This is a genomic window from Bradyrhizobium sp. BRP22 (assembly GCF_020194175.1).
In the GTDB taxonomy this organism is placed as follows: Bacteria; Pseudomonadota; Alphaproteobacteria; order Rhizobiales; family Xanthobacteraceae; genus Bradyrhizobium.
In genome coordinates this window covers 1-115,343 of record NZ_JADYVX010000017.1, presented here as the reverse complement: position 1 = coordinate 115,343, position 115,343 = coordinate 1, and the positions used below count along the sequence as shown (strand labels likewise).

Here is a 115,343-nt window from a genome sequence, read left to right as displayed (position 1 = left end):
CTCACATCTGCGGTGCAGGAACGGCTGCGTACAGACATCCTTTCGACCCGGCTATTGCCCGGCCAGAAGCTCCACATCGCTGGCTTGGCAAAACAGTTTTCCGTCAGCCTTGCCGCGGTGCGCGAGGCGCTATCACGGCTGGTGGCGGATGGACTGGTGCAGGCCTCCGACCAGCGTGGCTTCCGCGTCAGCCCGGTCTCGCTCGCCGATCTCGCCGACGTCACGCAGACGCGGATCGACATCGAGGGATTGGCGCTGCGGCGGTCGATCGAGCGCGGCGATGCCGCCTGGCTTGCCGCCGTCGAGGCCGCCTGGGAGGCGCTCAAGGCGGTGCCCTACCGCTATCCCGACCAGCCGGGCGTGCATTATGAGGAATGGGTGGTGCGCCACCGCGTCTTTCATCGCGCGCTCGTCAACGCCTGCGGCTCGCGATGGCTGCTCGGCTTTCGTGACGAGCTCCACGAACAGAGCGAGCGCTACCGCCGGCTGTCGATCCGGCGCGAGGTCGGCAAGCAGCGCGATGTCGAGGCCGAGCACGCCGCGATCGTCGAAGCCGTGCGCCGGCGCGACGCGGATGGCGCCGTGATCGCATTGTCCAAGCACTTCACGATCACCATGGAATTCGTCGAACTCGCTGCGCCCCGGATCGCGGAGGTGAGCGGCACGAACTGACGGCCGGGAACAGTTCCCGGAAAGCAACAAGCATCCTGGAGGAAACCAAACGATGTCCATTTCCCGCCGCCATGCCCTGGCGTCGCTCATCGCCGTCACCATGCTCGCCGCGCCTGTCGCCGCATCCGCGGCCGAGACAATTCGCGTCGGACTGCCGACCAAGACCTACTGGCCGACGACGATCGCGGAGACCGCCGTGCGGCAGAAGCTGTTCGAAAAGGAAGGCATCAACGCCGAACTGACCATTTACCGCGGCGGCGCCGAGACCTTCGAGGCGATGGCAGCAGGTGCCGCCGACATCATCCTCGATCCGCCGTCCCTGGTGTCGGCCGGGCGCAAGAAGGGCGTGATGTCGAAGCTCGTCGCCAACGCCGCGATGGGCAGCTTCGGCTGGCAACTGATGGTGCCGGTCAAGTCGACGCTTGAGGTGAAGGATCTGAACGGCAAGAAGGTCGCGATCACCTCGGCCGGCTCCGGCTCCGACCTGCTCGCGCTGTGGACCGCTCAGGACAAGAAGCTCGAATTCACCCGCGTGCCGGTCGGCGGTGGCGGGCTGGTGCCGAACCTGCTCGCGGGCAATGTCGATGCCGCCGTGGTCTATTCGCCGCTCAGCTTCCAGATTGCGAAGTCGGGCGAGGCACGCACCATCCTCGACTATGCCAAGGAGGTGCCGCCGAACCTGAGCGCCGGCTGGATCGTGCTCGACAAATATGCCGACGCCAAGCCCGAGGTGGTGCAGAAGGCCGTCAACGCGCTCTACGGCGCGCTGCAATTCATGCGCGCCAACCGCGACACGACGGTGAAGCTGATTTCGGAGCTCTACGAGATGCCGGCCGAGATCGCCGCGCTGGAATATGAGAACACGATTATGAAGCTGGAGACCGATGGCAATATGAGCGCCGCGAACGTGCCCGCCGCCGTGCAGCTTTCGCTCGATCTCGCCAAGCTCGGGGGGCTCAAGGACATCGTGCCGGTGGACGAGATCATCTCCACCAAGTTCAAGCCGGTTCCGACGAAGTTCTGATGTCGAAACTCGAGTGGACTGTATCCGCGATGAACGCTGCGCCCCCTCTCCCGCTTGCGGGAGAGGGTTGGGGTGAGGGTGTCTCCGCAATGGGATTCCCCGTGGGGAGAGAGCCCGCACCCGGCGCTACGCCATAGCCGAAGCTTCGCTTCGGCGTTCTCCTTAAGAACGGCCGCCAAAGGCGGCCTACGCCTCTCCCGCAAGCGGGCGAGGTGACTTCAAAGGCCGCTTGGCGGCGAGGTTGCCAAACGGGAGATGCGTATTCTCCCTCTCCCCGCAAGCAAGCGGGAGAGCTGAAGCGAGATCGAGATGCAGGGTAACTTGACCATAAAGCTGGCGCGGATCGCGATCGTGATCGCGATCTTTGCGCTGTGGGAATTGCTGTCGCGCACCGGCATCGTCAATCCGCGGCTGCTGCCGTCGGCCTCCGATACGCTGGTGACGCTCGGCGATCTCCTGCAGCGCGCCGCCGTGCGCAAGGATCTGATGGTGACGGCGACCGAGGTGCTGGCCGCTTTCGCGCTCGCGGTCCCCTGCGGCGCGCTGATCGGCTTCCTGATCGCGGAGAACCGCTACTTTGCCGAAGTGGCGAAGCCGCTGTTGTTCTTCGCCTTCAGCATCCCGAAATCGATCTTCCTGCCGATGTTCATCCTGGTATTCGGCGTCGGCTTCTCGCAAAAGGTCGGGTTCGGCTTCTTCTCGACCATCTTCATCGTGATCATGTCGACCACGACGGCGGTGGAGTCGGTGAAGGTGGAGCATTTGACGGTCGCCCGCTCCTACGGCGCTACGCCCGCGCAGACCGCGTTCCGCGTCTATCTGCCGAGCATGCTGCCGGTGCTCTTGGAAGCGCTGCGGATCTCCATGATCTTCAACCTTACCGGCGTGATCCTCGCCGAGATGTACGCCTCGCGCGACGGTATCGGCCACCAGATCGCGACCTGGGGCGAGAATTTCCAGATGAAGCAATTGCTGGCAGGCGTGGTCATGGTCGCGGCGATCGCGATGACCTTCAACGAACTGATCAGATGGGTGGAAACGCGATGCAGCCATTGGCGAACGTAACACCGCTAAAGCCTCCGCCGCGCGCCGGCGCGATCGAGGTCAGGAATGTCGGGCAGGTGTTCAAGACCTCGACGCAGGACGTCGTCGCGCTCGAAAACGTCTCGCTCGAGATCAAGCCGGGCCGCTTCGTCGTGCTGGTCGGCCCGAGCGGCTGCGGCAAGTCGACGCTTCTGATGATGATGGCCGGCCTGCGCCAGCAGACCACGGGCACCATCACCATCAACGGCGCGCCGATCCCCAAACCCGACCCGGACCGCGTCGGCGTGGTGTTCCAGGAAGCCAGCCTCTTTCCCTGGCTTACCGCGGAGGAGAATGTCGAGTTTCCGCTGGCGCTGCGCGGCGTCGCCAAGAGCGAACGTCGCGCCAAGGCGCAGGAGGCGCTGAAGCTGGTCGGGCTCGACGGTTTCGGCAAGCGTCATCCGCATGAGTTGTCGGGCGGCATGAAGCAACGCGTCTCGATCGCGCGCGGTCTGGTGCAGGATCCGCCAGTGCTGTTGATGGACGAGCCGTTTGCCGCGCTCGACGAGCAGACCCGCATGACCATGGGCGACGAATTGCTGCGCATCTGGTCCGCGACCGGTAAGACGGTGGTGTTCGTCACCCACAGCCTGACCGAGGCCGTCTACCTCGCCGACGAGGTGATCGTGATGTCGGCGCGGCCCGGCCGCATCGTCGACCATCTGCAGGTGCCGCTGCCGCGGCCGCGCACCTATGAGATGCTGAGCGGAGATGCCTTCGGCACGCTGCGCGACCGCATCTGGCGGCACATTCGCAAATCGGCGTGAGGCTTAAGAATGAGCGCGAAAAGGCTGCGGCATCTGATCGTGATCGGCCTGATCGCGCTGTGGGAGATCCTGCCGCGCACCGGCCTCATTCCGGAACTGTTCCTGCCGTCGCTGTCGTCGACGCTCAGGGCCGGATGGAACGAGGCGCCGGAATACGGCCACGCGCTGGCGGTGACGCTCTATGAGGTCGCGATCTCGATGGCGTTCGCCTGCGGCGGCGGCATCCTGCTCGGCGCCATCGTCGGCAGCCTGCCGCGGCCCCGCGTGCTGATCATGCCGATGGTCTCGAGCCTTTACGCAGTGCCGCTCGTGATCCTCTATCCCGTGTTCACGGTCTGGCTCGGCATCGGCACCGAATCCAAGATCGCCTTTGCCTCGATCTACGGCTTCCTGCCGACGATGCTCGCGACCGCGGCGGGAATCCAGACCATCGACCCGCAGCTCATCCTTGCCGCGCGCAGCATGGGCGCGACACTGAGCCAGCGCCTCGTCCGTGTCATCATCCCGGCTGCGATCCCGACCGTGCTGTCGGGCCTGCGCGTCGGCGGTGCGCTCGTCATCGTCGGCGTGGTGGTGTCGGAGATGCTGATCTCGTCCGCCGGCATCGGCTATCTGATCTCGCGCTACCGTACCATACTCGACAGCCCGCATGTGTTCGCCGGCGTGCTGCTGGTGCTGTTCATGGCGATGGCCTTCAACGCCTTGATCAAGTGGATCGAGCGCAAGGCCGCGATCTGGCAGACCGGCACTCGCGCCGGCCAGAGCGCCGCCGACGAGATCGGGTCCGGCGCCGTGCAGCCGGCGACGTAAAGGAATGCATGCGTGTTTGACCTGACGATGAGTTTCGACAATGGCCCGGAGCCGGAGGTCACGCCGCGCGTACTCGACACCTTGCGCGAACGCGACATCAAGACGACGTTCTTCGTGATCGGCGAGAAGCTTTCTGATCCCGCACGGCGCGCGCTCGCAGTCCGCGCCCATGAGGACGGCCACTGGATCGGCAATCACACCTTCAGCCACAGCATTCCGCTCGGCCAGCAGGTGGATGCGAATACGGCCGAGAACGAGATCGGGCGCACGCAGGCTGCGATCGGCTCCCTCGCCCATCCGCAGCGCTGGTTCCGGCCGTTCGGCGGCGGCGGCAATCTCGACGACCGGCTGCTCAAGCCGTCCGTCGTCGATTACCTCACCCGCAACAAGCATAGCTGCGTGCTCTGGAACGCGATCCCGCGCGACTGGGACGATCCTGACGGCTGGGTCGATCGCGCGCTCGATCAATGCCGTTCGCAGCCCTGGACGTTGATGGTGGTGCACGACCTGCCGACCGGCGCGATGGACCATCTCGAGGATTTTCTCGATCGCGCCAAGGCGCTAGGCGCCCGCTTCCGTCAGGATTTTCCGCCCGACTGCGTCCCTATCCGCGCAGGCGAGATCGAGCTGCCAATCGACGCCTATGTTTCCTCCATCGAAGAAAGTGTCAGACCATGAAGATCGCAAGTTTCAAGGCGGCCAATGTCGCGAGCTACGGCATCGTCACCGACGCCGGCGTGATCGACGCCGGCAAGCGGCTGAGGGATTTTCCGACACTCAAGGCGCTGCTTGCGAAGGGCTCGCTTGACGAATTGAAGAAGCTGCAGGGCGACCGCGCGGACTACGCGCTCAAGGATGTCGAGTTGCTGCCGACTGTGCCAGATCCCGACAAGATCCTCTGCATCGGCGTCAACTACGCCACGCATCTTGCCGAGAGCGGCCACCCGACGCCGCCGCATCCGATGATCTTCACCCGTTTCGCCAACAGCCAGGTCGGCGCGGGCCAGCCGATGATCCGACCGCTGGAGTCCGAGCGCTTCGACTATGAGGGCGAGATGGCCGTCATCATCGGCAAGCCTGGCCGTCGGATTTCGCGCGAGGCCGCGCTTGGGCATGTCGCGGGCTATGCCTGCTACAATGACGGCAGCATCCGCGACTGGCAGCGCCACACCTCGCAATTCGCGCCCGGCAAGAATTTCGTCGGCACCGGCGCCTTCGGCCCGTGGATGGTGACGACGGATGAAATTCCCGACATCAGCAAGCAGAGCATCGCCACCCGCCTCAACGGCGTCGAGGTGCAGGCCGCGCCGATCTCGGACCTCGTGTTCGACGTCCCTGCCCTGATCGCCTACTGTTCCACCTTCACCGAGCTTGCGCCCGGCGACGTCATCGTCACCGGCACCACCGGTGGCGTCGGCGCCTATCGCAACCCACCACTATGGATGAAGGACGGCGACGTGGTCGAGGTCGAGATTTCCGGCATCGGCGTGCTGCGCAATCCCGTGAAGGACGAACAAGCCGCCGCGGCGACGCGTGCGGCCTGATCCCTTCGACCAATAACAACAAACAACAAGGAGAATGTCATGAACCTTCCGACGCATCTCTTGCCGACCACCGTAGTCGGCAGCTACCCGCAGCCGGAATGGCTGGTCGATCGCGCCATGCTGTCGAAGGTCGTGCCTCGCACCCGCCTGCATGCGATGTGGCGGTTGCCGGCCGAGCACCTGGAAGAAGCGCAGGACGATGCGACCATCGTCGCCATCAGAGACATGGAGCGCGCCGGCATCGACATCGTGACGGACGGCGAGATCCGCCGCGAAAGCTATTCCAACCGCTTCGCCACCGCGCTCGAAGGCATCGATGACGAAAATCCCGCGATCATCACCGCCCGCACCGGCAGCACGCCGACGCCGGTGCCGCGCGTGGTCGGCCCGGTGAAGCGCACGCGCGCGGTTGAGCTGCACGACATGCAGTTCCTGCGAGAGAACACCGACCGCGCCGCCAAGATCACCCTGCCTGGCCCGTTCACCATGAGCCAGCAGGCCAAGAACGAGTTCTACAAGGACGACGAGGAGCTCGCGATGGCCTTCGCCGAGGCCGTCAACGCCGAGGCGCTCGAGCTGCAGAAGGCCGGCGCCGACGTGATCCAGCTCGACGAGCCCTGGGTGCGCAACAATCCGGACCTCGCAAAACGCTACGCCGTGAAGGCGATCAACCGCGCCCTTGAGGGGCTCACGGTGCCGACCGTCGTGCATCTCTGCTTCGGTTACGCCGCGGTCGTGCCGGGCTCGACCAAGCCGGCCGGCTATTCCTTCCTCGGCGAACTCAATGACACCACGGCCGACCAGATCTCGATCGAGGCGGCGCAGCCGAAGCTCGATCTCGGCGTGCTCAAGGAGCTGTCGTCGAAAAAGATCATGCTTGGCGTGCTCGACCTCGGCAATCCCGAGATCGAGAGCGTGGACACGGTCGCGGGCCGCATCCGCAACGGCCTGAAGCTGGTGCCGGCCGAACGGCTGGTGGTCGCGCCCGATTGCGGCATGAAATACATGCCGCGCCATGTCGCGTTCGGAAAGCTGAAGGCGATGTGCGACGCCGCCGCGCTGGTGCGCAAGGAGATCGGGGGTTAGGTTCGAATTTGCATCCGCGGCGGATGCTGTGCTCCCTCTCCCGCTGCGGGGAGAGCTGGGGTGTCTCCGCGATTGACACTCTTTGAGTGGAGAGAGCCCTGACCCGGCGCGGCGCGCCGACCTCTCCCGCAAGCCGGAGAGGTGAAACGAACCCGCGGCCGCTGCTACGACTGTGACGCCGAGCGCGTGGCTGCCGCCTGCGGTGGGCGGTCGTTGAGCCGGACCACGACGACGATACGCTTGATTTCGCCGTTGCGGTAAGCCTTCAGGAAATGGTCGTAGTTCTTGATCGACACGCAGCCGTTGGAATCGCCGTTCGGGCCGAGCATGTAGCTGTGGGCCAGCAGGCCGGAGCGCCCGAACGTATCCGTGCCGTCGACCGGGATCATGCGCAGCGCCGGCACGCCATGGAACAGCTTCTCGCGCGGCTTCATCTCGTACATGCCGGGCGGCGTTGCGCCGACGTTGCGGGCATTCACGCGGGAGGGGTCATCCATCAGGCTGCCCAGGCCCGAATGCGCCTCGAGCTTGGTGCCGTCAGGCATGTAAACGGTGCGCGCCGTGATGTCGTAGACGGCGGTGGTGCTGTCATAGCCGAGCGTCGTCAGGCTCGGACCGGTACCCGGCAGGATTCCGCCATTCGGCTCCAGGGAGGCCAGCTGCAGCCGTCCCGGCACCCAGTCGGTGATCTTCTGCCATAGCGAGCGATCCTCCGCCTGGGCGACCGGCGTCGGGGGCGGATCATTGACCTGCAGGTTGGCCTCGACCGGGCGCGACCGCGGCAGCGGAATCGTCGTGACCGTGGAGGACGGCGGGCTGGGCTGGCTGGATTGCGCAGGTCCGTCAGCCGCGGTGTCGCGGAGCTGCTCGGTCAGCGAACCCTGGATATGGGCGAATTCGGCGTTGAAATCGGTACGGCTGCCGCGAAGAACCGGGCGCGAGGGGTAGTAGATGAAGGCCGAATCGAGCGTTGAGCGCGTCCCGAACCGATCGTTGAAGGAAATCGCCGCCGACGTGTTCGCCAAGGCCGAACCGCGCAGCAAATCCAAGGGGTTAATCTCTGTGATCCAGGCGGCAAGGGCAGACGCCAACGCAAACGAGGCGACAGAAAATGTCGCCTTGCCCACCCATCGAGCACCACCCCGCGGGCGCTCGGCTGCACCTGTCCCAATGTGACCCATCTAACCCCGGTTCGGCGCATCAGAGCCTCTGACGGGCTCCAGAAGGGATTCACCGAATGAATTGGAGATATCACGGAACAAGACTTGGGCACAATCGAGACCAAATGCCCGGTCGGCCCCCAAAAGTGATGACGGAAAGGCCCGCACAAGCCGTTTAGGGAGCCAGATACCGCAGCAGTTCCGGGTCGTCCCTGACGTCGGCGGCCGGCCCCTTCAGCGCGACGCGGCCACGATCGAGCACATAGGCGTAGTCGGCCACCCGCAGCGCCAGCTCGAGATGCTGCTCGACGATGACCACGGCGATCTCCTTGGCCAGCTCGATCAGCCGTTCGGTGATCTCCTCGATCACGCCGATCCAGACGCCCTCGGTCGGCTCATCCAGCAGCAGCAGTTTCGGATCGCCGAGCATCGCGCGGCCGATCGCCAGCATCTTGCGCTCGCCGCCCGATAGCGTGCCGGCCGGTTGATCGAGGCGCTGGGCGAGTTTCGGGAAGATCGCCAGCACCCGGTCGATGGCGGCTGCGTCGTGACTATAGAGCGCGCCGACCGCGAGATTGTCGCGCACCGACAGCCGCGCAAACACCGAATGCTCCTGCGGCACATAGCCGATGCCGAGCCGCACGCGCTCCTCGGTCGGGCGGCGGCCGATATCCTTGCCGTCGAATTTCAGCGCGCCGTTCCACAGGCCGAGCTCGCCGACAATGGTCTTCATCAGCGTGGTCTTGCCGGCGCCGTTGCGGCCGAGCACGGCGACGCCGCCGCGCCAGGGAATGCCGATATTGACGTCGAACAGCACCTGGCTGCGGCCATAGCCGGCGTCGAGATTGATGATATCGAGGAACTGGCTGTCAGGCACGGCGCAGATAGATCTCCTGTACGTCCTTGCTCGCCTGGATCTCGGCGACCGTGCCGCTCTCCAGCACGCGGCCCTGGTCGAGCACGGTGAGGCGATCGCAGATGTCGCGGATGAAATCGAGGTCATGCTCGACGATGACGAGCGAGCAATGCGACTTGATCGGCTGCAGCAATTCCCCGGTGACGCGCCGCTCCTCCAGGCTCATGCCGCCGGTCGGCTCGTCCAGCAGCAACAGCCGCGGCTTGCCGGCGAGCGCCATCGCGATCTCCAGCCATTGCTGCTGGCCGTGCGACAGCGTCGCCGCCGGCTCATGGGCGCGATCGGCGAGCCGGAATTGCGTGAGCATCGCCATGACCTGGTCGTGCAATATGCCGCGGGTGCGCGACAACACGAGATCGAGCAGCGAACATTGCGCCTGCAGCGCCAGCAGGATGTTGTCGTAGAGCGACAGCGACGGCAGCACGCTGGTGATCTGGAATTTCAGGCTCATGCCGGCACGGGCGCGCTCGGTCGGCGACAGCGCGGTGATGTCGTTGCCCGCAAAGCGCACGATGCCTTCGGTCGGCGTTTCGGCGCCGGCGACACATTTCATCAGCGTGCTCTTGCCCGAACCGTTCGGGCCGATCAGGCCGTGGAATTCGTTCTCGGAGACCGTCAGCCCCGCTCCATCGAGCGCAGTGAGCTTGCCGAACACCTTCCTGATGCCGGTGGCTTCAAGGAGCGGCATGGCTGCGTCCCTTCGCCTTGCCGCCGAAGCTGCCGACGCGCTCGCGTTCGCCAAGCACGAAGCTGATCAGGCCGAGCGGACGGAACAGGATCACCAGGAGCAGCAACACGCCGAGGAGGATCGGCCAGATGTCGCGGTAATTGTCCGACAGCCAGAAGCTGACGCCTTCGATGATCACGGTGCCGATGACGGCGCCGATCAACGTGCCCGATCCGCCGAACAGCACATAGAGCACGACCTGGGTCGAGATCACGACGCCCAGCATGTTGGGCCAGACGAACCCCTCGTGAAACGCATAGAGCCCGCCGGCGAGGCCCGCAATGGCGCCGCCGACGGCAAAGACGATCGCCTTCAGATGCTGCGCCTTGTAGCCGAAGAAGGCGATGCGCTGCTCGTTCTCACGGAGCCCCGCGAGCGCAAGACCGAATTGCGAGCGCACCAGGAAACGACACAGCAGATAGACGACCAGGAGAATGCCGAGCGCGAGATAGTAATAGACCGGCCCCTCCGTAATATCGGTGCTCCCGAGCGACATCGGCGGAATCGAGGGAATGCCGTTCTGGCCGCCGAGATAATACCAGCCGCGCGCCAGGCGATCGGCGGCATAGGATCCGGTGAGCGTGCCGAGCGCGACGAAGATCATGCTCGACGGGTTGCGGCCGAGCAACAGGAAGCCGCCGAGCAGGAGCGAGAATATCAGCCCGATCAGCATCGCCGCGGGCAGCACCAGGAAGATCGAAGTGACGTTGAGGTCGCGCGCCAGCAGCGCCACGCCGTAGCCGGCCGAGCCGAAGAACAGGGCCTGGCCAAAGCTCATGATGCCGGCATAGCCCCAGACGAGGTCGAACGACAGCGCGAACAGCGCCAGGATGATGACGCGGGTGGCGAACACGGTCAGGTAGTCCTGCAGCACCAATGGCAGGAAGACCGCGACCAGCAGCACCAGGATTTCGACGATCGGCAGGACCCTGCGCGGCATCGCGACCCGTGACGTCGGCGCCGCGGTGGCGCCGCGCTCAGTTTTCGAGATGTCCGGCTGTTCGTCGATCCCCGTACGAACCGCCTGCTCGGTTGCGCCCATTCTTCGCTCAGCATTCCTTGGGATCGACCAGCCCGCTGCTGCGGGCCACGATCTCGTACACGCCGCTTTTGGCGACGGCCGTGTACATGTTCATCTTGCAGTGCCGCTTCCCCGGCACCATCTCGGCCGGACCGCCCGGCCCTTCCGCGATCTTGGCGTGATCGAGGGCCGCCGCAACGGAATCGCGATCGATCTTGCCGGCCTCCTTCACGGCGGCCGCCCACAGCTTTAGCCCGCGATAGGTTCCGGTCGCAGCGCTGCCGGCGGCGAACAGGAAATTGCCGGGGAAATCCTTCTCATAGCTCGCCTGGATCTTGGCGCTGACCGGATCGTCCTTGGTCAGCGCCTTGAAATAATCGAGACAGCTCGCGAGTCCCTCGATCTCGTTGGCCTGGTTGATGTTGAGCGTGTTCTCGTCATAGTAGACGCAGGACAATCGGCCGCCATTCTTCAGGAAACCGGCCTCATAAAGCTGCTTGAAGAACGGCCCGACGCCGGGCGGGATCACCGTGTTGAAGACGACGTCGACCTTGTTGGAGATGACGCGGTTGACGGTGGCGCTGAAATCGACCTGGTCGAGCGGGTAATATTCCTCGAAGATCACCTCGCCGCCATTGGCCTCGATCACCTTGCGGGCATAGACGTTCAGGGTGTGCGGCCAGACGTAATTGGCGCTCGGCAGCGCGAAGCGCTTGCCGCCGTTCTTGATCAGCCAGGGGATGAACTCGTCGCATTGCTGTGCCGGCGTCGGCCCGGTGCAGAACAGATAGGGCGTGCACTCCTTGCCCTCGTAGAGCTGCGGATAGATGTAGAGCGTCTTGCCGCGGGCGACGATCGGGTCCTTGATCGCGTTGCGCATCGAGCTCGTGATGCCGCCGAGCACGAGATCGACCTTGTCGCGCTGGATCAGCTTGCGGACATTGCCGACCGCGACCGACTCATTGGACGCAGTGTCCTCGATGAACAGCTCGATGGGACGGCCGAGCAGGCCGCCGGCGTCGTTGATCTCCTTGACCACCATCTTGGCCGTATTGGCGTCGGCATTTCCGGCATAGGCGATCGGCCCGGTGAGGTCGGTGGCGATGCCGACCTTGATCGGACCTTCGGCGGCATTGGCCCATTCGGGACGGATCACCCAGCTTCCCACGCCGGTCGCGATCGCGGTGGAGGCAAAGGCAAAGTTCTGCAGGAACCGACGCCGGCTCAACTTCAAATGATCGCTACGCATGACTAGACCCCTTTTCCCGAAAGCAGGCCTTGCGGCCGGAATTTGATGAAGACGATGGCAAGCACGAAGACGAGGATGTCGGCGATCACGGGCGCCATCACCCACGGCAGCGCCGCGCTCAGCGTGCCGATCACCGCCGCGCCCGCGACGGGGCCGATGAACGAGCCTACGCCGCCGACCATGACCGCGACAAAGCCCTGGATCAGAAAGCGGATGCCGAGATCGGCGAACAGGCTGAATACCGGCACCAGCAGCGCGCCGGCCAAGCCCGCAAGCGCCGCACCGAAGGCAAAGGTGGTGCCGTACATCGCGGCAGTGGAAATGCCCGAGGCCCGGGCAAGCGCCGGATTCTCCAGCGTGGCGCGCACGCGCAGACCGAAGGTGGTGCGCGACAGCAGGAAATAGCAGCCGATCATCACCAGAATGGTGACCACGATGATGGTGAAGCGCCATGCCGAGATATGGACGGTGCCGAGATCGATCGAGCCGCCGATCGGCTCAGGCACCGAGAGATAGAGCCCGCCGATCAGGCCGCGCACGCATTCGCGGATGATCAGGCCGAGCGCATAGGTGCCGAGCATCGCGACGATCGGCGCTGCGTAGAAGCGCCGGATGATCAGCGCCTCGAGCACGAAGCCGAGCGCACCGACCAGGAACGGCGCGGCCGCCATGCCGACCCAGACCGGGATGCCATGGCTGTAGGCGAGATAAGTGATGTAGGCTCCCAGCAGGACGAACTCGCCCTGGGCAAAGTTGAAGATCCCCATCATGCTGGCGATGATCCCGAGCCCCAGCACGACCAGGACGATGATCGCGCCGAAGCTCAGGATTTCGAAAGCGGCGACGAATGCACTACCCATGCATCGCGATCCGGCCGAAGTGCAACGCGGGCCTCCTCACATCTTCTTCCAGTCGCCGGACTTCTCGAAAGCGTGCGCGGCGCGGTAGATGGTCGACTCCTCGAAGTGGCGGCCGACCAGCATCAGCCCGACCGGCAGGCCATCGACCATGCCGCACGGCAGCGACATCGCCGGATGATGGGTGATGTCGAACGGCGCGGTGTTGGAGATCATCTCCAGCGCACGCGCCACATAGTCCTCGCGGCTCGCATTCGCGGGCGGCAGCGGCGGCGCCTTCATCGGCGTCGTCGGCAGCAGCAGCAGGTCATAGTCCTTGAATACCGCGTCATAGGCGGCTGTCAGCCGGCGCGAGATGTTCACCGCCTTGCCGTAATAGCGCGGGCCGAAGGTGTTGTTGATGTAGGTGCCGAACAGCAGCAACAGCTTGGTGGTTTCCGAAAGCGAATCCGCCTGCCGTCGCCAGCCGCGATGGAAATCCATCAGCGAGGTCGAATAGAGATCGGATCGGCTGAGGCCATAGCCGTCACCATACATCATGGTCTGCGTCATGCCCTCGGTGCCGATCGGCATCCAGATCGCGGGACCGAGCAGATGCATCGGGATGGAGACGTCGCTGACGGAGGCACCGAGATCCTTGAAGCGCTTCGCCGCCTCGCGGACGCTTTCATTCACCGCGGGCTCGGCTCCGGCCTGCTCAAACCCTTCCTTGAGCACGGCGATCTTCAATCCCTTCACGCCCTGGCTGAGCGCCTTGGTGTATTCATCAACCTTCGGCGCCTTGATGCGGGGATCGTAGCCGTCGTCGCCGGCGAGCACTTCGAGCAGCAACGCATTGTCTTCCACCGTCGCCGTCATCGGCCCGGTGTGATCGACGAAGATCTCGATCGGCATCACGCCAGTGTAGGGCACGAGCCCCCAGGTCGGCTTCATGCCGTAGGTGCCGCAGAACGACGACGGCATGCGGATCGAGCCGCCCTGGTCGCCGCCGATCGCCATGTCGACCTCGCCAAGCGCCACCACGACGCCGCTGCCCGACGACGATCCGCCGGCCGAATAGCCCATCTTGTGGGGGTTATGCACCGCCCCGGTGGAATTGGTGTGGCTGCCGCCGGAGATGCAGAAGGATTCGCAATGCACCTTGCCGGCGATCTCCGCGCCGGCATCCAGCATGCGCGTCACGATCGTCGCGTCGAAATCGGGAACATAGCCCTCGAGTGTCGCCGAGCCGTTCATCATGGGCACGCCGGCCAGCATGATGTTGTCCTTCAGGGCGACCTTCTTGCCCTTCAGCTTGCCGGAGTCTGCGCCCTTTACCGTTGCCTTGCGGTACCAGGCGTTGCGCGGATTCTCCTCAGGGCTCGGCCGATAGCCGGGCGTGCGCGGGTATTTTACCGGAGGCACCTCGTCGGGCATCGAGGCGACGAGGTTGTAGGCGTCGACCGAGCTCTGCATCAGCCCGCGGAACGAAGCGACGTCTTCGTCTGAAAGCGCGAGGCCGCATTGCGCGGCGACCGCGCGAAGTTGCGTTGGGGTCGGAAGCACGACGGACAAGACACTCTCCCTGGAAGCTTGATGATTGGCGCGGCCGAGCGCATGCGAGAACGCGGTCTCACCTGAAGCCGCCGAGGTATTACAGACGGAAATATTTTCCTTTTCAAGAATTATTTTGCAGAAGCGCGTGCAGGCGCCACTCCTTCCGTGCGTCAGATCGTCTTGATCAGCTTGAAATCGAGGCCGTCTGCTTCGGCGAGATACATCGGCATCTCGGCGCGGCCGTTGCGGATGGTGATCGGCCCGCGCGCGCCGGTATAGACGATGTTGCGGCCCGCGGTGAGCAGCGGCTTGAACGCCAGCGAGCCAGCGCGCTCGGCAGCCGCTTGCAGGAAGCGCAGACCCTCGTAGTTGGATTGGGCCACCGAGCCGATCGGCGGCGCGGTGGGGCCGAACATGGCGTGATACTGGCTGAGGAAATCATCGTTGGCGCGCGAGCCGACGCCGATGAAATAGCCGGAAGCGCAGAACAGGTTCTCGGTGTTGTCGGCGCCGATACCGAGCAGCACGGTCTCATCCATCGCGCCGGCCAATCTGAGCGTCGTTGCCGCCAGGCCGCTCTCGGCGAAGGCGCGGTTGAAGGTGATGCTGTCGGTGCCGATCAGCGAGATCAGCACGACATCCGGGCGCGCGGCGCGGATGCGCGCGAGATGCGCGGAATGATTGTCCTCGCCAACGGGGACGAACTCCTCGCCCACCACCTGCCCGCCGGACTCGGCGATATATTTCTTCACCGCGCGATGCGACTGCCACGGCCAGACATAGTCGCTACCGATCAGATACCAGCGCGAGGCCTTCTTGACATCGGCGAGCCAGCGGATCGCCGGACGGCTCTGCCAGCGCGGCGTCTCGCCGATCGCCATCACGCCCGGCGTGCGCTCGCCGCCTTCGTAGACCGGCGTGTAGATATAGGGCACCCGGCCGCCGGTGACCTTGCGCAGCGCGACGCGGACTGCGCTGATATGCGAGCCCATGATCACGTCGACTTCGTCGAGTGCGACCGCCTCTGCGGCGCGGCGCACGACGTCGTCGATCGGGCCCCCCGCATCCAGCATGGTCAATTCGATCTCGCGGCCCAGGATGCCGCCACGACGGTTGATTTCGGAGACCGCGAGCAACACCGCGTTGGTGGTGGCGGGCCCCCAGATGCCGGGCGAACCGGAGAAGGTGAGGAAGTTCGCTACCCGCAGCTTGTTATGTGCGCCGCCTCGCTTGCTGAAACCGACATCAGCAGGATGCCAGGACGGGTCGATCGTCGGCGCCGAAAGGCCTTTGAACATGAAGGGCGGCATGGGGGCGCCGCCGCTGTTGACGCTGACTGTTGAGAGCACGCCCACTCCTGTCCGACACTTCGCCCCTTGTCGCAGGGCGCATCGGTGCGCCCGCCGCCGGTTTCCACCCGTTCGACAAATATCCTAGGCGAAAATATTGAAAGTTCAACAATTGGCATGCATATAGAACGGGCAATCAGCGCAAGTCATTCGCTCACCAGGGTCAAAACAAAGTCTTCCATCGTGGCCAAACCGCCAAGCCAAGATACTCCCCTTAACGAACACCTCGCTTACCTGCTCGCGCAAGCCAACCGGGAAATCAACCGGCAACTTGAAATGCGTCTGGCCAAGGAGGGTGTGCCGGTCGAGCAGTGGCGAATCCTGAAGGTCCTGTCCGATGGCAACGGACGTTCGATGGGCGAGCTTGCGGAAGCCGTGCTGCTCAACCATCCGACGCTGACGAAGATCGTCGACCGCATGGTGTCCGACGCCCTCGTCTACCGCGTCCAGGATCCCAAGGACCGTCGCAAGGTGCTGATGTTCTGCTCCGAGCGCGGAAAGATCCTGTGCCAGCGATTGAACTCGCTGGCGATGAGCCAGGAAGCGCATATCGTCGAGAACTACGGCAACAAGTCCACCAACGAATTGAAGCGGCTGCTCGAAAGCCTGATCGACAGCGCGAATTGAATTGAGTCGGCCGCACTCACAGATTGCCCAGTTGCCACGCTATCTCCGCTCGTCATTGCGAACGGAGCGAAGCAATCCATCTTTCCACAAGCAGCACCATGGATTGCTCGCTGCGCCGGCAATGACGTAAGGAGGAATCACGGCCGCAGATGCGGCGTCGTATTCGGTGCGGGCGCCAGTTCGAGCTCGGTCTCCTCGGGCAGCTTCTCGCCGTGCACGGCGAGCGGCCGACCAATCCAGAGCGGATCCGTCAGATGGTCGCGGCGCGGATTGGTCGTGTTCGGATGCACGAGGATGCTGAGGCTGCCATGGTTGAGCATCAGCCATGGCACGAACTCGGCAAACACCTCCCTCGCGAAAGCCACCTGATACATGGCCTGATCGTGCGGCCCGACCTTGACATCGTGCCATCGGCCGAGCGTGACCAGGAAGCGCTCGCCGATCCGTGTCCTCAGGCGCTCAGCCTCCGGCCGCGTCGCTGCCGGATCATAGTAGATGTGGGCGTGATAGCTCGCGATCTCGCCGATCGACCGCGGTCCATCTTGCTGCGAATCGCTCATCCGTCTTCACCTTCGAAAGACCCGATCTTCATCTCCGCTTGATTTGGGCCAGATCGCTCATATGCGCAAGATCAACCATGCGTCCGTGGCTGATGACGGCGGCAGGCGGGGCATGAAAGCGAAGCACGTTCGTGACGTCAGGATGATCGAGCACGACGAGATTGGCGGGGTATCCTGCCTCGATCCCGTACTTCGCCAGATTGATCGCTGCCGCCGGTCGCGACGTGATCATATCATGGAGCGTATTGATCTCCTGTTCCTTGGTCATCCACAACAGATGCGCGGCGAGAAACGCCACCTCCGCCATGTTGTTCCGGCCGAATGGATAATAGGCATCGGAAATATCGTCCTGGCCGAGGCAGACGTTGACGCCCTGCTGCAGGAGCTGCTTGACCCGCGCATGCAGCGGGCCGGTGTGGGGATCGCTGACGATGCTGACGCGCGCCTGCCGCAACAGCTCGGTCAACTCGCCGAAATAGGCTTCGGGATAGAGCGACATTGCGCGGCAATGATGCGCCAGCGCCCGTCCCTGATAGCCGCGCGCGATCGCCTGGCGCGCCATCGCTTCCAGCGTCTTCATGCCGGGATCGCCGACATCGTCGAGCAGCATCGAGATATCCGCGTTGAACTCGGCGGCAAGATCGAAACAGAAATCGATGTGGGCCTGCATGTCGCCGGCACTGGATTCGATCCAGGGAATGCCGCCGACAACATCGGCCCCTATCGCCATCGCTTCCCGCATCAACACGTCGGCACCGGGCTCGCGCGCAAGCCCGTCCTGCGCGAAGGCCACGACCTGGAGATCGACGATGCCGCGGAATTCCTCGCGGACCGTCAGCAGCGCCTTGACGCCCTCAAGCCGTGCCTTGGCGTCGACATCGGCAAAGGCACGGATATGCAGATTGCCATGCAGCGCCGCCAGTGCGACCGCGCGCCTGGCGTTCGGAATGATCCAGGACGCATCGTATTTTTCCTTCACCGCGGCGGCGAGATCGATCGCCTTCGCCGCCTCGCTCATGCCGCCGCCGTGATAGGCCTCGAGCGCCGCTTCCGACATCATCGGCAGTGTCCACACCTTGCAGAGATGCAGATGAGCGTTGACATAAGGCGGCGTGACCAGATTTCCGCCGGCATCCAATGTCAGGCGGGCATCGCTGCCGAGGCGCGGCGCTATCTCGGCAATGACGCCATCCGAAATCGCGATGTCCGCAAGCGTGTCGCCCTGGCCGAGCAAACGGGCGTTTCGGATCAGGAGGTCAGTCATCAGAGAATTCCAGTCAGGCAGGAGAATTGGGAAGCCGGGCCCTCGTTTCGAGCGCCGCAATGCACATCTGATGCAAGAAGGATACCGCTCCTGGAGGCGGGCCGTTGACGCCTGCCCACCCGGGCAGTTTCCAACGGCGCAGGAGCATGCCCAGATCAAGGACAATTCAACGGAGTGTTGCCATGTCCGATCCCTCAGTGCTCGCCACATTCTCCAGCGCGATGGCCGACATCGTCGCCCGCGCCGCACCTGCCGTCGTCTCCGTGCACTCGCATCGCTCGCGGGCCTCGGGCTTCGTCTGGAAAGCGGGCCTGATCGTCACCGCCGACGAGGCGCTGGCCGAAGAAGGCGAGGTCATCATCAGGCTTGCCGACGGAACGGAGCGTCCTGCGACCATCGCCGGACGCGATCACACCACCGATATCGCATTGTTGCGCACCGACACCTCCAACCTCGCGCCGATCAAGCTTTCACCCGAAGTGCCGGCACTCGGATCGCTGGCCCTGGTCGTCGCCGCCGAGCGTGGCGTACCCGCGGCGGCGCTTGGCCTGATATCGCTGGTCGGCGGCCCCTGGCGGAGCCTGCGCGACGGCGACATCGATGCGCGCATCGAGCTCGACGTCCGACTGAGATCCAGTCACGAGGGCGGGCTTGCACTCAATGCCGCCGGCGAGGCCATCGGCATGGCCGTGCTCGGCGCGCGGCGCGTCCTTGTCATTCCGGCCGCGACCATCGGGCGCGTGGCAAGCCGGCTCGAAACCTATGGTCGGATCGCGCGCGGCTATCTCGGGCTCGGCCTGCAGCCGGTCAAGCTCGACGACGGCATCGGCGCGATGGTGATGAGCGTCGACAAGACCGGCCCCTCGGCCGCCGCCGGCATCCGGCAGGGAGACGTGATCGTCGGCTGGAACGACGAGAAGATTTCCGGCGTGCGGGCGCTGCTCAGGGCGCTCGGGCCCGACAGCGTCGGCGCCACCGTGGACGTGGCGGTGCGGCGCGGCGGCGAGCCGGTGCGGTTCAAGCTGACGGTCGGCGAAAGGCCGGAGACGTGAGCGAAGAAACCTCCCCTCCGCTCGTCATCGCCATCGACGTCAGCGATCCTGCGCTCGCGGACCGGCTGGCTTCGCTGCTCGCCGGTGTCGCAGGCGTGCGTCTTGCCGCGCCGGGCGAGACGGCGAGCATCGCGCTGGTCTCGCGGGATCAGCCGGCGGGCGAGCGGTCGGAGATCGAGCTGACGCCGCGCGAGCGCGACGTGCTGGCGCTGATGGCCGAGGGCGCCTCAAACAAGGCGATTGCGCGGCAGCTCGGGATATCCGTGCACACCGCCAAATTCCACGTCAGTTCGCTGCTCGACAAGCTCGATGCCACCGGCCGCACCGATGCGGTGGCGCATGCGGCACGGCGCGGGGTGATCCATCTTTAGGGTGGAAGCGGGGTCCTGTGCCGCATCGCCTGCCGAGGCCGCCGATGGTAGTGATTGCCGGCGAACTCCGTCACGGGGCCCTATGCTGGACCGCATCAAGAACGCTGTCAGGACTTGGGCGCGCGCGCTCAAGCGCGACAGTCGCGCCGTCTATCTCGCCGCCCGCGATCCGCGGGTGCCGTGGTATGCGAAGCTGCTCGCCATTGCGGTCGCCGGATACGCGCTCTCGCCGATCGACCTGATTCCCGACTTCATTCCGGTGATCGGCTATCTCGACGATCTCGTGCTCGTGCCGCTCGGCATCTGGCTCGTGATATCGCTCGTCCCGAAAGAGATCATGGTCGAGTGCCGCGCCAGGGCGAGCGACGCCTCGCCCCCCGCGAGCCGCACTGCGATGGCCGTCATCATCTCCGTCTGGATCGGCGCGGCACTGGCCCTCGGTTGGGCGGCCTATACGCGCTGGGGTTAGAGCTTCGGTTCTGATTGAATCAGAACCGAAGCTCTAGATTCTTGTTTTGACGCGTTTTCTTCACGCGAACCGGTATCCACTTCGCTCGAAAACGCTCTAAAACGTCGCCCGTACCCCCGCATAGAAGGCGCGCGGCCGCGCCGGGCTCACCGAGCGCGGATCGGTGAACTCCGTGCCGCCGGCGGGGAAATTCGGGACGTCGCCGGTATCGAAGAAGGTGCCGTAGGTCGCATAGCGGCTGTCGAGCAGATTATCGATGCGGGCATAGATCTGGAAGTTCTTGGTGAACTGGTAAGAGGCGTGGGCATTGAACACGGCGTACGACGCAAGCTTCGGCGCCTGGTTGGATTCGTCGCCGACAAAATACTGGCCGCTGACGTAGATCGCGTCCGCGCCGACCTTGAACTGATCGGTGAGCGCATAGTCGAAGCCGGCCTTGATGCGATGGCGGGGAACGGCGGGAACCTGGTTGCCCGGCAGGATCTGCACATTGCCGTTCTCATCCGCGAAGGGGCTGTTGGAGCCGACCTGCAGCGCATCCAGGAATCGCGCGTCGACAAAGGCGTAGCTCGCGTACATCTGCAGCGCGGATGATTTTACCTGGATCTCGGCCTCGACACCCTGCCGTCGCGTCGAGCCGACATTCTGGAAATAGCCAAAGCCCTGCAGCTCCGGACTTGGGATCGCAAGAATGTCGTCGCTGTTGGTGGCGCGGAAGCCGCCGACCTTCCAGGAGAGCGTGCCGATATTCAATTCCTTGGTGCCGCGCAGGCCGGCTTCCACGGTGCGCGATACCACCTGCTTCAGCGGCGGATCGGAGACCAGGAAGGCGGCGACGATGCAGGGGCGCGCGGGATCCGAGCAGCCCAGCTCCAGCGGCGTTGGCGCGCGATTGGCTTCGGAATAGCCGGCATAGGCGGTCAGCTCGGGCGTGATCTTGTAGGTGCCGCCGATGATCGGATTGAAGCGGTCATAGGTGTGGAAGCCGCTCAGATCGCCGCCGAGCTGGTCGTCGAGCCTGATGCGCGCATTATTGAAACGACCGCCTCCCGTGATCGAGAACGCGTTCGTCACATCGAAGGTGTCGAGCGCATAGATGCCGGTATATTGATTGGTGGTGCGCAGTGAGACCGGGCCGATCGAGATGGGATCGCCGGACTGGCCGAGGAAGATGCCGCTGCCGCTGACCACATAGTTCGGGCCGATGGTGCCGAGTTCGGCACTCGCGTTGAAATACGTGACGCTGGTATCAAAGCTCCCGCCGACGGTGAATTTGTTGTTGTGGCCGAATAGCTGATCCTCATTCGTCGCCGCCAGTTGCATGCCCCCCGTGGTCGACCTCGTCGTGGTGCGGTCGTTCTCGCCCAGCACCGCGCCCGCCGGAAACGGATTGGCGAGCTGAACACCATTCACGCCATTTGCGGGGACATCATCACTGTTGAAGCAGAGGAGCCCCGCATCGTCCTCGCAGGGCTCGGTCTCGGTCGGATTGCCGTCTTGCGTCCTCTGCTTGAAGAAACGCAGACGCGCGGCGCCCTCGATGGTCCAGGTCGGCGTCGCTTCCACCCTTCCTGTCAGGTTGAAGTAACCGACCTTGTTGGCAGAGGTCTGCGGTGTCGTGTAGGTCGCCCCCCAATATCGCTGCAGCAGCTGGACGGGCACCGTCGCTGCCGCGCCAAACTTGTTGTCGGCAAGCCCGATATTGAGATGGAATTCACTGACGTCATTCTTGTGGGCGATATCGCCGTAGAAGCGACGGATGTCGGACTGGGAAAAGTTGCGATAGCCGTTGTCGTGCAGGCCTTCGAGTGCGCCATAAACGGCAAAATTGTCGATCTGCTTGCCCCATTGCGCCGAACCCTGGAAACGGCCGAACGAAGCGCCCATGCTGTTGATCTCGGCGCCCTGATAGAAAAAACCGTCCTTCATTTGAACGACGACGGCGCCGCCGAGCGCGTTGAGGCCGAAGGCTGGATTGTTGGTCACAACATCGATGGACCTGACCGCGCTGGTCGGAATCAGGTCCCAGTTGACGGTGTCGCCGAAGGCTTCATTGACCCTCACCCCGTTCTGGTAGACCGCAAGGCCCTGCGGCGTGCCCGCCACGGGAGACGCGACGAAGCCGCGGAACTGGATGTCCGGCTGAAAGGGATTGCCGGCGACCTCGTTGATGGTGATGCCCGGCACGCGCTGATCGAGCGCGGTGGTGATATTAAGCGAATCGGTTCGCGCGATTTCTCTGCTGTCGACGACATTGACGGCTGCCGGAATCTTGTCCGCCTCGACCGTCGCAGCCGAATCCGAGGTCGGGGTCGGCGCGGTCGGGACATACACCACCCGTGGCGATCTTGTTCGCGCGCGGGTGGGACCCGTGGCGGGACGGCCGCGCCTGGCGCGGTCGCCCGGCGTCACCTCCACCGGCGGCAATGCCTCGACCTGCTGCCCCGCGCCCTGGGCAAAACCAGTCTCGTTCGCAACGACAACAACAACACCTGTCGCAATCGATGCGACAAGCAGCACCCGCACGCCCATTTTTCCCACCCGTTCCACCCACCGTCCGGCTGTTGTCGCCGGTTCAAACGATACTAGAGTGCAATGCCGGCAATACGCCACCTGCAAGTGTTCCCGAAAGTATCGGGAAAAATTCCCGACCCGTCATAGCCGCAGGCATCGGCCAGCAACAATATCTGCTATAGGCCGATCTCCTTGAATTCCTTCCCGGATATTCCAATGAAGCCAATCTCCGGCACACAGCCGAAGCGGTCTGATACCGCGCCACTCATGACGCCTACGGAATTGCGCCGGCGTTGGCGCGCTGGAGAGGAGGTGGCGTTGCTCGACGTACGCGAGGAAGGCCCCTACTCGCTGGCCCATCCCTTCTTCGCGGTCTCGCTGCCGCTTTCGCAGATCGAGCTGCGCGTTCTCGATCTGATCCCTCGCTTCAGCGCCCCTATTGTCGTTTACGACGCCGGCGAAGGATATGCGGAGCGGGCGGCGAAACGGATTTCAGCGCTCGGCTACACCGATGTATCGATCCTCGACGGCGGCCTGGAGGCGTACCGGGCGGTCGGCGAGGTCTTTCGCGACGTCAATGTGCCGAGCAAGGCGTTCGGCGAGCTCGTCGAGGCGATCCGCCATACACCTTCGCTGTCGGCGAACGAGGTCAAGGCCCTGATCGAGACGGAGCCCGATCTGGTCGTGCTCGACGCCCGCCGGTTCGAGGAATACCGCACCATGAGCATTCCGCGCGGCGTCAGCGTTCCCGGCGGTGAACTCGCGTTTCGCGCCAGGGAAATCGCGCCTGCGCCCGGCACCACCATCATCGTCAATTGCGCCGGCCGGACGCGCAGCATCATCGGCACGCAGTCGTTGATCAATGCCGGGCTTCCGAACAGGATCTTCGCGCTGCGAAACGGCACCATCGGCTGGACCCTGGCGGGACACCAGGTCGAACGCGGCCGGACCGACCGGTTCCTGCAGCGCCCAGGCGCAACTTATTCCACCGCGCTCGCCAGCGCGACGCAATGGGCGCAGCGCGTCGGCGTTCCTTCCCTTGATCGCGACATGTTCGATCGCTTCCTCGCGCAGGCGAACGAGCGCACGCTCTACCTGCTCGATGTGAGGACACCGGAAGAATATGAGCGCGGGCATCCGCCCGGCTTCGCCTCCGCACCCGGCGGGCAGCTCGTCCAGGCCACGGACGAATGGGTCGCCGTGCGCGGATCGCGGCTGGTGCTGTTCGATGACGATGGCGTTCGCGCGCGCATGGCCGCATCCTGGCTGATCCAGATGGGCTGGGAGGCTCACATCGTCGGGCCGGACGTGATTGAGCCGACCGAGGCCGGCACGCCACAACCGCGCCGCCCGGCGCCGGTGGCCTCCGGCCCCGCGATCGACGTCGGCGAGTTGATCGCACACCGCAACGACTGGATCGTCATTGATCTCGCGCGCAGTCCCGCCTATGTCGCGGGACATATCCCCGGCGCGCACTTCGTGCTGGCGTCGCGTTTCACGGAGGATCTGCCGCGACTGCCCGGCGAGGGAACGATCGTTCTGACCAGCGCCGACGGCGACGAAGCCTGGTTCGCGCTCGCTGACGCCATTGCCTCGACACCTCGCAAAGTGGCCGTGCTGAAAGGCGGAACGAGTGCCTGGACCGACAGCAATCAGCTGCTCGAGCGCGATCGGCATTCCTGGATCTCGCAGCCCGATGATGTCTACAAACGACCCTATGAGGGAACGGACAACGCAGCGGCGGCAATGCAGGCCTATATCGATTGGGAGCTGCACCTTGTCGCCCAGCTCGCAAACGATTCAGTGTCCAACTTTCACGTCGTCTAGCGCGCTGCGACATCAGAGCTGGGAGCGCGCTCCGGTGGGAACGAGCGCCTCCACTGTGACGCCGTCAGCGGACGAGACCGTCAGCGAGCCGCCCAACGCCAACAGGCGCTCGCGCATGCCGGTCAGGCCGAAGCCGAACCGGTGATCGGGGCTCAAGCCGCGGCCATTGTCGCGGACCCGGACCCGCGCACAGCCGCGAATTCCCCGCACTCCTTCCACCTGCTCCGCGGGCTCGACGGTGACCTTGACCGCGGTCGCGCCGGCGTGACGGAAGGCGTTGGTGAGCGCCTCCTGGACGACGCGATAGATCGTGAGATCGGCGGTCTCTCCGGTCTCGCCGAGGGAAGGCGAAATGCTGGTTTCGATCGCGACCTCCGGATGCGATTCCTTCCACAGGCGGAACAGCGCGGAGAGCGCCTCGTGAAGGCCGAGCTCGGCGAGCCCGACCGGCCGCAGCTTCTCCAGTATCCGGCGCGTGAACTGCTGCAACGCATTGACTTGCTCCAGCATCGCACCGCCGTGCTTTCGCACCTGGTCCGGACCTGCTTCGGGCGCATCCGACAGCCGCATCAGCGCACTTGCATGGGCGCGCAACGCGAACAAATGCGGGCCGAGTTCGTCGTGCAGTTCGCGCGCGATCTGCTTGCGCTCCCGGTCCTGCAGCGAAACCGCACGTTCGGCGAGCCGCCGCTTGTCCTCGATCGCCTCGCCTAGCGTGGCCGCGAGGTGGTTCAGCTTGCCGCAAATCGCAGCCAGTTCCGGCGCGCCGCCCGGCATCACGCGAACATCGTACTGCCCGGCCTCGATCTTCGCCATGGCTTGCGACAGCGACTCGAGCGGCGCCAGCGCGCGGCCGACAACGCTCCTGATGATCAGAAAGAGCACAATGACGATCGCGGAACCGACCGCGAGCTGGGTGACTATGCCGTCCCAGATCTCCGCCATCTCGTCATTGGGATGCGAGGTGATCACGAGCGATTCCGATCTGCCGCGGATGTTGATCGGTACGCTAACGGACGTCGTCTCCGGATGGACGAGCGCGACAAACCAGGCTGGCGGTGACCGTCCCTCCTCGGGGTTGTCAGTCGCTGCGTCCTTTCCGGACTTTGCCGTCGTACCATCCTGCCGCGCGATGCTGACGTGACGCAGCCGGCTCAGATCGCGAACGATCTCGTCGAGCCGGGCGTCCGGATCCGGCGCCTCGTTCAGCCCGGCAACGATCGTGGTCACGAATTCCCGCGCCAACCTGATAACGCTCTGGTCTTCGGCCTGGACCCGGGGCCCCGCCTCCACGATGAGCCGGGCGATGTTGATGGCAAGGCCGAGCGCGAGGACCAGCGCCAGCAGCAGGTTGATCCGCCCGCGCAAGGAAAGTTTCTGCCACATCGCCGTTGCCCACGATCACCCGCGTTCGGTTCCTCAATTAAGAGGAGCGTTGACAGACAAATAGCGCGTCTGTCTAATCGAAGGGTACAGCAATCGCGCTGGAGATGCATGAGCGCGCCCGTCGGGAAGATGTTCATGCAGTCTGATGCGGTGCAGCAACGGGCTGACGCAGCTATCCGGGACTTCAAGCATGCGCGTTCTGATCGTTGACGACCATCCGATCGTCGCTTCCGGCTGCCGCACCGTGTTCGCCGACGAGCCGGAGATCGTGCTGCTCGAGGCATCGGACGCCGAAAGCGGCGAACGCGTGTTCCTCGCGGAGCATCCCGATATCTCCGTGGTCGACATCAATCTGCCGACCGTCTCCGGCTTCGAACTGGCACGGCGGATGCTGGCGCGGGACGATTCGGCGCGCATCATCATGTTCAGCATGAACGACGATCCGGTGTTCGCCGCCCGCGCCATCGAGATCGGCGCCAAGGGTTATGTGGCGAAGACCGGCGATCCCAACGATCTCGTCGAAGCCATCCACGAAGTCGGCAATGGCGGCGTCTATCTGCCACCCGCGATCGCGCGACGCGTCGCCTTCGCCGGGCCTGCCGCTGCGCAGAGCCCGCTGTCGAAGCTCAATCCGCGCGAGATAGAGATCCTGCGGCTGCTCAGCGCCGGCAAGACGCTCTCCGAGATCGCCTGGCTGGTTCATTCCTCCTACAAGACGGTCGCCAACACCTCTTCGATCATGCGCCAGAAACTCGGCGTGCGCACCTCGGCCGAGCTGGTGCGGTTGGCGATCGAGAGCGGCGTGGCCTGAATTGCGCACGCATGATCCGGAAAAGTGGGCACCGGTTCTCCGAAAGGATCATGCGCAAACAAACAAGCGCCGGAGTTAGAACATCATGACGATTCAAACCGTTTCGACCAACAAATCCCATGGCGGCATCCAGGGCGTGTACAAGCATGCCAGCCGCGAAACCAAGACCGACATGACCTTTTCGGTCTACGTTCCCCCGCATCCGGCGGGCGCGAAGCTGCCGGTGGTGTTCTATCTCTCCGGCCTGACCTGCACCCATGCCAATGTTACGGAGAAAGGTGAGTACCGCGCCACCTGCGCCGACCTCGGCCTGATCTTCGTGGCGCCCGACACCAGCCCGCGCGGCGAAGGCGTGCCCGGCGATCCCGCCGGCGCATACGACTTCGGGCTTGGCGCCGGCTTCTATGTCGACGCGACGCAGGATCCGTTTGCCCAGAACTACCGGATGTGGGGTTATGTGACCCAGGAATTGCCGCAGCTCGTTGCCGCGCATTTCCCTGTCGATCCCGTGCGGCAGTCGATCATGGGCCATTCCATGGGCGGTCATGGCGCACTGACGGTGGCGCTGCGCCATCCCAACCGCTACCGCGCGGCGAGCGCTTTTGCGCCGATCGTGGCGCCATCACAGGTGCCCTGGGGCATCAAGGCACTCGGCGGCTATCTCGGCGATGACAGAAGCGCCTGGCGCAGGCATGACACGGTGGCGCTGATCGAGGATGGTGCGCGATTTTCCGACCTCTTGGTGGACGTGGGTGATGCCGACTCGTTCCTTGCCGAACAGCTTCGCCCGGAACTGCTGCAACAGGCCTGCGCGAACGCGCAGATCCCGCTCCTGCTGCGTCGTCAGGAAGGCTACGACCACAGCTACTACTTCATCTCCACCTTCATGGGCGATCACCTGCGCTGGCACGCGGCGCGGCTGACGGCCTGAAACAATTTCATCGCGGCGCGCGACACGGCGGCAATCGACATCGTTGCCGCGACGGCTGATCGCGCTCTCATGATCGTGATCGTGCGGAATCGAGGACGTCGCAACGACAAAATGCGGGGTTGCAAGCCAGAACAATTCAGTCATCTTGCAGGCCAAGAGGTTCTCCATCGCCGGGTCAAGGCGAGGAGCGTCGGGAGGAAACATGGTCCGATGGCTGGTCGCCGCAATCGGTCTGGTCGCAATGGCGAAGCCTGTGCTTTCAGCCGAGCCGATCGAGATCGGCATTGGCTATCTCGGCCGTGCCGGCGTTCAGCAGAAGCTGTCGCTGGTCGAGCAGCCCGCCGAGAATGACGGCATCGCCGGTGCGCGGCTTGCGATCGAAGACAACAACACCACCGGAAAATTCCTCAACCAGCGTTTCAACCTGGAAGAGGTCCGGCTCAGGGAAGGCGAGGACGTGGCGAAGGCCGCGACCGCGCTCGCCGATCGCAACGGTTTCATCATCGCCGATCTCCCGCCGGATGCGCTGCTGCAGGCGGCGGATGCGCTGCGCGATCGCGGCACCGTGCTCTTGAACGCCGGCGCGATCGACGACCGGCTGCGCGAGCAGGACTGCCGCGCCAACGTGATCCACGTCGCGCCGACACGGTCGATGCTGGCGGATGCGCTGGCGCAATATCTGGTGTGGAAGCAGTGGAAGCGCTGGTTCCTGGTGGTCGGCTCGCATGACAAGGACAAGCTCTATGCCGACGCGCTGCGCCGCGCCGCGACGCGGTTCGGCGCCAAGATCGTGCAGGAGAAGACTTTCGAGGACACCGGCGGCGCGCGCCGCACCGACAGCGGCGTGACGCTGATCCAACGGCAGATGCCGGTCTTCACCCAGCAGATTGCCGCCTATGACGTACTGGTTGCCGCCGACGAAAGCGAGGTCTTCGCGTCCTATCTGCCCTATCGCACCTGGGACCCGCGGCCGGTTGCGGGCTCCGCCGGGCTGGTGCCGACAAGCTGGGACGCGGCGCAGGACCAGTGGGGCGCGATCCAGATCCAGAACCGCTTCGTGAAACTGAATTCGCGGCGCATGACCGCGCTCGACATGCAGGCCTGGACCGCCACGCGCATGATCGGCGAAGCCGCCTCGCGCACGAATTCAGGTGACCCGAAGAAGCTGTTCGCTTTCCTCAAAGGGCCGGATTTCTCGGTGGCCGCGTTCAAGGGAACGCGGCTGACGCTGCGAAACTGGAACCAGCAGCTTCGCCAGCCGATTCTCCTGGTCGACGGGCGCATGGTGGTCTCGGTGTCGCCGCAGGAAGGGTTCCTGCACCAGGTCTCCGAGCTCGACACGCTCGGCGTCGACCGCCCCGAAACAAAATGCAAGCTGCAGTGAGGGAGAGATCGCGCATGTGGCGCCGTTATTTACTTTCCGGAACGGTCCTTTGGCTTGCGGCCGCCGCACCCGCCTCTGCCTTCATGGCCTACGTCTCCAACGAGAAAGGCAACACGGTCTCCGTGATCGACACCGATAGCTGGACCGTGACAAAAACCATCAAGGTCGGCCAGCGACCGCGCGGCATCGAATTCAGCCGCGACGGCAAGTTCGTGATGGTCGCGGTCGGCGACGACGACACCATCCAGGTGATCGACGCCAAGAAGCAGGAGGTGGTGGACACCCTGCCCTCGGGCCCCGATCCGGAACTGTTCGCTCAGGATGCCGCGGGCAAGGTCATGTATGTCGCCAACGAGAACGACAACACGGTAACGGTGATCGATCTCGAGAAGCGTGCCCGCATCGGCGACGTCCAGGTCGGCGTCGAGCCTGAGGGCATGACGATCAGCCCTGACGGCAAGATCCTGATCAACACGTCCGAGACCACCAACATGGCGCACTTCATCGACACGTCGACGCGCCAGATCGTGGCCAATGTGCTGGTCGATGCCCGACCGCGGTTCGCCGAGTTCAAGCATGACGGCTCGGAATTGTGGATCTCGTCCGAGATCGGCGGCACGGTGTCGATCATCGATCCGGTCAAGCACGTGGTGACCGGCAAGGTCACTTTCAGCATTCCCGGCCTGCGCAGCGAAGCGATCCAGCCGGTCGGCATCGGCATGACCAAGGATGACAAGACCGCGTTCGTCGCGCTCGGCCCCGCCAACCGCGTCGCGGTGGTCGACGCCGTCAGTCACAAGGTCACCAAATATCTCCTGGTCGGGCAGCGGGTCTGGCACATGGCGTTCACGCCGGACGAGAAATACCTGCTGGTGACCAACGGCGTCTCCAACGACGTTTCCGTCATCGACGTCGCCGCGCAAAAGGTGATCAAGACCATCCAGGTCGGCGAACTCCCCTGGGGCGTTACGATTGCACAGCCATGACAGCAGCCGAGATACCCATCGCTAGCCAGCCATCGCCGGACATGTCGGCCCGCCGCGCCCCCGCCGGTGCCGCCGCCTTGTCGATCGAAGGCGTCAGCCATTCCTATGGTGCACGCCGCGCGCTGATCGATGTGAGCTTCGACGTCGCGCCCGCGAGCTTCACGGCTCTGCTCGGCCTGAACGGCGCCGGAAAGAGCACGCTGTTCTCGCTGATCACGCGGCTGTTCGGCATCCAGGCCGGGCGCATCGGCATTTTCGGTCACGACATCAGCCGCGCCCCGGGCGAGGCGCTGCGGCTGCTCGGCGTCGTGTTCCAGCCGCGCACGCTCGATCTCGATTTATCGGTGACGCAGAACCTGCTTTATCACGCCGCCCTGCACGGCATCGGCCGGCGCGAGGCGCGGTTGCGCAGCGGCGAGGTGCTGGCGCGGATCGCGCTCTCCGACCGTGCCGGCAGCAAGGTGCGCGATCTCTCCGGCGGCCAGATGCGCCGGCTGGAGATCGCGCGTGCGCTGCTGCACCGGCCGCGCCTGTTGCTGCTGGACGAGGCGACGGTCGGTCTCGACGTCAAGGCCCGTTCAGACATTCTTAACCACGTCCGGCAGCTCGTATCCGAGCAAGGCATCGGCGTGCTCTGGGCGACGCATCTGTTCGACGAGATCACGGCGAGTGATGATCTCGTGGTGCTGCACCAGGGCAAGGTGCTGGCGCGCGGCCAAGTCTCGCGCGTGATCGCCGACACCGGCGCGCAGGACATCAACACCGCCTTCATGCGCCTGACCGGGGCCGTAGGCAAAGTCGGGAGCGAGGCGTCATGAGCTCCATCACCGTCACGCCGTCACGACGCGGCTTTTCCTTCGGCGAATACGTCACCTGCCTCAACGGCATCGTGTGGCGCGAAGCGCTGCGCTTCCTGCATCAGCGCGAACGCTTCGTCTCGGCACTGGTCAGGCCGCTGGTGTGGCTCTTCATCTTCGCCGCCGGCTTTCGCCAGGTGCTGGGCATCTCGATCATCCCGCCTTACGAGACCTACATCCTCTACGAGGTCTATATCGCGCCCGGCCTGATGGCGATGATCCAGCTTTTCAACGGCATGCAATCCTCGCTCTCGATGGTCTATGACCGCGAGATGGGCAATATGCGCACGCTGCTGGTGAGCCCGCTGCCGCGCGGCTACCTGTTGTTCTGCAAATTGCTGGCGGGCACCGCAGTCTCGCTGTTGCAGGTTTATGCCTTCCTCGTGATCGCCTGGCTCTGGGACATCGCGCCGCCGCCGATCGGCTATCTCACCGTGCTGCCGGCGCTGGTGCTGTCGGGGCTGATGCTCGGGGCACTCGGCATGCTGATCTCCTCCGGCATCAAGCAGCTCGAGAATTTTGCGGGGGTCATGAACTTCGTGATCTTTCCGATGTTCTTTGCCTCATCCGCGCTCTATCCGCTGTGGCGGGTGCAGGAGGGCAGCCCGATGCTTTATTATGTCTGCCAGCTCAATCCGTTCACCCATGCGGTCGAATTGATCCGCTTTGCGCTGTATGGCCAGATCAACTGGATTTCGCTTGGCGTCGTTGCCGGCTGCACGGCGGTCTTCATGATCGGCGCGATCCTGGCCTACGATCCCTCGCGCGGACTAGCGCGGCGCGGGCCTGCCGGAGGGGAGACATGATCGGGCGCATCGCGATCGCATTGCTTGCCGTCGCGGCTTCGACCGGGCTCGGTCGCGCCGCCGATCCGCGCTATCCGGACTGGCCCTGCGCGCAGGCCAAGGTACCGGAGATTTCGCTCGCGGCGGTGTGGGCGGGACCGCCGCTCGACGACGTCCAGGGCAAATGGAAGGAGGACGCCAGGATCACCGCATTGGTGGAGAAACTGGCCGCGCGGCGCACATCGCTTGATGATGCGCAAAAGGCGATCACCGACTTCCTCGCGGCGTCCGCGGGCGACAAGACCACTGCCGGCAAGCTGCTGTTCACAGGATTGTTCGATTCGCTCAATGCCCAGCGTTCCTCGGTCATGAACGGCATCGAGCGGGTGACGCGCAAGCAACGCGAGGCGGCCGAGAGAATCCGTGCCGATACGCTCGCGCTGCAGGCGCTGCAGAGCGCGCCCTCGCCCGATCAGTCCAAGATCGACGAGCTCAGCAACCAGCTCCTGTGGGAAACCCGGATCTTCGAGGACCGCCAACGTGTGGTCAGATTTGTCTGCGAAGTACCGACAACGATCGACCAGCGCCTGTTCGCGCTTGGCCGCACAATCCAGCAAGAGATGGAATAGCGCCAATTCCGGCGCAAAAAAGGTCAGCGTCGCTGACCTTTGGGGTCGGTTCCAGCGGATGGATCCGGGAACCAAATCGGATTCCACCCTCTTGTCGTCCAGGCAATCTCGCAACCGGGAGAGTTTTTGATGAGAAAGGCAACGATCATCTTGGCGGGCGCGACAGCCGTCAGCATCCTCACGACCGCGGCCTTGGCCCAGCAAAACATGACGGGAACGATCACCAAGATTGACCGGCTGAATGGCACTATCTCGATCCAGCAGACGCAGAGCGGCACAGTCGGCGCAGGCAGTGGCGCCATTCAGGAGTTCAAGGTGACTGATGTGAACAAGCTTGAACCCTTTCACGCCGGCGACAAGGTGAACTTTTCCGCCGCTGAAGGCGGCGGCACCAAGACCATCACCGATCTCAAGAAGCAATAGTGTCATCCCACGAACCTCGGTCCTAGCGGCCGAGGATTCGCCCGAGCGAAGCCGCGCAGTCTACTTCTCTTCACCCGTCCGCGGCTCGGGCCGGGCTTCGACGAGCGGCAGGCCTGCGCGCTCCCACCCATCCGATCCCAGGGGATACCAGGAGATGTTGGAATAGCCGTAGGTCAGCGCGCGCCTGGCTGCGTTCCACGACATCCAGCAATTCTCCTGGCAATAGATCACGAGCAGCGCCGCCTTGTTGCCGCCCGAGGCGTGCTCAAGGCCGCGGCGAAGATAGTCTTCGGTCACATCAGCGAGCTTTCCGTAGCCGGTGTCGGGCAGCCAGATGCTGCCGGGGATGTTGAGCCGCGGCTTATCGCGCCACACTGTGCCTTCGGGCAGGTTGGCTGGCTTCGGCGGGCGCGGCAGCACATCGACAAAGGCCCCGGTCTTGTCGCGCCAGATCGCCTCGGCTTCCGCGGTCGAGAGCACGCGCGCGCCGGCAAGCGTCGCAGGAACCGGCGCGCGATAATTCTCCGTGCGGTATTCTTGCGGCTCGGCTGCCGGCTGCTGGGCGTGGGCTACGGCGATGAGCGCCGCGGCGGCAACGATCAGGCTGGCGAGCCACCGCCTCATGGCGATTTCGTCGCCGTGTCCGGGCCGATCGGCCGTTCATTCTCGTCCAGCAGCGGCACGCCGAAATCGAGCAAGATCTTGTTGATCTCGCCCTGGTTCTCCTGGATCAGGCGGTTGAGCTGGCGTTTCCAGTTCTGGTCCGCCGGGCGCACGCCCATGCCGATGCGATAGATGAGCTTCGGGCCTGTCGTTTCCTTCACCAGCGGCGTGACGTGCAGCGGCGGATTGCTCTTCCTGGCATAGAATCCAGCCATCGGTCCCCACAACACGCCTGCATCGATCTCGCCTTTGGCAAGATCCTTCATCATCGCTTCCGCGGAAGAGTCGACGCGGGTGTCGATCATCAGCGGATAGGGTTTTGCATTGGCCATCAAGCCTGCCACGGCCATGTTGGTGGCGGGCGGCGTGCCGGCGACGACGCCAATATGCTTGCCCTTCAGCCGCTCGTCCTCAAGCGTGGTCACATCGTCAAGGCCGCTGCCCTGCTTCGCGATCAACGCATAGGCCGTGCGATAATAGGGATTGGTGCCCTGGGCGAGTTCATCGCCTTGCGGAAAGCCCATGATGACGTCGCAGCGGTGCGCGCCGAGCGTCATCCGCACAAAACCGGTCGCCTGCGGAAAATACGTGAACTCAAGCTTCTTCTGCAGTTTTTCGGCAAACAGCTCGGCGAGCTTGTTCTCGAAGCCTTCGCCCTTGTCGTTGGAGAACGGCAGGTTGCGCGGGTCGGCGCAGACGCGCAGGACCTTGGGATCGATCAACTCGATGGAGAGATCACCGCTGTCCTTGGTCTGGGCGCGAGCAGCACCATAGCTGGCCACCAGCGCGGCAATCGCAAGCAGCGCCGGCAACCAGCGGCGATATCGTCCGGCACCCGCCATCGCGTTTCCTCCTCTTTGTTGTTTGCGGCTAACCATAGATTGCCCGCCGCGTCATGACGTGCAACAGCTTCGTGATAATCTCGCTTGGCGTGCTGCAGCGCAAACAGGCGTGACGCGAAGTGGCGTCGATCGCTTCGTGCATAAACTTGGGCGGAAACATGGCTCGTGTCGTCTCGCTGATCGCGCTCGTCGCAGCACTGTGCATGTCGACCCTAGCGCAGGCGCAGGAACAGGAATTGCCTGTGAGCGAAGTCGCGCCCGGAATATTCGTGCATGTCGGCGAGATCGCCCTGATGACCGGTGAGAATGAGGGCGCGATCGCCAATGTCGGATTCGTCATCGGTGACAGCGCCGTCGCCGTTATCGACAGCGGCGGCAGTGTCCGCGAGGGACGGCGACTATTGGCCGCCATCCGCGCCCGCACCGACAAGCCGATCAGCTATGTCGTCAACACCCACGCCCATCCCGATCATGCCTTCGGCAATGCTGCGTTTGTGGGCGATGGAACCGTTTTCGTCGGCCACAAGAAGCTTCCCGACGCGCTGACGGCGCGAGGCCAGTTCTATCTCGAGGCCTTCCGCCGGATGATGGGCGCGGACCTGATCGATGAGGTGCGCATCGTGCCGCCCACGATGCTCGTCGACGGCAGCCTCTCGCTCGATCTCGGTGGACGATCGCTCGCGCTAAGAGCATGGCCGACGGCGCATAGCGACAACGATCTCACCGTGTTCGATGAGAAGACCCGGACCTTGTTCGCCGGCGACCTCGTATTCGTCACCCACGTCCCCGTCGTGGACGGCAGCATCAAGGGCTGGCTCGGCATCCTCAGCGAACTCGGCGCCCTGCCCGCGCAGCGCGTGGTTCCCGGTCACGGGCCCGTGAGCGAATGGCCACAGGCCTTGGCCGATGAACGCCGCTACCTCGAGACGCTGGCGGCCGACGTGCGCGCGCTGATCGCGAAGGGCAAGCCGATCACCGCTGCGGCCGAAACGGCCGCGGCATCGGAGCGGCCGCACTGGAAATTGTTCGATGATTACAACGCCCGCAACGCAACTGCAGCATTCTCGGAATTGGAGTGGGAATAGTATTGGCGAGGCCGTATAGTGCAGGCGTTGCTTCCATCCTCGCTGCGAGGAGAACGACCATGTTCGGAGCACCTTTCCGTCTGCTCGCTATCGCCGGCCTGCTCGGCATGATCGCATTTGGCGCTCGCGTCGCGCCCGCAGTGAGCGCGGAGACCTATGATCCCTGGCCAGGCCTGGTCCAGGACATCTTCAGCAACCGTCAGATGAATGACGGCAGCAACGTGATCGCGGTCGAGATGCCCGCCCGCGCAGAAGATGCCGCGATCGTGCCGGTGACGCTGCGCACCAAGCTCGCGCCCGACGATAGCCGCCGCGTGCGGACGATCACCCTCGTCATCGACCAGAACCCTGCGCCGATGGCGGCCAAGTTCGAGCTTGGGCCGGACGCGGGTGTCACGGAAATCTCGACCCGCGTGCGCGTCAACAACTACACCGACGTGCATGCCGTCGCCGAACTCACCGACGGCAAGCTCTATATGGTGAAGACCTACGTCAAGGCGTCCGGCGGCTGCGCTGCGCCTGCACTCAAGAACGCCGAGGAAGCCAAGGCCCGGCTCGGCCAGATCCGATATAGGCAGCTTTCGAAATCCGGCGCAGGTTCCACCAGCGGAGCCCGGGAGGCGCAGGTCATGATCGGCCATCCCAACAATTCCGGCCTGCAGATGGACCAGGTGACGCAGCTCTATATTCCTGCCTTTTATGTCGACCGGCTGCAGCTCTGGCAGGACGACAGCCCGGTGCTGAAGATGGAAGGCGGCATCTCGATCTCCGAGGATCCCAACATCCGCTTCACCTATGTCTCGAATGGCGCCAAGCGTTTCCGCGCGGAGGCCAAGGACACCGACGGCCACGTCTTCGAGCACGAATGGAAGATCGATTCGGATAGTTGAACGGCCAGGCGGACCGACCCGCCCGTATCAGAAGCACCTGACTTCAGCTTCGGCCTGCGCCCGGCGGAGTTCGTTGAGGGCATTGGTCGCCTGCTCGGACGTGCGGAACGGCGAACCCATGTCGCCCCTCACCTGCGACAGGCTGAGCACCGTTTCGGCGGTGACATAGCGGTCATAAGGAATGATCGATGCGACGACGTCGATCGAGCACGAGCATTGCTCGATGGCCTGCCGCGTTTCGCCATTCGCCTTCAGGCAGCCGAATACGTATTCCGCGCGGGCGGCTGTCGGATAGTCGTTGACTTCCTCCCCGCGCGCGACCGAAGCGGTTGCCGCGAACACGATCAAAGCGGCGACAATAGGTCGTACCGGTCCCGCAAACGTCATGGCCATCCTCTCGCTTCCAATGGCGCAAGCTATGCTATGACTACGCGATAGAAAAGAACACGTTCGAGGAAACGGCTCAACAGAATGAGTGCCATGATTCGCACGCTGCTGGTCGCCGCGATCGTTGCGGTGACGCCGCTCGCTGCCTGCTTTGGCGCGGACACGATCCGCGTTGCAGTGCAGAAAACCGGCACCTTTGCCTGGGAACTGGCGGTCATCCGCGCGCATGGCCTCGACAAGAACGCCAACCTCACGATCGAGGCCACCGAGCTCGCAAGCCCCGAGGCGGGCAAGATCGCGCTCCGCGCCGGCAATGCCGACGTCATGGTCTCCGACTGGCTGTGGGTGTCGCGCGAACGTTCGCTCGGCGCCAAGCTTGCCTTCTATCCCTATTCGAGCGCGCTCGGCGCGGTGATGGTGCCGACATCGTCGCCGATCCGTTCGCTGACCGATCTGCGGGGACGCAAGCTCGCGGTCGCCGGCGGGCCGATCGACAAGAGCTGGCTCCTGCTGCAGGCATCGCTGAAACAGGAAGGCCTGGACCTGAGATCGGGAGCGACCATCGTCTACGGCGCGCCGCCGCTGCTGGCGGCCAAGGCGGCCGGCGGCGAGGTGGACGCCGTCGTCAATTACTGGAATTTCTGCGCGGCGCTGGAAGCCAAGGGCTTTCGCCGCGTCGCCGGCATCGAGGATATCCTGCCGAAACTCGGCGCCAAGGGCCGCATCGCGATGGTGGGCTACGTCTTCGACGAAGGCTGGGCCAATGCGAACCGCCACGCGGTCGAGCGTTTCATCACGATGACCCGCGCCGCCAAAGAGATCCTTACGACGTCCGACGACGAATGGGAGAAGATCGCGCCCTTAACCGGTGCAGCGGACGCTGCCACGCTGCACGCCTATCGTGATCGCTATCGGGAGGGAATCCCGCGCCGCCCGATCGCGGATGAAGAGGCTGACGCCCAGGTGCTCTACCGGGTGCTCGCCAGGATCGGCGGCAGCGAACTGGTGGGATCGGCGACCGAGCTCGCTCCCGGCACGTTCTATCACGCAATCCCAGGAGATTGAGCCGTGCTGCGCCTCCTCTCCTTCCTCCTGTTCCTTGCGACGTGGTGGATTGCGGCGCTCCTGATCGGTGACGTGAAGCTGCCGGCACCGCCGGCGGTGCTGACGGTGATGCTGCGAGAAGCAGCGTCCGGCGCGCTGTTCATCAATCTCGGCGCCACGCTGGCGCGGGTCGCGCTGTCCTTCACGCTCGCAATGGCGCTCGGCGCCGCCATCGGCTACCTGATGGGCCGGGTCAAGCTCGCCGACCGGATCGGCGATCCCTGGCTGATCCTGCTGCTCAATCTGCCGGCGCTCGTCGTCATCGTGCTCGCCTATATCTGGGCCGGGCTCACCGAGGTCGCCGCGATCACGGCGATCGCCGTCAACAAGCTGCCGACCGCGGTCGTCACGCTGCGCGAGGGCACGCGGGCGCTCGACCGCTCGCTCGATGAGATGGCGACGGTGTTCGCGATCCCGCGCGGCAGAGCGTTCAGGCACGTGATCCTGCCCCAGCTCGGGCCCTACATCGCGGCTGCCGCACGATCGGGACTCTCGCTGGTCTGGAAGATCGTGCTGGTTGCGGAATATCTCGGGCGGCCGAACGGCGTCGGCTTCGAGATCGGCGTCGCCTTCCAATTGTTCGACATTCCGCTCCTGCTCGCCTATTCGCTGACCTTTGCCGCGATCGTGCTCGTGATCGAGACCGTGCTGGTGCAGCCATTCGAATTTCGTGTATCGCGGTGGCGGCCCCGTGCAGCTTGAGGTCGATATCACCGGCAAGCATTTCGAGAGTGCGGCGGGCGAGCGGCACGACGTGCTCGCCGCCATCAAGTTCTCGCTTCACGCGGGCGAGGTCGGCGTGTTCGTCGGTCCTTCCGGCTGCGGCAAGAGCACGATGCTGAAGATCCTGGCCGGCCTCGACCACGATTATCAGGGAAGGATCTCCAGGCCGGCGGCGGCGCGACTCGGGATGGTATTCCAGGAGCCGCGGCTGTTGCCGTGGCGGTCGGTCGAGGACAACATCCGGCTCGCCGCGCCACACATTGAAGAGAAACGGCTCTCAGAACTCTTCGCCATCCTGGAATTGACGGAGCATCGCAGCCATTTCCCGGGCGAGCTTTCGCTTGGCCTGGCGCGCCGCGTCGCGCTTGCCCGGGCGTTTGCGATCGAGCCGGATTTCCTCATTCTCGACGAGCCGCTGGCCTCGCTCGACGATGCGCTCGCCGCGCACCTCCGCGAGCAGATCGCAACGCTCGTCGAAAGCCGCGCGATGATGACGCTGCTGGTCACGCACAATCTCGACGACGCCGTTTGCCTGGGCGACCGCCTGTTCCTGCTGTCGGCGCGCCCTGCCCGAATTCTGCAGGAAGTGCCGATCCCGACGCCGCGCACGGGACGAAGCGCCGCCGAGATCAGCCACATCAAGGCCGACCTGGTGCGGCGCCGGCTTGCAAAGATATGAGACCTGGTCTTCATAGTGAGAAAATTTGGGAGGTCTCGATGCCGCGCCGATTGATTGCTGTCGCCGCCTTGCTGGTCGCGCTGCCCGGCGAACTCTCCGCGCAAGCCAAGGGCAAAGGCATCAGGCTCTGGAATCTCACGAGCGCGACCATCGCCGGCTTTCAGCTTTCGCCGCCCGGCAGGAACGAGTGGGGTCCCAACCAGACCCTGAACGACAAGGACAAGGAAGTCGATCATGACGAACGGCTGCGCCTCGTCGACGTCGAGCCCGGGCGTTACGACGCCAAGGTAAGTTATGCCGGAGCGAAGCAGTGTTTCGTCCGCGATATCGAGATCAAGGCCGATGCGGTGTTCTCGATCTCGGACAAAGACCTGAAGGACTGCAACAAATAGTTCAACCCGCCAGGGGAGTCGTACCCTTCTCCGCTCGATCATTGCTGTGCGGATATTCGCAGCGCCATTTGACTGCGGTCCATTTCGGATGCTCGTCGACCCATTGCGCGATATAGGGCGGCGCTGCCATCGCACATTGGCGCAGCGAACCATTAAAGGAGAGCACGAGACGGGTCTCCTCGCAGGTGGCGGGCGACAGGACGGCACAGACGGTCACGACGAGATCGATCGGATTCATGCCTTCATTCCCTGATGCTTCAGCGTTGGCACAACAAGCTACGTAGACCGCAACGGCAGGTTTCGCCTCCACGTGAAAGCCGGAACCTCTGTCGGAGGTTCCTAGAAATTCATGCCAAACACAAGCCGCGCCTGATGACGCTCAAAATTGACGAGATCAAGTGCGGCAACCGATCCGGCCGGACGGCCCCAGGCCTGAACGCTCCAGGCCGCCGTCAGCCGCGACCGCTCCGATAATTGGAGATAGGCGACCGGACCGATGAACAAGGCTTGCCCCTCGAGCTCGTTCAGCCCGATCCCCTCATAGTGGCGGAGATAGCGCGCCTCGCCGCCAAGGAAAACACCAGGCCTGATCTGCGCCATCACGCCGACGGCCGCGCCCACCGTCGCCTCCTGCTCCACAGTGCGGGAGCCCAGAAAACGTGTCCACTCCGGCTGGTAGACGAAATTGAGCGCGGCAATGAGGAAATTCGGCACCCATTCGCGTTCGAAAGCCAATGTGAATTCGGTGCCGAAATTGCGGATACGGCCAGCCGTGGTCTCGTCGACGCGATCGGTATGACCTTCCACCGCCAGGGTCATGCCGAACGGCGCCGTCTCCCGATTGAGAAAGCGGTAGCGGATATCCAATGAGAGACCTTGCCAGGTCAGTTGGCGCCGATCGTCGAGACCGCTGACGCCGGAGATCTGATGCGCCACAAAGGCGCCGCCGAGCTCAACACGAATATCGCGGGCCGGCACGAACTCCAGTTCGAATTCCTGGGTAACCGCGCGATAGCGGCCGCCATTCCTGGAAAATCCCCCAGTTGTCTCCGTCTGGAATTCGCGCTCGCCGACATGCCCGATGTCGGTGCCGATCATGAAGCCGAACAAATGCTCGGTATCGATATCCTCGGCGCGCGCGCCGACGGAAGGCAGTGTGACGAAACACACAGCAGCCGCCCGAAGCATCGTCGCGCGAAAAGACATCCCATTCCCAACGGCAAAATCGAAAGCGTCAGCTTCGCTGACAAGAACACCCTTACCACAGCATCAAGCCCGGAGGCAGCGATTGGACGCTTGATCGCAGTGACCATTTCGGCTGCAATGCAGCGCCCGGAAGGGCCCGCGGAAAAAACAATCGTCAGGGAGAACAGACCGAAATGGCACGAGTTCTGGTACTTTACAAGAAGCCGAAAAACGCCGAGGCATTCGATAAGTATTATGCGTCGGTTCACATTCCGCTGGCGAAGAAAATCCCGGGGCTGACCAAATACGACATCAGTACGGCACCGCCCAGGACGCCGGCGGGCGAGAGCAACATCCACCTTGCGGCGACGCTGTATTTCGATTCGCTCGACGCGCTGAAGGCAGGCATGGGCTCGGCGGAAGGAAAAGCCGCAGGCGCCGACCTCGCCAACTTTGCCGACGGCGGCGCCGACCTCTACATTTTCGATACCAAGGAAGTTTGAGCGGCTCTGCGACAGAGCCCAATGAAAACGCCTGCCGCGGCTGAGCAGACATTGCTGCACGAGCCGGGCAGGCGCCTGACGTCTACTTGCGCGATGCGCAGGCGTACATGTTGATTTCCATGCCGACCTGGACTTCGACGATCTTCGGAGTCTTCCAGCTCATTCGATCCTCCCAAATGGCTTGGCGCGAGTTCACGCCGAGATCGAACCTATGGCCAGCTCGCGAGCGACGCAAGTGGACAAGATCGACCCGCGAGAGCATCTGCGTCGCAGTTGAGCACCGATAGTTCCCTCCTGTGCAAAGCAGTTCCCTCTCGGGCAAAGCCCGTCCGGATCAATCGGACGATGCAGCCTTGCGCGCGACGCCGTTCAAGGACGACGCGTTCAGCAGTCCTTGTCCTTGCTCGCCATTTGGCCTTCGGACTTCCTGCCTTCGGCCTGCTGGGCTGCTGTAGGCTCGCCCTGCATCTGCCGCTGCACATCCTGCGAGGACGTGGCGACATCGTCGCTGGCGCGGTTCATGGTGCTGGTCGGCGGATGCTCCTTGTCGCTCGCCATGCCTGTCGTGGTCTGGCTGCTGGTCGATGCGGGGCCGGAGCCTGCATCCTTCAGATTGGCGCTTTGGCCCTGGGTATCGCAGGGTCCAGCCAGTGCAGTGCCCGCGCTCAACAGTAGAGCGGAGCAACCTGCCAAGATGATGCGTCTTGTGCTCATGTCTCGTCTCCTTGTCCAACCGGCGCGTGCCCCGGCGTGCCAGGATGACGGAAGAACCGAAGCGCGTGCCCCAAGGTTCCGGGTGGCCGGACAAATCTCGATGCTGTTCACTTCCACCGCATCAGGTCGCCAGCGCATCAGAGGTCGTATATGAGAGTGTCGCTCCGCATTTCACTCGTTCCGCTCGTCGTCATCTGCCTTGCGTCACCACTCGCCGCCGAAGAACCGCCCCGGCCCGGGCACATGCAGGCCCCGGCCACGCAGACCGGCAAGGAGCGGCTCGGCAGGAAATGGATGGACGAGCAGCGGATCGATAATTGCAACGTGCCGCTCGATAAGCGCGGTTCCAGGCCGCGACCCGGCGCCTGCTTGCATGGGTCTGCCAGCTGATCAGGTGTCCTATCGCATTAACCGCAACAGGGCGCGACCGGCGGGCGACCGCAATTCCTTGGCGTCCAGTGTTCCATCCTTGTCCGGATTCGCCGCGTTGAACCGCTGCTCCACGACGGCAAGATATTCATCCAGCGTCAGCGTGCCGTCATGATCAGGATCGGCGGCCGCCAGCTCCTTGGCGTTCAGCCGGCCGCGCAGCTCACGCGCATCGAGCGTGCCGTCTTGATCCGGGTTCAGTTTGGTGAAGAGCGCGGAGGCCGCCTTCTTTACCTCGGCCAGATCGAGCGTGCCATCATTGTCGGTATCGAACGTCTTGACCGGGTCGGCGCGTTTCGGCGCGCCCAGAGCCGGTCCCGAAAACGCCATAGCAGCCAATGTCAAGACAACAAGACCACGCCATTTCATCTCTGATCTCCCTGGTAGCGCCTGTGCGACAAGGGCAGCAGAGAAGCTTGCACAGATGGCAGAGCGCACGCCGGCCGCCCACGGCGCGCTTGAGGATCTAGTCTGAGGTCGCCGAAAATTCCACGGTGGGGCCGGCCTGCTGCTGCCGGTGAACGGCTGATGGCACGATGCCGAAATATTTCCGGAACACGCGGCTGAAATGCGAGGAGCTGGAGAAGCCCCACGAAAATGCGACATCCGTGATCGTCTTGCCGGGCTGCGCTTCCAGCTCCTCGCGGCAGTGCTGCAGCCGGGCGCGCCAGATGTAGTCGCTCACGGTCATGCCGCGCTCGCTGAACAGCATGTGCAGGTAGCGCTTGGTGCAGCCCAGCGCCCTGGAAATCTGGTCGATGCAGAGATCCGGATCGCGCAGATGTTCGCGGATGAAGAACTGCGCCCGGATATAGGTTGCTTCCGCACCGCCATGATTGAACGTCGTCTCGGCTTCACGCAGCGGCAACAGCAGAAGATCGATCAACGAATCGGCGACACCCATCGCGTTGTAGGGGGACAATCGGGCCGCCTCGGAAAAGGCCGCATGCACGAAATCATACGCGATGCGGCCGGTGCCGCTACGCGCCGAGAGCTTGCAGGCCGGCATCCGCGTCGAACGGAAGCCGCGCTCCTGCAGAAGCGCCTTCGGGACGATCACGACCTCATGCCGTGTCAGTGACGGGCTGATGATGGTGTGTGGGCTGGAAACGTCGTAGGCGAGGCAATCGCCCGGAACGAGCTCGAAATGACGGCCGTCCTGCTCGAAATAGGACACGCCGTGGGTCTGGAACAGGATCTTGATATAGGGATGGTCGTTCGCTTTCGACCGCGCGTTCAGATGCGCGATACGGTGCTGGCTGACCTCGATCTGGCAGAGTTTCAGCCGCGAGACCGTGGTGTAGTTGACCCGTGCATCGAGCGACAGCGCGTCCATCGGGTCGACATCAAACCGGCCGCATAGGTCGGTCAGAGCATCTGTCCAACATTGGACCTGCTTCTTCGGCGTCAAACCGGAGGTAGTGAGCGAACGGATGGTATCGGGCATATCCAGCCACCGATTCGAGATCAAAGCGTGACTGCTCGCCGCAAGAGGCTTTGGTTACCGTAAAGCACCGTTACCCCAATCTTAATGCGGTCTTGAAGCCTGAGCAGCGTTCCTCCTGACAACCTGGGATAATCCTCGACTTTACTTCAAGTGCCGTCAAGGGAAATCAATCTCGCGCGCCTGCGGCCGGCGGCACATCAGCGCCGCACTGCGCTGCACCGCAAGCAAAAAAGTTCTTCGAGTTTCACTTTTGAGCAAGCCGGCCTTCTCTCTTGGGCAAGTCGCGCATCCATGAAGGGGATAGGGAAGAGGAACCAAGAAAAGCAAACCGTTTCGGCGGAAGGCATAAAACTCATCATTGGGAGGAAATTACTATGCGCAAGGTGCTATTCGCGACCTCTCTCGGCGCCATGGCGGCGTTGAGCGGAGGTGCTGCCAGTGCCAATGAAGAACTCATCAAAATGTCGCAGAACCCGAAAGATTGGGTGCAGCCCGCAGGTGACTACGCGAATACGCGTTACTCAAAGCTGAATCAAATCAACGCCTCGAATGTCGGAAAGTTGCAGGTCGCCTGGACGTTTTCGACCGGCGTGCTGCGTGGCCACGAGGGCGGGCCGCTGATCATCGGCAACATGATGTACGTGCACACGCCCTTCCCGAACAAGGTCTATGCTCTTGACCTGTCGCAGGACAATAAGATCGTCTGGAGATACGAGCCGAAGCAGGATCCGAACGTGATCCCGGTGATGTGCTGCGACACGGTGAATCGTGGCGTGGCCTATGGCGATGGCAAGATCTTCCTGCACCAGGCCGACACCACGCTGGTGGCGCTTGACGCCAAGACCGGCAAGGTGGAGTGGACCGCGAAGAATGGCGACCCGGGCAAGGGCGAGACCGGTACATCCTCGCCGCTCGTTGTTAAGGACAAGGTTCTGGTCGGCATCTCCGGTGGCGAGTTCGGCGTGCAGTGCCACGTCACGGCCTACGACCTCAAGAGCGGCAAGCAAGTATGGCGTGCCTATTCCGAAGGGCCTGACGACCAGATCAAGGTCGATCCTGTGAAGACCACCGAACTCGGCAAGCCGGTCGGCAAGGATTCGAGCGTCAAGACCTGGCAGGGCGATCAGTGGAAGATCGGCGGCGGCTGCACATGGGGCTGGATGTCCTATGACCCGCAGTTGAACCTTGTCTATTACGGCTCGGGCAATCCCTCCACCTGGAACCCGAAGCAGCGTCCGGGCGACAACAAATGGTCGATGACCATCTTCGCGCGCAATCCGGACGACGGCATGGCCCGCTGGGTCTACCAGATGACGCCCCATGACGAATGGGACTATGACGGCGTCAACGAAATGATCCTCGCTGACCAGCAGATCAACGGGCAGGACCGCAAGCTGCTGGTCCATTTCGACCGTAACGGCTTGGGCTACACGATGGATCGTGCCACCGGCGAGCTCCTGGTCGCCGAGAAGTACGACCCGAAGGTGAACTGGACCAGCGGCGTCGACATGAACAAGAGCTCGCCGACCTACGGCCGGCCGAAGGTCCTCGACCAGTACTCGACCGACAAGCAGGGTGAGGATGTCAACGTCAAGGGCATCTGCCCGGCCGCGCTCGGGACCAAAGACCAGCAACCGGCCGCCTACTCGCCGGAGACGCAGTTGTTCTACGTCCCGACCAACCACGTCTGCATGGACTATGAGCCGTTCAAGGTGAGCTACACCGCGGGTCAACCCTATGTGGGTGCGACGCTCTCGATGTATCCGCCTCCCGGCGAGTCGCACATGGGCAACTTCATCGCCTGGGACGCCAAGACCGGCAAGATCGTCTGGTCCAACAAGGAGCAGTTCTCGGTCTGGTCCGGTGCGCTCGCCACCGCAGGCGGCGTGGTGTTCTATGGAACGCTCGAGGGCTTCCTGAAGGCGGTCGACGCCAAGACCGGCAAGGAGCTTTACAAGTTCAAGACTCCCTCCGGCATCATCGGCAACGTCACGACCTATGAGCAGGGTGGCAAGCAGTATGTGGCGGTGCTGTCCGGAGTCGGCGGCTGGGCCGGCATCGGCCTTGCTGCCGGTCTGACCGATCCGACCGCCGGTCTCGGCGCAGTCGGCGGCTACGCGGCGCTGAGCAACTATACTGCGCTCGGCGGAACGCTCACCGTGTTCTCCCTCCCGCAGTGAGCCGAACGTCGTTCCGGCGCGTGGACCATCCACGCGCCGGTTTTGCCTGTATCTGATCTTGAGGACATGCTCTTGCGCAAAAGCTGGTTCGTGGTGGCGGCGATGATCATCGCCGTATCTGGAGGATTCGCCCTTGCCGACGACGCGGTCGATCCGGCCGCCGTGAAGGAAGAGAATGGCAAATATCTGGACAAGGAAGGTAACCCGACCTTCAAGGTCGCAGCCGATGGGACGGTTGATTGGTACACCTACTCCGGATATCGGCGGTATCATTCGGAATGCCATGTCTGCCATGGCCCGGACGGCATGGGCTCGACCTATGCGCCGGGATTGGCGGGTTCGCTGAAGACCATGAGCTATGCCGACTTCCTCGGCGTCGTCGCCAGCGGCCGCAAGAACGTCAATACCGCACAGGAAAATGTCATGCCGGCGTTCGGTGACAATCCAAACGTCGCCTGCTACATGGACGACCTCTATGTCTACCTGCGCGCCCGCGCCAATGATGCGGTTGGGCGCGTACGCCCAGCAAAGCATGAAGGGAAGCCCGAGGCCTACAAGCAGGCGGAAGAGTCCTGCATGGGCAAGAACTGAAGCTGCGGAGCGCAGGCGACAAAACGCTTTACGGAGAGATCAATATGAAAACACGCGCCGCAGTCGCATTCGAAGCCAAGAAACCGCTCGAGATCGTCGAGCTCGACCTGGAAGGCCCGAAGGCCGGTGAAGTCCTGGTCGAGATCAAGGCGACCGGCATCTGTCATACCGACGCCTACACGCTTGACGGCTTCGACAGTGAGGGAATCTTCCCTTCCATCCTCGGCCATGAGGGCGCCGGCATCGTCCGCGAGGTCGGTGCGGGCGTGACCTCGGTGAAGCCGGGCGATCACGTGATCCCGCTCTACACGCCCGAATGCAGGCAGTGCAAAAGCTGCCTGAGCCAGAAGACCAACCTCTGCACCGCGATCCGCGCCACCCAGGGCAAAGGCGTGATGCCGGACGGCACCTCGCGGTTCAGCTACAAGGGCAAGACCATCTACCACTATATGGGCTGCTCGACCTTCTCGAACTACACGGTGCTGCCGGAGATCGCGGTGGCGAAGATCCGCGAGGACGCCCCGTTCGACAAGAGCTGCTATGTCGGCTGCGGCGTCACCACGGGAGTCGGCGCCGTGGTCAATACCGCGAAAGTCACGCCAGGCTCCAATGTCGTGGTGTTCGGCCTCGGCGGTATCGGGCTCAACGTGATCCAGGGCGCCAAGATGGTTGGCGCCGACAAGATCATCGGCGTCGACATCAACGACTCCAAGGAAGATTGGGGTCGCCGCTTCGGCATGACGCATTTCGTCAATCCGACCAAGGTCGGCGGCGATATCGTCCAGCACCTGGTCGGTCTGACCGATGGCGGCGCCGACTACACCTTCGACTGCACCGGCAACACCAATGTGATGCGCCAGGCGCTGGAAGCCTGCCACCGCGGCTGGGGCGTCTCCGTGATCATCGGCGTCGCGGAAGCCGGCAAGGAAATCGCCACCCGGCCGTTCCAGCTCGTCACCGGGCGGGTCTGGAAGGGCACGGCCTTCGGCGGCGCGCGCGGCCGCACCGACACACCGAAGGTCGTTGACTGGTACATGAACGGAAAGATCCAGATCGATCCGATGATCACCCACGTGCTCAAGCTCGAGGAAATCAACAAGGGGTTCGACTTGATGCACGAGGGCAAGTCGATCCGTTCGGTCGTCGTCTACTAGCCATCCTTCGCCAGTCGTGGGCCACGGCTTGCGAAGGGAAGACTACCGCCTCGAAAGCATGCCCCGCGGGCCCACCCCCGAGGGTCATGCTCAAGGAAAGGAGGGAGCGGGATGAGCGTCCCCGCTCCAGCCTCAACAATGTCAAACACTAGGAGGATTGACCCATGACTGTTCAACTCCACCCATCGATTGACAGCGGCGTGAAGAAAGGCTCCGGCAACTTTGCCGGCGGCACGCTGGTCTGCAAATGCACGGACCGGCCGGTGAAAGTGGCGATCAAGGGCGACGTCGCCCATAACCACGCCTGTGGCTGCACCAAATGCTGGAAGCCGGAAGGGGCGATGTTCTCGATCGTGGCGGTGGTGCCGAGACAGAACCTGACGGTGCTGGAAAATGGCGACAAGCTGCAGATCGTCGACCCCGCGGCTGTGATCCAGCGCTATGCCTGCAAGGCCTGCGGCACGCATATGTATGGGCGGATCGAGAACAAGGCGCATCCGTTCTATGGCCTCGACTTCATCCATCCCGAACTCTTCGAGGAGAGCGGCTCGGCGGCGCCGGGCTTTGCCGCGTTCGTCTCGTCCGTGATCGAGTCCGGCGCCAAGCCGGAGGAGATGCCGGCGATCCGCGGGCGGCTCAAGGAATTGGGGCTCGAGCCCTATGACTGTCTGTCACCGGCGCTGATGGACGCGATCGCGACCCACGTAGCGAAATCCAAGGCCGCCTAATAAGGCTGCCTGATTTACCCGCACACCGCTGGCGGTGCCTGCCTCCGCCAGCGGCGCTATCGCTGCTCGCACCGCAGCATTTTGAGCTGCCCGCACCCATCCTTGTTCCCGTCAGCAGGCCAGTTCCGGCTTTTCCCAATCCGCGCCCGCTTGGCGGCAGTGTATTTTTCGCGTCCGCGTTTGCAAAAATATCCTGACGGTCTTGGATCAGCGAGCGGTCGGCCCCGCTTTTGACAAACGGCAAATGCAAAACACTTGGCTGTGAAGTCAGCGTCGCATCGGTTTCTGCTAGCATTCTATTTTCCCCGATGCGCGCGGGCGGCGCGTTTCATTTGAACATAACAAAGGAGCAGCCGGATACGGACTACCGGACCGATCGTGCAACGGGCTCCCCTTCAGCATCTCCAAGGAGCGACCCGCCGCACGAGACCCAAGAGCGGTCGCGAGCGCAGGGAGAAATATGTTCTCGCTCGTGGCCTGCAAACATCAACAGCTTAAGAAGAGCGAGGGACGATCATGGTCAAGTTGAAGATTAATGGTCAGGAACGGAATTGGGACGGCGACCCCGACCTGCCGCTACTCTGGTTTATCCGTGATGAAGTGGGGCTCACCGGCACCAAATTCGGCTGCGGTCAGGCGCTGTGCGGCTCCTGCACCGTGATCATGGACAAGCAGGCGGTGCGCGCCTGCATCACCTCGGTGTCGGACGCGGCCGGCCGCGAGGTCACCACCATCGAGGGTCTGCATCCGACCGGCGATCACCCGGTGCAAAAGGCCTGGCGCCAAGTCAATGTGCCGCAATGCGGTTATTGCCAGGCGGGTCAGATCATGCAAGCGGCTGCGCTGCTGATGGACAATCCAAAACCGTCACACGACCAGATCCGCGAATCCCTGTCCGGCAACATCTGCCGCTGCGGCTGCTACCAGCGGATCGAGAACGCAGTCCATCTCGCATCGACGGGGGTGTGACATGAATATCCTCACCAATCCCAACAAGCTTCGCGGCTTCGAGAAGCACATCAAGGTCGAGAACGTTTCGCGCCGCAGCATCCTGAAGAGCCTGGGGCTCGCCGGCGGGTTCGTGCTCGCTGCACCGGTGATGATGCGCCCGAGCTTCGCATACGAGACCGGCGCGGGGAAAATGCCGCACGGCGTCGTGGTCGACCCGCGCGTTTTCGTCTCGATCGCGCCTGACGGCATCGTCACGATCGTGGCGCACCGCTCCGAGATGGGAACCGGTGTACGCACCAGCCTGCCCCTGATCGTGGCCGAGGAACTGGAGGCCGACTGGTCGCGCGTCCGCATCCAGCAGGCGCATGGCGATGAGGTCAAGTTCGGCAACCAGGACACCGACGGCTCGCGCAGCACGCGCCACTATCTGATCCCGATGCGCCAGATCGGCGCTTCGGCCCGCACCATGCTCGAGCAGGCTGCGGCGAAACGCTGGGGCGTGCCGGCGAGCGAGGTGAAGGCCGTCCATCACGAGGTCGTCCACAGCGCGAGCGGGCGCAAGCTCGGCTTCGGCGAACTCGCAGCCGATGCCGCAAAACAGTCGGTGCCGAGCATCGAAGGCCTGAAGCTCAAGAACCCGAAGGACTTCCGCTATCTCGGCAAGGGCGAGATCGGCATCGTCGACCTCCACGACATCACGACGGGTGCAGCCCATTATGGCGCCGACGTGCGACTGCCCGGCATGAAATATGCCGTCATCGCCCGTCCGCCGGTGACCGGCGGCAAGCTCGTCTCCTTCGATGGCGCGGAAGCGATGAAGGTCTCCGGTGTCGAGAAGGTGATGGAAGTGAAGGGATGGCCATGGCCGTCCAAATTCCAGCCGCTCGGCGGGGTGGCCGTGATCGCACGCAACACTGGCGCCGCGATCAAGGGCTGCAATGCGCTGAAGGTGACCTGGGACGACGGCGCCAATGCCAAATACGACTCGGTCGCCTATCGCGCCGAGCTCGAGGCGGCCGCGCGCAAGCCGGGCCTCGTCGTGCGCAAGGAAGGCGATGCCGAGGCGGCGTTGAAGAGCGCCGACAAAGTCATCGTCGGCGAGTACTACCTGCCGCATTTCGCCCATGCCAGCATGGAGCCGCCGGTTGCGGTCGCCAACGTCAAGGGCGACAAGGCGGAAGTCTGGGCTCCCGTGCAGAGCCCGGGCGGAACGCGCGAGGACGTCGCCAAGACGCTCGGCATCCCCGAGGAGAACGTGACCGTCAACGTCACGCTGCTCGGCGGCGGTTTCGGCCGCAAGTCGAAATGCGACTTCGCGCTTGAGGCCGTGCTGCTCTCGAAGGAGCTCGGCGTGCCGGTGAAGGTGCAGTGGACGCGCGAAGACGATGTGCGCCACGACTTCCTCCACACGGTGTCCGTCGAGCGGATCGAAGCGGGCCTCGACAAGAATGGCAAGGTGATCGCCTGGCGGCATCGCAGCGTGGCTCCATCCATCGCCTCGACGTTCGCCGCCGGAACCGTCCACCAGGCGCCGTTCGAGCTTGGCATGGGGTTGATCGACAATCCGTTCGAGATCGCCAACATGCAGTGCGAGAACCCGGAGGCAGCCGCGCATACCCGCATCGGCTGGTTCCGCTCGGTGTCGAACATCCCGCGTGCCTTCGCGGTGCAGTCCATGGTCGCCGAAATCGCCCATGCCACCAACCGCGACCCGAAGGACATGCTGCTCGAACTGATCGGCTCGCCCCGGATCGTCAACCTTTCCTCGGTGAAGGATCCCTGGAACTATGGCGAGCCGTATGACAGCTACCCGATCGACACCGCGCGGCTGCGCAAGGTGGTCGAAGTGGTCGCCGACAAAGGCGGCTGGGGACGATCGGTGCCCAAGGGCCATGGCCTTGGCATCGCGGTGCACAGGAGCTTCGTCAGCTATATCGCGACCATCGTCGAAGTCGCTGTCGACGACAAGGGCAAGCTGACGGTGCCGAGGGTCGACACCGCGATCGACTGCGGCACCTATGTCAACCCCGAGCGCATCCAGTCGCAGATCGAGGGCGCGGCGATCATGGGCATGAGCCTCGCCAAATACGGCGAGATCACCTTCAAGGACGGCAAGGTGCAGCAGGGCAATTTCGACGATTACCCGGTGCTCCGGATCGACGAATCCCCTGGCATCACCAACGTCTACATCGTGCCGCCCGCAACCCCCGATACGCCGCCGAGCGGTGTCGGCGAACCCGGCGTGCCGCCGTTCGCGCCGGCCTTGATCAACGCGATCTTCGCCGCCACCGGAAAACGCATCCGCGCGATGCCGATCGGCAAGCAACTGGAGGCGTGAGGCGGAACGCAAGCGCGCATCAATTGTTTCATCGATCTGGAGAGGAGACAGATCGATGAAACATAATTTCCCGGCGCTCGCGGTGTCTCTACTGGCGGGCGCCTTTCTTTTGAGTGAGCAGGCGGCGAACGCGCAAACCAACACGTCACCACCACCCGCGACCGCCACGCGGCCGGCGAAGACGCCCGCGGAGCAGAATTCCTTGCCGAATAATGCCCCGCCGGCCACCACCAACCAGACCACCGGTGAAGCGAGCCGCGATCCGACGATCAGGAAGATGAACGAGGACGAGAAGGCGAAAGTCGACAACAAAGGCAAATGATCAATTCCCAACGAAGAACGGCGGACCTTTCGGTCCGCCGCTCCTTTTCGCCGTCCCGTGTGTCGCTATTTCTTGACCGCGAACACCCAGACGACGCCCCCCTGAGGCACGTTGTTCTCGACGCCGACATTCTGCGTGACCAGGCCATCCTGGATGCGCTGCGCGTCGACGCCCCAGCCCGACTGGATCGCGATGTATTGCGTGCCGTCGATCTCATAGGAGACCGGCATGCCCATGATGCCGGAATTGGTCTTCTGCTCCCACAACAACTGGCCGCTCTTGGCATCGAAGGCGCGGAAGTTGCGATCGTTGGTGCCTCCGACAAAGATCAGATCGCCCGCAGTCGCCAACACCGAACCGAACAGTTGCGATTTCGGGAAGTTGTGCGACCACACCTTCTTGCCGGTGGCCGGATCCCAGGCCTGCAACTCGCCCATGTGGGTGGCGCCCGGGCGCACCGTCAGGCCGATATCTTCCGGCTTGGTGCCGAGCCAGAGCTGGCCAGGAACCAGCGGTGTCTTCTCGCCGGAGAAGCCGCCGCAGAAATTCTCGTTGGCGGGAACGTAGACGAGCTTGGTCCTCGGGCTATACGACGCCGACGGCCAATCCTTGCCGCCCCACAGCGACGGGCAGAATTCGACGCGCTTGCCGAGCACCGGCTTGTGCTCGGGATCGACGATCGGCCTGCCAGTCTCCTTCTCAATGCCCTTCCAGACATTGGTGTACACGAACGGCCAGCCGGTGACGTAGTTGATCCGGTCGGGCTTCGCTTCGAGAATCCAGAAGATCGCATCGCGCCCGGGATGCACGAGCGCCTTGAACGGGCGGCCTTCCCGTTCCAGGTTGACCAGGATCGGCGCCTCGACCTCGTCCCAGTCCCAGGAATCGTTCTGGTGATACTGGAAGTGCGTCTTGATCTTGCCGGTGTCCGGATCGAGCGCGAGCACGGAACTGGTGTAGAGATTATCGCCGGGATGCGCCGAGCCGGGCCATGGTGCGGCGTTGCCGACGCCCCAATAGATCGTCTTGGTCTCCTTGTCGTAATTGCCGGTCATCCAGGCCGATCCGCCGCCGGTCTTCCAGTCATCGCCGCCCCATGTCTCGCTGCCCGGCTCGCCCGGCGCGGGAATGGTGAAGGTGCGCCACAGTTCCTTGCCGTTGTTGGCATCGTACGCGACGACATAACCACGGACCCCGAACTCGCCGCCGGACCCGCCGACGATGACCTTGCCGTCGACGATCAACGGCATCAGCGTCATGTACTGGCCCTTCTTGTAGTCCTGCACCTTCGTATCCCAGACCACCTTGCCGGTCTTGGCATCGAGTGCGACCACATGGTCATCCGTCGTCGCCAGATAGAGCTTGTCCTGCCACAGCCCGACGCCGCGGCTGGTCGGATGCAACTGGAACAGATCCTCGGGCAATTGACGCTTGTAGCGCCAATATTCATCACCGGTCTTGGCGTTGAGCGCGATCACCTGCCCCATCGGGGTGGCAACAAACATGACGCCATTGTTGACGATCGGCGGCGCCTCGTGGCCTTCGATCACGCCGGTGGAGAAGGTCCATACCGGCGTCAGGCTCTTCACGTTCTGTGTGTTGATCTGCTCGAGCGGGCTATAGCCCTGCCCGTCATAGGTCCGCCGATACAGCATCCAGTTGCTTGGCTCGGGATTCTCGAGCCGCTGCGAGGTCACCGGACTGTAATTCTCGATCGGGCCTGCCACCGCAGCGGTTGAGACAAGGCACGCGAACGCCGCTGCACTCGTGAGAAGCCATTGTTTCGTGGTCATTAGATGCTACCTCCCTGCTTTGTTCTTTGTTCAGAACTTTTGATTGCACTTACCCAATTTGAGCGAATTATTTGGTTCTTTGCCTCAGGCACCTACCTTTCCTACGAACGCCGCAGACACGGTGAGCGAACCGTCGGTGAGAGCCAACGGAAGCGCCGCCAGACGACGGGTCGCCGGCCCGAACACGACGTCCGCGCCGTGCCGCGGGTCATATTCGGAATTGTGGCAAAAGCACTTGAAGACGTTCTTGTCGTTTTCCGCCGACTTCACCCAGCCGGTGGTGGGACATCCGGCGTGCGCGCAGATCAGCGAATAGGCGACGATGCCGTCAGCCGAGCGCGCGCGCGTGTCGTCGTCGAGTTCATCGGGATTGAGCCGGATGACGAGCACTTCATTCAAACGCGAACCTTTGCGGACCACCGAGGTGGCGGGATCCTTCGGCCAGGCGCGTACTGGCGGGCCACCGAGCTTGAGGTCGTCTGATTTGATGACCTGGCCGGCGCGCTCTCCTTCGGAGAGAACCAGGAGATCGCCCTTCTTCGGCCGATCGTTGCTGCCGGGTTGATCCTCTTGCGCCGCAGCAGGCCCGGTGGCCGCAACGCAGGCGCCGGTGGCAAGAACCTTCAGAAGCGAACGACGTGTCTGGTCTGGATGATGCATCTCGAGTTCCATCTTGGGTTGAGGTGTAACACCGAGTTGAATTCAGACCCGGTGCAAATGAGCGCCGGAACTCTGCCAAAAAGAAGGCAAGCAACGACTCCGTCGAACCGAGTCGTTCTCTCTCGCCATTCATTGTTGGCGGCAGCCGCGATGCTCAAACTCTCATCACATCACGCGTGGAGCAACAGTGCATCATGATGATTTTGCGGATCAGGTTGGATGTTGCTGAATTTGTGCGGCGCGCAAGGAACGTGTTGCGGTGCGGATGCTGGCGCCGGTGTCTCGTGTAATAGCCCGCTAACACATCACCATCACCGCGCTTGCGTGTGCGATGCAGTTCGCGTGTCGCGCGTGTTCGCTGCACTCAATGAATAGTTCGCATTTCACAATGACCACATCGGCATCGTCCCGTCGAAAGGCGAGACGGCACGGGGGAGAGAGCGGATTCGAATGTCAAAGAGCGGACCGGTAGGATGCGAAGCAATCCATCTCTCGGCACGTGGAGGCATGGATTGCTTCGTCGCTTCGCTCCTCGCAATGACGGACGGCGAGTTCTGATTCAAATGTCAAACAGCTTCTCCGCGGTCATCCGCCCGGCTTGACCGGACGATCCAGTATTGCAGAGGCGGTGGTGCTTATGCCGAGAGGCCGCGGGATACTGGATGCCCGCCTTCGCGGGCATGACGGTGGAGTGGATGTGAGTTCGCGTTCTCGCGGCGCATGGCGTCCGAGCTTTGCGTCTCGTTCCACCCTCGCATTGAAGTGAGGGCGCAGGGAAAGCCGGGTGCCGGTCGCACCCGTGGGCCCCGTGCAACAAAAAGCACGGGGGTAGGACCACAGGTCAACCGAAGCAACTCCGGCTTTCCCTGCGCGATGGTTTACGGCTTACTTCGTGCTCTTCTCGGTGACCGGGCTTTCTTGCCACCGTCATCTCTCGCGCGAACCTCTTCGCGCAAAAAACTTAGCGCCAGCGTCGGGGCGCCAGAACCACACGACTTCGCCGTCCGCAACGCGCGTGCTCGTCAGTCACACGCATCACGTCCACCGCATCTCACCGCACGTTCGTGACGATCGCGATCCGCCCCTCATCCGCCGTGAGACGCGCGAACTCATAGACTGATTTGCGTTTCGGAAAAACAGAAATATTTTTGCCGCGAGGGCTGGACAGACCTATGGGTGATTTGCCCGTCCGGAGCGGAAATCCTTCGTTCAACACTCGCCGCTTTGGCATGGCGCCCGACTTCATTTATGATCATTTTTTTCGCAGATCAGCTACGGGAGGCAAGAAATGAAGCGATCAATTGCCTTGTCGGCGTCGCTAGTTATTGGTTTTTCCGTTGGAAGCAATGGAAGCGCGAGCGCTGTAACTTACTGCCAATACGTCGGCTATCCCGCCAATTGCGTGGTTCGGCCTGACGTCATCGTCGCGCCAAGCCGTGATGCTCGCAGAATGCCACCATCGATTGATGCCCGCCCGAGCGGCGTTGTAAGGCAGGACTTATTCGATAGGAATAACCCGAACAACCTGCGATCGGATTGGCCGAGCCCACCCGCTCAACCGGCCCAGTTCTGAAAGTGGCGCCGCCGCGCGGTCATGGCGCGGAGTAACGCAGACTGCCAAATTCGTGCGGGTTTCCAATGACCCAACGCGGACCATGCGTTGATCTATGTCAACGCATGCTGTCCGGCACCTACTTCGATGTACTTGGTTGGGCACTTTTGGCCCATGGCAGAGATCCAGCAGGGAGGATCGGTCATGAAAATGTCTGCACTGTTGTTCTCCTGCGCTAGTTTGACCGTGCTCACGATTGTCCCCTCGATGGCACAGCAGACGATTGGCGCTGCGGGTTCGCCCGGCGCCACGACCACGATCGACGGCAGGCAACTCCCGCCGCCCGATCCGACCTTTGGCGGCGTGATCAAGGACGACGCCCTGCAGTCCAGGCCGTGGTGGGCACCGCGCATCGTCCCGCCGCAAGGCGCGCCGAATGTGCTGCTGATCATCACTGATGACGCCGGCTTCGGCGTGCCGAGCACTTTCGGGGGCGTCATCCCGACTCCGACGATGGATCGCATCGCCAATGAGGGCCTGCGCTACAATCGTGTCTTCTCCACGGCCCTCTGCTCGCCGACTCGCGCGGCGCTGATCACCGGGCGCAATCACCATTCGGCCGGCTTCGGCGTGATCTCGGAGCAGTCGACCGGCTTCCCGGGTTACAGCAGCATCATCGGGAAGGATAAAGCGACGATCGGGCGGATTCTCCTGGACAACGGCTATGCGACCTCCTGGTTCGGAAAAGACCACAATACGCCCGCATTCGCTGCGAGCCAGGTCGGCCCCTTCAACCAGTGGCCGATAGGCATGGGTTTCGAGTACTTCTACGGCTTCGTCGGCGGCGACGCGAACCAGTGGGAGCCAAATCTCTTCCGCAACACGACGCAAATCTATCCGTTCCTGGGTAAGCCGCCGGGCACCTGGAATCTCGTCACCGCCATGGCCGACGATGCCATCGACTGGATGACACGCATGCACCAGACCGACCCGTCCAAACCGCTGTTCATCAAGTATGCGCCGGGCGCCACGCACGCGCCGCACCACCCGACCAAGGAATGGGTAGACAAGATCGGCGCGATGCACCTGTTCGACGACGGCTACGAGAAGCTTCGCGAGCGCATCTTCGAGAACCAGAGGCGGCTCGGCGTAATCCCGAGTGACACCAAGCTCGCGCCGTGGCCCAAGGAAGTGCTCAAGCCGTGGGACCAGCTCACGGCAGAGGAGAAGAGACTATTCATCAGGCAGGTCGAGGTCTTCGCCGCCTACGCGGCCTATAGCGACCATGAGATCGGGCGCGTGATTCAACACTTCCAGGACCTGGGTCGGCTCGACAACACGCTGGTCATCTACATCAACGGGGACAACGGCACGAGCGCCGAAGGCGGGCCGCTCGGCACGCCGAACGAGGTCGCGTTCTTCAACGGCCTGAATGAGTTGCCTGTCGATGTGCAGATGAAGTTCTACGATGTCTGGGGCACCGAGCAGACCTACAACCACATGTCGGCCGGCTGGTCATGGGCGTTTGACACGCCATTCGACTGGTTCAAGCAGAACGCATCCAGGCTCGGCGGCGTCAACCAGAACATGGTCGTGTCCTGGCCGGCCCGCATCAAGGACAAGGGTTCCTTGCGCGAGCAGTTCGTCCACGTGATCGACGTCATGCCGACGATCCTCGAGGCCACAGGCCTTCAGGCGCCGGAGTATGTGGACGGCATCAAGCAAGCGGCGATCGAAGGCACGAGCTTTGCTTACACATTCGATGGACCGAACGCCAAGGTGCCGTCGCGCCACCAGACGCAGTACTTCGAGATGTTCGGTCAGTGGGCTCTCTACCACGACGGCTGGATGCTGAGCACCAAGGTCAATCGCGCGCCTTGGCAGGCGTTCGGCCCGGCCAACCCCGATCCCCTGAACAACCAGGTGCTGCAGCTTTATGACCTGAGCAAGGACTTCAGCCAGTCCGACGACATCGCGGCCGCGAACCCGCAGAAGGTCAAGGAGATGAAGGAGATGTTCATCGCCGAGGCCAGGAAGTACCAGGTCTTCCCGCTCGACGCATCGGTCGCGGCGCGCATCATCGCGCCGCGACCGAACATCACCGCCGGCCGCGCGGAGTTCGCGTACACGCGACCGATGACGGGATTGCCGCAGGGCGATTCGCCACTGCTGCTCAATGCGTCCTACACGATCACCGCCGATATCGACGTGCCGCAGCGCGGCGCGGAGGGCATGATCCTGACCTCGGGAGGGCGCTTCGCCGGCTACGGCTTCTACCTGCTGCAGGGCAAGCCGGTGTTCCTGTGGAACATGGTCGACCTCGAACGCATCAAGTGGGAAGCTCCGGACGCACTGTCGCCGGGCCGGCATACGGTCGAGTTCGACTTCAAATATGACGGCATTGGCGTCGGCACGCTCGCGTACAACAACTTCAGCGGTCTCGCACAGCCCGGCACCGGCACGCTGAAGGTCGACGGCAAGCAGGTCGCCACCAAGCGGATGGCGAAGACACTGCCGATGATCCTGCAGTGGGACGAGAGCTTCGACATCGGCTCCGACACCCTCACCGGCGTGAACGATGCCGACTACAAGCCGCCGTTCCCGCTGACCGCCAAGCTCAACAAGCTGACGATCAAGGTCGACCGCCCCCAACTCTCGCCTGCAGACATCAAGACCCTGCAGGCGGCGATGCGAGAGAAGGCCAAGGCGGAGTGACTCCATAACGCCGGCCGAGGCCCCGATCTCGCCCGTGGCCCATCCCTCGCGACGTCGCTGGCGCGGCTCCTCGTGATCAGGGCGCGTCATCCCGGGGCGATGCGCCAGCATCGAACCCGCAATCCATTTCTCCACCTGCGCCTGCCGCCCGATGGATTCCGGGCTCGCGCCGAGAGGCGCGCCCCGGAATGACGGGAGCGGCGTCTAAACGAAATCGATGTGCTTGTTCAGCGGCAACTCGCGGATGCGCTTGCCGGTGGCGGCGAAGATGGCGTTGGCGAGTGCTGGAGCGGCGGGAGGAACCGGGGGCTCGCCGATGCCGCGGATCGGGCTGCCGTTGTCGATCGCGCGCACTTCGATCGTCGGCGCCTGATTGAGACGCAAGCCTTCATAGGCGTGGAAGTTCGTCTGTTCGGCGACGCCGTCCTTGAAGGTCAGTTCGCAATTGACGGCGTGACCCAGTCCCCAGATCACCGCGCCCTGAACCTGGTTCTCGAAGTTTGTCGGGTCGAGCACTCTGCCGACATCGGCAGCGACGAACACCTTGTCGATCCTGATACCCTGCGGCGTATTCGAGACCTCCACGACCTCGGCCACCGGCACGCCGAATGACAGCGTGAACGCGATGCCGCGGCCGCGATCCTTGCCAACGTCGCTGCCCCATTTCGACATCTCGCCGACAGCTTCGAGCACTTTGCGCGATGGCTCGTGCCAGCACAGCCGGATCAATTCCTTCAGCGGATCGACGCCCGCCTCGTGAATCAACTCATCGAGAAAGCCATTGTGCAGGAAGCCGTTTGCCGACGCGCCGACCGAGCGCCAGGAGCTCACCGGCACCAGTTCCGGCACACGATAGCCGGTGACGCGATAGTGCGGAATCCGGAACGGCTGGTCCCAGGCGCCCGCAACGATCGCGATGTCAGGCCCGAAGGTCGGCATATGCAGCCGGCCGATCTGAGAAGCCGTTACCGAAGGACAGGCGACCTTGAGGTCATACGCCTCGACCTTTCCATCCCTGACCGCACCACGCATGCGCGCCATGCCAAGCGGACGCGGGAAGTCGTGGGTCATGTCCTCTTCGCGCGTCCAGGTCATCTTGATCGGATGCCCGGGATAGGCCTTTGCGATCTCGACCGCCTGACGGACATAGTCATCCTCGAGGCGCCGGCCAAAGCTGCCGCCCGACATCAGCGAATGAAGATGCACGTTGTCAGGCGCAAGCCCGCTGACCTCGGCCGCCGTCGCCACCACGAACAGCGGTATCTGCGTGGCTGTCCAGATATCGAGCCGTCCGTCCTTGAGCTGCACCACGGCGTTCATCGGCTCGAGCGGCGCATGCGCGAGATATGGCACCTTGTATTCGGCCTCGATCACGCCGGCGTCCTGCAGCGCCGCCTCGACATCGCCCTCATCCTTGAGCCGGCTGTCCTGCCGCTCGCCGGTGAACGAGGACGCGACCACCTCGAACATCGCCGCGCTGGAAGGAGGATAAGGCGCCGCACCCCAATCGCATTTGATCAGCTCCGCCGCCTTGAAGGCGCGCCAGGTGTTGTCGGCGATCACCCCCACCCCACCGGTGATCGGCACGACCGCGATGACACCCCTCGCCTTCGCGGCGGCGCTCGCATCGTATCCCTTGATGCCGCCGCCGATGGCGGGATTGGCGCGGACCGTCGCATAGACCATGCCAGGCATCCTGATGTCGATGCCGAAGGTCGCAGTGCCCGTGGACTTTGCGACGATATCGATGCGCTGCATCGGCTTGCCGAGATAGCGCCAGTCCGCCGCAGGCTTGAGCCGAACCTTTTGCGGCGGCTCGATCTTGGCGGCTTCCGCCGCCAGCGACGCGTAACTCAGCACCTCGCCACGCGGCGTGATGACGTTGCCGTCCCTGGTCTTCAACTGATGCTTTGGAATCCCGGTCCGCCTCGCCGCTGCCTGCAACAGGACCTCGCGGGCGGCTGCGCCAGCAATACGCATCTTCTCGTAGGCATCAGGGACTGACGACGATCCGCCGGTGATCTGCAGACCCAGGAACTTGCTCACCGCATCGCCGACGACGCGCGTCGTGCGCGCCTTGAAGCTACTATCGGTCGCCGGAACGGGCAGACCTTCGGCCGCCGCAATGCCGTTGTAGTAAGCGGCGCTCGGCGATCCGAAATCGACCCTGATGTCGTTCCAGGCGATATCGAGTTCCTCGGCCACCAGCGCCGCAAGTATCGACGCCACACCCTGTCCGAGATCGGCGCGCGGCGTGATGATGGTGACGCCCGACTGATCGATGCGCACGTAAGGCGTCAGCGCCGCCTGCCCATCGCCAAGATCCTTCAGCAGCGGATTGATCGGCTCGCGCTTATAAGCATAGACGCCGAATGCGACGCCGCCCGCGATCACGGCAGTGCCGATCAGGAAGGTGCGCCGGGCAATGGTGCCGACCCTGCTCATGTCGGACGCCCCTTGAGCTCACGCGCCGCAGCCCTGATCGCGGCGCGGATGCGCGGATAGGTGCCGCAGCGGCACAGATTGCCGGACATCGCCTGGTCGATATCGTCGTCGCTCGGATTGTCGTTGGCGCTGAGCAGCGCGGCGGCCGACATGATCTGGCCGGACTGGCAATAGCCGCATTGCGCGGCCTGGTGTGCGACCCAGGCCTTTTGCACGGCGTGCAGTGCTGCCGGCGTGCCCAATCCTTCGATCGTGATGACGTCCGCTTTGACATCGCCGACCGGCAGCGAGCAGGAACGCACCGGCTCGCCACCGACATGCACCGTGCAGGCGCCGCACATCGCGATGCCGCAGCCATATTTGGGACCGGTGACGCCAAGCACGTCGCGCAACACCCACAGCAGGGGCATCTCGTCTTCGACGTCAACCTCATGCGTCTTGCCGTTGACGATGAGTCGCATGCGACCTCCGGAACCTGTGCGATGACGATCCTCGATCGGCATGCACGTCTTCTCTGCCGTTCGCGTCAGAGCGGCGGCAGCCTATGCCAAAGCCCTGGCTCTGTCATAGCGGTTCGGGAGGCAGTTCACACACGCGTGTGCGCTTCGCGGCATCACGCCGCATGCAGGAGGCACAGCAATCGTAGCCCGGATGGAGCGAACGCGTAACCCGGGGACCGCCCGCAGACGCGGTTGCAGATGCCCCGGTTTTGCGCGGAGACTGTCATCGGGCGCGCGTTCGCGCGGCCGGTTGGCTCCGCCCGGGCTGCAAAAGTGTCAGGCGCGACGGCGCTGCGGCGGGGTGCCGCCGACATTGGCGTCCCAGTGGCTCCAGCTCACGCTGGCGAGGCTTCGCCCGTCGGTGGCCAGCGGCCGCTTGGTTCGCCGCTCGTAATCAGCAATGCAGCGCTCCGCTTCCGCGATCTTCCGCTTCAGCTCGCTGATCGCTTTCTCGGTTTCCCGGTTGAAGGTCGGGATCGGAGCGCCAGCGAATCGGGCGATCTCCAACTGCTTGAGCGCAGCGCGGTTCTTCCTGACCTGCGCCCGTTGCCAGGCGATATGGCTATTGCTGTCCGCCGTCATGTCGCAGCCATCAGTTTGGATCGTTGCGCAGCATTGGGCACTTCGATATCGACCTCGAGCATCGAGACAAATTTGCCCCGATCCATCTTGACCACGACTTTCTCCGGATCGAGATCGACATGCTTGGAAACCACGGCGAGGATTTCCGACCGCAGCAGTTCCAACAGTTCGGGCGCACCGCTGCCACCCACCCCGCGCTCATGCGCGAGCAGGATCTGCAGCCGTTCCCGCGCGACCGGCGCGGAGCCGGAGCGGCCGCCGATAAGCCGCAGGAGATTCATCATGCCGCCCTCCGTCGTAATAGCCTGTTCATCAGTCCCTTGCGCTCGACCGGCACCGTCATGGGCACCGTCTCGCCCATCAAGCGGCGCACCGCGTCCATATAGGCGCGGGACGGCGCGCTGGTCGTGCTGTTCAGCGTGACCGGGCAACCGACGTTGGACGCACGCAGCACGTCCTGGCTTTCGGGGATGATGCCGAGCAGCGGCGTTGCCAGGATTTCCAGGATGTCGTCGATCGAGAGCATCTCGCCGCGTGAGGCGCGCGAGGCGTCGTATCGGGTGACCAGGAGGTGCTTCTCGACCCGCTCGCCGCGCTCCGCCTTTGCGGTCTTGGAATCCAGCATGCCGATGATGCGGTCGGAATCGCGCACCGAGGACACTTCGGGATTGGTGACGATGACCGCCTCGTCCGCATAGCGCATCGCCAGCGTCGCGCCGCGCTCGATGCCGGCCGGGCTGTCGCAGAGGATCCAGTCGAACTTGGCCTTCAGCTCGTTGATGACCCGTCGCACGCCCTCATCCGTCAGCGCGTCCTTGTCGCGGGTTTGCGAGGCCGGAATCAGCCATAGATTCTCCAGCCGCTTGTCGCGGATCAGCGCCTGCGAGAGCTTGGCGACGCCCTGCACCACGTTGATGAGGTCGAACACGACCCGCCGTTCCGCACCCATCACCAGGTCGAGGTTGCGCAAGCCGACATCGAAATCGATCACGACAACGCTTTGTCCCGCTTGCGCGAGCGCGGCACCAAGCGCAGCCGTGGACGTCGTCTTGCCGACGCCTCCCTTCCCAGACGTCACGACCAAAACCTTGGCCATTTTCTCCTCCTTTGGTCGATCAATTCAGCGCTGTGATTTTGAGGGCATCGTCTTCGAGCCATGCCTGTGCCGGTCGGTTGCGCAGGCTCTCGCCGATGTCCTCTGCGGTCTGGTAGTAGCCATCGATGGCCAGTAGTTCGGCCTCGATCCTCTGGCAGAAGATTCGAGCCGATGAATTGCCGTTGATGCCGGCCATCGCCCGGCCGCGCAGCGTTCCGTAGACGTGGATGGAACCGCCGGCGACGATTTCGGCGCCCGAACCGACCGAGCCCAGCACGGTGACGTCGCCATCCGCGAAGACGATCGACTGGCCGGAACGCACCGGCTGGTCGAGCAGCAGCGAGGTCTGCTTCGGCTTCTGCGGCTTGGCCTGGGGCTTTTGCGGCTCAAATTGCGGGAGCCCGCAAGGCCGGCCGCCCGTGAGCAGCGGCGGCATGCTCTTGGTGAGATGGTCAGGGCTGACGCCCTCGATGCCGAGCACGCGGATGTTGCGCTGCTCGAGGTTCGCGACGAGATGGGCGATGGCGCTCTGGCTGAGGTCCAGCGCGGAGAGATCGAGCACCACCGGCTTGCCGACAAAAAAACCGGGCGAACGGGCGAGCGTCGCGTCGATTTCCCCAAGCCAGTCCATGATCGGAACCACAGGGGAAAACACAAAAGCAACGTAGGATCGGCCCCGCATGCGGACCAGTTGACGTGTTGACTGCACAGGTGCGTCCATCGCGGCCGACTCAGCTTCCTTTTCGAATGGTTAAAGATCGGTAGCCATGGTTAATCATCCGTTAACGGCGGCGCTTTTTCACGGAAAAGGGCATAAGAGCCCCGTCATGGCGTCCGGAAGGCAACACCACGACGACGGCCGGCGCCAAATCGGCCCGTAACGCCCCGTAGCCCGGGTGGAGCGCGAGCGTAACCCGGGACACCTGCATCAACGTTGGCCAGTGGTCCCCGGGTTACGCTCGCGCTCCACCCGGCCTACGGGGCAGAGGTGTCAAGATCACCGCGAACCGGCGATGGTGCCGTAGCGGAGGCCCTTTTCCTTGAGCCAGCGGCGATAGGCGACGGAGGAACCGTCGGCGCGGGTCGGGATCTCCGCGCGCGGTTCGAGCGGCAGCCGCAAGGGACGCTGGTTCTCGACGATGATGCGGTCCTGCGAAAAGATCACCTGCTCGAACTTCAGCATGTCATTGTAGGCCGACTGCGCGTCCACCAGGAACATCACCGGCTGGGCGCGGCACAACTCCTCCTCGATCGGCTGGATGAACAGCGCGATCGCATCGAGCCGCGACGGAGCCGACGGGCACACCCGGTAGAGCATCACCGTGAACGGCGACGGCACGCGGTAGGTGAGCTGCACGAAATCGCCGGCGGATTCCGTCACCGCGATGCGCGGCTGGAAGAAGCGGCAATTGGTCGCCCAGACCTCGTCGACGTCGCGGCGGATCTCGCTCTCATAGGCGGGCACTTCCGTGTGCGGCTCGGCCCCGAGGATGTCGTTGTGCACGTAGGGAAAATGCGCCATGTCGAGAAAGTTCTCGATCACGCGTGGCGCGGAGGTGCGCATCTTGACCCAGCCGCAAATCACGAAGCGGCGGTCCTCCTCCGCGGCTTCGGGGATGTCGAAGATCTCGCGCTGGGGTTCGCCGAGCGTGGTCCAGAGGCAGCCGTAGCGCTCGCGGATCGGCAGCGGCGCAGCCGGCGTTCCCGCGACGACCTCGCGCACGCGCGGCGCGCCATCGGTGCCGCGGTCGACGATGAGGTCCTGGCCGAGCAGGCGCGTGCGGCGCGGCACCGCCGTCACCTCGGACAGCGTCTCGATCGCGTACCATTCGTTCAGCGCGACGGGATCGGTAGTCTTGGCCATCGCTCCCCCGTCAAACCGCGCCGGTCCACTGCACCGAGCCGTGGACGTGCTCGGCGAGCCAGGCGGCGCGGCGCGCGAACAATCCCGGCGCGACCTCCTGAACATGATCGATCAGGGTGCGGAGGTCGGCGGTCTTGAGTTCGCCATCCTCGACGATGATGCGGCCGTCGACCATGGTCAGCGCGACATCGCCGCCGCGCACGGCATGCACCAGATTGTGCTGCAGGTTGAAATAGGGGCCTTCGCCGAACAGCGGCGTCATCCGCGGCGTGTCGGTGCGCACCGCGATCAGGTCGGCCTTCTTGCCCACTTCGAGCGAGCCGATCTCGTGGTCGAGGCCGATGGCGCGCGCGCCCATGATCGTGCCCATCCTCAGCGCGGTCCAGGAATCGAGCGCGGCGGCATTGAGCGACTTCAGCTTGCCGAGCAGCGAGGCCGCCTTCATCTCCTCGAACATGTCGAGATTGTTGTTCTCCTTCTCGCCGTCGGTGCCGAGGCCGACGGCGAGGCCGGCCTGCAACATCGCCTCCACCGGCGCAATTCCGCTGGCGAGTTTCATGTTGCTGACGGGATTATGCGCGACCGAGACGCCGCGGCGGGCGAGCAGCGCGATCTCGGAATCGTCGAGCCAGACCGCATGCGCGATCATCGCCCTCGGCGTCTCGAACAGACCGAGATCGTCGAGCACGAACATCGGCCGCTTGCCATAGCGCTTCTCGAATTCGGCGACCTCGATTGCGGCCTCGCTGCAATGGGTGTGGAAACCGGTGTTGTAACGCTTCGCCATCTCGACGGCGCGGCGTTGTGCGGCATCCTCGGAATAGAAGAGATGTTCGAGCCCGACCCAGACCGAGATGCGGCCGCCCTCCTTTCCGTGCCAGGTCTCGATCATCCGCTCGTTGTCGTCGAGCGTGTCGAAATAATTGTAGTCCGGGTGCTCGCCGACATAGGGCACCGCGACGAGGCGGTTGCCGATGGCGGTGGCTGCCCGCGCGCTGCCGTCCATGAAGCGCCACATGTCGACGGTCGTGGTGGTGCCTGACAGAACGCTCTCGGCGTAGCAGAGATAGGACGCCGCCTCCGCCTCGTGCGGCCTGAGCATGCGGTGCATCGGGTTGATGTGCAGGCGCAGCCAGTCCCACACCGGCAGGTGCTCGGCGGTGCCGCGCAGGAAGCCGGAATGCATGTGGCAGTTCACCAGCCCCGGCATGACCAGGCAGTTCCGGAGATAGGTAACCTCGGCCGCAGGCTCGGCGGCGCAGAGCGCGGCGCTCCTGCCGACGGCTGCGATGCGGCCATCGCGCACCAGCACGGCGCCATCTGGGATGACGCGATTGGCTTCGTCCATGGTCAGGACAAAGTCGGCGGCGATGATCCGGTCCTTAGGTGCGCTCATGCCGCCGGCTCTGCAGGTTTCATGCCGGTGATGAAATCGGTGGCGCGCTCGCCGATCATCACCACGGGCGCATGGGTGTTGCAGGACGGAATGATCGGGATTACCGAGGCATCGGCGATACGCAGGCCCTCGACGCCGCGCACCCGGAGCTGTGGATCGACCACGGCGCGCTCGCCGGTGCCCATCGCGCAAGTGCCGCAGGTGTGAAAGAAGGTCGAGCACCTCATGCGGATGAACGCGATCTTCTCGGCACGTGACATCAGGCGGTCCGGTGCCGCTGGCGCTGCGATCAAGCCGGCAAAGGCCTTGGTGGCGGACAGCGCCGTGATGGTGTCGATGCCGGCGATCAAAGCCTCCAGATCGGCGGGCTCGGCGAGGAAGTTCGGCTGCAGGTCAATGGCTGCGCCAGGCTCGGCGCTTTCGAGCCGCAGCCGGCCGATACTCGCGGAACGCATCAATCCCGGCGACATCGCGAAGATATCACCGGAGAGATCGTAGGCCGTCGCGACCTCGTCGCCGGCGTGACGGCCCTGCACGACGAAGGCGTGGAGATCGGGAGCGGCCAGCGCTGCATCGCTCTTCCAGTTCATCATGCTGCCGCCGCCATTGCTACGCACCGGCCCGAGCGGCGCCTTGGCGCGAAAGTTCATGCCCATCAGCAGCGGATGATCCTGCAGATTCTCGCCGACGCCTGCGAGGTCGGCGATGACTGATACGCCGAGCCGCGCCAGTTCCTGCGCCGGTCCGATGCCGCTCATCAACAACAGCCGCGGCGTATCGATCGCGCCGAGCGCCAAGATGATCTCGGATTCCGCGCAAATCTCTACCACCGCGCCATCGATGATCGCGCGCACCGCGTGCGCGCGGCGGCCGTGGAAGGTGAGACCGATCGCGAGCGCATTCGTACGGATGGTGAGATTGTTTCGATCTGCCACGGGGCGCAGATAGCCGCGCGCCGCGTTCCAGCGCTTGCCGCCGCTGACGTTGAGATTGGCGAGGCTGGCGCCCTCATTGGTCGCGCCGTTCGGATCGTCGATCACGGGAATGCCGAGCTCGGCGGCGCCCGCAAGCATCGCCAGTGCAATCGGGTGCGGATCGCGCGGGCGCTCGATGCGCAAGGGACCGCCAGCGCCGCGATAGTCGGAGGCCCCGCCCTCCCAATCCTCGGCGCGCTTGAAATAGGGCAGCAGGGTGCGGAAATTCCACCCTGTCGCGCCGGCGGCTTCCCAGGCGCCGTAGTCGGAGGGATGGCCGCGATACCAAAGCATCGCATTCAGGCTCGACGATCCCCCGAGCACGCGCCCGCGCGGGATCGCGATGCTGCGGCCGTTCAACTCCGGCGATGGGGCGTAGCGATAGCCCCAATCATAGGGGCCGCCGAGCAGCGCGGTCCAGTTCGCGGCATCCTCGATCGCACCAATACCGATGTCCGAAGGCCCGGCTTCGAGCAGGAGCACGTTCGCATCACTGCGCTCGGCCAGCCGCCGCGCCACCACCGCGCCGCCGGACCCGCCGCCGACCACGATGTAATCATAGGCGGGACGCAGCGCAGTCATGTTGCGATGCTAGTTGCTTCACCTCTCCCGCTTGCGGGAGAGGTCGCGGCGCGAAGCGCAGCGGGAGAGGGGGCGCAGCTCCATTGTGGCGCTGATGTCATCATGCGTCAGTTATGCTCGCTCGGGCCCATGATGACGATGTTCTCGGTGCGCTCGACGTGGCGGACGAAGATGTATTTGTCCTCGCGGCCGTCGCTGTGCTTGCGCTTGATGTCGGGCTGCACCGTGCCGGAGACCTTTGCCACGATCAGGTACGGCTCCCGTGCTGCCAAGCCTTCCGCACAGTGCTTGTCGAATTCCTCGACCGTGCGTGCGGTATAGGCGCGCGTCACGCCGGCGCCGCGTGCGATCGCGGCGATGTCGACGCGGCCGCTCGCGGTGTGCGTCGGCGGGCCGCCGATCGACTGGTAGCACTCATTGTCCCAGACCACGATGAAGAGGTTGTTCGGCTGCTCGTTGCCGATGGTGGCGAGGATGCCGAGGTTGAACATCATGCCGCCGTCAGTATCGAGCGAAACGATGCGCCGATGCGGCAGGCCTGCGGCCAAGCCGAACGCCTGCGCGCTAACGCAGCCGAGCTGCTGCTGGAACAGGCTGGCCTCGCGCATATGCGGGGCGGCATTGTACCATTCGTCGACGCTGGCGCCGAGCGAGAGGATCACGAGTTCGTCGGAGAGCCTAAGCGCCAGCGCCTTCATGCAGTCGAACCGCTTCATCGCACCACGCTCCCGCCGAGCGCAACCGCCGAGTGATAATAGGCCGAGTAGGACCAACTGAACGCATCGGTGATGGCGCGCTCGATCTTCTCCTCCTCGGTGACGATGCGATAGGGAATGCGCAGCGCGTTCAGCACCGGCTCCATGGTGATGCCGTGCGGGATCGCCCACCAATTGTTCTCGCCGAGCTCGCCGCGATAGCTCATCAGCATCACCACGGGGATGCCGGCCCCTAACCCCATCCGCGCCAACGGCTCGACGGAGGCGCGCAAGCCCGAATTCTCCATCACCAGCGCCGCGCGCTTGCCCGACAGGAACACGCCGCCGCAGATCGCAGCGCCCTCGCCTTCGTTGGTGACGCGGATGGTGCGGATATCAGGATCGGCGTCGAGCGCCGGATAGAGTTCCTTGAAGAGAGAATCCGGCAGATAGCAGACGATGCTGACGCCTGCTTTCTTCAAGCCGGAGATCACGGCGTCGACGGCAGATGGCTTCATGCAATTTCCTTTTTGGTCAAGTTGGCAAAGCATGAGGTGTTCTGAATAGGCCCTGATTTCTCACCAGCATGATGCGTCCAGCGCAACAGTCTTACCCGCCGGACAAGCCCTCGATCGCCCGCGTCAGCATGGTGGCGAGGCTCGACGCTGCTTCCGACATGCCCGACTTGGTGCGCGACAGCAGCACGAGCTTGCGCGGCCGCAATTTGGGATCGCGCAGCGGCACGAACACCAGCGCGCCGCTCCTGATCTCGCGCTGGACGCCGATTCGCGTCTGCAGCGCGACGCTGTTGCCGCGCATGGCGAGATCGGCCATGACCGTGATCGAATTGGTCAGCGCCCGCCGCCCGAAATCGATCGATGAGCCGTTCAGCGCCTCCTCGATCGAGGCCCCGAGCGAGAGGCTGGCGTCCGACAGCACCACGCGCTCGCCGGCGAGATCGAACAGCCGTAATTCGCCGCGGCCGGCGAGCCGGTGCCCGGGATGCATCAGCGCCCCCATGTTCAGCACGGTGCCGGCAAGCCGCTGCGCATTCCGCGGCGTCTTGATGTCGAAGGCGATGCCGATGTCGCATTCGCCGTCGGCCACCGCGTCGAACGCATGCTCCGATCCCATCACCTTGATGTCGACGGTGATCGCGGGATAACTCTCCCAGAACGCCGACATCACGTCGAGCAAGAGCCCGCGCGCGATGCTTTCCACGACAGCCACGGTCACCGTGCCGCGCCGAAGGCCTTGCAGGTCGTTGATTTCGGTATAGGCGCGCGTCATCTCGCCCTGGCTGGCGCGCGTGCGGTAGAGCAGGATCTCGCCGGCGCTGGTGAGCTTCAGCCGCTGGCGGATGCGCTCGAACAGCGGCGTTTTCAGCTCGTCCTCGAGCTGGCCGATCACGCGGCTGATCGAGGACGGCGCGACGTTGAGCACGCGCGCGGCCTGGCGAATCGAGCCGAGCTGGGCGACGAGCTGGAAATAATGCAGGCGCGTCGAGATCAGGCCGAGCCGGTGTGGGTCCATCTGCTACTCGAACAGCGGCGCGAGCCGCATCTCCGGCACCAGCACCAGGCCCTTGTCGGTGATGCGGATTTCGGGAATCACCGACAGCGGGATCAGGTTGAAGCCCATATAGGGAATGGTGCAGCCGGCTTCCTGCCATGCCACCTTCAATTTCTGCACTTCCTCCGCGACCTCGGTCACGCGCTTGTCGGAGAGTAGGCCCGCGATCGGCAGCGGCACCATCGCCGTCACCTTGCCGTCGGCGACGACGCAGACGCCGCCCTGATGATCCTTGACCGCGGCGAGCGCGACCTGCATGTCATCTTCATTGGTGCCGGCAATGATGATGTTGTGGCTGTCATGCCCCACGCTGGAGGCCACCGCGCCGTGCTTGAGGCCGAAATCCTTCAGCAGGCCATGGGCGACGTTGCCTGCCGACTTGCCGTGGCGCTCCACCACGGTAACGAAACAGAGGCCGTAGCGCTCGAACAACGGCTCCCAGTCGTTGGCCGGCTCGATGGCGACGCGGTCATGGATCAAGGTGATGCCGGGCAGCGCGGTCCTGATGGCATTGACGGTGCAGGCTTCGGTCGGCAATGCCGGCGTCAGCTTCACTTGCTCCGGCAGCTTCACCGTCGAATAAGCGGCCTGCGGATAGCGGTAGCGCTTCGACAGTGCAGCATCGAGCAAGGGCGTGATCCTGCGGTTCTCGACCACGCATTCGCCGCCATACCAGGTCGATTGCGGCTTCAGCGCATCATCGAGCAGCACCAGGTCGGCGCGCCGTCCGCCGCCGAGGCCGCCGATCTCACCTTCCGCACCGAAACGCGTGGCGCCGTGCAGCGAACCCATCGACCAGGCCTGTTCCGGCGACATGCCGGCCTTGACCGCCTCGCGCACCACCCAGTCGAGACCAAACTGGAGGAGATCATCGGCGTCGCGATCGTCGGTGCAGACGGCAACGCGCTTATGCGAGGCGCCGAGCTCGGTGATGGTGCGGATCGCCTGCGGCAGCGAATGCCAGGGCGTGGTCGGCGGACCGCCGCGCAGGAACAGCCAGATGCCGGCCTCGAGCAGATCATCTGCGATATCGCGGTCGATCGCCTCATGCGTATCGGTGACGCCGCTCGCCGCATAGGCGGCGACGAATTCGCGGCCATAGACGTGGCCCGACACCGGCCGCCCGCGCTTGAGCGCCGCGGCAAGAATGGCGTGGCTGCGCTCGTCGCCGAGCGTGACGGGGACGAAATCCATCTTCTCGCCGAGCGCCACCGCCTCCGGCCAGCGATCGAACAGGCCGGCGATCTTCTCCGCGGTGAGATCGCCGCCAGCGGTCTCAAGCTCCGGCGAGGTCGCCGGCACCGTGCTCGGGACGGTCAGGAAGATCGACAGCGGCGCCTCGCGCGCATCCTCCAGCATCGCCTCGACGCCGGCGACATCCATGACGTTGCCGATCTCGTGGCTGTCGCAGAAGATCGTCGTGGTACCGTTGAGCAGCGCCGCTTCCGCATAGGCGCAGGCCGTCACCATCGAGGATTCGATATGGATGTGCGGATCGACCAGCCCCGGCGCGATGATGCCGCCGGCGACGTCCTTGATCGCAGCGTCGCCGCCGGCAGCCCTGTGCGCGCCGGCCGGCTTCACCGCGGCGATGCGCCCGCCTGCGATCCAGATCTCCCTGTTATCGATGATCCGTTCCGAATAGGTCGAGAGCACGCGCGCGCCCGTGATGACGAGGTCGGGCGCCGCGCGGCCCGAGGCGACGTCGGCGAGACGACGGGTCATGGTGTGGAGCGGCTGGATGGAGAAGCGGGTGAGCCTGGTCATGGCGGCCTCTTACATTGGGCGTTGCGCAATCGGCCTCAATAATAGTCGGGAATACCCGGCATGGTCACGAATCCCGGAATCGTCCGCACGCGGCGCATCCAGCGCCGCAGTGCCGGATAGGCCTCATGTTCGATACCGAAATCGCGGCTCAGCGCGATTGCCGGGAACAGCGCGAGATCCGCAAGCGACGGATTGTCGCCGACGAACCAGGCGGCGCGATCAAATTCACGTGCCGTCATGTGATCCTCCATCAGGCGGAAAGCGCGGCGCGCGGCAAGGCTCAGGGCCACTTCATCGCCGGTTTCGTCAAACATCGCCAGCCGCCGCGCGAAGAAGGCGGCATGGAGATCGCGGATCGCAAATTGCAGCCACATGGTCACCGCGCCGTGATCCTTCGGCGCTGGTGGCAACCATGTGTTACCCGCGTCATAGGCACGGGCGAGATAGGTCATGATCGCTTCCGCTTCGCTCAACACCACGGCGCCATCAGTGAGGATCGGCAGGCTGCCGCGCGGATTGAGCGCCATCAGGACAGGTCCGAGATGTTCACGGCCCGGCACCATGTTGACCGCGACCTTGCGATAGGACAGTCCGAGGATGGAGAGGAGCAGCCGCACCTTGTAGCAATTCTCGTCGAGTTCGAAGTCGTAGAGAGTAATCCCGCTCACGGCGCCACCTCGTGGCGGAGTTCGCGGGCCTGCGGTGTTCCTTCGACATCCCGCCGCAAAGCTTCGCCCCAGGCGGAAACACGCTTCTGGCTGTCACTGCCATGGATGTCGGGCGATCCCGCGATGACGATATGCAGCGCGGCTTCCACGTCGGACAGCGGTTGCACCGCGACGAGGATCTCATCAGTGCCGTTCTTGAACGAGACCAGCGCATCCGTGCGCGACCGCTGCGTCGCCCCGCCGGCGTTCTTCAGCGGCGGGCATTCGGCCAGGACGAGCGCGTCGAAGACCTTGGCCGCCGAAGCATCGACATAGAGGCTGCGCACCGGCGTGACCGCAGCGCGCTCGGCAAGCTCGATCTCTTGCGGCGCGGCGCTGTCGAGTTCGTTCCACGCCCAGACGATGCCAAGCCGCTCGATCGAAGGATAGGTGGCAACGCGGATCGTGCCGGGCACGGCGAGATCGGGATGCGCCGGAATGTAACGGCACTGCGCCGCGGTGTCGTACTGCCAGCCGTGATAGAGGCAGGCGATATGATTGTCGCGCACGAACCCGAAACTCAAGCGCATGCCGCGATGCGGGCAGCGGTCTTCCCAGACATGGGAGGCGCCTGCGCTGTCGCGCCACACCACGAGTTCGCGGCCGAACAGCCGCGTACCGGTGGACGTGCCGCGCTCCAGCCCCTCCGCCAGCGCGACCGGATACCAGCCTGTTTCCATCAGCCCATCTCCATCACGACAACCCGCAACGCGGTGCAAGACTTACGCCGAGATCATGATCCGATTTGATGGAATCGGATCATGATCTCATCTCTTTGTTTGAGCATGATCTCCGCGCAAACGCTTCGCGTTTGTCGCGAGGGAAAACCGGTTTCCACTTTTCCGGATCATGCTCTAGGCATTTTTCCGCCTGACATCCCGCACCAGGCAGTCGATCGGCCCGAGGCTGCACGCCATCTCGAACGCGTCGACCAGCGCTGGCTGTCCCGAAACCGCCACCTCGATGCAGTCAGGCGTCGCCGTCTCGATCATTGCTTCGAGCTGCAACCGCCGCGCGCGGTGATTGACGAACTCGACGAAACTCTCGACGTGAAACTGTCCAGTGAAGACGATGACGGTTGCTCCCTGCATGCGCTCAAATCCCCGCGTTTCGATTTATTCGAGCGCGCCGCGATCAGGGCAAGCGGAAAGATTGCCCATGCATATCGTTTGAGCAGCGAAGCAGCGATCTGCTTGTTTTTTAAGGCATCGTTGCCGAACGTTGTTGCGCTGGATCGATCACTGCAATCGAAAAAAAGCGCCTATGCGAAACAGCCAGCGACGGACAGGCTGAATGTGCGCAAGCGTGCGGGATGGGCCGGTGATGCCGCCGATGCGCGGGCTGCGGCATGGACCTTGCTACGGAGATTATTCGGTAACCGAGCGCCGACACGCTGTGTCAGCGATCGGCTTTGCCCGGAGTTTCCGGCTGGTTCTTGGCCACGGCGACCATCCGCAAGAGAACACGGGCTCCAACACGAGGCTTAGCTCAACCATGTCAGACCTCCGCCATCTGTCCCGCCGGCGCTTCCTGAATCTCGGCGCCGCCGCCGGCTCCTCGCTCCTGCTGCCGCCGGCCTTGATGCGCTCCGCACACGCCGCGGCACCGCTGCCGACGATCGCCGAGAAGGACGCGGTCATCGCCTTCGGCCACACCGGGCCGGTGACCGACGAAGGCTGGACCTGGAGTCACGACCAGGGCATGAAAGCCGTGAAGGCGGCATTCCCGCAAATCAAGACCGTGTTCGTTGAGAGCATTCCCTATTCCGCCGACGCGACCCGCACCTTCCGGCAATTTGTTTCGGAAAATGCCTGCATGGTGTTCGCGACCTCGAACTATGGCGACTTCCTCTACGACGTCGCGAAGCGCTCGCCGAAGGTCGCGTTCTACGAATGCGACGGCCGCAACCCGCTCGATAATCTCGGCACCTATTATGTCGCGCACTGGTACCCGACCTACGTCACGGGCGTCGCCGCCGGGTTGATGAGCAAGAACGGCAAGCTCGGCTATGTCGCATCGTTTCCGGTGCCGTCAGTGTTCTCCGGCACCAACGCGTTCCTGATGGGCGCGCGCTCGGTCAATCCGAACGCCACCATGCAGGTCATCACCATCAATTCCTGGTTCGATCCGCAGGCCGCCACCCAAGCCGGCACGGCGCTGCTCGACAATGGCTGCGATCTCCTGTTCGGCATCATGGACGAAGCCGGCTATCTGCAGGTCGCCGAGAAGCGCGGCGCCAAGGCGGTGATGTGGAACACGGATATCCGCCGCTACGGGCCCAAGGCCTACATCAGCTCGATCATCGTCGACTTCAAGCAATACTATGTCGGCGAGGTGAAGAAGCGGCTCGAAGGCACCTGGACGCCCTCCACCACCATCCTGCCGATGGGCGCCGGCATCGATCGCGATGCCTGGGGCGAGAGCGTGCCCGAGGATGTCCGCAAGCAGGCCGACGCCGTGCGCGAAAAGATCCTCGGCGGCTGGTCGCCCTTCGTCGGCGAGATCAAGGATGCCAAGGGCAATGTGAAGGTCGCGAGCGGCCATCGCATGACCGAGACCGAGCTCTACAACTGGGATTGGCCGATCGCCGGCATCTCCGGGCTCTGAAGCTGACCGCGATGGCGATGCCTGAGGTGACCGCGCGACCCCGGCCTGCCCCCGGCACGCCGCCGCTGGTGCAGCTCCGGGGCATCGCCAAGTATTTTCCCGGCGTCGTTGCCAACCAGGATGTGGATCTCGAAGTTTGGCCCGGTGAGATCCACGCCCTCCTGGGCGAGAACGGCGCCGGGAAATCCACCTTGATGAACATCCTGACCGGCATCTACCAGCCCGATGCCGGCGAGATCATCATCGACGGCTACCTGAAGAGCTTCGCCTCGCCGGTGGAGGCGATCGCGGCCGGCATCGGCATGGTGCACCAGCATTTCAAATTGGTGCGTGCCTTCACCGTCGCCGAGAACATCCATCTCGGATGGTCGGAAACGCCGCGCCGGATCAGCCCGCAGGAACTGGAGGCGCGCACCGCACAGCTTTCGGCTTCGCTCAATCTCGCGGTTCGCCCGGGTGCGCGCGTCGACGAACTCTCGACCGGCGAGCAGCAGCGGGTCGAGATCCTGCGCGTGCTGGCGCGCAAGGCACGCGTGTTGATCCTCGACGAGCCGACCGCGGTGCTGACGCCATCGGAGGCGCGCGAACTGTTCAAGGCGCTGAAGGAATTTGTCGCCCGCGGCAACGCCGTGATCTTCATCAGCCACAAGCTGGACGAGGTGCTGGAAATCTCCGACCGCATCACCGTGTTGCGCGGCGGCCACAAGGTCGCGACCGAACCGACCAGCGCCTGCAGCGAGACAATGCTGGCGAAACTGATGGTGGGGCACGAGATCGTCCTCGACGACCTCCGCGCGCGAGGGCCGAACGCGGTCGCAAGGTCGAACGAGCCGGTCGTCGGCCTGCGCGAGGTGACGGTGCGCGATGGCTCGGGCCATGCCGTTCTCAACAACATCTCGCTCGATATCGCAGGCGGGGAGATTCTCGGTATCGCAGGGGTCGCCGGCAACGGGCAGAAAGAGTTGAGTGAGCTGCTGACCGGGATGCGCGTGGCCAGCTCGGGACAGATCATGCTTGGCGGGCGCGACGTCTCGGCTTCTGGTGCCGCCGACTTTGCCGATTTCGGCGTCGGCCATATCCCGGAAGACCGGCTGCGCAGCGGACTTGCGCCCGCGCTCAGCGTCACCGACAACGCGGTGATCCGTGAATATGACCGCCCGCCGGTCTCGCTCGGGCCGTGGTACCGGCCGCGCGCCGCGGCGGCGCTGGCGCGCAAGATCGCGGAAGCTGCCTCCGTGATGGTGCCGAACTATTCGATGCCGATCCGCAATCTCTCGGGCGGCAATCAGCAGCGCTTCGTGGCGCGGCGCGAGATGCGGATCGCGACCAAACTGCTCGTCGCCGCCTATCCGAGCCGCGGCCTCGACGTCGGCGCCATCAACACCATGATGCGCTATTTCGTCGAGCTGCGCGACGCCGGGGTCGGCATCGTCGTGATCTCGGAAGAGCTCGAGGAACTATTCAATCTCTCCGACCGCATCGCGGTGATGTTCCATGGCGAGATCATGGGGATCGTCGATACCGCGGGCGCCGATATCGAGCGGATCGGCCTGATGATGGGCGGCCAGCGCGCGACCTCGCCGGCGCGCGCGGCTGCGATGGTGCATTGACGATGGCGATCCGCGTGCAACGCCTGCCATCGGCCTCGCCCGCCATCGCGCTTGCGGCGCGTGCGATCGCGATCCTGCTCGCGCTCGTCACCGCCGGGCTGTTGCTCGCGGCCGGCGGCGCACAGCCGCTCAAGCTGGCGCAGCAGGTGTTGAAATCGACCTTCGGCTCGGGTTTTGGCCTGGAGGATGTGGGTCTGCTGGTGACGCCGCTGATCCTCACCGGCCTTTCCGTGGCCGTCGCGCTTCGCATCGGCGCCTGGAATATCGGCGCCGAAGGACAGTTCTATGCCGGCGCCTTCGCGGCGACCGGCGTGGCGCTGTTCATCCCTGGTCCTGCCATCGTGATGCTGCCGCTGATGTTCGTGGCCGGCGCGCTCGGCGGGCTGGTCTGGATCCTGGTGCCGACGCTTGCGCGGGCTTATGCCGATGTCAGCGAGCTCATCACCACGCTGCTGCTCAACTTCGTCGCCACGCTGCTGGTCTACTATGTCGCGACCGGCCCGTGGCTCGATCCCGGCGGGCATGCGCTCGGCACCACCGCGCGGCTGAAGCACGACATCCCCGAATTCATCGGCATGGTGCATTGGGGCTTTCCGATCGCGATGCTCTTGGCCGTGATCACGGCCGCGGCCTTCAGCTTCACGCGCTGGGGCTATGAGGTACGGATCGCGGGCTCCAACCCGCAGGCCGCCAAATATGCCGGCATGCCGTTCCGTCGCCACCTGATCGTGGTGATGCTGCTGTCGGGCGCCATCGCCGGCATCGCCGGCATGCTCGAGGTCGCCGGCACCGTGCATCGCCTGCAGGGCGGCATCTCCAATAATTTCGGCTATCTCGGCATCATGGTCGCGGTGCTCGCGCGCGGCTCCTGCATCGGCGTGATCGCCGGTGCGGCGCTGATGGCTGTGATCCTCAACTCCGGCATCATCCTGCAGACCCAGGGCGTCAATACATCTACCGTGCTCGCGATCACCGGATTAATCCTGTTCTTCACGGCGATCGGCGACGAGCTCGCCCATTTCCGCATCGTCAGCAGCAAACCGGCCGAGGCCTGAAGATGGATTTGATCGCGGGCATCCTGCACACGTCGCTGCTTGCCGGCGGCGTGCTGGCGCTGGCCGCGCTCGGCGAGGTGCTGGCCGAGCGCGTCGGCGTGGTCAATCTTGGCGTGGAAGGATTGATGGCGCTTGGTGCGATATCCGGAATCGTCGCCGTCGTCACGACCAAAAGCCCGATCGCGGGCTTTGCGCTGGCGCTCGCGGTGGGTCTGTCGGTCGGCATGGTGTTTGCCGCGATCACGGTCTATCTGCGCGCCAACCAGGTGTTGTGCGGCCTGGCATTGACCTTGATGGGCACGGGCTTTGCCGCGACTATCGGCAAGGCCTATTCCGGAATCCCGGCGCCGGCGACGTTCACCGGCCTAGAGATCCCCTATCTCAGCTCGATCCCGCTGATCGGCCAGGTGCTGTTCACGCAAAACGTGCTGGTCTACCTGATCTACGTCATCCTGCCGGTGATGCTGCATGTCCTGATGTTCCGCACCCGGCACGGCCTCAACCTGCGCGCGGTCGGCGAGAATCCGGCCGCGGCGGACGCCGCCGGCATCGACGTGCAGCGGATCCGCTTCTGGTATGTCACCGCGGGTGCGGCGCTCGCCGCCGGCGCCGGCGCCTATCTCACGCTGGCCTTCGTGCCGTCATGGTCGGAGGGCGTCGTCGCCGGGCGCGGCTGGATCGCGGTGGCGCTGGTGATCTTCGCCGGCTATCGCCCGCTCAATGCGGTGCTGGCGGCGCTCCTGTTCGGCGTCATCACCTCGCTCGGTTTCGTCGGGCAGGCGCGCAACTGGCCGATCGCCGCGCCGGTGCTGTCGATGTTGCCTTATCTCGGCACCATCGCCTTCATCGTCGTTCCCGTGGTCGCCTGGCACCGCATGCGCCAGGCGATGGCTGCGCCTGCCGCGCTCGGCATCCCCTATTATCGTGACCTGCGGTGAGCCCATGTCGACGCTGCTCGTAAAGAACATCGATCATCTCGCGACCTTCGACGATGCCAATCGCGAGATCAAGGGCGGTGCGCTGTTGGTCCGCGACAATGTGATCGAGGCGGTCGGCAGCAATGCGGAGCTTGCGCATCTTGCCGCCGACGACGTGCTCGATCTATCCGGCCATCTGGTGATGCCGGGCATGGTCAACACCCATCATCACATGTACCAGAACCTGACGCGCGTGATGGTGCAGGACGACGAACTGTTCGTCTGGCTGACCACGCTCTATCCGATCTGGGCAAAGCTCGACGACGAGGCGATCCATGTCTCCGCCCGCGTCGCGATGGCCGAACTGATCGCCTCGGGCTGCACGACAAGCTCCGACCATCTCTACATCCAGCCCAACAATGTGCGGCTCGACAGCACGATCCAGGCGGCGCAGGAGCTGGGCCTGCGCTTCCACGCCGCGCGCGGCGCGATGTCCCGCGGCAAAAGCCAGGGCGGGCTGCCGCCGGACAATTGCGTCGAGAAGGAAGAGGACATCCTCAAGGACGCCGAACGGCTGATCCAGACCTACCATGATCCCAGCCGTCACGCGATGAGCCGGATCGTGCTCGCGCCCTGCTCGCCTTTCTCCGTCACCCCAGGGCTGATGAAGGAAGCCGCCCAGCTTGCGCGCAGCCACAAGGCCGTGCATCTGCACGCCCATCTCGCCGAAGACCTCGACGAAGAGGTCTATTGCCGCGACATCTACGGCATGCGGCCGGTGGAGTTCGCGGGCTCGGTCGACTGGCTCGGGCCTGACGTGTGGTTCGCACACGCGATCTTCCTCGACTCCAGCGAGATCGAGACCTTTGCGGAGACCGGCACCGGCATGGTGCATTGTCCGTCCGCCAACATGCGCTGTGGCCAGGGGATTGCAAAAATCCGCGAGATGCGCGACGCCGGCGTCACCTGCGGGCTTGGCGTCGACGGCTCGGCCTCCAATGACACCTCGAACCTGTTCCTCGAGGCGCGGCTGGCGCAAATGCTGCAGCGGGTGGCGCCGCACCGCTATCTCTCCGAGGCGCCGGGCGGCCGCGGCGGGTTCGGCGGCAGCCCGAAGGCGCTATCGGCGCGCGAGGCGCTCGATATGGCGACGCGCGGCGGCGCCAGGCTGCTCGGCCGCGACGATATCGGCTATCTCGCGCCCGGCATGAGCGCGGACTTCATCGCCATCAGGCTGAACCAGCTCGGGCTCTCCGGCACCCAGCGAGATCCGCTGGCGGCGATGATCATGTGCGGCCCGTTCAAGGTGGACTATTCCTTCATCAACGGCCGCAACATCATCCGCCGCGGCGAATTCGTGCATCACGATGTCGAGGCTTCGCTTGCGGATCACGCGAAGATCATGCAACGAATCTACCAGCAATAGGCTGACCGCAACGAAGCGGAGCTTGCACCATGAATGGGACCATCGACCCCGGCACGCTGAACCAGTGGTACGTGCTGGATGCGCTCACCGACATTCCACAGTCACCCCGGCGCAACCGCCTGCTCGGCGTTGAACTGGTCACGTGCCGCGATGCCAATGGAGCGATCATCGTCTCGTCCGAAGACCACGACGATCCGCTGCCGGTGCGCGAGCGCTACGGCTATCTCTGGACCACGCTGGGAAAGCCTGGTCGCGACGTGCTGCCGATCCCTGAAGCCGACGAGGCGGACCGGCGGCATGTGGTCTGCGGCGCGGTGTCGGTGCGCTCCTCGGGCCTGCGCATCGTCGAGAACTTTCTCGATATGGCACATTTCCCGTTCGTCCACACCGATATCCTCGGCGCCGAGCCGCACACGAAGGTGCGCCACTACACCACCGAGATCCGCCGCGATGTCGACGAGGTCTGGGCCACCGACTGCGAATTCTTCCAGCCGCAGGCGGCGCTGTCGGCGAAGGACGGCATCGTCACCCAATATATGTACCGAGTCGCGGCGCCCTTCGCGACGCTGCTCTACAAGACCTGCCCGAATGCCGCCGATCGCTGGGATGTGATCTGCCTGTTCGTGCAGCCGCTCGACCCGGACCATTGCCGCGCCCATCCGGTGATGTTCCTGATCGACGACACCTCCGAACTCGCCGATCTCGTGCAATTCCAGCAGATGATCTTCCTGCAGGACCGCATCATCCTGGAGAACCAGCGCCCGCGGCTGCTGCCGCTGGAACCGCGCGCGGAAATCCCGACCCGGGCGGACGCCTCCTCGGTGGTTTACCGGCGCTGGCTGAAGGAAAAAGGCGTAACTTACGGAACCACGCTCGGAACGATTTAAGGCAGGCTCCCCGGCGGCGGCATTTTCGTAAGGTATTGGAACATCTTCCGGCTGATGCGTTGGCAGGCAGTGCGCTGTCTGTCACAGGCGCGCCAAACTATGGCCGTACCGGCGTTAAATACACGCGATTCCCGTCACCCCTCATGATCGCTGCGTTTTCATGCCGAGCAAATATCTCCGATTCATCACGATTGCGCTTACCTGCCTGCTGCTGATCTCGCCTGCGCGATCGCAGATGATGCTCCCGAACACGTCGCCGCCGCCTCCCCCGCCTCCGACAGCGGCAGCGCAGGCGCAAGCAACGCTGGACATCCTGCAGGACGACCAGAAGCGGGCGCAACTAATCCAGACGCTGCAGACCATCGCCAAAGCATCGTCCTCCGGTGCGCCGGCACAGCCGGGCGCTCCGGCCGCTTCGTCGCCGGCGTTCGCCGATAATCTCGGCGTGCAGCTTCTTGCCGAAGTCTCGGACTGGTTCGGCGATGTCTCGGACCAGCTCGCCACCGCGGCACAGACCGTGTCCGATTTTCCGATGATCTGGCGCTGGCTGGTCAATCTCACGACCAATCCGTACATGCAGCAGATGCTGCTCGACACGGCCTGGCGGCTCGTGCTCGTCATCGCCTGCGCTTTCCTGGCGGAATGGATCATCCGCCGCGCCATCCGCCGTCCGCTTGCCGCCATCGACCGCTATGTTCCGCTGCGGGCACGGCACGCCGATACCGTGCGGGATGCGACTGCGGCCACCGAAACGCAACCGGTCCGACGCTGGCATGCGACGCTGACTTATGCCTGGCAGCTCGCGATGCGGTTTCCCTTCGCACTGGCGCGGCTGTTCCTGGACCTAGTGCCCGTGATCTGCTTTGCGGCGATCGGCAATCTCCTGCTGGCAACCGACATCGGCCGCGCGCCGACGCCACGCGTCGTCATCCTGGCGATGGTCAATGCCTACGTGATCTACCGCAGCATCCTTGCCGTCACCGCGGCGGTGATCTCGCCGGCCTCCAGCCAGCCCAGCCTGTTCATCATCCGCGATGAAGCCGCCGCCTATCTCGACATCTGGTGGCGGCGCATCGTCGCCGTCACCGTGTTCGGCGTCGCCTTCGCCAACATCGCACTGCTGCTCGGCCTGTACCGGCCGGCCTATCACGCCGTGATCCGGCTCCTGATGCTGGTGGTGCACCTGTTCGTGGTTGTCATCATCCTGCAATGCCGCCGCAGCGTCGCCGACTGGATCCGGGCACCGGAAGGCTCACGCGGCCCGCTTGTGATGATGCGCAACCGGTTCGCCGATGTCTGGCATATCCTCGCCATCGTCCTCGACCTCGCGCTGTGGACGGTGTGGGCGCTGCGGGTGCAGAACGGCTACACGCTCTTGTTCCGCTATTTCGTCGCCAGCATCGCGGTGCTCTTGATCGCGCGGCTGGCGTCGATCGCGATGATGGCGGCGCTCGACCGCGTGTTCCGCATCAGCCCGGAATTCACCCGCCAGTTTCCGGGCCTCGAAGCGCGCGCCAACCGCTATTTCCCGGCATTGCGCGGCATCGTCTCGGGCGTGATCGGGGTCATCACCGTGATCGCGCTGCTCGAGGTCTGGGGCCTGGATGCGGCGGAATGGTTCTCCAGCGACCATATCGGCGGACGCCTGCTGTCGGCGCTGATCACGGTCGGCGTCGCCGGCGTGGTGGCGCTTGCGATCTGGGAGGCCGTGAACGCCGCGGTCGACCAGCATCTGCTGCAGCTTTCGCGCGAAGGGCGCTATGCCCGCGCCGCGCGGCTGCGCACCTTCCTGCCGATGCTGCGCACGACCCTGCTGTCGGTCATCCTCACCGTGGTCGCGCTGACGGCGCTGAGCCAGCTCGGCGTCAACATCGCGCCGCTGCTCGCCGGCGCCGGCATCGTCGGCATCGCCATCGGCTTCGGATCGCAGAAGCTGGTGCAGGACGTCATCACCGGGCTGTTCCTGTTGCTCGAGAACGCGATGCAGGTCGGCGACACCGTCACGGTTTCCGGATTGACCGGCGTGGTCGAGAACCTCTCGATCCGCACGATACGGCTCAGGGCCGGCGACGGCTCCGTCCACATCGTGCCGTTCAGCTCGGTGACATCGGTCACCAACACCAACCGCGGCATCGGCAATGCCTCGGTCAGTGTCAACGTGGACTACAGGGAAGATCCCGATCGCGTCGGCGCCGTGCTGAAAGAGATCGGCGCCGAACTGCGCAAGGATCCCGCGTTCCAGCACATGATCCGCGGCGATCTCGATCTCTGGGGTGTCGACAAGGTCGATGCCACGATGACGACCATCGTCGGCCAGATCCAGTGCACGGACTCCGGACGCTGGCCGGTGCAGCGTGAATTCTACCGGCGCATGAAGAAACGCTTCCACGAACTCAACATCCAGATCGCCCGGCCGCCGCAGACGATGCTCGTGCTGCAGTCGCCATTCGAGCGGAAGGACGAGCCGCGCGGCGCGGAAGCCGCGGAGTAGCCGCAGCGATATTTCGTCTAACGGCATGATCCGATCAGATCGGATTCCGTGCACAGGACAGGTGCGTCCGGTTCGAGTCCACTGCGGCCACGAGCCGCATCTGAATTTTCAAAAAGCGAGTATGGTAGTTGCCAACGCGCTTGGGAGCGGTCGCCGCATCTGCGCGGTAGTTGCAAGCGCGCTGTCGGATGATACGATCTACAAACAATAGGGGAAACGCTCGAAATTGCCGCGTTGCAGCGCGAAATTGAGCGGCGAATTTCTCCTCACGAAAAATCGGCAATAGACCGATTGCAAGAGGGAGGACTGCAGAATGAAGCTGGCCAACACTGGTTTCGAACTTCCGGCATGCTCGACGGCTGCTACCGGCCGCGGGTAGGCCCTTGTACGGCTACATTGTGCGCCGGCTGCTGGCGCTGATCCCTACGCTGCTGTTTGCCAGTCTGATCGTGTTCGCCACGGTGCGGATGATTCCGGGCGACGTGATCGACATGATGCTGAGCCAGAACGATCTGGCGGCCGACAAGCTGAGCCGCGAGCAGCTCGTTCAGGCGCTCGGTCTCGACAAGCCGATGGCCGAGCAATACCTGATCTGGATCGCCGGCATCTTGCGCGGCGATTTCGGCCGGTCGCTGTGGCAATCGACCCCGGTCCTCGAGCTCGTGCTGCAGCGCCTGCCTGTCACCTTCGAGCTCGGTCTCATCGCGCTGGCGGTGGGTCTCGTGATCGCGCTTCCGATCGGCGTCTACTCCGCCGTCCGGCAGGACACGGTCGGAGATTTCGTCGCGCGCTCCTTTTCGATTCTTCTCTTGGCCGTGCCGAGCTTCTGGATGGGCACCATGGTGATGGTATTCCCGTCGATCTGGTGGGGCTGGTCGCCCGAAGTGAACTACGTGAAATTCGGCGACGACCCGATCCAGAACCTCAAGCAGATGATCGTGCCAGCCATCGTTCTCGGCGCGAGCCTGTCGGCGATCACGATGCGCATGACGCGCACCATGATGCTGGAGGTGCTGCGCCAGGACTATATCCGCACCGCCCGCGCCAAGGGCCTCAATCAAGGGCTCGTCATCATGCGGCACGCGCTGCGCAACGCGCTCATCCCGGTGGTCACGCTGGTGGGTCTGCAGGCCCCCTTGCTGATCGGCGGCGCCATCATCATCGAGCAGATCTTCGTCATCCCCGGCATGGGACTGCTGCTGCTCGACGCCGTGAATCAGCGCGACTACCCCATCATCACCGGCGTGTTCCTGACGGTGGGACTTGCGGTGATGCTCATCAATCTCATGGTCGATCTCAGCTATGGCCTGCTCGATCCCCGCGTGAGGACCCGATGACCGCGATCGAGCAGGCCAATGCCGCCCTGGACCAGGAGGAAAGACGACACCCGGCGCTGCAGTTCCTTGGCCGGCTGTTCCGCGAGAAGCCGTTTGGCGCAGCGGCCGGAGTCCTGTTCCTGATCTTCGTCTTTGCCGGGCTCTTTGCGGATGTGCTGGCGCCCTATGGCTTCAACGAGATCAATCCGATACAGCGGCTGAAGGCGCCGTCATGGGCACATCTGTTCGGCACCGACAATCTCGGGCGGGACCTGTTCTCGCGCTGTCTGTATGGCGCCCGCCTTTCGGTGATCATCGGCTTTTCGGCGGCGTTTCTCGCAACCGTCATCTCGGTGCTGATCGGTGCGTTGACCGGCTATATCGGCGGCCGCTTCGATCTGATCACGCAGCGGTTTGTCGACGCCTATATGTCGTTTCCCGAGCTCGTGATCCTGATCGCCGTCGTGTCCGTGGTCGGTCCGGGCATGCCGCAGATCATCGGCGTCCTGAGCCTTGCCTTCGGCATCGCCGGCTCGCGCATCATACGCGGCGCCGTCGTCTCCGTGCGCGAGCATATGTATGTGCACGCCAGCCAGTCGATCGGCGCCTCCACCAGCCGCATCCTTTGGCGGCATATCCTGCCCAACATCATGCCGCCGATCATCGTGCTGTTCACGACCCGCGTCGGCGCCGTGATCCTCGTCGAGTCAGGACTGTCGTTCCTCGGGCTCGGCGTTCCGCCGCCGGCCCCGACCTGGGGCGGACTGCTGTCGGGCAGCGGACGGACGTACATGTTCCAGGGTCCATGGCTGGCGCTGGCGCCCGGCCTCTGCCTGACCGTCGTGGTTTATGCCACCAACGTCTTTGGCGATGCACTGCGCGATCTGCTCGACCCGCGCATGCGCGGATCGCGATAGCGCGGCGGCGATACAAGAACAAACAAAGAGGAGGGAGTGAAACGTGGATCGAGAGACAAGATTCAGCAGCCTCGCGCGAAGCCTGGCAATCGCAGCCACGCTTGGCCTGTCGCAGTCGCCTGCCCTGGCGGACGAAAAGCCGCAAGTGGGGGGCACGCTCAACATCGGCATGGTCTATGTGACCCTGTCGCCGTTATCGTGGGACCCCGCCGACTGGACCTGGAAATTCCAGCAGGACACCGGGCTGATGTACGAACAGCTCTTTGCCGGCGATCTCTCCAAGGCGAAGCGCAACGGCGGCAAATACAGCTTCGTGCCGGATGCCTGGCTGCCGAGCGACGCCATCAGGGGTGAACTCGCCGAAAGCTGGGAATGGAAGGAAAATCCGCTGCGTGTCGAGGTCAAGCTCCGCAAGGGCGTGATGTTTCCCGAAAAGCAGGGGGTGATGGCCTCACGCGAGTTCGTCGCCGACGACGTCGTGCAAAGCTATTACCGCCTGGACAAGAGCCCGAAGAAGGTCCCGACCTATTTCGATCACGTGCAGAAGGTCGAAGCGGCCGACCCGCACACCGTCGTCTTCACCTTCAACAGCTATCACGCCGAGTGGGATTACCGTTTCGGCTGGGGCTACTATTCCGGCATCGTCCCGAAGGAGGTGGTCGACGCCGGCGCGGGCAACTGGAAGAACGCCAACGGCACCGGCCCGTTCATGCTGACCGACTACGTCCAGGGCAGCGCCGTCACCTTCTCGAAGAATCCGGTCTACTGGGACAAGGAAAAGATCGGCGGCCAGGAATACAAGCTGCCGTTCGTCGACAAGATCGTCTATCGCACCATCAAGGATGAGGCCACATTCCTCACCGCGCTTCGTACCGCCAAGCTCGACCTTCTCGAAGCGATCAGGTGGAGCGCCGTCGACGAATTGAAGAAGAGCGCACCGCAATTGCAGTGGTCACGTTCGCTCGGCACCGGCGGCACCTTCCTCGCCATGCGCGTCGACACCAAGCCGTTCGACGATATCCGGGTGCGGCGCGCGCTGAACATGGCGGTCAACAAAAAGGAGATCGTGGCTTCCTACTATAACGGCGATGCCGAACTGTTCGCCTATCCCATGCACCCGGACTATATCGGGTATTACGAGCCGCTGGAGAGCATGCCCGACAGCGTGAAGGAACTCTTCACCTACAATCCTGACAAGGCGAAGGCCTTGCTGAAGGAAGCCGGATACCCCAACGGCTTCTCCTTCAAGGTCCAGGTCTGCTCCTGCTCGCCGGACCACATGGACCTGCTGCCGCTGGTTGCGGCCTATCTGGAGAAAGTAGGCGTCAAGCTGGAGATCCAGCCGATGGAATACGGCGCCTTCCTCTCCGCCATGACCACGAAGACCAACGCCGCCGGCTATTTCATGCTCAACGGCCACACCAATCCCACAACGTCGATCCGCAAGAGCTTCGTCACCAAGCAGACCTGGAATCCGTCGCAGTACTCCGATCCCGAGTTCGACAAGAAGATGAACGCTGTCTACCTCGAGCGGGACGAGTCCAAGCGCCAGGAGATGATCAAGGCGTTGACGCGCGAGATCGTGGACAAGGCCCCCTATATCTGGCTGCCGGTCGGTTACTTCTATACGGCCTGGTGGCCGTGGGTGAAGAACTATGGCGGCGAACTGCGTGTCGGCTCCGAACGGCCCGGTCCTATCCATGCTCGACTCTGGATCGATCAGGACTTGAAGAAGAAGCTTGGTTATTAGACAGCACTGTCATTCCGGGATGGTCCGAAGGACCAGACCCGGAATCTCGAGATTCCGGGTTCGATGCTTCGCATCGCCCCGGAATGACAGCAGAACACGGTTCGCGTGAAGAAAACGCGTCAAAACAAGGAATCCAGAGCTTCGGCTCTGATTCAATCAGAACCGAATATGCTCTAGCAACGATGAGCCTCGCAATGACGACGGCAGCCAAACCGCTCCTGAGCGTACGCAACCTCGTGACCCGCTTCGGTCGCGGGCGGGGGGCGGTGACTGCCGTCGATGACGTCTCCTTCGATGTCGGCGTGGGAGAGACGGTGGCGATCGTCGGCGAGTCAGGCTCAGGCAAGAGCGTGACGGCGCTGTCGATCCTCCGCCTGATCCCCTCGCCGCCCGGCCGCATCGAAAGCGGCCAGATCCTGTTCGAAGGCACCGATCTCACGAAACTTTCCGAACGCGAGATCATGGAGATACGCGGCAACCGTATCGCCATGATCTTCCAGGAACCGATGAGCTCGCTCAACCCGGTGCTTACTGTGGGATTGCAGGTTGCCGAACCGATCAATGTGCATCGGCGCAAGCCCTGGGATGCGGCGCTTGGCACGGCAAAGCAACTGCTCGGCCGGGTGCGGATGTCGGACACGGAATCGCGGATCCGTGCCTATCCGCACCAATTCTCGGGCGGCATGCGCCAGCGCGCCATGATCGCGATGGCGCTGGCCTGCGAGCCACGGCTGATCATCGCGGACGAACCGACGACTGCGCTGGACGTGACCGTTCAGGCGCAAATCCTCGATCTCCTGAAGGACCTCGCGCAAGGTTCTCGCTGCTCGCTGATCCTGATCACGCACGATCTCGGAGTCGTCGCGCGCTATGCGGACAGGGTCGTCGTGATGTATGCCGGGCGCGTGGTGGAGCAGGCGCCTGCGCACGAGCTCTATGCCAATCCCCGTCACCCCTACACGCGCGGCCTGATGGCATCGGTGCCGCGGCTCGACGGCGACACCAGCAAGCGCCTGGTGCCGATCGACGGACAGCCACCCAACCTCGCCCGGCTGCCGGCGGGATGCGCGTTCGCGCCGCGCTGCAGACAGGCCACGGAGCTCTGCCACCGCGAGCGGCCAGCCCTTACTGAGACGGGACCGCAACACCAAACCGCCTGCTGGCTGGAGGCACCCGCCCATGTCTGAGGCCGACGTCCTCCTCCGCGTCAATGATCTGCAGGTGCACTTTCCCGTGCACAACGGAGCGGTGTTCCGGAAACAGGTGGCGACGGTCAAGGCCGTCGACGGCGTTTCCTTCCACTTGAAACGCGGCGAAACGCTCGGCCTTGTCGGCGAGAGCGGTTGCGGAAAGTCGACGACGGGGTTGGCGATCCTGCGGATGCTGGAGCCATCTGGAGGACGCATCGAGTTCGAAGGCCAGGACATCACCCATTTCGACAAGTCCAGCCTGCGTCCGCTGCGCCGGCGCATGCAGATGGTCTATCAGGACCCGTTCGGGTCGCTCAATCCGCGCATGAAGGTTCGCGATATCATCGGCGAACCGCTCGAGGTTCATGGCCTCGCAAGCGACAGGCGCGCCTTCGATCAACGGATCGCCCAGTTGATGCGGACGGTCGGCCTGCTGCCCGACATGGCCGACCGCTTCCCGCACGAATTCTCCGGCGGCCAGCGACAGCGGATCGGCATTGCGCGCGCGCTCGCGCTCGAGCCCGCGCTCATCATCTGCGACGAGCCGGTCTCGGCGCTCGACGTGTCGATCCAGGCGCAGGTCGTGAACGTCTTTGTCGAACTGCAGCAACGGCTCGGTATTGCCTATCTGTTCATAGCCCACGACCTTGCCGTGGTCCGCCACGTCAGCGACCGCATCGCCGTCATGTATCTGGGCCGCATCGTCGAAATCGCCGCGCGGGACGAGATCTATCGGAAGCCGCTTCATCCTTATACCGAGGCACTGCTTGCGGCCGTGCCGGTCGCCGATCCCGTGATCGAGGCCGCCCGCAAACGCATTCCGGTCTCTGGCGAGGTACCGAGCGCCACGAATCCTCCGTCCGGCTGCCGCTTCCACACGCGCTGTCCGTTTGTGATGGATCGCTGCCGGCACGAGGATCCGGCGTTGCGCGATCTCGGCGCCGGCAGGGCCGTCGCCTGCCACCTCCACGACATGGCCGCACAATAATGCCGTCAAGCAGGTCGCCGCGGCGCAGTGATCCGGCTCCGTACACGCAGAAATACCTAAAGCGCCGCGAGGCGATCATCGGTACCTCGGCGCGGCTGTTCAACCGCGATGGCTTGAAGGGCGCAACCTTTGCCGAGATCGCCAGGGACGTCGGTCTCCTGACGCACAGCATCACCTACTACTATCGCCGCAAGGAAGACCTTGCGGCGGCATGTCTGCTCACGGCGATCGAGACGACCAGGAACGTGGTCCTCGACGCGGCGCGGGAGAGCCGACCGGAAGACAGAATTCGCAGCTACGTATGCGGCTACGCCGATCTGCTGGCGGAAATCGCCACCGGTACGCGGGACGAATTGGTGTTCTTCAACGATATCCGGGCATTGACCGGAGTTCATGCGCGTCGCGTGTTCGACGCCTACAACGATCTGTTCCGCAGCGTGCGCTCGCTGCTTCCAGAGAGCGAGTCCGCGGAAGATCGCATGTCGCGAAATGCCCGGACCCACCTCCTGCTGTCGCTCGTCAACATGATGCGGGCGTGGATCTCGCGCTATGAGCCGTCCGACTATCGGCCCGCGGCCGAGAGGATGTCGGCGATCCTGATCGATGGCCTTGCCCGGTCACCCAAATATTGGTGCGAAGGCGGAGCGCCCGAGCTCGGTTGGCCGCGGGCTGCGGCCGCACGGGATGTCGTTCCCGAAGCGTTTTTGCGCGCGGCCACCATGATGGTCAACGAACAGGGCTATCCCGGCGCATCGCTGGAGAACATCGCAAGCAGCCTCAACCTGACCAAGGGATCGTTCTATCATCACTACGCGAGCAAGGATGAATTGATCATCGCCTGTTTCGAGCGCACCTTTGACGTCGTCCGCAGGATGCAGTCGCTCGCCATCGAGCGCAGCCCATCCGGCTGGGCTCGCCTCTGCACCAGCGCGCGCGAGCTCGTCCGCTTCCAGCTGTCCGATCAGGGACCGCTGTTGCGGATCACCGCCTGGGGTGCACTGCCTCTCGGCCAGAGAAAGGATGCTCAGGCGGGACTCAACCGTCTCACCGAACGTTTCGGCCGATTCATCGTCGAGGGAATGGAACAGGGCGAGGTTCGCCTGCTCGACGCCTCCATTGCCGCGCAGCTCGTGTCGACGATGGTCAATGCCGCGTCCGAGCTGGAGCGCTGGGCGCCGGGGGTCACCGCGGAGAACGCGGTTCGGCTCTACGCGCGCCCTCTCTTCACGGGCCTGTTGTCGACCGAGAGCTCGGCCGCATGAGCCGATCGGATTGATGCGCAGGTGCGATGAAGCGGCGCTCCCTCGCTGCTTGCGGAAAAGGGTTGGGGCTCAAGCTATCTCCGCGATTCACGCTGTCCTCGCGTGAGGAGAGAGCCCTCGCCGGGCCCTTGCGCGCGGACCTCTCCCGCAAGCGGGAGAGGTGAAAGCAAAGCGTATCACGCCTAGCGCATGATCCGGAAAAGTGGAGACCGGTTTTCAGATCATGCTCAAACAAAGAGCTAGAGCGGGATAATGATTCGAAGAAAAGTCATCACGCTCTAGCGCAATGACTTGCCGTTCTTCTCGCTGGCGCGGCGGAAAGCGTCGGCAAAGGCGTTGCCGGATTGCTCCTTCTTGCGTGGCGCGGAGGATTGCATCGGCCCGCGAGAACCCTCGCGCGATGAGCCTTTGGATTCCTTCTTGCCGGTCTCGTCGTCGAGCCGCAGCGTCAAGCCGATGCGCTTGCGGGCGACTTCGACCTCCATCACCTTCACCTTGACGATGTCGCCGGGTTTGACGACCTCGCGCGGATCCTTGATGAAGTTCTTTGACATCGCCGAGATGTGAACCAGCCCGTCCTGGTGCACGCCGATATCGACGAACGCGCCGAAGGCGGCGACGTTGGTGACGGTGCCCTCGAGGATCATGCCGACCCTGAGATCCTTGATCTCCTCGACGCCCTCCTTGAACACCGCGGCCTTGAACGCCGGGCGCGGGTCGCGGCCGGGCTTTTCCAGCTCGCGCAGGATGTCCGTGACCGTCGGAAGGCCAAAGGTCTCGTCGACGAATGACTGCGGCTTCAATTGCCGTACGATCTCGCTGTTGCCGATCAGCGCCTTGATGTCGCTCTTGCTTGCCGCGAGGATCCGGCGCACCACCGGATAGGCTTCGGGATGCACGCCCGAGGCATCGAGCGGATCCTCGCCGTCATTGATGCGCAGGAAGCCGGCGCATTGCTCGAACGCCTTCGGCCCCAGCCGCGGCACCTCCTTCAGCGCCTTGCGCGACTTGAACGGCCCGTTCGAGTCGCGGTGCTGCACGATGCTTTGCGCGAGGCCCGGCCCGATGCCCGACACCCGCGACAACAGCGGGACGGAGGCGGTGTTGACGTCGACGCCGACGGCGTTGACGCAGTCTTCCACCACGGCGTCGAGCGAGCGCGCCAGTTTGCTCTCGCCGAGATCATGTTGGTATTGCCCGACGCCGATCGCCTTGGGATCGATCTTGACGAGCTCGGCGAGCGGATCCTGCAGGCGCCGCGCGATCGACACCGCACCGCGCATGGTGACGTCGAGCCCGGGCAGTTCCTCCGATGCATAGGCCGAAGCCGAATAGACCGAGGCGCCGGCCTCCGAGACCACGATCTTCGTCATCTTCAGGTCCGGCAGCCGCTTCACCAATTCGGTCGCGAGCCGGTCGGTCTCGCGCGAGGCCGTGCCGTTGCCGATCGCGATCAGGTCGACGCGGTGTTGAATCGCGAGCTTGCCGAGGATCGCCAGCGCCTCGTCCCATTGCCGCTGCGGCTCGTGCGGATAGACAGGGGTCGTCGCCAGCACCTTGCCGGTTGCGTCGACGACGGCAACCTTGACGCCGGTGCGGTAGCCGGGATCGAGCCCCATGGTGACGCGCGCGCCGGCGGGCGCCGCCAGCAACAGGTCGCGCAGGTTGGAGGCGAACACCCGCACGCCCTCGGTCTCGGCTGCGGTCCACAGCCGCATGCGCAGGTCGATGTTGAGATGCACCTGGATCTTGGTGCGCCAGGCCCAGCGCACGGTTTCGATCAGCCATTTGTCGCCCGGACGGCCGAGATCGGAAATGCCGAAGCGCTTCATGATCTTCAGCTCATAGGCGCTGGGCACGCCGGCCGCCGGCGGCTCTGCCTCCGGCTGCATCTGCAGGTCGAGAATCTCTTCCTTCTCGCCGCGGAACAGCGCCAGGATGCGGTGCGACGGCAGCTTGTGCAGCGGCTCGCTGAAGTCGAAATAGTCCTTGAACTTCTCGCCTTCGGTCTTCTTGCCCTTGCGCACGGTCGAGACCATGCGCGCGTTCGCCCACACCTCCTCGCGCAGCGCGCCGATCAGATCGGCATCCTCGTCGAAGCGCTCGACCAGGATCGCACGCGCGCCTTCGAGCGCAGCGGCAACATCGGCCACGCCCTTCTCGGCATCGACGAAGGCCTTCGCCTGCGCCTTTGGATCGTGTTGCGGCTGCGTCAGCAGCAATTCGGACAGAGGTTCAAGCCCAGCCTCCTTGGCGATCTCGGCCTTGGTGCGGCGCTTCGGCTTGTAGGGAAGATAGATGTCCTCGAGCCGCGCCTTGTTGTCGGCGGCCATGATCTGTGCTTCGAGCGCGGCATCGAGCTTGCCCTGCTCGCGGATCGAATTGAGCACCGCGGTGCGGCGCTCCTCCAGTTCGCGCAAGTAAGTCAGCCGTTCTTCGAGCGTGCGCAACTGCGCGTCATCGAGCGCGCCGGTCAATTCCTTGCGATAGCGGGCAATGAACGGCACCGTGGCGCCGCCATCGAGCAACGTGACGGCCGCCTCGACCTGCTGCTCGCGCACGCCAAGCTCTTGCGCTATCTGCTGATGAATCTTTGCCACGCAATTTCCTCTGCACCACTCCGAAGCAACCGAACCACCGGTCGCGAGGACGCCGCTTATGGACCATGCCCGCCGATCTGATCAAGCCGCGGCAAGAGACAGTTCACAAGTGCGGCCCGCACGAGCGGCGAATCGGTATCGCGGTCTGTGCGCTGCCAATCTGCCGAAGATGTGTCGAAGGAAAGCGCCGCGGCGGCACTTCCTGTTGACGCCCTCGGCGACGCGTTTCGACATTTTCCGATTTGGCCGGCTTGACGAACGATAGATTTCATGATGTTCTTTCTTTGTTCTTTCGATCTTAAGTTGCGTGCAGGGGGTATTTCATGGATGACGGGTATACCGGCGCCGAATCGTTTCAATTTGTCTTCCACAATGATGATGAGACGCCTCTGGAGTTCGTCAGAGAGCTCCTGCGCGCCGTGTTCGGCAAGTCGGAACGGGAGGCGATCCTGTTCGCGGCCGAGATCGACCAGCAGGGCAGCGCCACCTGCGGCCCTTTTCCGTCCCGGGTCGCGGCGGCACTTTGGAAAACCGCGCAACAGCGCATCAACGCAGCCGGGTATGGCCTTCAGATCACCAGCGAGGCAGTAAAGGCCAGCGAACCCTGCGATTTGTGCGGCGCTCCGCCTCCGGTGACGGAGGTGCAACTCGAGGACAAGGTCGCCTGCCTCTGCAGCGACTGCCTGCTCGCGGCAAGAGATGCATCCGAAAAATTGCAGGGCGAAGAATTCAGATACACATATGTCGCGGTTGACTGGCACTTTGCCGGCATTCCACGCAACCAGCTCGTCACGCGGGCGCGCGGCTTTCCGGGTCATATGCGTGCGGACGTTCAGGTCGCGCTTGAGCGATTGCTGTCCTCACCGATCCACTTCTTCGGCGTTCACGAAGAATACCGCTATGAGACGCTGACCTTCGCGGGACTGATGAACGACGGGCGCAATGCGCCAGTGATCGCTCCGCCGCAGTACTATGAAGTCGATGTCGGCGAGCCGGCAGCGGTGAAATGTCTCAATAATGGATTGTGGCTGTGCCGCACCGGCGAGCTTCGCTACGCGGTGCTGCTGTCCATTTACCGCGAATCCCGTAACGAGGACGCGATCCGGATCGAGATCGCGGTGCCGACCGGCGCGACCGGCGACAGCTTCGTTCAGCGCTGCTTTTCGGAGCTCGAGCAAGCGGTGCAGGCAGCGCGCTCCTATCGCGGCAAGATTCTTTCGCTTGACGGCGGAGCCGAGTATCGCGGCCGTTCAAGAGGAGTGACGGTGCACCGGTTGCCGCCGGTCGACCGCGAGGCCGTGATCCTGCCCGAACCGACGCTAAGACTGCTTGAGCGCAACGTCCTGAACTTCGTCGGCAACCGGGACGCGCTGCGCCGGCTCGGACAATCGACCCGCAAGGGTATCCTGCTTTATGGGCCGCCAGGCACCGGCAAGACTCACACCATTCGCTATCTCGCGACCAACCTGCCGGGACATACGACACTGATCATCACCGCCGAACAGATCGGGCTGCTCGAAGCCTACATGAATCTGGCGCGCCTGCTACAGCCGGCGATGGTGGTGATCGAAGACGTCGATCTCATCGCCGTCAGCCGCGAGCTGATGGGCCCGTGCGAGGAATCGATGCTCAACAAGCTGCTCAACGAGATGGATGGATTGAAGGAGGATGCCGACATCCTGTTCGTGCTCACCACCAACCGTCCCGAAGAGCTCGAAAGCGCGCTGGCCGGCCGTCCCGGCCGCATCGACCAGGCGATCGAGGTGCCGCTGCCGGACACGATCGGCCGCGGCAAGCTGGTGCGGCTCTATGGCAGGAACCTGCCGCTTGACCAAAGCATCGTCGACGAAGCGGTGCAGCGCACGGATGGCGTCAGCGCCGCCTTCATCAAGGAGCTGATGCGGCGTCTGGCGCAGGCCAGCATCGCCCGCGACGGCGGCAAGTCGGTGATATCAGCCGATATCGACGAGGCGCTCGACGACATGCTGTTCGCCGGCGGCCGGCTCAATGTGAAACTGCTCGGCGGCGCGCAGGAGATGGCCGCGGAGTGACGCACGCCCACGTGAAGGGCCGCCACGACCACCGGGCTGCGGCGGCTGGCGGCCTCTTCTTTCGACCCTGCTTCACCCTATATCAAGGGGCGATCCTGCCATGCCGAGACAAGGACCGCCGGCTTGACCGAGCAGCTCGCCCTTTTTGCCGACAATTCCTCCGCGTCATCAGCGCCGGAGGGATTGCGCTACGTCGCCGATTTCATCTCGTCCGAAGTCGAGCGGGAACTAATCGCGCGCATCACCGCGCTGCCGCTGCAGCCGTTCCAGTTCGGCCAGTATCAGGGCAAGCGGCGCGTCGCCTCGTTCGGCTTTCGCTATGATTACACCGAGCGCCGGCTGCGCGAGGCCGACTCCATGCCCGACTGGCTCGGCCCCGTGATCGAGCAGGTCGAGGCCTTCGGCGGGCCACAGACCGAGATCGCCCAGGTGCTCTGCACCGAATACGACACCGGCGTCGGCATCGGCTGGCACCGCGACAAGCCGCAATTCGACCGCATCCTCGGCCTGTCGCTGGGATCGCCATGCAAGTTCCGCTTCCGCCGCCCGGCCGGCGACAAATGGGAACGTTTCACCCTGGAGGCGCAGCCCCGGTCGATCTACCTGCTCTCCGGCGCGGCCAGGCAGGTCTGGGAGCACAGCATCCCAGCGGTCGAAGCCCCCCGCTACTCCATCACCTTGCGCACCATGCGCAACTGAGCCGCGCGCACCTGCCCCGTAGCCCGGCTAACCCGGGGCCGCTCGCAAACGCGGATGCAGATGCCCCGGGTTGCGCTGCGCTCCACCCGGGCTACGAAAATCGGCGCGACCTCTTCCTCTGGGAGAGGTAAAGCGGCGCGTGTTACACTCCATCTGATTCAACATCGGGAGCCCCATGGCACGACGAACCGGCAGCGCCGACCTACCGCTCCACAACGGGCGCGTGCCCGCGTGGCTCGGCCAGCGCATGTCCACGCTCGGCGCGATCATCACCCAGGCAATCGTCCACCATTACGGCCGCGAGGAGTTCCTGCAGCGCCTCGCTCATCCGTTCTGGTTCCAATCCTTCGGCGCCGTCATGGGCATGGACTGGCATTCCTCCGGCATCACCACGTCGGTCATCGGCGCGTTGAAGCGCGGACTCGCGCCGCTGCAAGGCGAGCTCGGCATCTATGTCTGCGGCGGCCGCGGCAGCAACTCGCGCCGCACGCCGGACGAATTGACCGCGCTCGGCGAACGCACCGGCTTCGACGGCGCGGCGCTGACGCGGGCCAGCCGGCTGGTGGCCAAGGTTGACAGCGCCGCCGTCCAGGACGGCTTCGAGCTTTACCTGCACGGCTTCTTCGTCACCGAGGACGGCAAGTGGACCGTGGTGCAGCAGGGCATGAACGGCGACAAGCGGCAGGCGCGCCGCTATCACTGGCATTCCGAGAACCTGAAGAGCTTCGTCGACGAGCCGCACAGCGCCATCGACGGTCACTCCCAGGGCGAGATCATCAACCTGACCGACCATCGTGCCGAACACTCGCGCATCGCGCAGCTCGATCTGCTCGGCGCGCTCGGACCCGACGGCATCGCGCGCGAATATGCCGCGCTGTCGAAACAGCCTGACGCGCAGCCGGAGCTGCCGCATTTGATCATGCCCGCGCATCACGACGTGCGCGCCAGCGACGTGTTCACGCGCCGCCTGCACGGCACGCTGGCGGCGGCCGCCGAATGCGGCCCGCGCGATTTTCCGCAATTGCTGTTGACGCCGGGTGTCGGCGCCCGCACCGTGGAATCGCTCGCGATGGTCGCCGAAGTCGTGCATGGCGCGCCCTACCGGTTCAAGGATCCCGCGCGGTTTTCGCTCGCCCATGGCGGCAAGGACCGCCACCCCTATCCGGTGCCGATCAAGGTCTATGACGAGACCATCCGCGTGCTGAAATCCGCGATGCAGCAGGCGAGCCTCGGCCGCGATGAAGCGATGCAGGCATTGAAGCGCCTCGACAATCAAGCCCGCCTCCTGGAGCGAACTGCAACCGGCCCATCGTTCGATGGGTTCGTCGCGCAAGAGCGCAACCACTCGCCCGCGCTCGGCGGACGCTCCGTGTTCGGATGGGAAGCGGATACCGCGGGCGGCAAGCGCGCAATGCCGCGCAAACCGAGGTAGCGCCGCCGGCATTTGCGCGAATTCACATCACTTGCAGCCGTCGCGCCTCCTTGAGCGCTGTCTTCATCAGCGGCCTGACCGATTTGTCCTCCCGGCCAACCATCACGCCGGCCGCGAGTGCGCGTGCCCGCCTGTTCTCGCGCGGGGCCTGCAACGCAGCCGCCAGCGCCATCTTCCGGTGCGCCACAAAATCGTTGAGGGCGCCGAGCGCATCCTGGATATTCTTGAGATGCCTGGATAGCCGCGCAAGCCTCTTTCGCTCGCGCCTCGCCGGAAAAAGCCCCTCGAAGAAGTCCACCGCATATCTGATCTTCTTGATCCTGATCCGGAGCTTGTGCCGCGCGCGCGGCGACAGGCGATCAAGCTGAACGCCTTCCTTGCGTGTCTTCCTGGTACGACGGCGCAGGACATCGGCCGCGAATTTTTCGATCGGAACGTCGGCTTGCCCGTTTGCCTCGGACGGCTTCAACTCGATCCACTCCAGCGTGTCGACCAGCAGCCTGCGGAACCGTTCCGAACTCACCGCCCGTTTCGCTCGCGCAAAGGCGTGGGCGCGCTTCTCGCCGAATTCGTCCTTGATTGCCTTGCCGCCGCGGCTCAGCTCGCGATCGAGCGTGATCGGCTCGACCTGCTCCCTGATGAACACGTCGATCTCGCGCGCAGGCGCGAGTTCGCCCGTAAGCCACTTCAGTTCGCGCTTGACGGCTCCCGTCCTTGAGCGCGGCAACACCTTCGAAAACAGCGAGATCGCCGCGCGCAGCCGGCGGAGCCCTACGCGCATCTGGTGAACGCCTTCCGAGTCAAGATTGCGGACCGCATCCGCATTTCCGGAGAAATGACGAACCGTCGCCCGGGCGATCACCCGGAACGCTTCGCTCGCCGTCATGCCGGCCTCCAACTCGATCGGCTCAGCGAATACGACCTGTTCCTCCCTGCCCTGCGCGAGGCCATAGCCGCGGTCCGATTTTGATCGCAGATCGAGCTCGGCTCCCGACCGCCGCTCGATCGCTCTGGCAACACGGAACAGATCGGCCAGCCGGCCGCTCTTCAGCTCGAGCTCGAATTCCTCGATGGGACTCGCACGGTGTCCCGCGACGATCCTGCCCCGATCGATGGCGAGCTCGATCTCGCTCTTCCTGGTTCGGACCGGAACGGTGGTGCGATGAACCGACGTCTTGAATACGGGCTTCAGCTTGCGTCGCAGCTTCCTTGAAGCGAGTGGCTCAAGCGGCGTGCCATCGGCTCCGCGAAGGTCCGGTGCGTCGTCCTTGATCTCGGCTTCCCATTCGCCTCGGCCAAGCTGCGCACCGTTCGCCGCCTTCACCGTCTGGATGTTCGTACGGCCATTTTGCCGCACGCGAAGCGTCAGGCCGTGGCGCCTCAGCTTGTGTTTTCCGGTATCGAAATAGGTCGAGACCAGATCGCTGTCCGATCGCTCGCCCATTTTGCCACCGGGAATGCGCCAGCCCGCCAGAGATTTGAGATTGCGCGCGGCGACGCTGAATTTCAGTTCCGTCTCGACAGCCATGCTTCCTCTGTGCTGCTGTTTGATCCGGGCCGATTTAGCCCCGGTCGCATAACTCCCAAGAACGGTGAAGAGTGCCGGGTCGCAATCATTGTTTCAGCTCGGCGGGCCATCCCATCATTTCGGCAATCGGAACGCTCCGCTCTGCACGGCCCTGCTCGCCTCACGTGCAGTCAGTTCCAGGTCATGTCCTTCGGTTTGCAGTGCATGCCGTTCTGTTCATGAGCCTCCGGCAGATAGGGGCGGAATCGCGCCGTTCTTGATGAAATGCCAGAAGTCATGGGCATGAAGATGCACCTTGGACGATCCCGGCTCCGTGGCAAGAGCTTTCGCCGTCGTCGTCTTTCCCGACCCTGGCGGACCGGTGAGGATAAGAATTTCGCCTGCACCAGCAATCATCGCGTTACAGGATATAGTGCAGTGTTTTGCAGTTCCAGGGCGGAGCGAACTGACGGCTCTTCTCGTCAGTTCCACAAGCAGAGGCGTTGAGCGAAATCAACGAGTCTCCGCATGTGCGCGGCAGACTGGAACCAGCGCAAGGAAATGGCCAGATTTCCTTTGTGACCTCAGAGAGGTGTTTCTGATGTACGCCATGGTCCTGCAGGCGCCGAATGCACCGCTCGTACTTGAGCAGCGTCCCGATCCGTTGCCGGGGCCTGGCGAGGTGTGCGTCAAGATCTCCGCCTGCGGCGTCTGCCGCACCGACCTGCATGTCGTCGACGGCGAATTGCCTGACATCCGTTATCCCATCATTCCCGGTCACGAGGTCGTCGGCCGCGTCGATGCGCTCGGCGAAGGTGTTGGCGGCTTCGCGCACGGCATGCGCGTCGGCGTGCCCTGGCTCGGCTTCACCTGCGGCACCTGTCCCTATTGTCGCGAAGGCAAGGAGAATCTCTGCGACCATCCGCGCTTCACCGGCTACACACGCGATGGCGGCTTCGCCAGCCACCTGATCGCCGATGCGCGCTATTGCTTTCCGCTCGGCGAGGATGGCGACGATGTCGCGCTGGCGCCGCTGCTCTGCGCCGGCCTGATCGGCTGGCGCTCGCTGGTGATGGCGGGTGACGGCAAGCGGCTTGGCATCTATGGTTTCGGCGCCGCCGGCCATATCATCGCGCAGGTCGCGCGCTGGCAGGGCCGCGAGATCTACGCCTTCACGCGCGGCGGCGATGCCGAGGCGCAGCAGCTCGCCCTGTCGCTCGGCGCGAACTGGGCGGGCGCCTCCGGCGACAAGCCGCCGGCCGAACTCGATGCCGCCATCATCTATGCGCCGATTGGTGCCCTGGTGCCGCAGGCGTTGCGAGCTTTGCGCAAGGGAGGTCGCGTGGTCTGCGCCGGCATCCACATGTCGGACATACCATCTTTCCCTTACGATATTCTCTGGGGCGAGCGGCAGATCGTCTCGGTCGCCAACCTGACCCGCCAGGATGGCAGGGATTTTCTCAAGGTCGCACGCCAGGCCGGCATCGAGACCACGACCACCACCTTTCCGCTGGATCAGGCCAATGAGGCGCTGGCGCGCTTGCGCAGCGGCAAACTGGTCGGCGCAGCGGTGCTGCAGCCATGACGTCATCGTCCCGTCCTCAACACACGACCGACCAGGATCGCGTGCTCGATTTTCTCGGCAAGCGCTCCGGCGGGCAAGACACCCAGCGCGTCGACACGCACGGCTCGATCGTATTTCTGAAGCCCGATCGCGTCTACAAGATCAAGCGCGCGGTGCGCCTGCCCTACCTCGATTATTCCTCGCTCGCCAAACGCAAGCACGCCTGCGAAGAGGAAATCGCCGTCAACCGGCGCTTCGCGCCTGAAATCTACCGCGGCGTCGTGCCGATTACGGAAGGCGAAGCCGGCCCTGAAATCGGCGGCAAGGGCGACGTCATGGAGTGGGCGGTCGAGATGGCGCGGTTCGACGAGAACCGGACACTCGATCATCTGGCGGCCAGGGGCGAGATCACGGCAGACCTCGCCGAGCCGTTGGCCGAGGCCATCGCAGCGTCTCACCATAGCGCGCCAGTTTCAGATGGTGAGACCTGGCTCGCATCGCTTCCCGGCCTCATCGAACGCAACACGATCGCGTTCCGCGGCCACGCCGCGCTTGCAGGCGCCGAGGTCGAGCGCCTTCATACTCTGAGCTGCGACCTCCTCGCCAGAAACCAACCGCTTCTGAAGCAGCGCGCCGCTGGCGGGATGGTGCGCCGGTGCCATGGCGACGCGCATCTCGGCAATATCGTGTTGATCGACGGCAAGCCGCGCCTGTTCGATGCGATCGAATTCGATCCCGTCATCGCCACCACCGATGTGCTGTACGACCTCGCCTTCCCGCTGATGGACCTGCTGCATTTCGACAACCGCACCGCCGCGAACGGCCTGCTCAACTTCTATCTGCAGGCGACCTGGCAGCAGAACGCCGGCGCGCTTGCCTTGCTGCCGTTGTTCCTGTCCATCCGCGCCGCGATCAGGGCCAATGTGCTGCTGACCAAGCATGCGCAGGGCGGCGGTGCGGCCGTGCTGTCCGATGCGCAGTCGTATTTCAAGCTCGCACGCGATCTGATCGCCCCGGGAAAACCGTCGCTGATCGCGATCGGCGGCCGTTCCGGCACTGGCAAGAGCGTGCTGGCGCGCACCATGGCTGAGCGGGTCCGGCCCGCGCCTGGCGCGGTGTTGTTGCGCTCGGACGTAATCCGCAAGGAGATCTTTGGCGTCGGCCCGCTCGTGAAGCTGCCCGAGGTGGCCTATGCGCCGGGCGCATCCGAACGCGTCTATGGCGCGATGCTCGATCGCGCCCGAGCCGTACTGTCCCAGGGACTATCCGCCGTGGTCGACGCGGCGTTCCTGAAGGAAGACGAGCGCAACCAGCTTCGTCCGCTGGCGGCGTCCTGCGGCGCCGATTTCTCCGGGATATTCCTCGTGGCCGAGACCTCCGTCCGCCTCGCGCGCATCGGCGCGCGCCGGAACGACGCGTCGGATGCAACCCGCGACGTGGCACTATTCCAGGAAAGCATCGACACCGGCATTATTGACTGGGCAATCGTGGATGCGTCGGGCTCGCCGGAAGAGACGCTGGAGCGGAGCATCCCACATCTTCCGCGCGATCACCTGTAGCCCGGGTGGAGCGCCAGCGTAACCCGGGACCGCTCGCAAACGCAGATACAGTTGTCCCGGGTTACGCTACGCTCCACCCGCGCTACGGAGCTGACTAGTGCTGCAGCACGTATTGACCCGGCGCTTCCTGCAGCGCATTGCCGTCATTGCCCGCTCCACCCATGGGCGGCGGCGAAACCGGTTCGCCGGAATGGGCATTCAGGAACGTGACCCATTCGTGCCACCACGAGCCTTCGCGCTTTGGCGCCACCTTCAGCCATTCATCCGGCCCGATATAGAGCCCGTCCTTCAGCTTGGTCAGGATCTGGTACGAATGCCACGGCTCGTTGGGCGCCGCGACGACGCCGGCATTGTGACCTCCGTTCGTGAGCACGAAAGTCGTGTCAGCATCCGCGAGGAAGTGGATCTTGAAGGCCGATTTCCAGGGAGCGACGTGATCGCGAAGCGTGCCGACGACGAACATCGGCGCATGCAGATCGGACAGCGAGATCGGCTTGCCGTCGACGCGATAACGCCCTTCGGCAAGGTCGTTGTCGAGGAAGAGCTGGCGGAGATATTCCGAATGCATCCGATAGGGCATGCGGGTCGCATCCGCATTCCATGCCATCAGGTCGCTGAGCGGCTGCCGCTCTCCGATCAAGTAGTCGCGGATCATCCGTGACCAGATCAGGTCGTTGGAACGCAGCATCTGAAAGGCGCCTGCCATCTGCGTGGTCTCGAGCACGCCGCGTTGCCACATCATGTCCTCGAGGAACGCGACCTGGCTTTCATTGATGAAGAGCGTGAGTTCGCCGGCCTCGGTGAAATCGGTCTGCGCCGCCAGCAGCGTCACCGTGCGCAGGCAGTCCGGCTTCTCCTTGCTCAGCCGCGCCGCCGCGATCGACAGCAGCGTGCCGCCGAGGCAATAGCCAGTGGCGTGAATGGGCTGTCCGGGGATGATCCGGTTGATGACCTCGATCGCAGCGTCGACGCCGAGCCGGCGATAGTCCTCCAGACTGATGTTGCGATCCTCGGGCGTTGGATTGCGCCAGGATATCATGAAGACCGTGAAGCCATTCTCGACCAGGAAATGCACCAGCGAATTGTGCGGCGACAGATCGAGGATGTAGTATTTCATGATCCAGGCCGGAACGATCAGGATCGGCTCGGGACGGACGTGAGGTGTGGTCGGCGAATACTGGATCAGCTCGATCAGTTCGTTGCGATAGACCACCTTGCCGTTGGTGACGGCGACGTTCTGGCCGACGACGAACCCATGTTCCGGTCGACGACCGGTCACCAGCGCCTTCCAGTCCTCGACCCAGTTGTGCACGCCGCCGACGAAGTTGCCGCCGCCGGTCTCGATGATCTTGCGCAGCACCTCGGGATTGGTCAGCGCGAAATTCGTCGGCGCCAGCACGTCGAGGCCCTGCCGGATCGCGAAATCCGTAATCGCCGCATCCTGCCGCGCCACTCCATGGACGCCGGTGGTCGCGGATTGCCACCATCGCTCCGTCAGCAGGAATGCCTGCGCCAGCATGTTGAAGGCCGGCAACTCCCAATCCGGATCCGAAAACCGCCGGTCGTTCGGTGCCGGCGCAATCTGGCTCCAGGTGCCGTAGACCGGATGCGGATGCGCAAGCGCCTCCAAAAACCTCACGGCATCGCGGATGGCTTCGCTCGCCAGCGCAAGCTGCTTGCCCGGCGATATCGCCAGATGAAGCTGCCAGTCGAGCAGCGCCAGCGCGAGCGCCGCGGGCGACAATCCGCCGGTGCCGCGGGCGATCGTGGCATGGGCCAGGCGATCGATCACGTCGAACGTCGATGTCGGTTCGGCCCGTGCCGGTGCCGGCGCCGCGGGGAGTGCCGTGCCGACCTGCGACGGCGGCTTGGCGGGCTCGAATGTAACGACCTCGGAATTCATTGCCTGTGCTGTCATGCCAATCTCCACAAACCAACCTTATGCTGCCGGGGCTGCAGGTCGTTTGAGCTGCGTCAAACTGGTTTGCCGCGATCTCCCTCATGGATCAGACGGTCCGAACCGCGTCCTGCGAGAACCCCATGAGCATCCTGTCTTCCTCCCAGCCGAAGTCAGAGGCGTTCTGGTGCATGCCGACCGAGACGCTCCTGTTATCCTTGTCCTCGCAGCGTGGCGGGCTCTTGCAGGCCGAGGCAAAGGGTAGGCTGGCGCCGCTCGGCCCGAATTTGATGCAGCCGTCCCAGAGCCGATCGATCCTCAAGAAGATCGTCCAGCGCATCCTCAATCCGCTGGTCGCGATCCTGATCACGGCGGCGGCCATTTCCGGTATCAGCGGCGACGTCGGCAGTTTCGTCATCATCCTGCTCGTGATCAGCACGTCGCTAACTCTCGACATCGTCCAGGAGCACCGCGCCGAACAGACCGCCGAGGCGTTGCGGCAGTCGGTGGCGATCCAGGCCGACGTCGTGCGCGACGGGGCGATTGTTTCGCTTCCCGTCAGCGAGCTGGTGCCGGGCGACATCGTTCACCTCCGCACCGGCGACCTTGTGCCCGCGGACGGGGTCGCGCTGGAAGTGCATGAACTCCAGGTCAACGAAGCGTTGATGACGGGCGAACCGTTTCCCGCCAGTAAGAGCACCGCGCCATGCATGGCCACGCTGCCCGCAGAGGCCAGCAACGCGCTTTTCGCCGGCACCAGCGTGGTCAGCGGCAGCGCCGTGATGCTGATCGTCGAAACCGGCAAGCGGACGCGCTTCGGCATGATTGCCGCCGAGCTTGCCACCAACGCGCCGCCGACGGCGCTCGAGCGCGGCGTGAACCGGCTTGGCACCCTTATCCTCAGGCTGACACTGTTTCTCACCCTGTTCGTGCTGCTGGCGCATCTGGCCGCGCATCGCCCCGCCATGGAGGCGTTCCTGTTTGCGCTGGCGCTCGCCGTCGGCCTCACGCCCGAACTGCTGCCGATGATCATGACGGTGACGCTCGCCAAAGGCGCGCAGCGGATGGCCGCGCGGCAGGTGATCGTCAAGCGCCTTTCCGCCATACACGATCTCGGCGCGATGGATACGCTGTGCGTGGATAAGACCGGCACGCTGACGGAGGCCAAGATCACGCTGGCGGCCCATGTCGATCCTGCCGGCCGGACGAGCGAGCGGGTGCTCGAACTGGCGCGGCTCAATGCTGCGTTCCAGACCGGCGTGCGAAGCCCGATCGACGACGCCCTGCTGATGGCGGCAGGGACATTGAACAAGTGGGAGCGCATCGCCGAATGCCCCTTCGATTTCCAGCGGCGCTGCCTCTCCGTGTTGGCCTCGGATGGTGCGCAGCGATGCCTCATCGTCAAGGGCGCGCCGGAATCCATTCTCGCGCGCGCAGCTATCGTCGAGATCGACGGGCAGGCCCGGCAGCTCGACGCCGAGCAGCGGGCGAAGCTCGACAGCCTCCAGGAGGGCTACGCGCGCGACGGCTTTCGGCTGCTGGCCATCGCCGTCAGACCGATGCCGCCCGATCAAGCGACCGTCTGCGTGGAAGACGAAACCGGGCTGACGCTGATCGGGCTCTGCGCATTCGCCGATCCGCCAAAATACGACGCCCGTGACGCGATCGAGAAGCTCGCTTTGCTCGGCGTAACGGTGAAGCTGATCTCGGGCGATCATGCCGCCGTGGTCACCCATGTCGCGCAGGCTGTCGGACTGCCGACGCGGCGCGTCATGACGGGAGACGAGATTGCCGGTCTCACCGACCGCGCGCTTGCGGCACAGGTTGGCCATGTCGACCTGTTCGCCCGCGTCGATCCCGACCAGAAACGGCGCATCATTGCCGCGCTCCGCCATCGCGGCCATGTGGTCGGCTTCATGGGCGATGGCGTGAACGACGCACCGGCGATCCACACGGCCCATGTCGGCATATCCGTAGCCGGCGCGACCGAGGTGGCGCGGACGGCCGCCGATATCATCTTGCTTGCGCCCGACCTCTCGGTTCTCGGCTCCGGCGTGCGGGAGGGGCGGCGCACCTTCGCCAACATCCTCAAATATGTGCGCATGGGCACGAGCTCGAATTTCGGCAACATGCTGTCGATGGCGCTGGCCTCGGTGGTGCTGCCCTTCCTGCCGCTGTTGCCGCTTCAGATCCTCCTCAACAACCTGCTCTACGATCTCTCGGAGGTCGGCATTCCCTTCGACGAGGTCGATGCCGAGGACGTCGCGCAGCCACAAGCCTGGGACATGGCCGAGATCCTGCGATTCACGCTGGTGATGGGAACGGTCTCATCGCTGTTCGACGCCACCACCTTCGTCATCCTGCTGAAGGTCTTCCATGTCGACGCCACTCAATTCCACACCGGGTGGTTCCTGGAATCGATCGCCACGCAAATCCTGGTCATTTTCCTGATCCGGTCGCGCCGGCTGCCCTGGCGCGGCAGCCGGCCGGACCGTGTGCTGGTGATCTCCTCGCTCGGAGCACTGGCCGTGGCCACCGTGCTGACGCTCGGGCCGTCGGGACCGCTGCTCGGATTTATCGGCCTGCCGCCGGCATTGCTCGCGACCATCGCGCTGATCACGCTGGCCTATCTCGGCGCGGCCGAAGCGGCCAAGCGCGTTGCGATCAGATCCCGGCGCAAGCGCGCCAGGAAGTCCAAGTGGGGCGGGATGTAGCGCAGGACAGCTTCAGGCGAAGCCGAAAAATTCCTTGCCGCGGGCAATGATCTCCGTGTCGGTCGGATGATCGCTGGCCTCGACGCGAAGAGTGATGTTCGGGTACGTGTCCTGCAGATGGTGCAGCAGCTCGGTCTTCTCAGTCCCCGGCCCCATGATCAGGACGTCACTACAATTCTGCAACGCCTGTCCCACGCTGACCAGGAAAGCGGGGTCGCTCTCGACCTTGCCTGAGCCGATGCTGTTGGCCTTGTGGTGAAGATGGGTCGAGGAAAGATGCGCCGGCACCACGATGGAATCCACGCCCGTGAGGCCCATCGAGAAGATCTTTGCCGTGAGATGATCGATCCAAACGACGGCATGCGCATGCGTCGCGGTATTTCGTGTGCCAGAACTGGACATTGCTTCTCCTTGCTTCAATTCGGCTTGATAGCTTTCGATTGCTCAGCCCATATATTGGCCGCCATTGATCGACAGCGTCGATCCGGTGATGTAGCCGGCCTCATCGGCGGCGAGAAAGACGACGGCGCGCGCGATTTCCTCGGGCCGGCCGAGCCGCCCGATCGGGATCTGCGGCAGGATTACATCCTTCATGACTTCCGGCGAAACCGCGTCCAGCATCTCGGTGTGGGTGTAGCCGGGACAGATCGCGTTGACGGTGATGCCGGCGCGCGCGCTCTCGAGCGCAAGCGCCCGCGTGAAGCCGAGCTCGCCGGCCTTCGCGGCCGAATAATTGGTCTGACCGAACTGGCCCTTCTGGCCATTGATCGACGCGATGTTGATGATGCGGCCAAACTTGCGCGACCGCATGCCCTCGATCACGTGCCGGCACATGTTGAAGAGGGCACTGAGGTCGGTATTGATCACCGCGTCCCATTGCGCCTTGGTCATCTTGTGCAGGCTGCTGTCGCGCACGATGCCGGCATTGTTGACGAGAATTTCGATCGGCCCGAATTCGGCCTCCACCTGCTTCACGCCGGCGCCGCAGGCGGCGAAATCGCCGACGTCCCATTGAAACACCGGTATAGCTGTTTCAGCGTGAAACGCCTCGGCAGCCTTGGTGTTGCCGGCATAGGTCGCCGCAACGCGGTAACCTTCCGATTGCAGCGCCCGTGCGATCGCGGCGCCGATGCCCCGAACACCGCCCGTGACCAATGCAACGCGTGCCATGTCGATCCTCCTTTGCGCCCGCGATCTCGGCGTGAACCAATAAAGAAGGCCGGCCAAACGCCCTTTGATGTGGGTCAACAAGGGACGTAAATTGCGCTGACATAGTGACTTGGCATACTGACTTAGCCGACGACGACAAGCGCCCCGCTGGCTGCTTTCGTCGCTCATCACGGAGAGGTTCATGTACAGGAACATCCTGGCGCTGGTGCCCACGGAGTTGTCGGCGCGCCCGGTCGCCGACGGCTCGATTTCGCTCGCGGCCGCGTGCCAGGCCGAGCTCGAGGCGCTGGCGATCGGTTACGAGGCAAGCAGCATCCCGATGACCGCGGAAGGAGGCGCCGCGGTTGGCTCGATCTACGAGATCGAACGACAGCGCGCGTTCGAGCGTGCTGACGGCGCGTTGCGGGTGTTCGAGGCGCAGGCGAAGAGTGCCGGCATCACCTACCGCTGTCGCGGCCTCGGCGCGCTTCCGGGTGACGCGGTCGACATCGTCGGCGCGGCTGCAAGGCTGCACGACCTGACGATCGTGTCGCAGCCCGAGCGCGACCGCGACACTTTCGACAACAGCCTCGCCCAGGAAACCTTGTTCGAGGCCGGCGGCCCGGTGCTGTTCATGCCTTACACGTTCAGGGGCGCGCTCACGGCAAAGCGGATCGGCATCTGCTGGGACGGCAGCCGCCTAGCGGCGCGCGCCGTGCATGACGCCATGCCGCTCCTGAAGACGGCCGAGGCGATCACGGCTATCACCGTCAACGAAGACGACAATGTGCCGAGCGAGGCTTCGCCGAGCCATCTCGCGCGATACCTGGCACACGCCGGCATCTCGGTCCGGCTGACCTCGCTCAGCATGGACGATTCCGAGATCCAGGCGGGCATCCTCTCGCTCGCGGCAGACGAGTCGCTCGATCTGCTGGTGATGGGCGGCTATGGGCACTCGCGCCTCAAGGAAACTGTGCTCGGAGGCGTCACGCGCGACATGCTGCGCTGCATGACCGTGCCGACGCTGATGTCGCATTAGATCTTGTTTTGACGCGTTTTCTTGACGCGAAGCCGGTCTCCACTTCGCTCGAAAACGCTCCAGTCTCGGGAGAAATATGCCATGCGCGCCCACCAGATCATGACCAGCGACGTCATCACGATCAGCCCTCATGCATCCATCATGGATGCCGCCAACATCATGCTGCGCTGTCACCTAAGCGGCCTGCCGGTGATGGGCGAAGACGGTACGCTCAAGGGCATCGTCTCCGAGAGCGACTTCCTTCGCCGCGGCGAGATCGGCACCGGCCGCCGACGGTCGGGCTGGCTGCAGTTCTTCGCCGGCCCCGGCCGTGCCGCCATCGATTTCGTGCATGAGCGCGGGCGTCACGTCGAAGACGTGATGACGCCCGATCCGATCACGGTGGACGAGCAGACTCCCTTGGATGAGCTCGTGCGCATCATGGAAAAGAAGGGCGTGAAGCGCCTGCCGGTGATGAGCGGCAAGATGCTTGTCGGCATCATCACGCGCGCAAACATCCTTCAGGCGGTCGCGAGCCTCGCGAAGGAAATCCCCGATGCGACCGCTGATGACGTGTATATCCGCGATCGGATCCTGCGCCAGATCCAGGACACCGACTGGCGGCCCGCCGGCTTCCAGGTCACCGTGCGCAACGGCGTCGTTCACCTGCACGGCGTCATCTTCGACGACAGCACGCGCAAGGCGGCCATCGTTCTCGCCGAGAACACCGCCGGCGTTAAGGAGGTTCACGATCATCTCTGCTTCGTGGATACCTATTCGGGCTTCTATGTGGAGCCGCCGGAAGACGTGAAGGCTACGGGGTGAAGCGCCCCAGCTCTGCAATTCACTTTGCCGATCGGCTGGATGCGCAGGACACAGATGACGACGACCATGCTGCTGTCGCTGTAACACGACGGCGTCTTAAAAAGGGTCTGACAATCCCTACAATGTCGTCGGATGTTTTTTCTCAGAAGAGAAGCAAACTTTCCGACTGCTCATTCGCTCTGGAAGGTCGAGGCGGGCAACCGAAAAGCTATACGAAAGTATACGCACGCGGCCGCCAACAACTGCCTTCACAGTTTATTCGCGACCAACTCTTTCAGAACTAAAGCAAATTCGTCTGGACGCACCGGTGATCAAACTCGGGCGCTTTGCAATATCTAACACCCGCTAAGCATCTATAACGAGCATCATAGCGCGAACGGCATATGCTGTTCAGCATCGCAACTGTTGCACTCGTAGAGTTCCTCGGTCGCAGGCGACCAAGCAGGCCGACCGAAACAGAAAGGATGAGCGATGCTTACGCAGGCTTTCAACGAGCGGCTGGGCCCTCCTCGCCTCAGCCTCCCGATCGGCTCGGAAGCGCACGACGTCCATCCTGACACGGGGCTCCTCCAGGAGCACAAGTGGCGCGACCTCAAGTCGGACGGTGCGGCCGCTCTCGGAGAGATCGTGATCTCGCGTTGGGCGGGTTCGCAAACCGGTTCCCGATGCGAGGAGGCGGCAACGCCGTCCGGCCGATATGTCGTGGCGATCGCCTTGAAGAGTACACGCCTTACCCTGACACGGGGGCGCCAGATTATCTTTGACGGCGTGATGCCGGCGGGCACGCTGCATGTCACCGCGCCCTTAACGCAACTCGGTGCTCAGTTTCACGCCCCATACGACTTCCTGCACTTCCATGTCCCGGCCGACTATCTCCATGGCCACCGCGCCGCAGCCGAGCCCTGCACGGCCGGCGAAGACCTGGGCGATCTCATCCTGCTGCGCGACTCCTTTGCCGAGCAACTCGGCCGAGCGCTGATCGAGCGCGGCAATGCCCGGGATCCGGCCTTCACCCGCTGCATCGGTCAAATGCTGGCGATGCACATCGCCCGGCTCGAGACGCCGCGGAACAAGGTCAACGCGCTGCCGAAATGGCGGCTCAGGCGCGTCGAGGAATATGTCAATGCCAATTACCATCGCAGCGTCAGCCTTGCCGACCTGGCCAAGTCCGCCGGCCTGTCCCGCATGCATTTCGCGGCCCAGTTCCGGGCGGCGACGGGGTATCGTCCGCGCGAATATCTGCTGCATCGGCGCGTCGAGCGCGCGAAGGCGATCCTGTCCGATGGCGAGACGCCCCTCGCCGAGGTCGCATTGGCGGTGGGCTTCTGCACCCAGGCGCATTTCTCCACCGTCTTCAAGCGGATGACCGGAGAAACGCCGGCGCGCTGGCGCTGCGCCAGCCGAAGCGCATCGCCCGCGCCGATCGACCAGAGCGTTCGGACAAAGATCCCGTTCGGCGGGACAAGGGTTGGAGCGCGGCACACGGATCGGTTCGTTGCTGCCGGCAACCACGCTTCACTCGGATAGCATCTGAGGCGGTATGTCGGGACCAGCGACACCCGCCGCACCATAGCCATTTGCAATCTTTCGATTGAAGATCGGCATCGCCGCCGTGGCAGTTCGCGCGAGCATCGCGGGACTTGCCGCGCCGGGCGACATTATTCCTATTTCGACCTGTCGGACGCGGAGCCGTGGGGTAACACCATCGGCTCCCGGCGTAACACCATTGGCTAAGGTTGCTCGGCGTCCGGAAAGCAATATGATCCCGAGGATTAGGTGCCTCGACGATCTCAGGTCGTTTGGAATTCGGTCGGGCCACCGCGACGTGCTGCTCCGGTGCGCATCAGGCTCATGCAATGAAGACGGAGAGCGTCGGCCACTTGCTTGATTGAGGTCCCGAATGGGCGACCGCATGCAGCGTGCCGTGCGCGAGGCCGGTGCGGATTCGGCCGTGCCGGAGGCCTTTTCGTTCGGCTCGTTTCGGTTGCATGTAGGGCAAAGGAGGCTCGAGAAGGACGGCAATCCGATTCAGCTCGGCGGCCGCGCGCTCGATCTTCTCATCGCGCTCGTCGAGCGTGCGGGCAAGGTGGTCGGCAAGAATGAGCTGTTGGCCACGGTGTGGCGTGATGTCATCGTCGATGAAGGCAGCCTCAGGGTGCAGATCGCGGGCCTTCGAAAGGCGCTCGGCGACGGCGAGGCAGGCGCAAGATACCTGACTACGGTTTCGGGACAGGGCTACTGCTTTATCGGGCGGCTTTCGCATTCGCACGGTCAAGAACAGCCCCCGATCGGACCAACCTCCGAACCGTCGCACAATCTGCCGGCGCGCCCCATACGGATGATCGGACGCGACCAGACAGTTCGCGACATCTCCGCCAAGCTGCGGAGCGAGCGATTCGTCACCATTGTCGGTCCGGGCGGCGTCGGCAAGACCACCGTGGCGGTCTCCGCCGGCCATGAGCTGCTCGAAGAGTTCGCCGGCGCGGTCCGCTTCCTCGACTTTGGGGCGCTCCAAGACCCCGCGCTCGTTGCAAACGTCGTCGCCTCGACGCTCGGCCTGCTCAGCCAATCCGGCGACCCTTCGGACAGCCTGGTGAACCTGCTCCGCCACAAGCGGATGCTGCTGATCCTGGATTGTTGCGAGCATGTGATCGAGACGTCCGCCGCGCTGGCCGAGCGGCTCCACGCCGAGGCGCCGCAGCTTCACATCCTGGCCACCAGCCGGGAGTCGCTGCGGGTCGAGGGCGAGCATGTTCACCGTCTGCAGCCGCTCTCGAGCCCACCGGATGACGCCAGCCTGACGGCCGTGCAGGCACTCGCCTTTCCCGCAGTCCAGCTGTTCGTGGAGCGCGCGGCGACGAGCGGTGGCCGGCTCGCCGAATTGAGCGACGCGGACGCACGCCTGGTTGGCGGGATCTGCCGCAGGCTGGATGGCATTGCCCTTGCGATCGAGCTCGCCGCCAGCCACGCCAGCGCCGGCAATATCAAGGATACGGTCGCGCTGCTGAATGACGCGTTCAAGTTCCTGGGCGAAGAAGGACAGCGCGCCGTGCTGCCGCGGCATCAGACCCTGCGCGCGACGCTCGACTGGAGCTACAAGCTGCTGTCGGAGCCGGAGCGCGTGGTGCTGCGGCGGGTGTCGGTGTTCGCCGGCACCTTCACCTTGGAAGCCGCCCGCTCGGTTGCAGGAACAGACGGCGCCGACGATGGCAAGGTGATCGCGGCCGTTGCGAGCCTGGTCGCCAAGTCCATGCTCGTGGCAAGCGCGAGCGGCATGTCGACGCGATACAGGCTGCTCGACACGGCGCGGGCCTATGCCCTGGAACGGCTTGCCGTCAGCACGGATGCCGATGCGACGGCGCGGCGCCATGCCTGCTATTTCCTGCATCTGCTGCAAGGGATCGGCAACAGCTCGACCACCTCACCGGAATTGAACAGCTTTGCGGCAATCGCGGACCAGTTCGGAAACATACGCGCCGCGCTGACCTGGTGCTTCTCCGAGCGCGGCGATCGTGCAACCGGCATCGCCCTGGCTGCAGCGGCGATGCCCTTTTTCCTCAAATTGTCCGTGTTCGCCGAATGCCAGCTCTGGGCGAGGCGCGCGATCGAGCAGCTCGAGACGACAAATCACGGCCAGAAATACGACCTCGATCTTCACGCCGCCCTGGGCCTGGCGCTGCTGCTCACGAAGGGGACCACCGACGATGTCCACGCTTGTCTCACGCGAGCGCTGCGACTAGCCGAAGAGATCGGCGACGTGCCGAGCCAGCTTCGCCTGATCGAGCGGCTCCACGTGTTCCAGATGAGGACAGGAAATTTCACCGACGCCCTGGCACTCGCCAGGCGCGGCGAAGCCGTCGCGTCCGATCACGGCGACCGCATCAGGCTTGCGCATATGCGGATTGCGCTCGGCGTCTCCTGGCATCTTGCAGGAGACACAACGCTGGCCCGATCCCATGTGGAATCCGCGTTGTTGCAATTGCCGGGATCCGAAGGTGATGTCGACGATCCCCTGAACTACGATTATCTCAGCCGCGCCCGGATCACCCTGGCGCGCATCCTCTGGCTTCAGGGATATCCCGACCAAGCCATCGACACCGCACAGCGAGCGATCGCCGACACGATGCGGATCGGCCATCCGGTCAAGCTCTGCATGGCGCTGCTTTGGGCATTCTCGATTTTCGTCTGGAACTCGGAAACGGAGAATTACGAGGAATACGCCGACAGGCTGATCCTGGAGGCGAGCAAGCACGCGCTGGGCCCGTACCAGACGATCGGCTACGGAACCAAAGGCGTCGTCCTGGTGGCGCAGGGTCAGGTCGAGACCGGGATCGCGCTGCTGCGCGGGGCGCTCGAAGTCATGCACAGCCATCGATATGGTTCGCTTGCGGATTTCCGCATCGCGCTGGCGCAGGCCCTGGCCACGATCGGGGAAGAAAAGGAAGCGCTGGATACGATCGATCTGGCGATCGCTCGTGTCGGGCATAACAAGGATCTGTTCTGCATGCCCGAGCTTCTGCGCGCAAAGGCGGAAGTGCTGCTCGCGGCGAGCAGGCCAGATTTGATGCAGGCGGAGCGCTACCTCAAGGAGTCGATTGACTTGGCCCGGCGGCAATCGGCGCTCGCCATGGAGCTGGTTGCGGCGACCCACCTGGCAAGACTTTGGCTCCGGCAGGGCCGTGCTGCCGAGGCGCGGCAGTTGCTCGCGCCGACCTATGTCCGCTTCACCGAGGGTTTCAACAGCCGCGCGCTCAAGGCGGCCAGAGAGTTGCTGGATGAGCTGAGTTCGCAGCATCCGTGCTCGTCGACGGAGGCAAGGCTGGCAATTCGGGGATCGGCCCGATCCGCCTGACGCCGATCGGCGACCGCGATCATGCGAACTCGAAAGCAGCATGCAGATCCGAAAGACCTGCTCCGATCCGATCTGGCATGCTCCTGCCTGTAAGCATTCAAGACCATCGGCTCGCAGCGCCAGTCCCAAGGCAACGAGCCTCGGGGGCCGTCCTTCCCCCCGCCCTATCCCCGGAC

The 115,343-nt window shown here is 64.0% G+C and carries 103 protein-coding genes and 1 pseudogene (1 of these 104 running past the window's edge); 59 read left to right on the top strand and 45 right to left on the bottom strand.

From position 1 onward, the window contains the following. From I6F35_RS21520 to I6F35_RS21485, 8 genes are all read left to right on the top strand, one after another. A protein-coding gene (locus I6F35_RS21520; RefSeq protein WP_225119669.1) for a GntR family transcriptional regulator crosses the window boundary here: on the top strand, positions 1-672 show its 3' portion. The gene continues 81 nt to the left of window position 1, outside the view; 672 of the gene's 753 nt are visible here — the last part of the coding sequence; the start codon falls outside the window, past its left edge; its stop codon occupies positions 670-672. Between the two features lie 52 nt (positions 673-724). Then, positions 725-1,696, top strand: coding sequence for an ABC transporter substrate-binding protein (locus tag I6F35_RS21515; protein ID WP_225119668.1), 972 nt, complete (start codon positions 725-727; stop codon positions 1,694-1,696). A gap of 309 nt (positions 1,697-2,005) precedes the next feature. After that, the gene (locus I6F35_RS21510; RefSeq protein ID WP_225119667.1) at positions 2,006-2,761 is read left to right on the top strand and encodes an ABC transporter permease; all 756 of its coding nucleotides are present in this window, start codon (positions 2,006-2,008) and stop codon (positions 2,759-2,761) included. Further along, entirely contained in the window at positions 2,740-3,546 is an 807-nt protein-coding gene (locus I6F35_RS21505; RefSeq protein WP_225119666.1) for an ABC transporter ATP-binding protein, read from the top strand. The genes I6F35_RS21510 and I6F35_RS21505 overlap by 22 nt, the downstream gene beginning before the upstream one ends. A gap of 9 nt (positions 3,547-3,555) precedes the next feature. Then, positions 3,556-4,356 (top strand): ABC transporter permease, encoded by an 801-nt coding sequence (locus I6F35_RS21500; RefSeq protein ID WP_225119665.1) that lies wholly within the window; start codon positions 3,556-3,558, stop codon positions 4,354-4,356. A 12-nt stretch (positions 4,357-4,368) separates the two neighbouring features. Further along, positions 4,369-5,034 carry a polysaccharide deacetylase family protein gene (locus I6F35_RS21495; protein WP_225119664.1) on the top strand — a complete coding sequence of 222 codons (666 nt, stop codon included), beginning with the start codon at positions 4,369-4,371 and terminating at the stop codon, positions 5,032-5,034. Next, positions 5,031-5,900 (top strand): fumarylacetoacetate hydrolase family protein, encoded by an 870-nt coding sequence (locus tag I6F35_RS21490; protein WP_225119663.1) that lies wholly within the window; start codon positions 5,031-5,033, stop codon positions 5,898-5,900. The genes I6F35_RS21495 and I6F35_RS21490 overlap by 4 nt, the downstream gene beginning before the upstream one ends. A gap of 39 nt (positions 5,901-5,939) precedes the next feature. Continuing rightward, the gene (locus I6F35_RS21485; RefSeq protein WP_225119662.1) at positions 5,940-6,986 is read left to right on the top strand and encodes a 5-methyltetrahydropteroyltriglutamate--homocysteine methyltransferase; all 1,047 of its coding nucleotides are present in this window, start codon (positions 5,940-5,942) and stop codon (positions 6,984-6,986) included. A gap of 164 nt (positions 6,987-7,150) precedes the next feature. Here the strand turns inward: I6F35_RS21485 and I6F35_RS21480 are convergent, their stop codons facing one another. From I6F35_RS21480 to I6F35_RS21445, 8 genes are all read right to left on the bottom strand, one after another. After that, positions 7,151-8,035, bottom strand: coding sequence for a DUF2778 domain-containing protein (locus I6F35_RS21480; RefSeq protein WP_225119661.1), 885 nt, complete (start codon positions 8,033-8,035; stop codon positions 7,151-7,153). A 286-nt stretch (positions 8,036-8,321) separates the two neighbouring features. Further along, on the bottom strand, positions 8,322-9,023 hold the full coding sequence (locus I6F35_RS21475; RefSeq protein WP_225119660.1) for an ABC transporter ATP-binding protein: 702 nt from the start codon (positions 9,021-9,023) through the stop codon (positions 8,322-8,324). Then, positions 9,016-9,750, bottom strand: a complete 735-nt coding sequence (locus I6F35_RS21470; RefSeq protein ID WP_225119659.1) for an ABC transporter ATP-binding protein — start codon at positions 9,748-9,750, stop codon at positions 9,016-9,018. Before I6F35_RS21470 ends, I6F35_RS21475 begins: the two co-directional genes overlap by 8 nt. Beyond that, positions 9,737-10,729 carry a branched-chain amino acid ABC transporter permease gene (locus I6F35_RS21465; RefSeq protein ID WP_225119707.1) on the bottom strand — a complete coding sequence of 331 codons (993 nt, stop codon included), beginning with the start codon at positions 10,727-10,729 and terminating at the stop codon, positions 9,737-9,739. Before I6F35_RS21465 ends, I6F35_RS21470 begins: the two co-directional genes overlap by 14 nt. 109 nt (positions 10,730-10,838) lie before the next feature. Beyond that, positions 10,839-12,059, bottom strand: coding sequence for a substrate-binding protein (locus I6F35_RS21460; protein WP_225119658.1), 1,221 nt, complete (start codon positions 12,057-12,059; stop codon positions 10,839-10,841). A gap of 2 nt (positions 12,060-12,061) precedes the next feature. Next, the gene (locus I6F35_RS21455) at positions 12,062-12,919 is read right to left on the bottom strand and encodes a branched-chain amino acid ABC transporter permease (protein WP_225119657.1); all 858 of its coding nucleotides are present in this window, start codon (positions 12,917-12,919) and stop codon (positions 12,062-12,064) included. 36 nt (positions 12,920-12,955) lie between these two features. Continuing rightward, entirely contained in the window at positions 12,956-14,470 is a 1,515-nt protein-coding gene (locus I6F35_RS21450; protein WP_225119656.1) for an amidase, read from the bottom strand. A 152-nt stretch (positions 14,471-14,622) separates the two neighbouring features. Next, positions 14,623-15,801, bottom strand: coding sequence for a substrate-binding domain-containing protein (locus I6F35_RS21445; RefSeq protein ID WP_225119655.1), 1,179 nt, complete (start codon positions 15,799-15,801; stop codon positions 14,623-14,625). A 183-nt stretch (positions 15,802-15,984) separates the two neighbouring features. On the opposite strand from I6F35_RS21445, the gene I6F35_RS21440 reads away from it, so the two are divergent. Next, a complete protein-coding gene (locus I6F35_RS21440) occupies positions 15,985-16,428 on the top strand; it encodes a MarR family transcriptional regulator (RefSeq protein WP_225119706.1) in 444 nt (147 codons plus the stop codon). Between the two features lie 137 nt (positions 16,429-16,565). Here I6F35_RS21440 and I6F35_RS21435 read toward each other — a convergent pair whose 3' ends face one another. Beyond that, entirely contained in the window at positions 16,566-16,988 is a 423-nt protein-coding gene (locus tag I6F35_RS21435) for a DOPA 4,5-dioxygenase family protein (protein WP_225119654.1), read from the bottom strand. A 28-nt stretch (positions 16,989-17,016) separates the two neighbouring features. Further along, on the bottom strand, positions 17,017-18,252 hold the full coding sequence (locus I6F35_RS21430; protein WP_225119653.1) for an amidohydrolase family protein: 1,236 nt from the start codon (positions 18,250-18,252) through the stop codon (positions 17,017-17,019). A gap of 182 nt (positions 18,253-18,434) precedes the next feature. Here I6F35_RS21430 and I6F35_RS21425 point away from each other — a divergent pair, with 182 nt between their 5' ends. The 3 genes from I6F35_RS21425 to I6F35_RS21415 all read left to right on the top strand — a co-directional run bounded on the left by I6F35_RS21425 (position 18,435) and on the right by I6F35_RS21415 (position 20,144). Beyond that, on the top strand, positions 18,435-19,304 hold the full coding sequence (locus tag I6F35_RS21425; protein WP_225119652.1) for a S1C family serine protease: 870 nt from the start codon (positions 18,435-18,437) through the stop codon (positions 19,302-19,304). Then, positions 19,301-19,675: a LuxR C-terminal-related transcriptional regulator gene (locus I6F35_RS21420; protein WP_225119651.1), complete on the top strand. Its 375-nt coding sequence runs from the start codon at positions 19,301-19,303 to the stop codon at positions 19,673-19,675. The genes I6F35_RS21425 and I6F35_RS21420 overlap by 4 nt, the downstream gene beginning before the upstream one ends. Before the next feature lie 82 nt (positions 19,676-19,757). After that, positions 19,758-20,144, top strand: a complete 387-nt coding sequence (locus tag I6F35_RS21415; protein ID WP_225119650.1) for a YkvA family protein — start codon at positions 19,758-19,760, stop codon at positions 20,142-20,144. 96 nt (positions 20,145-20,240) lie between these two features. Here I6F35_RS21415 and I6F35_RS21410 read toward each other — a convergent pair whose 3' ends face one another. After that, a complete protein-coding gene (locus I6F35_RS21410; RefSeq protein ID WP_225119705.1) occupies positions 20,241-22,676 on the bottom strand; it encodes a TonB-dependent receptor in 2,436 nt (811 codons plus the stop codon). A gap of 198 nt (positions 22,677-22,874) precedes the next feature. Between I6F35_RS21410 and I6F35_RS21405 the strand changes: the two genes are divergently transcribed. After that, a complete protein-coding gene (locus I6F35_RS21405) occupies positions 22,875-24,485 on the top strand; it encodes a rhodanese-like domain-containing protein (RefSeq protein WP_225119649.1) in 1,611 nt (536 codons plus the stop codon). A gap of 12 nt (positions 24,486-24,497) precedes the next feature. Here I6F35_RS21405 and I6F35_RS21400 read toward each other — a convergent pair whose 3' ends face one another. Beyond that, a complete protein-coding gene (locus I6F35_RS21400; protein ID WP_225119648.1) occupies positions 24,498-25,871 on the bottom strand; it encodes a sensor histidine kinase in 1,374 nt (457 codons plus the stop codon). Positions 25,872-26,061: 190 nt separating this feature from the next. Between I6F35_RS21400 and I6F35_RS21395 the strand changes: the two genes are divergently transcribed. The 8 genes from I6F35_RS21395 (at position 26,062) to I6F35_RS21360 (ending at position 32,677) form a co-directional block, all read left to right on the top strand. Further along, positions 26,062-26,682: a response regulator transcription factor gene (locus tag I6F35_RS21395; RefSeq protein WP_225119647.1), complete on the top strand. Its 621-nt coding sequence runs from the start codon at positions 26,062-26,064 to the stop codon at positions 26,680-26,682. An 85-nt stretch (positions 26,683-26,767) separates the two neighbouring features. Next, a complete protein-coding gene (gene fghA, locus I6F35_RS21390; protein WP_225119646.1) occupies positions 26,768-27,613 on the top strand; it encodes an S-formylglutathione hydrolase in 846 nt (281 codons plus the stop codon). 202 nt (positions 27,614-27,815) lie between these two features. Then, the gene (locus tag I6F35_RS21385; protein ID WP_225119645.1) at positions 27,816-28,997 is read left to right on the top strand and encodes an ABC transporter substrate-binding protein; all 1,182 of its coding nucleotides are present in this window, start codon (positions 27,816-27,818) and stop codon (positions 28,995-28,997) included. A 14-nt stretch (positions 28,998-29,011) separates the two neighbouring features. Beyond that, positions 29,012-29,983 carry a YVTN family beta-propeller repeat protein gene (locus tag I6F35_RS21380; RefSeq protein ID WP_225119644.1) on the top strand — a complete coding sequence of 324 codons (972 nt, stop codon included), beginning with the start codon at positions 29,012-29,014 and terminating at the stop codon, positions 29,981-29,983. Between the two features lie 41 nt (positions 29,984-30,024). Continuing rightward, on the top strand, positions 30,025-30,801 hold the full coding sequence (locus tag I6F35_RS21375; protein ID WP_225119704.1) for an ABC transporter ATP-binding protein: 777 nt from the start codon (positions 30,025-30,027) through the stop codon (positions 30,799-30,801). Then, positions 30,798-31,646 (top strand): ABC transporter permease, encoded by an 849-nt coding sequence (locus I6F35_RS21370; protein WP_225119643.1) that lies wholly within the window; start codon positions 30,798-30,800, stop codon positions 31,644-31,646. Before I6F35_RS21375 ends, I6F35_RS21370 begins: the two co-directional genes overlap by 4 nt. Further along, positions 31,643-32,254 carry a hypothetical protein gene (locus I6F35_RS21365; protein WP_225119642.1) on the top strand — a complete coding sequence of 204 codons (612 nt, stop codon included), beginning with the start codon at positions 31,643-31,645 and terminating at the stop codon, positions 32,252-32,254. Before I6F35_RS21370 ends, I6F35_RS21365 begins: the two co-directional genes overlap by 4 nt. 129 nt (positions 32,255-32,383) lie before the next feature. After that, positions 32,384-32,677: a copper-binding protein gene (locus tag I6F35_RS21360; protein WP_225119641.1), complete on the top strand. Its 294-nt coding sequence runs from the start codon at positions 32,384-32,386 to the stop codon at positions 32,675-32,677. A gap of 60 nt (positions 32,678-32,737) precedes the next feature. Here I6F35_RS21360 and I6F35_RS21355 read toward each other — a convergent pair whose 3' ends face one another. Beyond that, positions 32,738-33,301: a PQQ-dependent catabolism-associated CXXCW motif protein gene (locus I6F35_RS21355; protein ID WP_225119640.1), complete on the bottom strand. Its 564-nt coding sequence runs from the start codon at positions 33,299-33,301 to the stop codon at positions 32,738-32,740. After that, complete coding sequence (locus I6F35_RS21350) at positions 33,298-34,182, bottom strand: substrate-binding domain-containing protein (protein WP_225119639.1); 885 nt, start codon at positions 34,180-34,182, stop codon at positions 33,298-33,300. Before I6F35_RS21350 ends, I6F35_RS21355 begins: the two co-directional genes overlap by 4 nt. A gap of 158 nt (positions 34,183-34,340) precedes the next feature. Between I6F35_RS21350 and I6F35_RS21345 the strand changes: the two genes are divergently transcribed. Next, on the top strand, positions 34,341-35,267 hold the full coding sequence (locus I6F35_RS21345) for a quinoprotein relay system zinc metallohydrolase 2 (RefSeq protein ID WP_225119638.1): 927 nt from the start codon (positions 34,341-34,343) through the stop codon (positions 35,265-35,267). Between the two features lie 59 nt (positions 35,268-35,326). Further along, a complete protein-coding gene (locus tag I6F35_RS21340; protein ID WP_225119637.1) occupies positions 35,327-36,157 on the top strand; it encodes a quinoprotein dehydrogenase-associated SoxYZ-like carrier in 831 nt (276 codons plus the stop codon). Positions 36,158-36,184: 27 nt separating this feature from the next. Here the strand turns inward: I6F35_RS21340 and I6F35_RS21335 are convergent, their stop codons facing one another. Next, positions 36,185-36,544: a hypothetical protein gene (locus I6F35_RS21335; RefSeq protein WP_225119703.1), complete on the bottom strand. Its 360-nt coding sequence runs from the start codon at positions 36,542-36,544 to the stop codon at positions 36,185-36,187. 84 nt (positions 36,545-36,628) lie between these two features. Here I6F35_RS21335 and I6F35_RS21330 point away from each other — a divergent pair, with 84 nt between their 5' ends. From I6F35_RS21330 to I6F35_RS21315, 4 genes are read left to right on the top strand one after another with little or no spacing between them, the layout of a single operon-like run. After that, on the top strand, positions 36,629-37,609 hold the full coding sequence (locus I6F35_RS21330; RefSeq protein ID WP_225119636.1) for an ABC transporter substrate-binding protein: 981 nt from the start codon (positions 36,629-36,631) through the stop codon (positions 37,607-37,609). Positions 37,610-37,612: 3 nt separating this feature from the next. Beyond that, a complete protein-coding gene (locus I6F35_RS21325; RefSeq protein ID WP_225119635.1) occupies positions 37,613-38,350 on the top strand; it encodes an ABC transporter permease subunit in 738 nt (245 codons plus the stop codon). Beyond that, the gene (locus I6F35_RS21320; protein ID WP_225119634.1) at positions 38,340-39,050 is read left to right on the top strand and encodes an ATP-binding cassette domain-containing protein; all 711 of its coding nucleotides are present in this window, start codon (positions 38,340-38,342) and stop codon (positions 39,048-39,050) included. Before I6F35_RS21325 ends, I6F35_RS21320 begins: the two co-directional genes overlap by 11 nt. A gap of 38 nt (positions 39,051-39,088) precedes the next feature. Continuing rightward, on the top strand, positions 39,089-39,442 hold the full coding sequence (locus I6F35_RS21315; RefSeq protein WP_225119633.1) for a hypothetical protein: 354 nt from the start codon (positions 39,089-39,091) through the stop codon (positions 39,440-39,442). 1 nt (position 39,443) lies between these two features. On the opposite strand, the gene I6F35_RS21310 is transcribed toward I6F35_RS21315, so the two are convergent. Together I6F35_RS21310 and I6F35_RS21305 are read right to left on the bottom strand one after the other, a co-directional pair. Further along, the gene (locus I6F35_RS21310; protein ID WP_225119632.1) at positions 39,444-39,680 is read right to left on the bottom strand and encodes a hypothetical protein; all 237 of its coding nucleotides are present in this window, start codon (positions 39,678-39,680) and stop codon (positions 39,444-39,446) included. A 101-nt stretch (positions 39,681-39,781) separates the two neighbouring features. Next, on the bottom strand, positions 39,782-40,612 hold the full coding sequence (locus I6F35_RS21305; RefSeq protein ID WP_225119631.1) for a hypothetical protein: 831 nt from the start codon (positions 40,610-40,612) through the stop codon (positions 39,782-39,784). Positions 40,613-40,821: 209 nt separating this feature from the next. Between I6F35_RS21305 and I6F35_RS21300 the strand changes: the two genes are divergently transcribed. Continuing rightward, positions 40,822-41,130, top strand: a complete 309-nt coding sequence (locus I6F35_RS21300; protein WP_225119630.1) for an EthD family reductase — start codon at positions 40,822-40,824, stop codon at positions 41,128-41,130. Positions 41,131-41,212: 82 nt separating this feature from the next. Here I6F35_RS21300 and pqqA read toward each other — a convergent pair whose 3' ends face one another. The 4 genes from pqqA to I6F35_RS21280 form a co-directional block, all read right to left on the bottom strand. Then, complete coding sequence (pqqA, locus tag I6F35_RS21295; protein WP_035689484.1) at positions 41,213-41,293, bottom strand: pyrroloquinoline quinone precursor peptide PqqA; 81 nt, start codon at positions 41,291-41,293, stop codon at positions 41,213-41,215. A 221-nt stretch (positions 41,294-41,514) separates the two neighbouring features. After that, positions 41,515-41,844 carry a hypothetical protein gene (locus I6F35_RS21290; protein ID WP_225119629.1) on the bottom strand — a complete coding sequence of 110 codons (330 nt, stop codon included), beginning with the start codon at positions 41,842-41,844 and terminating at the stop codon, positions 41,515-41,517. A gap of 399 nt (positions 41,845-42,243) precedes the next feature. Beyond that, on the bottom strand, positions 42,244-42,603 hold the full coding sequence (locus tag I6F35_RS21285; RefSeq protein WP_225119702.1) for an EF-hand domain-containing protein: 360 nt from the start codon (positions 42,601-42,603) through the stop codon (positions 42,244-42,246). Positions 42,604-42,739: 136 nt separating this feature from the next. Next, entirely contained in the window at positions 42,740-43,720 is a 981-nt protein-coding gene (locus tag I6F35_RS21280) for a helix-turn-helix domain-containing protein (protein ID WP_225119628.1), read from the bottom strand. A 374-nt stretch (positions 43,721-44,094) separates the two neighbouring features. Here I6F35_RS21280 and xoxF5 point away from each other — a divergent pair, with 374 nt between their 5' ends. From xoxF5 to I6F35_RS21245, 7 genes are all read left to right on the top strand, one after another. Next, positions 44,095-45,900, top strand: coding sequence for a lanthanide-dependent methanol dehydrogenase XoxF5 (gene xoxF5 / locus I6F35_RS21275; RefSeq protein WP_225119627.1), 1,806 nt, complete (start codon positions 44,095-44,097; stop codon positions 45,898-45,900). Between the two features lie 102 nt (positions 45,901-46,002). After that, the gene (locus tag I6F35_RS21270) at positions 46,003-46,491 is read left to right on the top strand and encodes a c-type cytochrome, methanol metabolism-related (RefSeq protein ID WP_225119701.1); all 489 of its coding nucleotides are present in this window, start codon (positions 46,003-46,005) and stop codon (positions 46,489-46,491) included. 44 nt (positions 46,492-46,535) lie between these two features. Beyond that, entirely contained in the window at positions 46,536-47,645 is a 1,110-nt protein-coding gene (locus tag I6F35_RS21265; RefSeq protein WP_225119626.1) for an S-(hydroxymethyl)glutathione dehydrogenase/class III alcohol dehydrogenase, read from the top strand. Between the two features lie 164 nt (positions 47,646-47,809). Continuing rightward, the gene (gene gfa, locus I6F35_RS21260) at positions 47,810-48,373 is read left to right on the top strand and encodes an S-(hydroxymethyl)glutathione synthase (RefSeq protein ID WP_225119625.1); all 564 of its coding nucleotides are present in this window, start codon (positions 47,810-47,812) and stop codon (positions 48,371-48,373) included. A 516-nt stretch (positions 48,374-48,889) separates the two neighbouring features. Beyond that, positions 48,890-49,342, top strand: coding sequence for a (2Fe-2S)-binding protein (locus I6F35_RS21255; RefSeq protein ID WP_225119624.1), 453 nt, complete (start codon positions 48,890-48,892; stop codon positions 49,340-49,342). A gap of 1 nt (position 49,343) precedes the next feature. Beyond that, positions 49,344-51,662, top strand: coding sequence for a molybdopterin cofactor-binding domain-containing protein (locus I6F35_RS21250; RefSeq protein ID WP_225119623.1), 2,319 nt, complete (start codon positions 49,344-49,346; stop codon positions 51,660-51,662). A gap of 55 nt (positions 51,663-51,717) precedes the next feature. Next, on the top strand, positions 51,718-51,984 hold the full coding sequence (locus tag I6F35_RS21245) for a hypothetical protein (protein ID WP_225119622.1): 267 nt from the start codon (positions 51,718-51,720) through the stop codon (positions 51,982-51,984). A 65-nt stretch (positions 51,985-52,049) separates the two neighbouring features. Here I6F35_RS21245 and I6F35_RS21240 read toward each other — a convergent pair whose 3' ends face one another. Next, positions 52,050-53,777 carry a methanol/ethanol family PQQ-dependent dehydrogenase gene (locus I6F35_RS21240; RefSeq protein WP_225119621.1) on the bottom strand — a complete coding sequence of 576 codons (1,728 nt, stop codon included), beginning with the start codon at positions 53,775-53,777 and terminating at the stop codon, positions 52,050-52,052. An 84-nt stretch (positions 53,778-53,861) separates the two neighbouring features. Beyond that, positions 53,862-54,437 (bottom strand): ubiquinol-cytochrome c reductase iron-sulfur subunit, encoded by a 576-nt coding sequence (locus I6F35_RS21235; protein WP_346283187.1) that lies wholly within the window; start codon positions 54,435-54,437, stop codon positions 53,862-53,864. 1,756 nt (positions 54,438-56,193) lie between these two features. Here I6F35_RS21235 and I6F35_RS21230 point away from each other — a divergent pair. Next, entirely contained in the window at positions 56,194-58,704 is a 2,511-nt protein-coding gene (locus I6F35_RS21230; protein ID WP_225119619.1) for an arylsulfatase, read from the top strand. 204 nt (positions 58,705-58,908) lie between these two features. Here the strand turns inward: I6F35_RS21230 and I6F35_RS21225 are convergent, their stop codons facing one another. The 16 genes from I6F35_RS21225 to I6F35_RS21150 all read right to left on the bottom strand — a co-directional run bounded on the left by I6F35_RS21225 (position 58,909) and on the right by I6F35_RS21150 (position 73,975). Further along, positions 58,909-61,149: a molybdopterin cofactor-binding domain-containing protein gene (locus tag I6F35_RS21225; protein WP_225119618.1), complete on the bottom strand. Its 2,241-nt coding sequence runs from the start codon at positions 61,147-61,149 to the stop codon at positions 58,909-58,911. Then, the gene (locus I6F35_RS21220; protein WP_225119617.1) at positions 61,146-61,610 is read right to left on the bottom strand and encodes a (2Fe-2S)-binding protein; all 465 of its coding nucleotides are present in this window, start codon (positions 61,608-61,610) and stop codon (positions 61,146-61,148) included. Before I6F35_RS21220 ends, I6F35_RS21225 begins: the two co-directional genes overlap by 4 nt. Positions 61,611-61,925: 315 nt before the next feature. After that, positions 61,926-62,231: a hypothetical protein gene (locus I6F35_RS21215; protein ID WP_225119616.1), complete on the bottom strand. Its 306-nt coding sequence runs from the start codon at positions 62,229-62,231 to the stop codon at positions 61,926-61,928. After that, complete coding sequence (minE, locus tag I6F35_RS21210; protein ID WP_225119700.1) at positions 62,228-62,512, bottom strand: cell division topological specificity factor MinE; 285 nt, start codon at positions 62,510-62,512, stop codon at positions 62,228-62,230. The genes I6F35_RS21215 and minE overlap by 4 nt, the downstream gene beginning before the upstream one ends. Next, entirely contained in the window at positions 62,512-63,327 is an 816-nt protein-coding gene (gene minD / locus I6F35_RS21205; protein ID WP_225119615.1) for a septum site-determining protein MinD, read from the bottom strand. Before minD ends, minE begins: the two co-directional genes overlap by 1 nt. A 19-nt stretch (positions 63,328-63,346) precedes the next feature. After that, complete coding sequence (gene minC, locus I6F35_RS21200) at positions 63,347-64,048, bottom strand: septum site-determining protein MinC (protein ID WP_225119614.1); 702 nt, start codon at positions 64,046-64,048, stop codon at positions 63,347-63,349. A gap of 276 nt (positions 64,049-64,324) precedes the next feature. Beyond that, complete coding sequence (locus tag I6F35_RS21195; protein WP_225119613.1) at positions 64,325-65,191, bottom strand: aromatic ring-hydroxylating dioxygenase subunit alpha; 867 nt, start codon at positions 65,189-65,191, stop codon at positions 64,325-64,327. A 10-nt stretch (positions 65,192-65,201) separates the two neighbouring features. Next, positions 65,202-66,587, bottom strand: a complete 1,386-nt coding sequence (locus tag I6F35_RS21190) for an amidohydrolase (protein WP_225119612.1) — start codon at positions 66,585-66,587, stop codon at positions 65,202-65,204. Further along, positions 66,584-68,143, bottom strand: coding sequence for a GMC family oxidoreductase N-terminal domain-containing protein (locus tag I6F35_RS21185; RefSeq protein WP_225119611.1), 1,560 nt, complete (start codon positions 68,141-68,143; stop codon positions 66,584-66,586). The genes I6F35_RS21190 and I6F35_RS21185 overlap by 4 nt, the downstream gene beginning before the upstream one ends. A gap of 107 nt (positions 68,144-68,250) precedes the next feature. Beyond that, complete coding sequence (locus tag I6F35_RS21180) at positions 68,251-68,859, bottom strand: thiamine pyrophosphate-dependent enzyme (RefSeq protein ID WP_225119610.1); 609 nt, start codon at positions 68,857-68,859, stop codon at positions 68,251-68,253. Next, complete coding sequence (locus I6F35_RS21175) at positions 68,856-69,356, bottom strand: thiamine pyrophosphate-binding protein (protein WP_225119609.1); 501 nt, start codon at positions 69,354-69,356, stop codon at positions 68,856-68,858. Before I6F35_RS21175 ends, I6F35_RS21180 begins: the two co-directional genes overlap by 4 nt. Before the next feature lie 91 nt (positions 69,357-69,447). Further along, positions 69,448-70,371 carry a LysR family transcriptional regulator gene (locus I6F35_RS21170; protein ID WP_225119608.1) on the bottom strand — a complete coding sequence of 308 codons (924 nt, stop codon included), beginning with the start codon at positions 70,369-70,371 and terminating at the stop codon, positions 69,448-69,450. A 3-nt stretch (positions 70,372-70,374) separates the two neighbouring features. Then, on the bottom strand, positions 70,375-72,177 hold the full coding sequence (locus I6F35_RS21165; protein WP_225119607.1) for an adenine deaminase C-terminal domain-containing protein: 1,803 nt from the start codon (positions 72,175-72,177) through the stop codon (positions 70,375-70,377). 35 nt (positions 72,178-72,212) lie between these two features. Further along, entirely contained in the window at positions 72,213-72,845 is a 633-nt protein-coding gene (locus tag I6F35_RS21160) for a glutathione S-transferase family protein (protein ID WP_225119606.1), read from the bottom strand. Beyond that, entirely contained in the window at positions 72,842-73,564 is a 723-nt protein-coding gene (locus I6F35_RS21155) for a Rieske 2Fe-2S domain-containing protein (protein ID WP_225119605.1), read from the bottom strand. The genes I6F35_RS21160 and I6F35_RS21155 overlap by 4 nt, the downstream gene beginning before the upstream one ends. Before the next feature lie 174 nt (positions 73,565-73,738). Beyond that, positions 73,739-73,975: a hypothetical protein gene (locus I6F35_RS21150; protein WP_225119604.1), complete on the bottom strand. Its 237-nt coding sequence runs from the start codon at positions 73,973-73,975 to the stop codon at positions 73,739-73,741. 403 nt (positions 73,976-74,378) lie between these two features. Between I6F35_RS21150 and I6F35_RS21145 the strand changes: the two genes are divergently transcribed. The 13 genes from I6F35_RS21145 to I6F35_RS21085 all read left to right on the top strand — a co-directional run bounded on the left by I6F35_RS21145 (position 74,379) and on the right by I6F35_RS21085 (position 91,300). After that, on the top strand, positions 74,379-75,491 hold the full coding sequence (locus I6F35_RS21145; protein ID WP_225119603.1) for a BMP family ABC transporter substrate-binding protein: 1,113 nt from the start codon (positions 74,379-74,381) through the stop codon (positions 75,489-75,491). Between the two features lie 26 nt (positions 75,492-75,517). Continuing rightward, entirely contained in the window at positions 75,518-77,101 is a 1,584-nt protein-coding gene (locus I6F35_RS21140) for an ABC transporter ATP-binding protein (RefSeq protein WP_225119602.1), read from the top strand. A 2-nt stretch (positions 77,102-77,103) separates the two neighbouring features. Next, positions 77,104-78,156, top strand: a complete 1,053-nt coding sequence (locus I6F35_RS21135) for an ABC transporter permease (protein ID WP_225119699.1) — start codon at positions 77,104-77,106, stop codon at positions 78,154-78,156. 2 nt (positions 78,157-78,158) lie between these two features. Then, the gene (locus I6F35_RS21130; protein WP_225119601.1) at positions 78,159-79,094 is read left to right on the top strand and encodes an ABC transporter permease; all 936 of its coding nucleotides are present in this window, start codon (positions 78,159-78,161) and stop codon (positions 79,092-79,094) included. A gap of 4 nt (positions 79,095-79,098) precedes the next feature. Next, positions 79,099-80,499: an 8-oxoguanine deaminase gene (locus I6F35_RS21125; protein ID WP_225119600.1), complete on the top strand. Its 1,401-nt coding sequence runs from the start codon at positions 79,099-79,101 to the stop codon at positions 80,497-80,499. Positions 80,500-80,528: 29 nt separating this feature from the next. Then, positions 80,529-81,386 carry an aromatic ring-hydroxylating dioxygenase subunit alpha gene (locus tag I6F35_RS21120; RefSeq protein ID WP_225119599.1) on the top strand — a complete coding sequence of 286 codons (858 nt, stop codon included), beginning with the start codon at positions 80,529-80,531 and terminating at the stop codon, positions 81,384-81,386. Positions 81,387-81,546: 160 nt separating this feature from the next. Further along, the gene (locus tag I6F35_RS21115) at positions 81,547-83,877 is read left to right on the top strand and encodes a mechanosensitive ion channel domain-containing protein (RefSeq protein WP_225119598.1); all 2,331 of its coding nucleotides are present in this window, start codon (positions 81,547-81,549) and stop codon (positions 83,875-83,877) included. Positions 83,878-84,260: 383 nt separating this feature from the next. Further along, positions 84,261-85,214, top strand: coding sequence for an ABC transporter permease (locus I6F35_RS21110; RefSeq protein WP_225119597.1), 954 nt, complete (start codon positions 84,261-84,263; stop codon positions 85,212-85,214). Next, positions 85,211-86,110, top strand: coding sequence for an ABC transporter permease (locus tag I6F35_RS21105; RefSeq protein ID WP_225119596.1), 900 nt, complete (start codon positions 85,211-85,213; stop codon positions 86,108-86,110). Before I6F35_RS21110 ends, I6F35_RS21105 begins: the two co-directional genes overlap by 4 nt. A 43-nt stretch (positions 86,111-86,153) precedes the next feature. Continuing rightward, entirely contained in the window at positions 86,154-87,860 is a 1,707-nt protein-coding gene (locus I6F35_RS21100; RefSeq protein WP_225119595.1) for an ABC transporter substrate-binding protein, read from the top strand. Positions 87,861-88,054: 194 nt separating this feature from the next. Then, positions 88,055-89,047 (top strand): ABC transporter ATP-binding protein, encoded by a 993-nt coding sequence (locus I6F35_RS21095; RefSeq protein ID WP_225119594.1) that lies wholly within the window; start codon positions 88,055-88,057, stop codon positions 89,045-89,047. Further along, the gene (locus I6F35_RS21090) at positions 89,040-90,038 is read left to right on the top strand and encodes a dipeptide ABC transporter ATP-binding protein (protein ID WP_225119593.1); all 999 of its coding nucleotides are present in this window, start codon (positions 89,040-89,042) and stop codon (positions 90,036-90,038) included. The genes I6F35_RS21095 and I6F35_RS21090 overlap by 8 nt, the downstream gene beginning before the upstream one ends. Next, positions 90,038-91,300, top strand: a complete 1,263-nt coding sequence (locus tag I6F35_RS21085) for a TetR/AcrR family transcriptional regulator (protein ID WP_225119592.1) — start codon at positions 90,038-90,040, stop codon at positions 91,298-91,300. The genes I6F35_RS21090 and I6F35_RS21085 overlap by 1 nt, the downstream gene beginning before the upstream one ends. Before the next feature lie 278 nt (positions 91,301-91,578). Here the strand turns inward: I6F35_RS21085 and I6F35_RS21080 are convergent, their stop codons facing one another. Then, a complete protein-coding gene (locus I6F35_RS21080; protein ID WP_225119591.1) occupies positions 91,579-93,900 on the bottom strand; it encodes a Tex family protein in 2,322 nt (773 codons plus the stop codon). A 323-nt stretch (positions 93,901-94,223) separates the two neighbouring features. Here I6F35_RS21080 and I6F35_RS21075 point away from each other — a divergent pair, with 323 nt between their 5' ends. The 3 genes from I6F35_RS21075 (at position 94,224) to I6F35_RS21065 (ending at position 98,082) form a co-directional block, all read left to right on the top strand. After that, positions 94,224-95,951, top strand: a complete 1,728-nt coding sequence (locus I6F35_RS21075) for an ATP-dependent Clp protease adaptor ClpS (protein ID WP_225119590.1) — start codon at positions 94,224-94,226, stop codon at positions 95,949-95,951. Positions 95,952-96,074: 123 nt separating this feature from the next. Next, positions 96,075-96,650 carry an alpha-ketoglutarate-dependent dioxygenase AlkB gene (locus I6F35_RS21070; RefSeq protein ID WP_225119589.1) on the top strand — a complete coding sequence of 192 codons (576 nt, stop codon included), beginning with the start codon at positions 96,075-96,077 and terminating at the stop codon, positions 96,648-96,650. Between the two features lie 175 nt (positions 96,651-96,825). Beyond that, entirely contained in the window at positions 96,826-98,082 is a 1,257-nt protein-coding gene (locus I6F35_RS21065; RefSeq protein ID WP_225119588.1) for a DUF763 domain-containing protein, read from the top strand. 22 nt (positions 98,083-98,104) lie between these two features. Here the strand turns inward: I6F35_RS21065 and I6F35_RS21060 are convergent, their stop codons facing one another. Together I6F35_RS21060 and I6F35_RS21055 are read right to left on the bottom strand one after the other, a co-directional pair. Further along, complete coding sequence (locus tag I6F35_RS21060; RefSeq protein WP_225119587.1) at positions 98,105-99,610, bottom strand: CYTH and CHAD domain-containing protein; 1,506 nt, start codon at positions 99,608-99,610, stop codon at positions 98,105-98,107. 209 nt (positions 99,611-99,819) lie between these two features. Then, positions 99,820-100,006, bottom strand: a pseudogene (locus tag I6F35_RS21055) (ABC transporter ATP-binding protein); the annotation flags it as partial. Between the two features lie 184 nt (positions 100,007-100,190). On the opposite strand from I6F35_RS21055, the gene I6F35_RS21050 reads away from it, so the two are divergent. Continuing rightward, positions 100,191-101,174 (top strand): zinc-dependent alcohol dehydrogenase family protein, encoded by a 984-nt coding sequence (locus tag I6F35_RS21050; RefSeq protein ID WP_225119586.1) that lies wholly within the window; start codon positions 100,191-100,193, stop codon positions 101,172-101,174. Then, a complete protein-coding gene (locus I6F35_RS21045) occupies positions 101,171-102,712 on the top strand; it encodes a bifunctional aminoglycoside phosphotransferase/ATP-binding protein (protein WP_225119585.1) in 1,542 nt (513 codons plus the stop codon). Before I6F35_RS21050 ends, I6F35_RS21045 begins: the two co-directional genes overlap by 4 nt. A gap of 94 nt (positions 102,713-102,806) precedes the next feature. Here the strand turns inward: I6F35_RS21045 and I6F35_RS21040 are convergent, their stop codons facing one another. Further along, entirely contained in the window at positions 102,807-104,630 is a 1,824-nt protein-coding gene (locus tag I6F35_RS21040) for an alpha/beta fold hydrolase (RefSeq protein WP_225119584.1), read from the bottom strand. A 122-nt stretch (positions 104,631-104,752) separates the two neighbouring features. Between I6F35_RS21040 and mgtA the strand changes: the two genes are divergently transcribed. Beyond that, on the top strand, positions 104,753-107,323 hold the full coding sequence (mgtA, locus tag I6F35_RS21035; RefSeq protein WP_225119583.1) for a magnesium-translocating P-type ATPase: 2,571 nt from the start codon (positions 104,753-104,755) through the stop codon (positions 107,321-107,323). A gap of 12 nt (positions 107,324-107,335) precedes the next feature. Here the strand turns inward: mgtA and I6F35_RS21030 are convergent, their stop codons facing one another. Both I6F35_RS21030 and phbB read right to left on the bottom strand, forming a co-directional pair. Beyond that, entirely contained in the window at positions 107,336-107,725 is a 390-nt protein-coding gene (locus I6F35_RS21030; protein WP_225119582.1) for a hypothetical protein, read from the bottom strand. A gap of 42 nt (positions 107,726-107,767) precedes the next feature. Next, positions 107,768-108,493 carry an acetoacetyl-CoA reductase gene (gene phbB / locus I6F35_RS21025; RefSeq protein ID WP_225119581.1) on the bottom strand — a complete coding sequence of 242 codons (726 nt, stop codon included), beginning with the start codon at positions 108,491-108,493 and terminating at the stop codon, positions 107,768-107,770. Between the two features lie 181 nt (positions 108,494-108,674). Here phbB and I6F35_RS21020 point away from each other — a divergent pair, with 181 nt between their 5' ends. From I6F35_RS21020 to I6F35_RS21005, 4 genes are all read left to right on the top strand, one after another. Next, positions 108,675-109,511: a universal stress protein gene (locus tag I6F35_RS21020; protein WP_225119580.1), complete on the top strand. Its 837-nt coding sequence runs from the start codon at positions 108,675-108,677 to the stop codon at positions 109,509-109,511. Positions 109,512-109,592: 81 nt separating this feature from the next. Then, positions 109,593-110,315 (top strand): CBS domain-containing protein, encoded by a 723-nt coding sequence (locus I6F35_RS21015; protein ID WP_225119579.1) that lies wholly within the window; start codon positions 109,593-109,595, stop codon positions 110,313-110,315. 471 nt (positions 110,316-110,786) lie between these two features. After that, on the top strand, positions 110,787-111,842 hold the full coding sequence (locus I6F35_RS21010; RefSeq protein WP_225119578.1) for an AraC family transcriptional regulator: 1,056 nt from the start codon (positions 110,787-110,789) through the stop codon (positions 111,840-111,842). 373 nt (positions 111,843-112,215) lie between these two features. Beyond that, positions 112,216-115,167, top strand: coding sequence for a winged helix-turn-helix domain-containing protein (locus I6F35_RS21005; RefSeq protein WP_225119577.1), 2,952 nt, complete (start codon positions 112,216-112,218; stop codon positions 115,165-115,167). Positions 115,168-115,343 lie beyond the last annotated feature (176 nt).

Excerpts from the sequence above, each read along its gene's own strand:
- I6F35_RS21515 (WP_225119668.1), top strand. The coding sequence starts at position 725 with ATGTCCATTTCCCGCCGCCATGCCCTGGCGTCGCTCATCGCCGTCACC.
- I6F35_RS21510 (WP_225119667.1), top strand. The coding sequence starts at position 2,006 with ATGCAGGGTAACTTGACCATAAAGCTGGCGCGGATCGCGATCGTGATC.
- I6F35_RS21505 (WP_225119666.1), top strand. The coding sequence starts at position 2,740 with ATGCAGCCATTGGCGAACGTAACACCGCTAAAGCCTCCGCCGCGCGCC.
- I6F35_RS21500 (WP_225119665.1), top strand. The coding sequence starts at position 3,556 with ATGAGCGCGAAAAGGCTGCGGCATCTGATCGTGATCGGCCTGATCGCG.
- I6F35_RS21490 (WP_225119663.1), top strand. The coding sequence starts at position 5,031 with ATGAAGATCGCAAGTTTCAAGGCGGCCAATGTCGCGAGCTACGGCATC.
- I6F35_RS21485 (WP_225119662.1), top strand. The coding sequence starts at position 5,940 with ATGAACCTTCCGACGCATCTCTTGCCGACCACCGTAGTCGGCAGCTAC.
- I6F35_RS21470 (WP_225119659.1), bottom strand. The coding sequence starts at position 9,750 with ATGCCGCTCCTTGAAGCCACCGGCATCAGGAAGGTGTTCGGCAAGCTC.
- I6F35_RS21465 (WP_225119707.1), bottom strand. The coding sequence starts at position 10,729 with ATGCCGCGCAGGGTCCTGCCGATCGTCGAAATCCTGGTGCTGCTGGTC.
- I6F35_RS21460 (WP_225119658.1), bottom strand. The coding sequence starts at position 12,059 with ATGCGTAGCGATCATTTGAAGTTGAGCCGGCGTCGGTTCCTGCAGAAC.
- I6F35_RS21455 (WP_225119657.1), bottom strand. The coding sequence starts at position 12,919 with ATGGGTAGTGCATTCGTCGCCGCTTTCGAAATCCTGAGCTTCGGCGCG.
- I6F35_RS21435 (WP_225119654.1), bottom strand. The coding sequence starts at position 16,988 with ATGAGCGATTCGCAGCAAGATGGACCGCGGTCGATCGGCGAGATCGCG.
- I6F35_RS21430 (WP_225119653.1), bottom strand. The coding sequence starts at position 18,252 with ATGACTGACCTCCTGATCCGAAACGCCCGTTTGCTCGGCCAGGGCGAC.
- I6F35_RS21425 (WP_225119652.1), top strand. The coding sequence starts at position 18,435 with ATGTCCGATCCCTCAGTGCTCGCCACATTCTCCAGCGCGATGGCCGAC.
- I6F35_RS21415 (WP_225119650.1), top strand. The coding sequence starts at position 19,758 with ATGCTGGACCGCATCAAGAACGCTGTCAGGACTTGGGCGCGCGCGCTC.
- I6F35_RS21410 (WP_225119705.1), bottom strand. The coding sequence starts at position 22,676 with ATGGGCGTGCGGGTGCTGCTTGTCGCATCGATTGCGACAGGTGTTGTT.
- I6F35_RS21405 (WP_225119649.1), top strand. The coding sequence starts at position 22,875 with ATGAAGCCAATCTCCGGCACACAGCCGAAGCGGTCTGATACCGCGCCA.
- I6F35_RS21400 (WP_225119648.1), bottom strand. The coding sequence starts at position 25,871 with ATGTGGCAGAAACTTTCCTTGCGCGGGCGGATCAACCTGCTGCTGGCG.
- I6F35_RS21395 (WP_225119647.1), top strand. The coding sequence starts at position 26,062 with ATGCGCGTTCTGATCGTTGACGACCATCCGATCGTCGCTTCCGGCTGC.
- fghA (WP_225119646.1), top strand. The coding sequence starts at position 26,768 with ATGACGATTCAAACCGTTTCGACCAACAAATCCCATGGCGGCATCCAG.
- I6F35_RS21385 (WP_225119645.1), top strand. The coding sequence starts at position 27,816 with ATGGTCCGATGGCTGGTCGCCGCAATCGGTCTGGTCGCAATGGCGAAG.
- I6F35_RS21380 (WP_225119644.1), top strand. The coding sequence starts at position 29,012 with ATGTGGCGCCGTTATTTACTTTCCGGAACGGTCCTTTGGCTTGCGGCC.
- I6F35_RS21375 (WP_225119704.1), top strand. The coding sequence starts at position 30,025 with ATGTCGGCCCGCCGCGCCCCCGCCGGTGCCGCCGCCTTGTCGATCGAA.
- I6F35_RS21370 (WP_225119643.1), top strand. The coding sequence starts at position 30,798 with ATGAGCTCCATCACCGTCACGCCGTCACGACGCGGCTTTTCCTTCGGC.
- I6F35_RS21365 (WP_225119642.1), top strand. The coding sequence starts at position 31,643 with ATGATCGGGCGCATCGCGATCGCATTGCTTGCCGTCGCGGCTTCGACC.
- I6F35_RS21360 (WP_225119641.1), top strand. The coding sequence starts at position 32,384 with ATGAGAAAGGCAACGATCATCTTGGCGGGCGCGACAGCCGTCAGCATC.
- I6F35_RS21355 (WP_225119640.1), bottom strand. The coding sequence starts at position 33,301 with ATGAGGCGGTGGCTCGCCAGCCTGATCGTTGCCGCCGCGGCGCTCATC.
- I6F35_RS21350 (WP_225119639.1), bottom strand. The coding sequence starts at position 34,182 with ATGGCGGGTGCCGGACGATATCGCCGCTGGTTGCCGGCGCTGCTTGCG.
- I6F35_RS21345 (WP_225119638.1), top strand. The coding sequence starts at position 34,341 with ATGGCTCGTGTCGTCTCGCTGATCGCGCTCGTCGCAGCACTGTGCATG.
- I6F35_RS21340 (WP_225119637.1), top strand. The coding sequence starts at position 35,327 with ATGTTCGGAGCACCTTTCCGTCTGCTCGCTATCGCCGGCCTGCTCGGC.
- I6F35_RS21335 (WP_225119703.1), bottom strand. The coding sequence starts at position 36,544 with ATGACGTTTGCGGGACCGGTACGACCTATTGTCGCCGCTTTGATCGTG.
- I6F35_RS21330 (WP_225119636.1), top strand. The coding sequence starts at position 36,629 with ATGAGTGCCATGATTCGCACGCTGCTGGTCGCCGCGATCGTTGCGGTG.
- I6F35_RS21315 (WP_225119633.1), top strand. The coding sequence starts at position 39,089 with ATGCCGCGCCGATTGATTGCTGTCGCCGCCTTGCTGGTCGCGCTGCCC.
- I6F35_RS21310 (WP_225119632.1), bottom strand. The coding sequence starts at position 39,680 with ATGAATCCGATCGATCTCGTCGTGACCGTCTGTGCCGTCCTGTCGCCC.
- I6F35_RS21300 (WP_225119630.1), top strand. The coding sequence starts at position 40,822 with ATGGCACGAGTTCTGGTACTTTACAAGAAGCCGAAAAACGCCGAGGCA.
- pqqA (WP_035689484.1), bottom strand. The coding sequence starts at position 41,293 with ATGAGCTGGAAGACTCCGAAGATCGTCGAAGTCCAGGTCGGCATGGAA.
- I6F35_RS21290 (WP_225119629.1), bottom strand. The coding sequence starts at position 41,844 with ATGAGCACAAGACGCATCATCTTGGCAGGTTGCTCCGCTCTACTGTTG.
- I6F35_RS21285 (WP_225119702.1), bottom strand. The coding sequence starts at position 42,603 with ATGGCGTTTTCGGGACCGGCTCTGGGCGCGCCGAAACGCGCCGACCCG.
- I6F35_RS21280 (WP_225119628.1), bottom strand. The coding sequence starts at position 43,720 with ATGCCCGATACCATCCGTTCGCTCACTACCTCCGGTTTGACGCCGAAG.
- xoxF5 (WP_225119627.1), top strand. The coding sequence starts at position 44,095 with ATGCGCAAGGTGCTATTCGCGACCTCTCTCGGCGCCATGGCGGCGTTG.
- I6F35_RS21270 (WP_225119701.1), top strand. The coding sequence starts at position 46,003 with ATGATCATCGCCGTATCTGGAGGATTCGCCCTTGCCGACGACGCGGTC.
- I6F35_RS21265 (WP_225119626.1), top strand. The coding sequence starts at position 46,536 with ATGAAAACACGCGCCGCAGTCGCATTCGAAGCCAAGAAACCGCTCGAG.
- gfa (WP_225119625.1), top strand. The coding sequence starts at position 47,810 with ATGACTGTTCAACTCCACCCATCGATTGACAGCGGCGTGAAGAAAGGC.
- I6F35_RS21255 (WP_225119624.1), top strand. The coding sequence starts at position 48,890 with ATGGTCAAGTTGAAGATTAATGGTCAGGAACGGAATTGGGACGGCGAC.
- I6F35_RS21250 (WP_225119623.1), top strand. The coding sequence starts at position 49,344 with ATGAATATCCTCACCAATCCCAACAAGCTTCGCGGCTTCGAGAAGCAC.
- I6F35_RS21245 (WP_225119622.1), top strand. The coding sequence starts at position 51,718 with ATGAAACATAATTTCCCGGCGCTCGCGGTGTCTCTACTGGCGGGCGCC.
- I6F35_RS21240 (WP_225119621.1), bottom strand. The coding sequence starts at position 53,777 with ATGACCACGAAACAATGGCTTCTCACGAGTGCAGCGGCGTTCGCGTGC.
- I6F35_RS21235 (WP_346283187.1), bottom strand. The coding sequence starts at position 54,437 with ATGCATCATCCAGACCAGACACGTCGTTCGCTTCTGAAGGTTCTTGCC.
- I6F35_RS21230 (WP_225119619.1), top strand. The coding sequence starts at position 56,194 with ATGAAAATGTCTGCACTGTTGTTCTCCTGCGCTAGTTTGACCGTGCTC.
- I6F35_RS21225 (WP_225119618.1), bottom strand. The coding sequence starts at position 61,149 with ATGAGCAGGGTCGGCACCATTGCCCGGCGCACCTTCCTGATCGGCACT.
- I6F35_RS21220 (WP_225119617.1), bottom strand. The coding sequence starts at position 61,610 with ATGCGACTCATCGTCAACGGCAAGACGCATGAGGTTGACGTCGAAGAC.
- I6F35_RS21215 (WP_225119616.1), bottom strand. The coding sequence starts at position 62,231 with ATGACGGCGGACAGCAATAGCCATATCGCCTGGCAACGGGCGCAGGTC.
- minE (WP_225119700.1), bottom strand. The coding sequence starts at position 62,512 with ATGAATCTCCTGCGGCTTATCGGCGGCCGCTCCGGCTCCGCGCCGGTC.
- minD (WP_225119615.1), bottom strand. The coding sequence starts at position 63,327 with ATGGCCAAGGTTTTGGTCGTGACGTCTGGGAAGGGAGGCGTCGGCAAG.
- minC (WP_225119614.1), bottom strand. The coding sequence starts at position 64,048 with ATGGACGCACCTGTGCAGTCAACACGTCAACTGGTCCGCATGCGGGGC.
- I6F35_RS21195 (WP_225119613.1), bottom strand. The coding sequence starts at position 65,191 with ATGGCCAAGACTACCGATCCCGTCGCGCTGAACGAATGGTACGCGATC.
- I6F35_RS21190 (WP_225119612.1), bottom strand. The coding sequence starts at position 66,587 with ATGAGCGCACCTAAGGACCGGATCATCGCCGCCGACTTTGTCCTGACC.
- I6F35_RS21185 (WP_225119611.1), bottom strand. The coding sequence starts at position 68,143 with ATGACTGCGCTGCGTCCCGCCTATGATTACATCGTGGTCGGCGGCGGG.
- I6F35_RS21180 (WP_225119610.1), bottom strand. The coding sequence starts at position 68,859 with ATGAAGCGGTTCGACTGCATGAAGGCGCTGGCGCTTAGGCTCTCCGAC.
- I6F35_RS21175 (WP_225119609.1), bottom strand. The coding sequence starts at position 69,356 with ATGAAGCCATCTGCCGTCGACGCCGTGATCTCCGGCTTGAAGAAAGCA.
- I6F35_RS21170 (WP_225119608.1), bottom strand. The coding sequence starts at position 70,371 with ATGGACCCACACCGGCTCGGCCTGATCTCGACGCGCCTGCATTATTTC.
- I6F35_RS21165 (WP_225119607.1), bottom strand. The coding sequence starts at position 72,177 with ATGACCAGGCTCACCCGCTTCTCCATCCAGCCGCTCCACACCATGACC.
- I6F35_RS21155 (WP_225119605.1), bottom strand. The coding sequence starts at position 73,564 with ATGGAAACAGGCTGGTATCCGGTCGCGCTGGCGGAGGGGCTGGAGCGC.
- I6F35_RS21150 (WP_225119604.1), bottom strand. The coding sequence starts at position 73,975 with ATGCAGGGAGCAACCGTCATCGTCTTCACTGGACAGTTTCACGTCGAG.
- I6F35_RS21145 (WP_225119603.1), top strand. The coding sequence starts at position 74,379 with ATGTCAGACCTCCGCCATCTGTCCCGCCGGCGCTTCCTGAATCTCGGC.
- I6F35_RS21135 (WP_225119699.1), top strand. The coding sequence starts at position 77,104 with ATGGCGATCCGCGTGCAACGCCTGCCATCGGCCTCGCCCGCCATCGCG.
- I6F35_RS21130 (WP_225119601.1), top strand. The coding sequence starts at position 78,159 with ATGGATTTGATCGCGGGCATCCTGCACACGTCGCTGCTTGCCGGCGGC.
- I6F35_RS21125 (WP_225119600.1), top strand. The coding sequence starts at position 79,099 with ATGTCGACGCTGCTCGTAAAGAACATCGATCATCTCGCGACCTTCGAC.
- I6F35_RS21120 (WP_225119599.1), top strand. The coding sequence starts at position 80,529 with ATGAATGGGACCATCGACCCCGGCACGCTGAACCAGTGGTACGTGCTG.
- I6F35_RS21115 (WP_225119598.1), top strand. The coding sequence starts at position 81,547 with ATGCCGAGCAAATATCTCCGATTCATCACGATTGCGCTTACCTGCCTG.
- I6F35_RS21105 (WP_225119596.1), top strand. The coding sequence starts at position 85,211 with ATGACCGCGATCGAGCAGGCCAATGCCGCCCTGGACCAGGAGGAAAGA.
- I6F35_RS21095 (WP_225119594.1), top strand. The coding sequence starts at position 88,055 with ATGACGACGGCAGCCAAACCGCTCCTGAGCGTACGCAACCTCGTGACC.
- I6F35_RS21090 (WP_225119593.1), top strand. The coding sequence starts at position 89,040 with ATGTCTGAGGCCGACGTCCTCCTCCGCGTCAATGATCTGCAGGTGCAC.
- I6F35_RS21085 (WP_225119592.1), top strand. The coding sequence starts at position 90,038 with ATGCCGTCAAGCAGGTCGCCGCGGCGCAGTGATCCGGCTCCGTACACG.
- I6F35_RS21075 (WP_225119590.1), top strand. The coding sequence starts at position 94,224 with ATGGATGACGGGTATACCGGCGCCGAATCGTTTCAATTTGTCTTCCAC.
- I6F35_RS21065 (WP_225119588.1), top strand. The coding sequence starts at position 96,826 with ATGGCACGACGAACCGGCAGCGCCGACCTACCGCTCCACAACGGGCGC.
- I6F35_RS21060 (WP_225119587.1), bottom strand. The coding sequence starts at position 99,610 with ATGGCTGTCGAGACGGAACTGAAATTCAGCGTCGCCGCGCGCAATCTC.
- I6F35_RS21050 (WP_225119586.1), top strand. The coding sequence starts at position 100,191 with ATGTACGCCATGGTCCTGCAGGCGCCGAATGCACCGCTCGTACTTGAG.
- I6F35_RS21045 (WP_225119585.1), top strand. The coding sequence starts at position 101,171 with ATGACGTCATCGTCCCGTCCTCAACACACGACCGACCAGGATCGCGTG.
- I6F35_RS21040 (WP_225119584.1), bottom strand. The coding sequence starts at position 104,630 with ATGACAGCACAGGCAATGAATTCCGAGGTCGTTACATTCGAGCCCGCC.
- mgtA (WP_225119583.1), top strand. The coding sequence starts at position 104,753 with ATGAGCATCCTGTCTTCCTCCCAGCCGAAGTCAGAGGCGTTCTGGTGC.
- I6F35_RS21030 (WP_225119582.1), bottom strand. The coding sequence starts at position 107,725 with ATGTCCAGTTCTGGCACACGAAATACCGCGACGCATGCGCATGCCGTC.
- phbB (WP_225119581.1), bottom strand. The coding sequence starts at position 108,493 with ATGGCACGCGTTGCATTGGTCACGGGCGGTGTTCGGGGCATCGGCGCC.
- I6F35_RS21020 (WP_225119580.1), top strand. The coding sequence starts at position 108,675 with ATGTACAGGAACATCCTGGCGCTGGTGCCCACGGAGTTGTCGGCGCGC.
- I6F35_RS21015 (WP_225119579.1), top strand. The coding sequence starts at position 109,593 with ATGCGCGCCCACCAGATCATGACCAGCGACGTCATCACGATCAGCCCT.
- I6F35_RS21010 (WP_225119578.1), top strand. The coding sequence starts at position 110,787 with ATGCTTACGCAGGCTTTCAACGAGCGGCTGGGCCCTCCTCGCCTCAGC.
- I6F35_RS21005 (WP_225119577.1), top strand. The coding sequence starts at position 112,216 with ATGGGCGACCGCATGCAGCGTGCCGTGCGCGAGGCCGGTGCGGATTCG.